Annotated in this window: 103 protein-coding genes, 1 tRNA gene, 2 rRNA genes and 3 pseudogenes (1 of these 109 only partly in view); 51 read left to right on the top strand and 58 right to left on the bottom strand. The window is 60.4% G+C overall.

The features are described 5' to 3' along the window. The first annotated feature begins 303 nt into the window (after positions 1–303). The 3 genes from OKQ63_RS15060 (at position 304) to OKQ63_RS15050 (ending at position 3,572) form a co-directional block, all read left to right on the top strand. A 23S ribosomal RNA gene (locus OKQ63_RS15060) occupies positions 304–3,134 on the top strand. 199 nt (positions 3,135–3,333) lie between these two features. Further along, positions 3,334–3,448, top strand: a 5S ribosomal RNA gene (gene rrf / locus OKQ63_RS15055). 47 nt (positions 3,449–3,495) lie between these two features. Then, positions 3,496–3,572 (top strand) — tRNA-Met (locus tag OKQ63_RS15050). 273 nt (positions 3,573–3,845) lie between these two features. On the opposite strand, the gene OKQ63_RS15045 is transcribed toward OKQ63_RS15050, so the two are convergent. From OKQ63_RS15045 to OKQ63_RS15025, 5 genes and pseudogenes are all read right to left on the bottom strand, one after another. Continuing rightward, on the bottom strand, positions 3,846–5,735 hold the full coding sequence (locus OKQ63_RS15045; RefSeq protein ID WP_264210865.1) for a hypothetical protein: 1,890 nt from the start codon (positions 5,733–5,735) through the stop codon (positions 3,846–3,848). A 142-nt stretch (positions 5,736–5,877) separates the two neighbouring features. Further along, positions 5,878–6,717, bottom strand: coding sequence for a PD-(D/E)XK nuclease domain-containing protein (locus OKQ63_RS15040; RefSeq protein WP_264210864.1), 840 nt, complete (start codon positions 6,715–6,717; stop codon positions 5,878–5,880). 218 nt (positions 6,718–6,935) lie between these two features. Further along, positions 6,936–7,696, bottom strand: a pseudogene (locus tag OKQ63_RS15035) (IS5 family transposase). Between the two features lie 429 nt (positions 7,697–8,125). Then, positions 8,126–9,307 carry an IS91 family transposase gene (locus tag OKQ63_RS15030; RefSeq protein WP_264210863.1) on the bottom strand — a complete coding sequence of 394 codons (1,182 nt, stop codon included), beginning with the start codon at positions 9,305–9,307 and terminating at the stop codon, positions 8,126–8,128. A 10-nt stretch (positions 9,308–9,317) separates the two neighbouring features. Then, the gene (locus tag OKQ63_RS15025; protein WP_222506715.1) at positions 9,318–10,187 is read right to left on the bottom strand and encodes a tyrosine-type recombinase/integrase; all 870 of its coding nucleotides are present in this window, start codon (positions 10,185–10,187) and stop codon (positions 9,318–9,320) included. Positions 10,188–10,407: 220 nt separating this feature from the next. Between OKQ63_RS15025 and OKQ63_RS15020 the strand changes: the two genes are divergently transcribed. After that, positions 10,408–10,632, top strand: a complete 225-nt coding sequence (locus OKQ63_RS15020; protein WP_264210862.1) for a hypothetical protein — start codon at positions 10,408–10,410, stop codon at positions 10,630–10,632. A 388-nt stretch (positions 10,633–11,020) separates the two neighbouring features. On the opposite strand, the gene OKQ63_RS15015 is transcribed toward OKQ63_RS15020, so the two are convergent. The 10 genes from OKQ63_RS15015 to OKQ63_RS14970 form a co-directional block, all read right to left on the bottom strand. Continuing rightward, on the bottom strand, positions 11,021–11,980 hold the full coding sequence (locus OKQ63_RS15015) for a pirin family protein (protein ID WP_264210861.1): 960 nt from the start codon (positions 11,978–11,980) through the stop codon (positions 11,021–11,023). A 33-nt stretch (positions 11,981–12,013) separates the two neighbouring features. Further along, entirely contained in the window at positions 12,014–13,537 is a 1,524-nt protein-coding gene (locus OKQ63_RS15010) for an MFS transporter (protein ID WP_264210860.1), read from the bottom strand. A 55-nt stretch (positions 13,538–13,592) separates the two neighbouring features. Further along, positions 13,593–13,892, bottom strand: a complete 300-nt coding sequence (locus tag OKQ63_RS15005) for a GNAT family N-acetyltransferase (RefSeq protein ID WP_264210859.1) — start codon at positions 13,890–13,892, stop codon at positions 13,593–13,595. A gap of 46 nt (positions 13,893–13,938) precedes the next feature. Continuing rightward, positions 13,939–15,894 (bottom strand): amidohydrolase, encoded by a 1,956-nt coding sequence (locus OKQ63_RS15000; RefSeq protein ID WP_264210858.1) that lies wholly within the window; start codon positions 15,892–15,894, stop codon positions 13,939–13,941. A 90-nt stretch (positions 15,895–15,984) separates the two neighbouring features. After that, positions 15,985–16,164 carry a hypothetical protein gene (locus tag OKQ63_RS14995; RefSeq protein WP_264210857.1) on the bottom strand — a complete coding sequence of 60 codons (180 nt, stop codon included), beginning with the start codon at positions 16,162–16,164 and terminating at the stop codon, positions 15,985–15,987. Continuing rightward, positions 16,165–16,671 (bottom strand): hydrolase, encoded by a 507-nt coding sequence (locus OKQ63_RS14990; RefSeq protein WP_264210856.1) that lies wholly within the window; start codon positions 16,669–16,671, stop codon positions 16,165–16,167. Positions 16,672–16,715: 44 nt separating this feature from the next. After that, the gene (locus OKQ63_RS14985) at positions 16,716–17,180 is read right to left on the bottom strand and encodes a DoxX family protein (RefSeq protein WP_264210855.1); all 465 of its coding nucleotides are present in this window, start codon (positions 17,178–17,180) and stop codon (positions 16,716–16,718) included. A 60-nt stretch (positions 17,181–17,240) separates the two neighbouring features. Beyond that, positions 17,241–17,486 (bottom strand): XapX domain-containing protein, encoded by a 246-nt coding sequence (locus tag OKQ63_RS14980; RefSeq protein ID WP_264210854.1) that lies wholly within the window; start codon positions 17,484–17,486, stop codon positions 17,241–17,243. Next, complete coding sequence (locus OKQ63_RS14975) at positions 17,483–18,109, bottom strand: alpha/beta hydrolase (protein ID WP_264210853.1); 627 nt, start codon at positions 18,107–18,109, stop codon at positions 17,483–17,485. The genes OKQ63_RS14980 and OKQ63_RS14975 overlap by 4 nt, the downstream gene beginning before the upstream one ends. A gap of 9 nt (positions 18,110–18,118) precedes the next feature. Continuing rightward, positions 18,119–19,051: a VOC family protein gene (locus tag OKQ63_RS14970; protein WP_264210852.1), complete on the bottom strand. Its 933-nt coding sequence runs from the start codon at positions 19,049–19,051 to the stop codon at positions 18,119–18,121. Positions 19,052–19,170: 119 nt separating this feature from the next. On the opposite strand from OKQ63_RS14970, the gene OKQ63_RS14965 reads away from it, so the two are divergent. After that, positions 19,171–20,103: a LysR family transcriptional regulator gene (locus OKQ63_RS14965; RefSeq protein WP_264210851.1), complete on the top strand. Its 933-nt coding sequence runs from the start codon at positions 19,171–19,173 to the stop codon at positions 20,101–20,103. 21 nt (positions 20,104–20,124) lie between these two features. Here the strand turns inward: OKQ63_RS14965 and OKQ63_RS14960 are convergent, their stop codons facing one another. Beyond that, a complete protein-coding gene (locus tag OKQ63_RS14960) occupies positions 20,125–21,072 on the bottom strand; it encodes a LysR family transcriptional regulator (RefSeq protein WP_264210850.1) in 948 nt (315 codons plus the stop codon). A gap of 91 nt (positions 21,073–21,163) precedes the next feature. On the opposite strand from OKQ63_RS14960, the gene OKQ63_RS14955 reads away from it, so the two are divergent. From OKQ63_RS14955 to OKQ63_RS14880, 15 genes are all read left to right on the top strand, one after another. Continuing rightward, complete coding sequence (locus OKQ63_RS14955; RefSeq protein WP_264210849.1) at positions 21,164–22,237, top strand: maleylacetate reductase; 1,074 nt, start codon at positions 21,164–21,166, stop codon at positions 22,235–22,237. 31 nt (positions 22,238–22,268) lie between these two features. Beyond that, positions 22,269–23,546 (top strand): ABC transporter substrate-binding protein, encoded by a 1,278-nt coding sequence (locus tag OKQ63_RS14950; protein ID WP_264210848.1) that lies wholly within the window; start codon positions 22,269–22,271, stop codon positions 23,544–23,546. Between the two features lie 70 nt (positions 23,547–23,616). Next, positions 23,617–24,330 (top strand): ABC transporter ATP-binding protein, encoded by a 714-nt coding sequence (locus tag OKQ63_RS14945; RefSeq protein ID WP_264210847.1) that lies wholly within the window; start codon positions 23,617–23,619, stop codon positions 24,328–24,330. Then, positions 24,330–25,124 carry an ABC transporter ATP-binding protein gene (locus tag OKQ63_RS14940; RefSeq protein ID WP_264210846.1) on the top strand — a complete coding sequence of 265 codons (795 nt, stop codon included), beginning with the start codon at positions 24,330–24,332 and terminating at the stop codon, positions 25,122–25,124. Before OKQ63_RS14945 ends, OKQ63_RS14940 begins: the two co-directional genes overlap by 1 nt. Then, positions 25,121–25,981 (top strand): branched-chain amino acid ABC transporter permease, encoded by an 861-nt coding sequence (locus OKQ63_RS14935; RefSeq protein WP_264210845.1) that lies wholly within the window; start codon positions 25,121–25,123, stop codon positions 25,979–25,981. Before OKQ63_RS14940 ends, OKQ63_RS14935 begins: the two co-directional genes overlap by 4 nt. Before the next feature lie 3 nt (positions 25,982–25,984). After that, the gene (locus tag OKQ63_RS14930) at positions 25,985–27,055 is read left to right on the top strand and encodes a branched-chain amino acid ABC transporter permease (RefSeq protein ID WP_264210844.1); all 1,071 of its coding nucleotides are present in this window, start codon (positions 25,985–25,987) and stop codon (positions 27,053–27,055) included. Positions 27,056–27,057: 2 nt separating this feature from the next. Continuing rightward, the gene (locus OKQ63_RS14925) at positions 27,058–27,645 is read left to right on the top strand and encodes a VOC family protein (protein ID WP_264210843.1); all 588 of its coding nucleotides are present in this window, start codon (positions 27,058–27,060) and stop codon (positions 27,643–27,645) included. A gap of 32 nt (positions 27,646–27,677) precedes the next feature. Beyond that, positions 27,678–29,435 (top strand): FAD-dependent oxidoreductase, encoded by a 1,758-nt coding sequence (locus tag OKQ63_RS14920; RefSeq protein WP_264210842.1) that lies wholly within the window; start codon positions 27,678–27,680, stop codon positions 29,433–29,435. A 13-nt stretch (positions 29,436–29,448) separates the two neighbouring features. After that, positions 29,449–30,105 (top strand): glutathione S-transferase family protein, encoded by a 657-nt coding sequence (locus OKQ63_RS14915; RefSeq protein WP_264210841.1) that lies wholly within the window; start codon positions 29,449–29,451, stop codon positions 30,103–30,105. A gap of 37 nt (positions 30,106–30,142) precedes the next feature. After that, positions 30,143–31,027 carry an intradiol ring-cleavage dioxygenase gene (locus tag OKQ63_RS14910; RefSeq protein ID WP_264210840.1) on the top strand — a complete coding sequence of 295 codons (885 nt, stop codon included), beginning with the start codon at positions 30,143–30,145 and terminating at the stop codon, positions 31,025–31,027. Positions 31,028–31,030: 3 nt separating this feature from the next. After that, on the top strand, positions 31,031–31,873 hold the full coding sequence (locus OKQ63_RS14905) for a 3-oxoadipate:acetyl-CoA acetyltransferase (protein ID WP_264210839.1): 843 nt from the start codon (positions 31,031–31,033) through the stop codon (positions 31,871–31,873). Continuing rightward, positions 31,873–32,529, top strand: coding sequence for a malonic semialdehyde reductase (locus OKQ63_RS14900; protein WP_222509332.1), 657 nt, complete (start codon positions 31,873–31,875; stop codon positions 32,527–32,529). The genes OKQ63_RS14905 and OKQ63_RS14900 overlap by 1 nt, the downstream gene beginning before the upstream one ends. Before the next feature lie 46 nt (positions 32,530–32,575). Next, positions 32,576–33,622, top strand: coding sequence for a C4-dicarboxylate TRAP transporter substrate-binding protein (locus OKQ63_RS14895; RefSeq protein ID WP_264210838.1), 1,047 nt, complete (start codon positions 32,576–32,578; stop codon positions 33,620–33,622). After that, complete coding sequence (locus tag OKQ63_RS26145; RefSeq protein WP_350356285.1) at positions 33,623–35,581, top strand: TRAP transporter large permease subunit; 1,959 nt, start codon at positions 33,623–33,625, stop codon at positions 35,579–35,581. A 7-nt stretch (positions 35,582–35,588) separates the two neighbouring features. After that, the gene (locus OKQ63_RS14880) at positions 35,589–35,897 is read left to right on the top strand and encodes a YciI family protein (protein WP_264210837.1); all 309 of its coding nucleotides are present in this window, start codon (positions 35,589–35,591) and stop codon (positions 35,895–35,897) included. 409 nt (positions 35,898–36,306) lie between these two features. On the opposite strand, the gene OKQ63_RS14875 is transcribed toward OKQ63_RS14880, so the two are convergent. Then, positions 36,307–36,735 (bottom strand): organic hydroperoxide resistance protein, encoded by a 429-nt coding sequence (locus OKQ63_RS14875; protein ID WP_264210836.1) that lies wholly within the window; start codon positions 36,733–36,735, stop codon positions 36,307–36,309. 112 nt (positions 36,736–36,847) lie between these two features. On the opposite strand from OKQ63_RS14875, the gene OKQ63_RS14870 reads away from it, so the two are divergent. Both OKQ63_RS14870 and OKQ63_RS14865 read left to right on the top strand, forming a co-directional pair. Continuing rightward, positions 36,848–37,294: a MarR family winged helix-turn-helix transcriptional regulator gene (locus tag OKQ63_RS14870; protein WP_264210835.1), complete on the top strand. Its 447-nt coding sequence runs from the start codon at positions 36,848–36,850 to the stop codon at positions 37,292–37,294. A gap of 182 nt (positions 37,295–37,476) precedes the next feature. After that, complete coding sequence (locus OKQ63_RS14865) at positions 37,477–38,193, top strand: IclR family transcriptional regulator (RefSeq protein ID WP_264210834.1); 717 nt, start codon at positions 37,477–37,479, stop codon at positions 38,191–38,193. A 280-nt stretch (positions 38,194–38,473) separates the two neighbouring features. On the opposite strand, the pseudogene OKQ63_RS26250 reads toward OKQ63_RS14865, so the two are convergent. Then, a pseudogene (locus tag OKQ63_RS26250) lies at positions 38,474–38,578 on the bottom strand (IS481 family transposase); the annotation flags it as partial. Positions 38,579–38,643: 65 nt separating this feature from the next. On the opposite strand from OKQ63_RS26250, the pseudogene OKQ63_RS14855 reads away from it, so the two are divergent. Continuing rightward, positions 38,644–39,096, top strand: a pseudogene (locus OKQ63_RS14855) (IS6 family transposase); the annotation flags it as partial. Positions 39,097–39,316: 220 nt separating this feature from the next. On the opposite strand, the gene OKQ63_RS14850 reads toward OKQ63_RS14855, so the two are convergent. The 4 genes from OKQ63_RS14850 to OKQ63_RS14835 all read right to left on the bottom strand — a co-directional run bounded on the left by OKQ63_RS14850 (position 39,317) and on the right by OKQ63_RS14835 (position 44,881). Beyond that, complete coding sequence (locus OKQ63_RS14850) at positions 39,317–41,458, bottom strand: 3-hydroxyacyl-CoA dehydrogenase NAD-binding domain-containing protein (protein ID WP_264210831.1); 2,142 nt, start codon at positions 41,456–41,458, stop codon at positions 39,317–39,319. A 14-nt stretch (positions 41,459–41,472) separates the two neighbouring features. Continuing rightward, positions 41,473–42,678, bottom strand: coding sequence for an acetyl-CoA C-acetyltransferase (locus OKQ63_RS14845; RefSeq protein ID WP_264210830.1), 1,206 nt, complete (start codon positions 42,676–42,678; stop codon positions 41,473–41,475). Positions 42,679–42,716: 38 nt separating this feature from the next. Next, positions 42,717–43,868, bottom strand: a complete 1,152-nt coding sequence (locus OKQ63_RS14840; protein ID WP_264210829.1) for an acyl-CoA dehydrogenase family protein — start codon at positions 43,866–43,868, stop codon at positions 42,717–42,719. Positions 43,869–43,975: 107 nt separating this feature from the next. Continuing rightward, positions 43,976–44,881, bottom strand: coding sequence for a LysR family transcriptional regulator (locus OKQ63_RS14835; RefSeq protein WP_264210828.1), 906 nt, complete (start codon positions 44,879–44,881; stop codon positions 43,976–43,978). 115 nt (positions 44,882–44,996) lie between these two features. Between OKQ63_RS14835 and OKQ63_RS14830 the strand changes: the two genes are divergently transcribed. The 8 genes from OKQ63_RS14830 to OKQ63_RS14795 all read left to right on the top strand — a co-directional run bounded on the left by OKQ63_RS14830 (position 44,997) and on the right by OKQ63_RS14795 (position 52,788). Beyond that, a complete protein-coding gene (locus OKQ63_RS14830) occupies positions 44,997–46,097 on the top strand; it encodes a CaiB/BaiF CoA transferase family protein (protein WP_264210827.1) in 1,101 nt (366 codons plus the stop codon). A 51-nt stretch (positions 46,098–46,148) separates the two neighbouring features. Further along, on the top strand, positions 46,149–47,798 hold the full coding sequence (locus tag OKQ63_RS14825) for an AMP-binding protein (RefSeq protein WP_264210826.1): 1,650 nt from the start codon (positions 46,149–46,151) through the stop codon (positions 47,796–47,798). A gap of 474 nt (positions 47,799–48,272) precedes the next feature. Further along, positions 48,273–49,259, top strand: a complete 987-nt coding sequence (locus tag OKQ63_RS14820) for an HlyD family secretion protein (protein ID WP_264210825.1) — start codon at positions 48,273–48,275, stop codon at positions 49,257–49,259. Positions 49,260–49,264: 5 nt separating this feature from the next. After that, positions 49,265–50,482, top strand: coding sequence for an ABC transporter permease (locus OKQ63_RS14815; RefSeq protein WP_264210824.1), 1,218 nt, complete (start codon positions 49,265–49,267; stop codon positions 50,480–50,482). Between the two features lie 3 nt (positions 50,483–50,485). Then, positions 50,486–51,628 (top strand): ABC transporter permease, encoded by a 1,143-nt coding sequence (locus tag OKQ63_RS14810; RefSeq protein ID WP_264210823.1) that lies wholly within the window; start codon positions 50,486–50,488, stop codon positions 51,626–51,628. 139 nt (positions 51,629–51,767) lie between these two features. Next, the gene (locus OKQ63_RS14805) at positions 51,768–52,229 is read left to right on the top strand and encodes a DUF2165 family protein (protein ID WP_264210822.1); all 462 of its coding nucleotides are present in this window, start codon (positions 51,768–51,770) and stop codon (positions 52,227–52,229) included. A 124-nt stretch (positions 52,230–52,353) separates the two neighbouring features. Then, positions 52,354–52,629, top strand: a complete 276-nt coding sequence (locus tag OKQ63_RS14800; RefSeq protein ID WP_264213931.1) for a GlcG/HbpS family heme-binding protein — start codon at positions 52,354–52,356, stop codon at positions 52,627–52,629. A 12-nt stretch (positions 52,630–52,641) separates the two neighbouring features. Beyond that, positions 52,642–52,788 (top strand): hypothetical protein, encoded by a 147-nt coding sequence (locus OKQ63_RS14795; protein WP_264210821.1) that lies wholly within the window; start codon positions 52,642–52,644, stop codon positions 52,786–52,788. On the opposite strand, the gene OKQ63_RS14790 is transcribed toward OKQ63_RS14795, so the two are convergent. Beyond that, a protein-coding gene (locus OKQ63_RS14790; protein WP_264210820.1) for an IS3 family transposase occupies positions 52,783–53,942 on the bottom strand; the annotation gives its coding sequence in 2 pieces (ribosomal slippage) (positions 52,783–53,684 and positions 53,684–53,942; 1,161 coding nt in all). The genes OKQ63_RS14795 and OKQ63_RS14790 overlap by 6 nt on opposite strands. A gap of 273 nt (positions 53,943–54,215) precedes the next feature. Between OKQ63_RS14790 and OKQ63_RS26140 the strand changes: the two genes are divergently transcribed. Continuing rightward, entirely contained in the window at positions 54,216–54,473 is a 258-nt protein-coding gene (locus tag OKQ63_RS26140; RefSeq protein ID WP_350356312.1) for a transposase, read from the top strand. A 291-nt stretch (positions 54,474–54,764) separates the two neighbouring features. On the opposite strand, the gene OKQ63_RS14785 is transcribed toward OKQ63_RS26140, so the two are convergent. From OKQ63_RS14785 to OKQ63_RS14750, 8 genes are all read right to left on the bottom strand, one after another. Next, positions 54,765–55,058 carry a hypothetical protein gene (locus OKQ63_RS14785; RefSeq protein WP_264210819.1) on the bottom strand — a complete coding sequence of 98 codons (294 nt, stop codon included), beginning with the start codon at positions 55,056–55,058 and terminating at the stop codon, positions 54,765–54,767. 816 nt (positions 55,059–55,874) lie between these two features. Then, entirely contained in the window at positions 55,875–56,162 is a 288-nt protein-coding gene (locus OKQ63_RS14780; RefSeq protein WP_264210818.1) for a plasmid mobilization protein, read from the bottom strand. A gap of 414 nt (positions 56,163–56,576) precedes the next feature. Further along, positions 56,577–57,014 carry a hypothetical protein gene (locus OKQ63_RS14775; protein ID WP_264210817.1) on the bottom strand — a complete coding sequence of 146 codons (438 nt, stop codon included), beginning with the start codon at positions 57,012–57,014 and terminating at the stop codon, positions 56,577–56,579. Positions 57,015–57,312: 298 nt separating this feature from the next. After that, the gene (locus tag OKQ63_RS14770) at positions 57,313–58,983 is read right to left on the bottom strand and encodes a BCCT family transporter (RefSeq protein WP_264210816.1); all 1,671 of its coding nucleotides are present in this window, start codon (positions 58,981–58,983) and stop codon (positions 57,313–57,315) included. A 95-nt stretch (positions 58,984–59,078) separates the two neighbouring features. After that, on the bottom strand, positions 59,079–60,416 hold the full coding sequence (gene dddP, locus OKQ63_RS14765) for a dimethylsulfonioproprionate lyase DddP (protein WP_264210815.1): 1,338 nt from the start codon (positions 60,414–60,416) through the stop codon (positions 59,079–59,081). A 73-nt stretch (positions 60,417–60,489) separates the two neighbouring features. After that, positions 60,490–61,587 (bottom strand): aldo/keto reductase, encoded by a 1,098-nt coding sequence (locus OKQ63_RS14760; protein ID WP_264210814.1) that lies wholly within the window; start codon positions 61,585–61,587, stop codon positions 60,490–60,492. Between the two features lie 51 nt (positions 61,588–61,638). Then, a complete protein-coding gene (locus tag OKQ63_RS14755; RefSeq protein ID WP_264210813.1) occupies positions 61,639–63,132 on the bottom strand; it encodes an aldehyde dehydrogenase family protein in 1,494 nt (497 codons plus the stop codon). After that, complete coding sequence (locus OKQ63_RS14750) at positions 63,129–64,499, bottom strand: lyase family protein (RefSeq protein ID WP_264210812.1); 1,371 nt, start codon at positions 64,497–64,499, stop codon at positions 63,129–63,131. The genes OKQ63_RS14755 and OKQ63_RS14750 overlap by 4 nt, the downstream gene beginning before the upstream one ends. A 125-nt stretch (positions 64,500–64,624) precedes the next feature. On the opposite strand from OKQ63_RS14750, the gene OKQ63_RS14745 reads away from it, so the two are divergent. Then, positions 64,625–65,542, top strand: coding sequence for a LysR family transcriptional regulator (locus tag OKQ63_RS14745; protein ID WP_264210811.1), 918 nt, complete (start codon positions 64,625–64,627; stop codon positions 65,540–65,542). 274 nt (positions 65,543–65,816) lie between these two features. Here OKQ63_RS14745 and OKQ63_RS14740 read toward each other — a convergent pair whose 3' ends face one another. The 3 genes from OKQ63_RS14740 to thrC are packed head-to-tail and all read right to left on the bottom strand — an operon-like array spanning position 65,817 to position 68,615. Further along, entirely contained in the window at positions 65,817–66,398 is a 582-nt protein-coding gene (locus OKQ63_RS14740) for an SDR family oxidoreductase (RefSeq protein ID WP_264210810.1), read from the bottom strand. A 1-nt stretch (position 66,399) separates the two neighbouring features. Further along, the gene (locus OKQ63_RS14735) at positions 66,400–67,221 is read right to left on the bottom strand and encodes a hypothetical protein (protein WP_264210809.1); all 822 of its coding nucleotides are present in this window, start codon (positions 67,219–67,221) and stop codon (positions 66,400–66,402) included. After that, positions 67,218–68,615, bottom strand: coding sequence for a threonine synthase (gene thrC / locus OKQ63_RS14730; RefSeq protein WP_264210808.1), 1,398 nt, complete (start codon positions 68,613–68,615; stop codon positions 67,218–67,220). The genes OKQ63_RS14735 and thrC overlap by 4 nt, the downstream gene beginning before the upstream one ends. A gap of 85 nt (positions 68,616–68,700) precedes the next feature. Here thrC and OKQ63_RS14725 point away from each other — a divergent pair, with 85 nt between their 5' ends. From OKQ63_RS14725 to OKQ63_RS14710, 4 genes are all read left to right on the top strand, one after another. Next, complete coding sequence (locus OKQ63_RS14725) at positions 68,701–69,294, top strand: helix-turn-helix domain-containing protein (RefSeq protein ID WP_264210807.1); 594 nt, start codon at positions 68,701–68,703, stop codon at positions 69,292–69,294. Positions 69,295–69,559: 265 nt separating this feature from the next. Beyond that, positions 69,560–71,119 (top strand): trimethylamine methyltransferase family protein, encoded by a 1,560-nt coding sequence (locus OKQ63_RS14720; RefSeq protein WP_264210806.1) that lies wholly within the window; start codon positions 69,560–69,562, stop codon positions 71,117–71,119. Between the two features lie 172 nt (positions 71,120–71,291). Beyond that, complete coding sequence (locus tag OKQ63_RS14715; RefSeq protein WP_264210805.1) at positions 71,292–73,742, top strand: GcvT family protein; 2,451 nt, start codon at positions 71,292–71,294, stop codon at positions 73,740–73,742. Positions 73,743–73,784: 42 nt separating this feature from the next. Continuing rightward, positions 73,785–74,756, top strand: a complete 972-nt coding sequence (locus OKQ63_RS14710) for a GlxA family transcriptional regulator (RefSeq protein ID WP_264210804.1) — start codon at positions 73,785–73,787, stop codon at positions 74,754–74,756. Positions 74,757–74,999: 243 nt separating this feature from the next. Here the strand turns inward: OKQ63_RS14710 and OKQ63_RS14705 are convergent, their stop codons facing one another. The 14 genes from OKQ63_RS14705 to OKQ63_RS14640 all read right to left on the bottom strand — a co-directional run bounded on the left by OKQ63_RS14705 (position 75,000) and on the right by OKQ63_RS14640 (position 88,930). Continuing rightward, positions 75,000–75,695, bottom strand: coding sequence for an RraA family protein (locus OKQ63_RS14705; RefSeq protein WP_264210803.1), 696 nt, complete (start codon positions 75,693–75,695; stop codon positions 75,000–75,002). Next, the gene (locus OKQ63_RS14700) at positions 75,692–76,387 is read right to left on the bottom strand and encodes an alpha/beta fold hydrolase (RefSeq protein ID WP_264210802.1); all 696 of its coding nucleotides are present in this window, start codon (positions 76,385–76,387) and stop codon (positions 75,692–75,694) included. The genes OKQ63_RS14705 and OKQ63_RS14700 overlap by 4 nt, the downstream gene beginning before the upstream one ends. Continuing rightward, positions 76,384–77,502, bottom strand: a complete 1,119-nt coding sequence (locus OKQ63_RS14695) for a cobalamin-independent methionine synthase II family protein (RefSeq protein WP_264213930.1) — start codon at positions 77,500–77,502, stop codon at positions 76,384–76,386. Before OKQ63_RS14695 ends, OKQ63_RS14700 begins: the two co-directional genes overlap by 4 nt. A gap of 94 nt (positions 77,503–77,596) precedes the next feature. Continuing rightward, a complete protein-coding gene (locus tag OKQ63_RS14690; RefSeq protein ID WP_264210801.1) occupies positions 77,597–78,556 on the bottom strand; it encodes a cupin domain-containing protein in 960 nt (319 codons plus the stop codon). Between the two features lie 156 nt (positions 78,557–78,712). Beyond that, the gene (locus OKQ63_RS14685; RefSeq protein ID WP_264210800.1) at positions 78,713–79,687 is read right to left on the bottom strand and encodes a nuclear transport factor 2 family protein; all 975 of its coding nucleotides are present in this window, start codon (positions 79,685–79,687) and stop codon (positions 78,713–78,715) included. Further along, complete coding sequence (locus tag OKQ63_RS14680) at positions 79,684–80,703, bottom strand: LacI family DNA-binding transcriptional regulator (RefSeq protein WP_264210799.1); 1,020 nt, start codon at positions 80,701–80,703, stop codon at positions 79,684–79,686. The genes OKQ63_RS14685 and OKQ63_RS14680 overlap by 4 nt, the downstream gene beginning before the upstream one ends. After that, positions 80,703–81,470 (bottom strand): SDR family NAD(P)-dependent oxidoreductase, encoded by a 768-nt coding sequence (locus OKQ63_RS14675; RefSeq protein ID WP_264210798.1) that lies wholly within the window; start codon positions 81,468–81,470, stop codon positions 80,703–80,705. Before OKQ63_RS14675 ends, OKQ63_RS14680 begins: the two co-directional genes overlap by 1 nt. Before the next feature lies 1 nt (position 81,471). Then, a complete protein-coding gene (locus tag OKQ63_RS14670; protein WP_264210797.1) occupies positions 81,472–82,527 on the bottom strand; it encodes an ester cyclase in 1,056 nt (351 codons plus the stop codon). Then, positions 82,524–83,837, bottom strand: a complete 1,314-nt coding sequence (gene hisD, locus OKQ63_RS14665) for a histidinol dehydrogenase (RefSeq protein WP_264210796.1) — start codon at positions 83,835–83,837, stop codon at positions 82,524–82,526. Before hisD ends, OKQ63_RS14670 begins: the two co-directional genes overlap by 4 nt. A gap of 10 nt (positions 83,838–83,847) precedes the next feature. Then, a complete protein-coding gene (locus tag OKQ63_RS14660; protein ID WP_264210795.1) occupies positions 83,848–84,378 on the bottom strand; it encodes an ester cyclase in 531 nt (176 codons plus the stop codon). 135 nt (positions 84,379–84,513) lie between these two features. Continuing rightward, on the bottom strand, positions 84,514–85,434 hold the full coding sequence (locus tag OKQ63_RS14655; RefSeq protein WP_264210794.1) for a carbohydrate ABC transporter permease: 921 nt from the start codon (positions 85,432–85,434) through the stop codon (positions 84,514–84,516). Positions 85,435–85,444: 10 nt separating this feature from the next. Next, positions 85,445–86,476, bottom strand: coding sequence for a carbohydrate ABC transporter permease (locus tag OKQ63_RS14650; protein ID WP_264210793.1), 1,032 nt, complete (start codon positions 86,474–86,476; stop codon positions 85,445–85,447). A 66-nt stretch (positions 86,477–86,542) separates the two neighbouring features. Beyond that, the gene (locus tag OKQ63_RS14645; RefSeq protein ID WP_264210792.1) at positions 86,543–87,787 is read right to left on the bottom strand and encodes an ABC transporter substrate-binding protein; all 1,245 of its coding nucleotides are present in this window, start codon (positions 87,785–87,787) and stop codon (positions 86,543–86,545) included. 90 nt (positions 87,788–87,877) lie between these two features. Next, positions 87,878–88,930, bottom strand: a complete 1,053-nt coding sequence (locus OKQ63_RS14640) for an ABC transporter ATP-binding protein (RefSeq protein WP_264210791.1) — start codon at positions 88,928–88,930, stop codon at positions 87,878–87,880. 116 nt (positions 88,931–89,046) lie between these two features. Between OKQ63_RS14640 and OKQ63_RS14635 the strand changes: the two genes are divergently transcribed. The 3 genes from OKQ63_RS14635 to OKQ63_RS14625 are packed head-to-tail and all read left to right on the top strand — an operon-like array spanning position 89,047 to position 91,411. Next, a complete protein-coding gene (locus OKQ63_RS14635; RefSeq protein ID WP_264210790.1) occupies positions 89,047–90,051 on the top strand; it encodes a nuclear transport factor 2 family protein in 1,005 nt (334 codons plus the stop codon). Continuing rightward, positions 90,048–90,935 (top strand): amidohydrolase family protein, encoded by an 888-nt coding sequence (locus OKQ63_RS14630; protein WP_264210789.1) that lies wholly within the window; start codon positions 90,048–90,050, stop codon positions 90,933–90,935. Before OKQ63_RS14635 ends, OKQ63_RS14630 begins: the two co-directional genes overlap by 4 nt. Beyond that, positions 90,932–91,411, top strand: coding sequence for a thioesterase family protein (locus OKQ63_RS14625; RefSeq protein WP_264210788.1), 480 nt, complete (start codon positions 90,932–90,934; stop codon positions 91,409–91,411). The genes OKQ63_RS14630 and OKQ63_RS14625 overlap by 4 nt, the downstream gene beginning before the upstream one ends. Positions 91,412–91,532: 121 nt before the next feature. On the opposite strand, the gene OKQ63_RS14620 is transcribed toward OKQ63_RS14625, so the two are convergent. Together OKQ63_RS14620 and OKQ63_RS14615 are read right to left on the bottom strand one after the other, a co-directional pair. After that, on the bottom strand, positions 91,533–92,399 hold the full coding sequence (locus OKQ63_RS14620; RefSeq protein ID WP_264210787.1) for a halocarboxylic acid dehydrogenase DehI family protein: 867 nt from the start codon (positions 92,397–92,399) through the stop codon (positions 91,533–91,535). 1 nt (position 92,400) lies between these two features. Beyond that, complete coding sequence (locus tag OKQ63_RS14615) at positions 92,401–92,775, bottom strand: winged helix-turn-helix transcriptional regulator (protein WP_264210786.1); 375 nt, start codon at positions 92,773–92,775, stop codon at positions 92,401–92,403. A 305-nt stretch (positions 92,776–93,080) separates the two neighbouring features. On the opposite strand from OKQ63_RS14615, the gene OKQ63_RS14610 reads away from it, so the two are divergent. From OKQ63_RS14610 to OKQ63_RS14565, 10 genes are all read left to right on the top strand, one after another. Continuing rightward, on the top strand, positions 93,081–93,692 hold the full coding sequence (locus OKQ63_RS14610) for an NAD(P)H-dependent oxidoreductase (RefSeq protein ID WP_264210785.1): 612 nt from the start codon (positions 93,081–93,083) through the stop codon (positions 93,690–93,692). Positions 93,693–93,733: 41 nt separating this feature from the next. Next, the gene (locus OKQ63_RS14605) at positions 93,734–94,087 is read left to right on the top strand and encodes a cupin domain-containing protein (protein WP_264210784.1); all 354 of its coding nucleotides are present in this window, start codon (positions 93,734–93,736) and stop codon (positions 94,085–94,087) included. A gap of 15 nt (positions 94,088–94,102) precedes the next feature. Then, entirely contained in the window at positions 94,103–94,906 is an 804-nt protein-coding gene (locus OKQ63_RS14600) for an SDR family oxidoreductase (protein WP_264210783.1), read from the top strand. A gap of 58 nt (positions 94,907–94,964) precedes the next feature. After that, positions 94,965–95,681: a glutathione S-transferase family protein gene (locus OKQ63_RS14595; RefSeq protein WP_264210782.1), complete on the top strand. Its 717-nt coding sequence runs from the start codon at positions 94,965–94,967 to the stop codon at positions 95,679–95,681. A 69-nt stretch (positions 95,682–95,750) separates the two neighbouring features. Further along, positions 95,751–96,437 (top strand): glutathione S-transferase family protein, encoded by a 687-nt coding sequence (locus OKQ63_RS14590; protein ID WP_264210781.1) that lies wholly within the window; start codon positions 95,751–95,753, stop codon positions 96,435–96,437. Then, entirely contained in the window at positions 96,434–97,048 is a 615-nt protein-coding gene (locus OKQ63_RS14585) for an NAD(P)H-dependent oxidoreductase (RefSeq protein WP_264210780.1), read from the top strand. Before OKQ63_RS14590 ends, OKQ63_RS14585 begins: the two co-directional genes overlap by 4 nt. Next, entirely contained in the window at positions 97,048–98,964 is a 1,917-nt protein-coding gene (locus tag OKQ63_RS14580) for a monovalent cation:proton antiporter-2 (CPA2) family protein (RefSeq protein WP_264210779.1), read from the top strand. The genes OKQ63_RS14585 and OKQ63_RS14580 overlap by 1 nt, the downstream gene beginning before the upstream one ends. Before the next feature lie 10 nt (positions 98,965–98,974). Next, positions 98,975–99,685: a glutathione S-transferase family protein gene (locus OKQ63_RS14575; RefSeq protein ID WP_264210778.1), complete on the top strand. Its 711-nt coding sequence runs from the start codon at positions 98,975–98,977 to the stop codon at positions 99,683–99,685. Between the two features lie 4 nt (positions 99,686–99,689). Continuing rightward, a complete protein-coding gene (locus OKQ63_RS14570; RefSeq protein ID WP_264210777.1) occupies positions 99,690–100,346 on the top strand; it encodes a DsbA family oxidoreductase in 657 nt (218 codons plus the stop codon). A gap of 70 nt (positions 100,347–100,416) precedes the next feature. Further along, positions 100,417–101,139 carry an HAD family hydrolase gene (locus OKQ63_RS14565; protein ID WP_264210776.1) on the top strand — a complete coding sequence of 241 codons (723 nt, stop codon included), beginning with the start codon at positions 100,417–100,419 and terminating at the stop codon, positions 101,137–101,139. Here OKQ63_RS14565 and OKQ63_RS14560 read toward each other — a convergent pair. Next, positions 101,108–102,025: a GlxA family transcriptional regulator gene (locus OKQ63_RS14560; RefSeq protein ID WP_264210775.1), complete on the bottom strand. Its 918-nt coding sequence runs from the start codon at positions 102,023–102,025 to the stop codon at positions 101,108–101,110. The two genes, OKQ63_RS14565 and OKQ63_RS14560, sit on opposite strands and share 32 nt — an antisense overlap. A 99-nt stretch (positions 102,026–102,124) precedes the next feature. On the opposite strand from OKQ63_RS14560, the gene OKQ63_RS14555 reads away from it, so the two are divergent. Then, positions 102,125–102,928, top strand: coding sequence for an MBL fold metallo-hydrolase (locus tag OKQ63_RS14555; protein WP_264210774.1), 804 nt, complete (start codon positions 102,125–102,127; stop codon positions 102,926–102,928). Between the two features lie 90 nt (positions 102,929–103,018). On the opposite strand, the gene OKQ63_RS14550 is transcribed toward OKQ63_RS14555, so the two are convergent. The 7 genes from OKQ63_RS14550 to OKQ63_RS14520 all read right to left on the bottom strand — a co-directional run. Then, on the bottom strand, positions 103,019–103,642 hold the full coding sequence (locus tag OKQ63_RS14550; protein WP_264210773.1) for an Isoquinoline 1-oxidoreductase subunit: 624 nt from the start codon (positions 103,640–103,642) through the stop codon (positions 103,019–103,021). A 14-nt stretch (positions 103,643–103,656) separates the two neighbouring features. Next, entirely contained in the window at positions 103,657–105,801 is a 2,145-nt protein-coding gene (locus OKQ63_RS14545) for a xanthine dehydrogenase family protein molybdopterin-binding subunit (RefSeq protein ID WP_264210772.1), read from the bottom strand. 3 nt (positions 105,802–105,804) lie between these two features. Beyond that, positions 105,805–106,263, bottom strand: coding sequence for a (2Fe-2S)-binding protein (locus OKQ63_RS14540; RefSeq protein ID WP_211038085.1), 459 nt, complete (start codon positions 106,261–106,263; stop codon positions 105,805–105,807). Positions 106,264–106,452: 189 nt separating this feature from the next. Continuing rightward, a complete protein-coding gene (locus OKQ63_RS14535; protein WP_264210771.1) occupies positions 106,453–107,442 on the bottom strand; it encodes an enoyl-CoA hydratase/isomerase family protein in 990 nt (329 codons plus the stop codon). Positions 107,443–107,480: 38 nt separating this feature from the next. Next, positions 107,481–108,125, bottom strand: coding sequence for an ABC transporter ATP-binding protein (locus tag OKQ63_RS14530; protein WP_134830501.1), 645 nt, complete (start codon positions 108,123–108,125; stop codon positions 107,481–107,483). Further along, positions 108,118–108,906, bottom strand: a complete 789-nt coding sequence (locus OKQ63_RS14525; RefSeq protein ID WP_222481330.1) for an ABC transporter ATP-binding protein — start codon at positions 108,904–108,906, stop codon at positions 108,118–108,120. Before OKQ63_RS14525 ends, OKQ63_RS14530 begins: the two co-directional genes overlap by 8 nt. Continuing rightward, positions 108,899–109,608, bottom strand: partial view of a branched-chain amino acid ABC transporter permease gene (locus OKQ63_RS14520; protein ID WP_264210770.1) — the 3' portion only. It continues 250 nt past the right edge of the window; 710 of the gene's 960 nt are visible here — the last part of the coding sequence; its start codon lies off the right edge, out of view; the stop codon is at positions 108,899–108,901. Before OKQ63_RS14520 ends, OKQ63_RS14525 begins: the two co-directional genes overlap by 8 nt.

The raw sequence follows: 109,608 nt of genomic DNA, 5'->3' as shown, positions 1-109,608 counted from the left end.
TCAACAATACTGTTGGCGCCCCGCGTGAGGGGAGAGCCTCAGTGAGGTGCTGAGCCTTCTTCGGGAGGTGATGCGAGCCTGTGAACATGCCCCTTTCCTCGGGCATCCATAGGTCTGCCTTGCTGAAACGGCAGTGTTGTCCAAGTCAAGTACACTAACCCGCATGATCGCACGATCATGCAACAAGTTCCTGGTCACCGACATGACCGGGAGCGGGATAGTTTGCTTTTTGGTTCAGAATAAGGGTGCGGTTTCTTACCAGCTTCCGCACCGTGGAAGGTAACACTTTCTTTTTCTGGATCAAATCAAGCGCGAGAAGGGCGTTTGGTGGATGCCTTGGCAGTAAGAGGCGATGAAAGACGTGATACCCTGCGATAAGCTTGGGGGAGCCGGGAATAGGCTTTGATCCCAAGATCTCTGAATGGGGGAACCCACCTGAAAGTTTGATATAACAGCCGCAAGGCTGCCTATATCCTGCTTAACCAGGTACTTATGGACTGAATACATAGGTCTATAAGAGCAAACCCGGGGAACTGAAACATCTAAGTACCCGGAGGAAAGGACATCAATAGAGACTCCGTTAGTAGCGGCGAGCGAACGCGGACCAGCCGAGCCTGATGAGTGAGAAGAACATGTTGGGAAACATGGCCATAGCGGGTGACAGCCCCGTATTCTAAGCTCTGAGGGACGTATTAAGTAGGGCGGGACACGTGAAATCCTGTTCGAAGATCGGAGGACCACCTCCGAAGGCTAAGTACTCCTTACTGACCGATAGCGAACCAGTACCGTGAGGGAAAGGTGAAAAGCACCCCGGCGAGGGGAGTGAAACAGTACCTGAAACCGAACGCCTACAATCAGTTGGAGGCCCCTTGAGGGCTGACAGCGTACCTTTTGTATAATGGGTCATCGACTTGGTCTCACGAGCAAGCTTAAGCCGCTAGGCGGAGGCGCAGCGAAAGCGAGTCTTAATAGGGCGCATGAGTTCGTGGGATCAGACCCGAAACCGAGTGATCTAGGCATGGCCAGGCTGAAGGTGCGGTAACACGCACTGGAGGGCCGAACCCACATCTGTTGAAAAAGATCGGGATGAGCTGTGCCTAGGGGTGAAAGGCCAATCAAACTCGGAGATAGCTGGTTCTCTGCGAAATCTATTTAGGTAGAGCGTCATCCGAATACCCCGGGGGGTAGAGCACTGGATGGGTAATGGGGCCCCACAGGCTTACTGATCCTAACCAAACTCCGAATACCCGGGAGTACTGGATGGCAGACACACGGCGGATGCTAACGTCCGTCGTGGAGAGGGAAACAACCCTGACCTCCGGCTAAGGCCCCCAATTCATGGCTAAGTGGGAAAGCAGGTGAGACGTCCAAAACAACCAGGAGGTTGGCTTAGAAGCAGCCATCCTTTAAAGATAGCGTAACAGCTCACTGGTCTAATCAAGATGTCTTGCGGCGAAGATGTAACGGGGCTCAAGCCATGAGCCGAAGCCGAGGATGCACATAGTGCATGGTAGCAGAGCGTAGTGTGACATAGGTCCATGCGTCCTTACTTTCCTCCGGGAAAGATTGGACGCAAGGAGCTTTCGATGAAGCGGGCGCGTGAGCGATCCCGTGGAGAGATCACTAGTGAGAATGATGACATGAGTAGCGACAAAGAGTGTGAGAGACACTCTCGCCGAAAGTCCAAGGGTTCCTGCTTAAAGCTAATCTGAGCAGGGTAAGCCGGCCCCTAAGCCGAGGCCGAAAGGCGTAGGCGATGGGAACCACGTTAATATTCGTGGGCCAGGAGGATGTGACGGATTGTGACGGTAGTTCATCCTTATCGGATTGAATGGGCTGCTGATCAGTCCCTGGAAATAGCCCTCCATCAGACCGTACCCTAAACCGACACAGGTGGACTGGTAGAGAATACCAAGGCGCTTGAGAGAACGATGTTGAAGGAACTCGGCAAAATACCTCCGTAAGTTCGCGAGAAGGAGGCCCGGGTCCTACGCAAGTGGAATCCGGGGGCACAAACCAGGGGGTGGCGACTGTTTATTAAAAACACAGGGCTCTGCGAAGCCGCAAGGCGACGTATAGGGTCTGACGCCTGCCCGGTGCCTGAAGGTTAAAAGGAGGGGTGAGAGCTCCGAATTGAAGCCCAGGTAAACGGCGGCCGTAACTATAACGGTCCTAAGGTAGCGAAATTCCTTGTCGGGTAAGTTCCGACCTGCACGAATGGCGTAACGACTTCCCCGCTGTCTCCAACATCGACTCAGCGAAATTGAATTGCCTGTCAAGATGCAGGCTTCCCGCGGTTAGACGGAAAGACCCCGTGCACCTTTACTACAGCTTCGCACTGGCATCAGGATTGTGATGTGCAGGATAGGTGGTAGGCATCGAAGCCGGAACGCAAGTTCCGGTGGAGCCTCCCTTGAGATACCACCCTTCGCACTCTTGATGTCTAACCGCGGTCCGTTATCCGGATCCGGGACCCTGCGTGGCGGGTAGTTTGACTGGGGCGGTCGCCTCCTAAAGAGTAACGGAGGCGCGCGAAGGTTGGCTCAGAGCGGTCGGAAATCGCTCGTTGAGTGCAATGGCAGAAGCCAGCCTGACTGCGAGACTGACAAGTCGAGCAGAGACGAAAGTCGGCCATAGTGATCCGGTGGTCCCGCGTGGAAGGGCCATCGCTCAACGGATAAAAGGTACGCCGGGGATAACAGGCTGATACTGCCCAAGAGTCCATATCGACGGCAGTGTTTGGCACCTCGATGTCGGCTCATCTCATCCTGGGGCTGGAGCAGGTCCCAAGGGTACGGCTGTTCGCCGTTTAAAGAGGTACGTGAGCTGGGTTTAGAACGTCGTGAGACAGTTCGGTCCCTATCTGCCGTGGGTGTAGGATACTTGAGAGGAGTTGCCCCTAGTACGAGAGGACCGGGGTGAACGATCCACTGGTGGACCAGTTGTTATGCCAATAGCAGTGCTGGGTAGCTATGATCGGACAGGATAACCGCTGAAGGCATCTAAGCGGGAAGCCCCCCTCAAAACAAGGTATCCCTGAGGGCCGTGGAAGACCACCACGCCGATAGGCCGGAGGTGTAAGCGCAGCAATGCGTTCAGCTGACCGGTACTAATCGCCCGACAGGCTTGATTTGATCCAGTAACAGACAGTGTTACTCAGAACCAAACAAGCAAACACATCCCAAAACAAAACTTGGACAAACGTTGATTGTACTGCCTTCCGCTCGTGGAAACGTCTCGTGACGCAACCCAGGTGCGGCAACGCGCATTTGCTTTGCAAATACGCTGCCTGCCGCCAAATCCACCTGCCGGAGGCAAGTGGATTTTTCTCGGTTTGGTGGCAAAAGCGCAAGTGAAACACCCGGTCCCTTCCCGAACCCGGAAGTTAAGCACTGCAGCGCCGATGGTACTTGGGCTCAAGCCCTGGGAGAGTAGGTCACCGCCAAACCTAGTAAAATCCAAATATCTCTCAAAAACGATGCGAAATACACCTGACGCGGGATGGAGCAGCCAGGTAGCTCGTCAGGCTCATAACCTGAAGGTCGCAGGTTCAAATCCTGCTCCCGCAACCAAAAACATACAGCCAAAACAACGCATTACGCCCCGCAACAGCGGGGTTTTCCGTGTTTACACCTGCGGCGCTGGAAGCACTGTGGAAGCAGGCGATGATGAATGGTGCCCTTGTAATTCTGCAACATCTGGAATTCTATGTAGGCAAGAGCTGAAGGGAAAATGTTGGTGAGAAGGAGTGTTCAGGCACATAACGGATTTACCCTCTCCGTTCTCAAGGTCCACGCTGCGTTCTCCGAGGAAAATTGCGCATCTACTAAGCCCGATGAAGATAGCTAGACACTGGAGCTACTAGCTTGCAAGGAGCGGACAAATTCCAGGGCTTCGTCCGCACTCAATATTCTCGGTGTGGTCTCATTCAACCAAAGTTTGTCGCTTTTTTCCCAGATCCACTCTTGAAACGGTGACACGACAATTGGTACAAATTTTTCAAATTTGGAGAAATCGTAATTGTCTCCAATTTTGTTCTTTTCTAAGAATTCGCAAAGATCCATTACTTGCTTTAATTTGTCATTAAGGCCGTATTTACCTCTTCCTTCTGGATTTCCAAAGCAGCGAGCCTGAATCGATGAAGGCTTCCCTCTCTCAAGATCAAAACGCATTGGCGAAGCGTAACACTCAAATACATAAAGTTCCCCGTCAATATCGACAGCAGCATCGATTTCACCTTTCAGCTTTCCTTGGTATTTAATGCGTTGGTGGATAGGGCGAAGGCCAGATAACTTAAAAGCTCTTCTAAACTCGCTTTCAAAGTGACTGCCCTGCTCATTTTGCTCGTGAGCCTTCAATTTCCATCTTTTCTCGTCACCTTGCATATGTTCTGCGGAAAGGTTGAATAAAAGATTAGGAATCCTTGGGAGGTTAATGATAAAGCCGTTGCGAGTCGGTATGATAATTTTAGCGGGTCCACGGCTCCAAAGAGAAATCTCACTTTTGTCTTCATCGGTGAGAGACAAAAATTCGAGCACCTTGAGGGTGGTTCTCATGTCGGGCGCATTGGCAATCTTCGCCCACTTGAAACGGAAATGAACCTCCGCCCCAAGACTTTCTAAGTCTCCTGTGAATGTGGTGTATCCCCTCTGAACTAAATTAAGCATTGATGCATCCCCTAGAATGCGAGCTTGCTCTAAGCTGCCAGCGGTGAAAACACGTGTAGGCGCTTTCCCAAAAATTGTGAGACCGTGTATCACTGCCAATAGATGGTGGAGAGAAAAGCCGAACTCTCTTTGAGCAGCCTCCTGTAGCGGTTTGCAAGCCTTTAGGTAGCCTGCTGCTGAGAAGCTTGCAGGAAGAAAGTTAGTTGTAATGTTCAGTTCATGAGAAAAGGTCTGTTCAGTATTTTCAATTGGAATAAGAAACGTGTCATCCGTGTGTGAGTTATGGATCATAGGTTCTGCTGCCCAGTTCCCGCGGATCGTGAGGCAGCCATGAAATTCTACGTTTCGCCTATCAAAGTTGCTCACCAGCCAAGCGAAGTCTTTGGGATCGCTACGCAACCAGTTTCTATCATCCTTGATGACAATGCTTGCTCCTTTACCGACTGCTCGCATCAATGCAGTGATGCGCCAGTATTCATATGCATATGCCTGTAAACGGAATAAGTTAATGAAGTCAGTTTCGCTGAATTTAGTGATGACGTATTGTTTTGAGGCAATGATTTTGTTCGACACTGACTTCCAGTCAAAGTCATTTTGTTTTGAAATTGAAGCAAACCCCTTGATCATCCAGCCTCCCAGGATGTCGGATGGATTAACCTCAGTTGTTATGCCTATGTCGTCTGTCTCGTTCAGCTTGCCGTGTTTTTGGAAGGCTATTTCCAATATTTCCCGAACCAACCTTATTGTGACAGGGTCTGTTTTCTCCCCTTCAAGTCTGTGAAGTGTCGTTCCTGTTCTTCTGTAAAGATGGTGCCAAAAAAACGTTGAGTGGTTCGAGATAATATCTCCCATCACCCTTTCTATCTCTTCAAGTAGTCGATTTGCCACTGCCCACACGTGATCAGGGTCTATTGTTGATCCTGCCGGGAAATTTCCGGCCAAAAATGAGGTTTGAAAATACTTTGCTTCGTGCATAGCCTTGCTTCCAACTTCATCTCTAAACTCCTTGTGAAGAAGTATAAAGGCGGGTTGGTAGTACTCTAAGCAAATCATTGAGGGGGGTGTCATCACACTTCCTTTGGCAGTGCCATTTAGGATTCTGATTTTTTAATTCTTGTCTAGCCTTTGCCATGACTATCGATGATGTCGCAAAACTCCAAGGTCGGCGCGTTGGCTGCGTCGGACTCGAAGGGTGGCTTCGCGTGACCTTTTAAATTTTCTCTTTCTTAATTCTTTTACCTGGTCCATTTATGAGGATGGGTTTCCAATTAATGTCAGATCTTGAATACCTAAACTCTGCTTCCCACTCTTTCTGATGCGAAAAAGGCTCGGTCATATAAATTACGGCGTAGAATGTTCGCCAGTCATAGTGTCCCCCATAACCCTTCATATCTGCGTAGATTCCATCTAGACTGGCCTTGAGAGCGCTCTCTGAAGTCACAAATTTGTATTCCGCTGCAGCCATGAGGGACGTGATGCCAATGTCAGGTTTATAAACCTTTAGAAGCTTAGCTGCGGAAACCTCCCTCTGGACGTCTCGAAAAGCGTAGCGTAGCACTCTGAGAATCGCGTTGCGAACGTTGGCTTCATTGTTTGGTTCTACATTGGATTCATTAATGATTATGGCCGTGTTTTCCAAAATTGTTTCAAAAACCTGAAGGCCGCTAACTGAGCTGGCCTTAGTGATCGTCGAGAGCGATGAGAAGTAATCGCGGAGATTGTTGAGGTAAGTGCTGCAGGGGCTGCCGATGTCAGGATCGAAGAACATTTCAGCAATGGAATTCGGGCTTATTGTTTTAAATTCTCGTTTGATATCTTTTGCGAGAAGCGGCAATGATAACCTTTCCGCAAGTATTCCTATGTCACGGTAAAGTCGCCTGATGTACCAAATGAGTATTCGCTCAGCTTCGTCATGATCATCAAATCTTCGATCTGACAACTTGCTTCCATAGGTTTCAATTAGGTGACCGAGTGTGGCCTCTATCTTGCTGGCAGCATGGATATTTTCCTGAATGCTGACGGTTAGCAATTGTTCTTCGCGTCCTGTCATTTCCATCTTTCTGCTGTTCAATGTTTTGTTTACATTTCGAACTTCTCAAAAGCACTAGGAACATCGACTTCGTTCGATAAACTGAAGCAACCTCTGATCCGTGTGTGGGAGAGTTCGACCACCAATCGTAAATCCATCAGTAGCACTGATGCTAAGTGCGAGGTAGAGAGAAGGCCTGTTAGGGCATAGACAACTTTTGCCCTATTGGATCGCCTAGGTCATGTTGACAAATGGCGCAGCCATAGGCGGATAGACGTAATATCGACGAAGCCAAGGAAACTCTCGGCTGTCTTGTCGTAGCGGGTTGCGACCCTGCGGGCGTTCTTGAGCTTGTTGAAGCATCGTTCGACCAGGTTTCTAAGCCGGTACAAGGAACGATCCACACCGACGCGTTTCTTGCGGGACCGGCGCATGGGGATCACGGGGCGAACGCCACGGTCATTCATAGACTTACGAATGCCGTCAGCGTCATAGCCGCGGTCGGCCAGCAATATCTTAGGTTGGGGCAGGTTTTTTGCCATGACCAGGTCAAAGCCCAGATAGTCGGACGTTTGCCCTGGCGTGATTTCGGTTCTCATGGGCAGACCATGCGCGTTGACGAGGAGGTGGATCTTGGTCGTGAAGCCACCTCTAGAACGGCCGAAACCCTGTCGCGGAGTCCCCCTTTTGCACCCGCTGCCTGATGATGGGCCCGGATCACGGTGCTGTCGATCATTTGCAGGGCGTCTGGCACGGCCCCGCTTTCGTTCAGGGCCTCCATGATCTCCTCCCATAGCCCCGCCAGCGTCCAGCGCCGGAACTGGCGGTAGACGCTCGACCACTTGCCAAACTCTTCCGGCAGATCGCGCCATGGCGCGCCGGTCCGGGCAATCCAGAATATCCCGTCAAGAACAAGGCGATGATTGGTAGGTTTGCGACCATTCGGGGCGCGGGCAGAATGGATGAAACGCTCAAAGAACGCCCATTCTTCGTTCGTCATTAGGTCTCGTGCCAAGCTGGCCTCCATCGCAGATACCAGCTTGAATCACGTTCAGCGCTGCCTGTGAATCTGGAGGGTTCTGTGAGGTCCGCGGGCAGAACGCCGATGCCGCCGCACAGGTGTCGGGCGGACCTCATTGAAGCCGGATTGAACAAACTCTCGGGCCGGTTTTGCGCTATGGGGATTGCGGCACTGGCATTGGCCTGGCGTTATAACCAAGGGGGCGTACGTGCGGATGAATGGTGCCGAACAGTCGGCTGATGGCGCCATGGCTGGTCGCGAGGGACCGCTGAACCGGTCCGGTTTGCGGGCCGGTGGTCTCCCGGAGCGACCAGGACCGGCGTAATCGGGGCCTTGGCCCGCATACCATCTTGCCGGCCCTCGTGCGGATCGGCTGCGGATCGCGTGGCGGTGGTTTGCCCCGAGTGCTCATGAGCTGTCATTCCAGAACGGTCCGGTGGGTGGTGCCTGACCATGATACCAGACGGCGAGTGTGACCATCGGCCGGCCGCAGCAGGGGCAAGGACGCGAAACAGGTTCGGGGCTTGTTGCGGGTCGAACGCGGTCGGCTGCCTCCGGTGTACCGGCAGCCAGCAGCGCCCGGCAGGTTGTGAGACGGGCAGCGCGCTGTCCGTTTGCGAGAAAGCCGTAATGACGGATGCGATGAACGCCGTCCGGCAGGGTATGCAGGAGGAAACGCCGGATGAACTCACCGGCGTCGAGGGTCATCCTTCTGGGTCTGCGGCCACGACGATAGTCGCGCCAGCGGAAGGTCACCCTGTCGTCCTCCATGCTGATCAGGCGGGAGTTGGCGATGGCAACGCGATGCGTATAGCGGCTGAGATAGGCCAGCACCTGCCCTGGTCCGCCAAAGGGTGGTTTGGCATAAACGACCCAGTCGCGGCGGCTTACCGAAGTCAGCATCCGGGCAAAGGCTGGCGGGTCGGCCAATTCTTCAATCTCGCCGAAGAACTGCAACTGCCCGACCTCGAAGGCGGCGCGCAATGCTTCCAGAAACAGCCGTCTGAACAGGCGCGACAACACCCGGACCGGCAGAAAGAAATTGGGACGGCAGGCAACCCAGCGGCTGCCGTCCGGCGATGGGCCCCCGCCCGGTACGATGCAATGGAGATGGGGATGGTAGTTGAGGGTCTGGCCCCAGCTGTGCAGTACCGCGATGAGACCGATCCCGGCGCCGAGATGTCTGGGGTCGGCAGCGATGATGCGCAGGGTCTCGGCCGCCGCCCGGAACAGAATACCGTAGACACGCTTTTTGTTCTGGAAGGCAATGGCTGCAATCTCTTCGGGCAGCGTGAAGACCACATGGAAATAGGGCACCGGCAACAAATCACCTGCCCGGGCCTCCAGCCAGTCACGCGCCGCCGCCCCCTGGCACTTGGGGCAGTGCCGGTTGCGGCAGGAATTATAGGCGACACGCACCGTGCGGCAGGTCCGGCAACCCTCGACATGGCCGCCAAGCGCAGCTGTCCTGCACAGTTCGATCGCGCTCATTACCCGGCGTTCGACACGGCCCAGATGTCCGTCATGGGCCTGCCGCCACGCCTCGCCATAGCGACGGAAAATATCCGCCACCTCCACGGCCGGGCGCATGGCGCGCGCCTCAGCCGGGTGGCACCACCTCCAGGCTCAGGCGATCAAACGGGCTTTGCGTCTTCGCGATCGTCGTTGTGGCAACCTGCGTGTAGCGCGCAGTGGTCGACAGGTTCGCGTGTCCGAGCAGCACCTGGATCACCCGGATGTCGACACCGTTCTCCAGCATATGGGTGGCGAAGCTGTGTCGCAGCGTGTGCACGCTGACCTTCTTGGTCAGTCCCGCTGCTTTGGTCGCGGACCGGCAGGCGGAATGCAGCACCTGCACATCAATCGGTTTGTCGCCACGGCCGGGAAACAGCCAGTCATTCGGATGCGCCAGGCGCCAGTAAGTCCGCAAGATGCCGAGAAGCTGCGGCGAGAGCATGACGGTCCGGTCCTTGGCGCCTTTGCCATGACGGACCTGGATCAGCATGCGATCGCTGTCGATATCCGTGACCTTCAAACTGACTACCTCGGAGGCACGCAGGCCCGCGGCATAGGCCGTTGTCAGTGCCGCGCGTGCCTTCAGCGACGGCACCGCCTCAAGAAAACGCACGACCTCGTCGGCACTCAAGATCGTTGGCAATTTGCGTGGCGTGCGCGCATAGGCGATCCGTTCGGGAATCTCTGCCCGGTTCAGCGTCACGCCGTAGAAGAAGCGCAAGGCACAGACCGTCTGGTTCAAAGCTGGCCAGGAAATACCCTGCGATACAAGGTAGACCTGAAAGGCGCGGACATCCTCCAGCCCCAGTCGATCCGGCGAACAGTCGAAATACCGACTGAACTTTGCAACGGCATGAAGATAGGATCGTTGCGTGGCCGGCGACAGGTTGCGAAGCGTCATGTCGTCGATCATACGGCGGCGCAGCGGGCTTACCGCTGATGTGGCATCAGCCATGGGATGGTCTCCTGATAAAGGTTGGTCTCAGCAACCAAACCTTCCCATCAGGAGGCCATTCCCACCAATAGCTACACCCCTCCCGCGTCAGCGGGTTCGTTCAATCCCTTTTGTCAACACGACCTAGTGAGTACAAGCCTCACAAAAACAAAAAAAGTCTATCGGGATTTTCTTCGTCTTCGCGGAGACTCGGATCAGAGAAGCAGATCCGAGCAGCAAGATGACCCTACAGCCCAAGTTCACCCAAGCCCAGCCCGTAATTCTTGATGAGGCACCGGTTGTGCTGCGCTTTGCAGGCTTGTTTCCGCAGGGCCTCGCCAAGGAACGGCAAAAGCTGAAGAGTGACGCGGATTATGTCCGCGACCTGCGTCAGAAATGGGAACCGGAAGATGCAGCGAGGCTGTCGAGGATCACGCTCGGTGGGATAGACAGCGGACCGAAATAGGGCCGATTGCTGACTATTGCTGCGTGAAAAGCCAAGGTTTGCTGTGCCGGACGCAGCTGCCGTTCGCTGCACCTGCGGCCTTGGCGCCACCACATGTCCGTTTCGCGCAGATAGCTCCATTTTCAAAGATGAGCAAACGGTCTGGGGTAGCTGCCGTATTGCCTGGCCAGTTCAATCATGTCCGCCACGAGCCGGTCTTCATCTTCCCGGCTCCGCGATTGATACCTTTGTGTTGATCGATGCTGCCCCAGTCCGGTTGTGGCGCCCAAGTCCTCTGCCGCCGTACTCGGTGTTTGGATGGGTCCGGATTGCGTTGCGAAGCTGTAAGCTGATTTTCTGGCGGCAGCGCGGGCCGGGCCGTCCCGCAATCGGAGCCCGGCCTTGGCGGTCACTTGCCCCGCGGACTGGTGCGATCCAGTTCAGCGGTGATCGGAATGTGCTCTTCTTCGTCTCCCGGTGGCAGTCTGAACGGGCCGTTGTTCCAGTCAGCGGCCTTCCACGCTTCTTTTGCCTCTTCGATCTTGTCTTTTGAAGAGGAAACAAAGTTCCACCAGATGTAGCGGCCTTCATTCATGGTGGCTCCGCCCAGCAGCATCAGACGGGCGCCGCGCGTGCCCGCGCGGGCACTGATGGAGTCACCCGGGCGGAAGACCATCATGCGACCAGCCTCAAAACTCTGGCCGGCCACCTCAATGGAGCCTTCAGTTACATAAATGCCGCGGTCTTCGTGGTCGTCGGGCAGGGGAAACTGGGCGCCGGGCTCCAGCGTCACATCCAGATAAAAGGTTTCGGTGTGCATGGTGACCGGACTTTGCTGGCCGTAGGCTCTGCCGAGGATCAGCTTGGCTCTGGCGCCGCCATCAATGATTTCGGGCAGGGCGTCCTTCTTGTGGTGCTCGAACCCGGGATCCATGTCCTCTTTGTCTTCAGGAAGCGCGATCCAGGTCTGAATGCCGAACAGGCTGTGGCGCGTCGCGCGGGTTTCCTCGCTGGTGCGCTCCGAGTGGGTGACGCCCTTGCCCGCGACCATCCAATTCACCTCGCCGGGATAGATCATCTGGTGGGTGCCAAGGCTGTCGCGATGCTCAAACTCCCCCTGGTAGAGGTAGGTCACCGTGCCCAGGCCGATGTGGGGATGCGGGCGGACGTCGATGCCGCCCTCGGTGATAAATTCCGCCGGCCCCATCTGATCAAAGAAGATAAAGGGCCCGACCATCTGGCGGTTGACCGAGGGCAGTGCGCGGCGGACTTCAAACCCGCCGAGGTCGCGGGCGCGCGCGATGATCAGAGTGTCGATCGCATCGCCGCATTCGGGGCATTCGGGATTGTGGGTCGGGTTCCAGCTCATTGGCTTGTTCCTTTCGAATGGCTCTTGAGAATGTCAAACGGGCTTGATGTAATGGCGAACGGTGGGGCCATCCGGACGCAAATCAAGCGCCTTGAGTTCCGATTGAGCAGTGACATCCGCACTGGTGACGCGTTTGTGCTGTTCAAGATGTTCAAACCAGCTCGGCAGATGGAATGTCTCGATCCAGCTGCCGGGATCCTCGACGCTCTGGTGAAGATGCCAGCGCGTGGCCCCATCCCGCAGCCGCTCCTTTGAAAACTGTGTGATTAGATTTAGGAACGTTTGCCGGTCCTCCGCTGCGATTTGGTATTCTACAGTGACCATTGCAGGGCGGTCACCCGACTGATCCTCACTGATTGGTGGTGCATCGGGCCAGACTGAGGCCGGTGTCAGGTCCTGGGTCTCTCCCTGACCGATCCTGAAGCGGCGTGTTGCAAACAGCGCCAGTGCCAGCCCGGCTGCGGCAACCAGGAGGGTCATAGGGATCGATCCCTTCGCCGCCGCCTGTCCCCAGACAACAGAGCCAGCGGACATTGATCCGAAGAACACCATAAGGAAGACAGCAAGGCCGCGCGCCCGCACCCAGTCGGGCAGGGCCGTCTGGGCTGAAACATGGAACGAGGTCAAAATTGCGATCCAGGACAATCCACCCAGTAAGGCGGCCGCCATCAGGGCTGCCGGCGCGTTCGAGACTGCCATGGCAAGAAGGGCAATCACCGTGCCGAAGGTGCCGATCTGCACCGTCTGATCCGAGGTGAACCGCTTCTTGAGGCGCGGCAGCAGCAGAGCCCCCGCAACCGCCCCGGTGCCGATCAGCGCCATCAGCGCGCCGTAGAGCTCGGACCCGCCGTCTTCGGCGTCGCGCGCGATCAGCGGCAGCAGTGCCCAATAGGCGGAAGCGAAGACAAAGAAGGCGGCTGCCCGGATCAGGGTTGCCAGCATAGCTGGGTTGTGGCGCACGTGGCGCAGGCCCGTACCCATTTCGGCCAGAATAGTGGTGCGTGAGGTTTTGGGCGGCATGGGAGCGGGGCGCCAGAGAAGCAGGGCGGCGATGATGACCACATAACTGAGGGCGTTCAAAACGAAAGGCGCAGCCAGACCCAGGGTGGCGATCAGCACCCCCGCCAGGGCCGGGCCGATCGCCCGGCTGATGTTGATCCCCATCGAATTCAGCGCAATGGCGGGGCGCAGATTTGTCCGGGGTACAAGCTGCGGCACCACGGCCTGCCAAGCGGGAGCCATGAAGGCAGCCCCGGTGCCGATGGCAAGGGTGAAGACAATCAGCAATATGGGGGTCATCGCGTCCCGCCAGACCAGCAGCGCCAGGAGGGAAACCACCGCCATCAAGGCCAGGTTAATGCCGATCAGCAAGCGGCGCTTGTCCAGCCGGTCGGCCAGCGCGCCCGCCAGCAGTGCGAAACAGAACACAGGGAGCGTTGTTGCCGCCTGAACCAGGGTAACGACCGCCGGGTCCGGGTTCAGCGTTGTCATCAGCCAGCCAGCCCCGACTTCATGCATCCACGTGCCAATGTTCGAGATCAGCGTGGCCGTCCACAACAGGGCAAAGGCCCCGCTTGTGAAGGGCGCGAAGGCGCCGCCCTCTGTCGACGGGTTACCATTGGATGACATCGGTAAGCTCCTCGCGGTGCTTGTCGGCGTAGGCGCGCACGAACGGGCAAAGCGGCACGATCCTCTGCCCGGCGGCGCGGGCGTCCGCGATCAGGCGCTTGGCCAATGCAGCACCTGCGCCCATGCCGCGCATGCTGTCGGGAACAACGGTGCCATCGGCGATCACCGTGGCAGCGGACAATTTCGAGGTCGTCAGATAAGCCTCGCCGTCCACTCCGTCGAAGGTTGCCGAATAGTGGCCTTTGGTCTCTGTTTCGCTGTAAGTTATCATGGGATCCGGCATCGTTGTTCTCCTGTTGGTGGGCTGCCCGCCCATTTGGCGAATGAAGTCAGACGGCAAAGCAGGAACAGCCAAGTGCTCCCCAGAACGCACCCTTGTCGCGCACCGGGACCGGGTTGGCCCAAGCAATGCCGTGGTTGTGGCCGTGCATACCGCAGCCGCTGGAGCAGCCATCGTGGCACGCCCGCATGTCCAGCTGTGCCGGGGCCTGCGCCGGCTGGCGCTCGGCGGGGCTGGCGAACAGCGCGTTCACTGACCAGTCCGGGCTGGCGGGCGGCAGCGGCGTGTTCAGGCCGTCGAACTCGGCATCGGCAAAGACGATCTTGCCGCCCACCACCGTCATCACCGAGGTGATCGAGCGGATCTGCCCGTCCGGTACCGTCATCAGGTCGTCCGACAGGACTGCGAGATCGCCGTACATGCCGGGGCTGAGCCGCCCCTTCACGTCCTGCTCGCCCGAGAACCAGGCCGAGCCGGTGGTCCAGACCGCCAGCGCCTCCTCGCGGGTCAGCAGGTTGTCCTCGCCGTAGAGTGTCAGCCCGCCGACGGTCTTGCCGGTGGTCAGCCAGTGCATCGCGACCCAGGGGTCGTAGCTCGCCACCCTTGTGGCATCGGTGCCGCCGCCGACCGGCACGCCGGTGCGCAGCATTTCGCGGATCGGGGGCGTGGCCTCAGCCGCCTCCGCGCCGTAGCGGGCGGCGAAATACTCGCCCTGGAAGGCCATCCGGTGCTGCGTGGCGATGCCGCCGCCAAGCGCCTTTATCCGCTCGATGTTGCGGGGGCTGATTGTCTCGGCGTGGTCGATGATGAAGCGGGTCTTGAAGGGCGTCTTGCCGTTCACCCGTTCGAACACGGTAAGAAAACGGTCGATGGTCTCGTCATAGGTCGCGTGGATGCGGAAGGGCCATTCGTTGGTCGCCAGCAGCTCGACGATCTTTTCCAACTCCGCCTCCATCACCGGCGTGGGGTCGGGGCGCGGCTCCAGGAAGTTTTCGAAATCCGCCGCCGACCAGGCCAGGTTCTCGCCCGCGCCGTTCATCCGCAGCATGGCGTCGCCCGCGCCCGGTTCCGTCATGCCGATCCAGCGCTCGTAGTCGTTCAGTTCCTGGCCGGCCTGCTGGGCAAAGAGGTTGTAGGCAATGCGCAGGGTGAGCTGGCCTGCATCGTGCAGCGACTGGATAACGTCGTAGTCCTCCGGGTAGTTCTGGCCGCCGCCGCCCGCATCAATCACGCTGGTGACGCCCAGGCGGTTCAGCTCGCGCATGAAGTGGCGGGTGGAGTTCTTCTGATGCTCGACCTCAAGCTTCGGCCCCTGCGCCAGCGTCGAGTAGAGGATCAGCGCCGAGGGGCGGGCGATCAGCATGCCGGTGGGGTTGCCCCTGGCGTCGCGCTCGATCTCGCCGCCGGGCGGGTTCGGAGTGTCCTTGGTGATCCCCAGCGCCTGCAGAGCGGCCCGGTTCAGCAGCGCGCTGGAATAGAGGTGCAGGATGAAGACCGGCGTGTCCGGCGCGGCTGCGTTGATTTCCTCGAGCGTTGGCATGCGGCGCTCGGCGAACTGGAACTCGGACCAGCCGCCGACCACGCGCACCCATTGCGGGCTGGGCGTGTTGGCGGCCTGCTTGCGCAGCATCGCCAGCGCATCCGCGACCGAGGGCACGTTCTCCCAGCGCAGCTCCATGTTGTAGTTCAAGCCGCCGCGGATCACATGGGTGTGGCTGTCATTGAGCCCCGGGATCACACGGCGGCTGTTCAGGTCGATTACCCGGGTGTCGTCCGCCGCCAGCTCCATGATGCTGGCATCGCTGCCGATGGCGGCGACCTTGCCGTCCCGGATGGCGATGGCCGAAGCTTCGGGGGTGTCAGGGTCAAGCGTGGTGATCTTGCCATTGCGTAGGATCAGGTCAGGTGCGGTCATGGTCTGGCTCCAGGCGAGGTGCGGGCGGGCGGCTGCGAGGGCGGTTGCTGCTCCGAGACCAGCAAGCAGGCTGCGGCGGCGGGTGGTCATGATCAGTCCTCCGGAAAATAAGGGCCTGCCGGGCGCGATTGAGGAGGGAGGCGGGGCGGCCCGGCAGGCCGCTGGGCGGGGTGCTGCTGTTTATGCAGGGACCGGCGCCATCGTCTCTCCGCCATGGCTGCTCCGGCCGGGCGCTTTATGCACCATGGTGTAGGCGTAATCGACACCCATGCCGTAGGCGCCGGAGTGTTCCTGAACCAGAGCGATGGTGGCGTCGTAAGTGTCTTTGCGGGCCCAATCGCGCTGCCATTCCAGCAGCACCTATTGCCAGGTCACCGGCACCACGCCAGCCTGCACCATACGGTCCATGGCGTATTTATGCGCCTCGGCAGTGGTGCCGCCGGAAGCATCGGCAACCATATAGATCTCGTAGTCGGTGTCATTCAGTGCCGACAAGGCAAATGTCAGGTTACAGACTTCGGTCCACAGACCGGAAACGACGATTTTCTTGCGGCCTTCAGCTGCGCCCTTGGCAAGTGCATCACGCACCTTCTGGTCGTCCCAGGAGTTCATCGACGTGCGCTCCAGCAGGGGCGTTTCTGGGAAGACGTCCAGCAGTTCAGGATAAGTGTGGCCCGAGAAGCTTTCGGTCTCAACGGTGGTGATGGTCGTCGGAATGTCAAAGATCCTGGCGGCCTTGGCCAGCCCGACGGTGTTGTTCTTCAGGGTCTGGCGGTCGATCGACTGCACACCGAAGGCCATCTGCGGCTGGTGGTCGATGAAGATCAGCTGGCTGTTCTGCGGGGTGAGGACTTCAAGCTTGGACATGGGTTGCTCCATTTTTGCATTGCGGCGTGACGCCGAAGGGATTTTCAGAATTTCCAGCCGATCTTGTGATCAACCGAGAGCTTGCCGCCGCCGCGGATCGCGATGGCCAAGGCCACGACGCCCCAGAGAAGCGGGTATTCGAAGCCCCCGTCGGTCCAGAAAAAGCCGTTTCCGAGGTGAACTGCGAAGGCCGCGTAGGCCATCAGAGCGACAACAGCAGCGGCCGACAGGCGTGTCAGCAGTCCGAGTGCCAGGAACAGACCGCCAGCAAATTCGGTCAGCCCGGCTGCACCGGCGAACAGAATGCCCGGCGCCAGTCCCAGAGCCTCTTCGAAGAACTGTCCGGTTCCGTTCAGCCCGTAGCCGCCGAACCAGCCAAAGAGTTTTTGTGCGCCATGCGGCACTAGGGTCAGGCCGGCTGCGACCCGGATCAGGGTCCAGGACAGGGTGTCGGCATCGGCCAGCACATCGCTACCTGCCGGAGTGGTGTTTATGGTGGTATTGGTCATGATAGGTTTCCTTTCGTAAGACCGCAACGAGTGCGGGGGAGGGGCGTTATTCACCGTGGCTCAGGCCTTGTCCGCAGGAGCCGTGTCCTTGTGTTCAGCCACGGCGAAGGATTTCAGGTGAAAGGCGTGCGCGACCGGCCGGGAATGGCCGCGCAGCCATTGCATGGCAGCCTCGCCGGCCAGCATGCCCAGCAGTCCAAGCAGGGCGATGACCGGCGGCGCGGGCGAGCGCACGGCGATGAGGCCGTAAATTGCCCCGATGGCCAGCCCGACAGCGAGCGACGCGAGATAGGGTTGCCAGGTCACGCCGCACCCTCCAGTGCCGGAGCCCTGAGGAAGTCCGCCAGCGCTTCGATCTCGCCCTGCCGCAGCTCGTGGCCGCCGCCGTGGACTTCGGTGCGCACTTCGGCGCCTTGGTCTTTGAACCACCCGAACAGGGCCTGGCTTTGCGGCCACGGGCAAATCGGGTCACGCTTCCCGGCGGTGATCAGCACCTGATGGCCTTTCAGCTCCGGAGCGGGGTCCGGCTGCCACGGGATCAGCGGATGCAGCAGTCCGGCACGGTCAAACAGGCCGGGTTGCGCCATCACCACGGACGCCAGGATATTCGCGCCATTGGAATAGCCGAAGCCGTAAACCGGCGTGTCCGGATGTCTATCTTTGTGGGCTGCAACGAAGGCTGCCATTGCCTCGGTTGCGCGGCCGAGGTCCGCCATGTCATAGACGCCTTCGCCGGTGCGGCGGAAGAAGCGGGCCGCGCCCATTTCCGATACGTCCCCGCGGGGGGAGATGATGGCCGCATTCGGCAGGATCTGTTCGGCGAGGCCAAAGAACTGGTTCTCGTCTCCACCGGTGCCGTGAAAGGCAAAGACCAGCGGGGCACCAGCTTTGCCGGGTTTGATCAGCGCGTGATAGTTGTCTCTGGACATGCCGGCACCTCAGGCCGCGACCGGCGGCAGAAGCTGCTCGATCTGCTGGCGGTAGGGTTCGTACCGGGCGGGCAGTTTCAGGGCCTCGCCCAGGTTTGCGGTGTCTTCATCGCGGTCGAACCCCGGTTCATTGGTGGCAATCTCAAACAGCACGCCGCCGGGTGTGCGGAAGTAGATGGCGTAGAAGTAGTCGCGGTCGATTACCGGAGTTACCTGGTAGCCTGTGTCCAGCAGCGCCTTGCGGACCGTTTCCTGGGCGGCCCGGTTTTCGACTGCAAAGGCGATGTGATGCACCGAGCCGGCGCCTTCGCCCGCCGCGGGGGCATTGGGCAATTCCTCGAGGTCGATGGTATCGGCCGCATTGCCGCCTTCGACCACGTAACGGGTCAGTCCATGGCCGCTTTCGGCCTTTTGGTAGCCCATAAATTCAAGAAGCTCTCCAGTGGCCGTGGCGTTGCGCAGGCGGAAGCGGGCGCCGTGAAACCCGAGGATCCCGGTATCTTCGGGAACATCTGCCCCGGTCCACGGCGTGCGGCCGCGAAGGTCGCTTTCCACCAGGGCAAAGCTGTCACCGTCGGGCCCGTCGAAGGTTAGGCGGTTTTCACCGAACGCCATGGACTGCTCCAGGCCTTTAACGTCAAAGGTGGACAGGCGGTCCTTCCAATAGGAGAGGGACTCTTTCGGAACCGCGAACTCGGTTATGCCGACCTCGCCGATGCCGCGGGTTCCGCGGGGCATGCGGCCGAACGGGAAATAGGTCATGACCGAACCCGGCGTGCCGGCCTCGTCGCCGTAGTAAAGGTGGTAGAACTCCGGCGCGTCAAAGTTCACCGTCTTTTTGACCCTGCGCAGGCCGAGAATGTTGGTGAAGAAGCTATTGTTTTCGTTGGCGTCCGCAGCCATCGAGGTGATGTGGTGCAGGCCCAGGATGTTCTTGATCATGGTCTTTCTCCAGCGCGTATCTTGCGTTGGAGCAAAGATAGGTCAGGGATACAATTTTAAGAACAGCAACATTATTGCATTTACTGTTATAACAAGTGCAATAATGAGTGATGAAGGATATGAAACCGATCCGAGTCTTTCTGGAAGTCGCCGCTCTGCGTAGTTTTGCGGCGGCGGCCCGAAGTCTGCGTATGACACCGGCCACGGTCACCCGCACTGTAGCGCGATTGGAAGAAGACCTCGGCCACCAGCTCCTGCTGCGGACGACACGACAGGTGTCGCTTACGTCGACTGGTGCCCTGGTCGCGGCACGTTACCGGGCCATTGTCGAAGACTTTGACCGGGTGACCCGGGACCTGGAACAGGCGACCCAGCCGCACCGTGGCAGCTTGTCGATCAATGCGCCGATGTCCTTTGGTATGCGGCTGATGCCGGGGCTGGTTGACAGCTTCCGGCTGGCCTATCCCAATATTGCCTTGAACGTCACGCTGGAAGACCAACTGATCGATATTGTCGATGAAGGCGCGGATTTGGCGATACGGATTTCGTCTCCGCCCACAGACAGGTCCACGATATGGCGCAAAATCTGCGAGGTGCCCCGAATGGCAGTTGCAGCCCCGCGTCTATTTGAACGCTGCAGCCGCCCGCCAGCCCCTGAGGATCTGGATCGCAACCACTGCCTGTCTTACTCCTCGCGCGAAACGCCCGAAACATGGCGCTTCAGCAAAGGCCCGCTGAAACGCACAGTGACTTCCGGCAGTTCCATCATCTCGAACAACGGGGATTTCCTGTATGAATTGGCGCTTGCAGGGGCTGGCATCGCCGTGCTTCCCGAATTCATCGTTCAAGATGGGCTGCGGGACGGGCGGGTCCAACAGGTGCTGCCGGATTGGGAAATCGCGCCGCTTTGGCTTTCGCTTTACTATCCGCCTTACGAAGCCCTGCCGCCGCTGGTCGCAACCTTCACTGACTTTTTCGAGGCCTATTTGCAGGATATCGATGGCTTCAAGTTCAGCGCTAAGGCAGCAGAAAGACCCGCAGCAGGGCATTGATCCGGTGAAATCCCGGCAGTCCTATCGCCAGATCCGGTCTTTTTGATGCTGCACAATACGATGGGCAAGTGCTTCGAACTGGGCAACAACAAAGGCTCTGAACCGTTGTGCTGCGGGATTATCATGCGGGGTGCTGGAAGCCAGCACGCCAAGCATTCTATCCGGGTGACCAATTTCCAGTGACAACGCTTCGATAGCACTTTGCGCCTTCATCGTGAACACGACCGAATAGGGCAAGACTGTAAGGCTGTCCGAACCGGTCAGGACATTGATAACCGAAGCCAGCGACCCGCCGGAAAAGCTGATCCGGTAATTTTCGGCTCCGATGTTCGCCAGCGCCCGCTTTAGATCGCGGTAGAGCGGGCTATCAACGGGAGGAGCTATCCAGGGAAACTCCTCGATGTCCTGAGATGTCAGCAGCTTGCGGCGCGTCAAAGGATGACCCTCACGGCAGGCAACCACGTTCAGGCCCGGCAGAATAGGTTGAAAGATCAGATCGCGAGGAACCTTGTCCCGCCGCAAGGGCACAATCGCCATGTCCAGCGTTTCATTGCGCAGCTTTTCAATCAGCGTCTCTGCATACCCATAGGATTGCTCGACACGCACATCCGGCACTTGCGCTTGGAACCTCGCAATGATGCCCGAAATCACGCCGTCAATGAAGATCGGCGTCCCTGCCACCCGCACCAGACCGGCATGCCCGGCCTTGAAGCGCGAAACGATATCCGAGGACGCCAGGTTGGCCTTGCGCACCATTCGGCCCTGCTCGGCCAATGCCTCACCCAGCTCGGTTGGCTGCAGCGGCCGTCGGCCCGGCTTGAACAGGGCGGTACCGATCCTGGATTCAAGCTGTGCCAGCGTTCTTGAGACCGACGGCTGCGACTTGCCGAGCGCTTCGGCGCCCTCGGTGAGGCCGCCGTTTTCGACAATGGCGGCGAGGATTTCCAAGTGGCGCGGATCAATCTTCATAACTCAACGTTATATTAATCGCCAGCCTTTGGATCAAGTTCGCAGTTTGAACATGCTATCCCTGAGGAAACGCAGCTATCGGTGAAACAGCATGTCCTATTTTCAAAGTGAATTCGTGGCGAACAGCGCAGCCGTTCGGGTCAGCTTTGGACCAGGGGTGCGGCACCGGGTTGCAGAAGAAATCGAGCGGCTGGGCGCAAAGCGCGCCCTCATTCTCTCCACACCGCATCAGGAGGCGACCGCCCAGGCCTTTGCAGCTGAGGTGGGGGCGCTGGCAGCGGGTGTCTTTGCCGAGGCCGCCATGCATACGCCCGTCAGTGTAACTGAAGCGGCCATGACACAAGTGGCGGAAACCGGTGCCGATTGCATTGTTTCAGTTGGCGGCGGTTCCACCACCGGTCTGGGCAAAGCCATTGCCTACCGCACCGGTCTGCCGCAGATCGTGGTGCCGACAACCTATGCCGGCAGTGAGGCGACACCGATCCTGGGACAAACCGAAGAGGGCCTTAAAACGACTCTCAAAAGCGCCGAGGTGCAGCCCGAAGTCATTCTCTATGACGCTGAACTGGTCACGACTCTGCCAGTGGAAATGACGGTCACCAGCGCTTTGAACGCAATCGCCCATGCCGCCGAGGGGCTATATGCGCAAGACCGCAATCCGTTGTCGACAGCCCTGGCGGTCGAGGGAATGCGCGCCTTTGCCAACGCCCTGCCGGCGGTACTGGCTGAACCTGGGAACCTCGATGCCCGAGGTGAAACGCTTTATGGCGCCTGGCTGTGCGGCACGGTGCTGGGGCAGGTCGGCATGTCGCTTCATCACAAGATCTGCCACACCCTGGGCGGCTCCTTCGATCTGCCCCATGCGGAAACGCATTCGGTCATGCTGCCTCATGCCATCGGCTTTAACGCTGCGGCTGTGCCGGACCAGCTGGCGATTGTTTCCGAGATTTTCGACGGCAGCTCGCCAGGCACGGCCCTTCATGATTTCGCATCCCGTATAGGTGCGCCAACCGCATTGAAAGCGCTCGGCCTGCAGGAGGCTGACCTGGACCGGGCCGCCTCGCTTGCCACCAAGAATGCCTATTGGAACCCCGCGCCGCTCAGCAGGGAGGGAGTGAGGGCCTTGCTCGATGATGCCTATCACGGACGCCAGCCCGAGCTCTGACAACAGGGCACATCTCGAGGGAGGACAAGAGATGCTGACAAGACGGAAACTGCTTAAATCAACGGCGGCCATCGGGCTGACCGCTGCAGCCTCGGGACTGGCCGCTCCTGCCATCGCCAAAGGTGCGCGTATTCGCGTGGGCTATGTGACGCCGCAATCAGGGCCTTTGGCTGCTTTTGCCGAAGCCGACCAGTACATCCTGGGTGGCTTCGCCGACACAGACGCAGGCAAGAATTTTGAGGTCATCGTCAAGGACAGTCAGTCGAACCCTAACCGGGCAGCCGAAGTGGCGCAGGAACTGATCATCGACGAGGAAATCGAATTGATGCTGGTTGCGTCGACGCCCGAGACGACCAACCCGGTGACCACCACCTGCGAGAATGAGGAGATCCCCTGCATCTCGACCGTAGCGCCCTGGCAGCCCTGGTTCATCGGCCAGCAGGGCAACCCGGGTGATCCCGGCAGCTGGCAGCCCTTCGATTATGCCTACCACTTCTTCTGGGGGCTCGAGGATGTCATCGCAGTCTTCACAAACATGTGGGGCCAGCTGGACAGCAACAAATCCGTTGGCGCCCTGTTTCCGAATGACGGGGATGGCAATGCCTGGGGCGATCCCAACGTAGGTTTCCCCCCGGTTCTGGCCGAGCAAGGGTATGGTCTGACCGACACAGGCCGTTATCAGAACCTGACAGATGATTTCACGGCCCATATCAATGCCTTCAAACAGGCAAACGTGGAGATCGTAACAGGGGTCGTGATCCCGCCGGATTTTACCACTTTCTGGACCCAGGCCAAACAGCAGGGCTTCACCCCAAAGGCGGCATCGATCGGCAAGGCGATCCTGTTCCCGCAGGCAGTCGAGGCGTTGGGCCGCACCGGCCACAACCTCAGTTCAGAGGTCTGGTGGTCGCCCACCCATCCCTTCACGTCTTCCCTCAACGGGATGTCAGCAGGCGGCCTGGCCGAAGGGTACACAGCAGCCACCGGGCGTCAGTGGACACAGCCGATCGGCTTCGTACACGCGCTGTTTGAGGTTGCCGCCGATGCTTTGGGCCGCGTGAGCGACACCCGTGACCCTGATGCCGTTTCCGAAGCGATTTCCGCAACCCAACTGGACACGATCGTTGGCCCGCTGGCCTGGGACGGTGCCGGGGTGCCCCCCTTTGCCGCACGCAATGTGGCAAAGACGCCGCTGGTCGGCGGACAGTGGCGCCTCAAGGAAGGCGGCGGCTACGATCTGGTAATCGTGGACAACAAGACGGCCCCGGCAGTGCCCACAGGCGGCACGATGGAAATCCTCCCCGACTGAGGCGGTCCGGGGCATTGCGGTTCGCCGTTCTGTCCCGGATTGCCCTTTTTTCCAAGCGGAGTTCAAGCCAATGTTAGCGCTTCAGAACGTCTCAAAGAGTTTCGGTGTGCTGAAGGTGACCGACGACGTCACTTTCGACGTCCCTGCGGGGCAGGCCCTGGGGATCATCGGGCCCAACGGGGCAGGCAAGTCGACCTTGTTCAACCTGATCACCGGGAACCTGATGTCCGATAGCGGGGCAATAGTCTTCGACGGTCAGGATGTCACCCGCACGTCCGCGATGCGGCGCTGCCTTGGCGGTGTCGGGCGGTCGTTCCAGATTCCGCAGCCTTTTGAGAAACTGACGGTCTTTGAGAACTTGCTGGTCGCTGCAAGCCACGGCCGGTCCGCATCTGAAGCGCATGTTACGCAAATCTGCGCCGAGGTGCTGGAGCGCACCGGCCTTTTGCCCAAGGCAAATGCGGCAGCGGGCTCGCTCTCCTTGCTGGAGCGCAAGCGCCTTGAGTTGGCACGGGCTATGGCAACCGGCCCGAAGCTCCTGCTCCTGGACGAAATCGCCGGCGGGCTGACCGAAGGCGAGTGCCAGTCGCTGGTGCAGACAATCCGCGGAATTCACGCGGAGGGCGTGACGATCATTTGGATCGAGCATGTGCTGCACGCGCTTACGTCGGTGGTGGAACGCCTGCTCGTTCTCGACTTCGGCCGGGTTATCGGGATCGGCGATCCCGCCAGGATCATGGAGAGCCGTGAGGTGAAGGAAATCTACCTGGGGGCCGAAGTCTGATGGCATTTCTGGAGACACAGGGCCTGACCGCTCACTACGGGGATTTCCAAGCGCTTTTCGGGGTGGATATCCGGCTCGAACCTGGCGAGACGGTAGCGATCATCGGTGCCAACGGCGCTGGGAAGAGCTCGCTGATGCGTTCTCTCACCGGGGTTTTGCGAAATGCCCCCGGACAGATCCTGCACAAACAGACAGAGATTGGCCATCTGCCGCCCGACACCGTCATGAAGCGCGGCATTGCAATGGTGCCCGAGGGGCGCAGGCTTTTCCCATCGCTGACGGTCGAAGAAAACCTAATCATCGGAGGCCAGCACAAGGGAGGCGCCGATCTGGGCGACCGGATCGGTTCATGGCTCGCCAGACTGACCGGTTCTTCGGGTCCAATGGACGTGGCTGCGTGCCGCGACGGATCCGGCTATTGGACGTTGGACACGGTATACGCCCTCTTTCCAGTTCTGCACGAGCGGCGCCATACGCCCGGAACTGCACTCTCCGGCGGGCAGCAGCAGATGGTGGCAATTGGCCGTGCCCTGATGTCGAACCCCGAAATCCTCCTATGCGATGAGATCAGCCTCGGCCTGGCGCCGGTGGTGATACGCGACATCTACGCCGCCTTGCCGATGATCAAGGACAGCGGTGCCAGTCTGATCGTGGTGGAGCAGGACATCAGCCAGGCGCTGAGGGTGGCTGACCGGGTCTACTGCATGATGGAAGGCAGGATCACCCTGTCAGGCCGTCCCTCGGAGATTTCCCGCGAGGACATTCACACAGCCTATTTCGGAGCAGCGGCATGATCTGGATTGACACCATCGTCCAAGGCATTCTTCTCGGCGGTCTCTATGCACTGTTCGCAGCAGGACTCAGCCTCGTTTTCGGGATCATGCGGCTGGTCAACCTGGCCCATGGCGATCTGATTGTGCTGGGATCCTACCTGATCCTGCTCTTGGCCAGTGCTTTGGGGCTCCACCCCTTTGCTGCTGCAATTGCCGCCATGCCGGCCATGTTCCTGCTTGGCTGGAGCCTGCAGAAGCTGGTTCTGAACCGGGCCTTGGGAGAGGATATCCTGCCGCCGCTCCTGGTGACCTTCGGCCTGTCGATCGTCATTCAGAATGTGCTGCAAGAGAGTTTTTCGGCTGACAGCCAGCGCCTGTCTGCTGGCGCGCTGGAGACCGCCTCGGTCGGCCTCGGACCGGTCACCGCCGGAGTGATGCCGCTCTTGACCTTTGGTTCGGCAATCCTGGTTATCCTGGCGTTGAACCATCTGTTCTATCGCGCTGCCATAGGCCGCGCCTTCCGGGCCACATCAGATGATGCGGTGACTGCCGGCCTGATGGGCATCCGCCCGGACCGGGTCTTCGCCTTGGCTACCGCGATTGCCATGCTGGTGGTGACCATCGCAGCGCTCTATCTCGGCACGCGGTCGAATTTTGACCCCTCTATTGGTCCGGCCCGGCTGATCTACGCCTTTGAAGCGGTGATCATCGGCGGTTTGGGCAGCCTGTGGGGGACACTTGCCGGGGGCGTGGTGATCGGTGTCGCGCAAACTTTGGGCGCCGCAATCAATCCCGAGTGGCAGATCCTCGCCGGGCATGTTGCTTTTCTCATTGTTCTGCTGATCCGCCCGCGCGGCCTGTTTCCGAGGGAGGCTTGAGCCATGGACATGCCCTATGCAGTTACAACCCGCACAAGCGCATCCGCTATTGCCTTGATCCTTGGCCTTTCGGTGCTGGCCCTGCTCTTTGCAGCCCCCGCCTTTGTCTCGCGCGGGCTGATCCAGGATCTGTTCTTTATCCTGACCATGCTGGTGCTGGCGCAGTTCTGGAACCTTCTGGCGGGTTATGGCGGATTGGTTTCCGTGGGGCAGCAGGCCTTTGTCGGGATCGGGGCCCATGCCCTTTACGGATCGGTCATCCTGGGCGGAGCGGACCCTGTATCCGCGCTGCTGCTTTCGGGCGCGGCGGCGCTGGTCCTGGCCGTGCCCACCGCATTCTTTGCCTTCCGGCTGCATGGAGCCTATTTCGCCATCGGCACCTGGGTCATCGCCGAGGTCGCGCGCCTGATCATCGCGCAATGGCACGCGGTCGGAGGCGGAACCGGGACGTCGCTGCCGCGCGATGCCCTGCGCGAAATGATGCTGGTCAGCTGGGTTCAGGACACGCTAGGCGTGCGCGCCAGCGCGGCACGGGACATTCTCGCCTACTGGCTGGCACTGGCCCTGGCTGTGGCCACGATTGCCGGCATCTACTGGCTGCTGCGTTCCAAGCGGGGGCTGGCCCTGGCAGCAGTGCGCGACAACACCGAAGCAGCAAAATCCGTCGGCGTGGACGCGGGCCGGATGAAGTGGCTGGTGTTTCTGACCGCATCCTTTGGCACCGGGATCGCTGGCGGGCTGATCTATCTGCAAAAGGCGCGGATCTCGCCGGATGCCGCATTCAGCGTCACCGATTGGACCGCCTACGTGATCTTCATCGTGGTGATCGGGGGATTGGGCACTATCGAGGGTCCTATTCTGGGCGTCCTTGTCTTCTTTGCCCTGCAAAGCCTGCTGGCAGATTTCGGTACCTGGTATCTGATGGCGCTCGGGCTGGCCGGCATCGCAGTGATGCTGTTTGCCCCGCGCGGGCTGTGGGGCCTGATTTCCGAGAGAACCGGATTGCAGCTCTTTCCCGTGCAGCGCCGGTTGACCGGCGGCCTTCTCGCCCAATCCAACAGAAAGGAAACCTAAAGATGCGTATCGCCTCTATTTTGCTTGCTGCATCATTGGCCGCCGGACAGGTCAATGCGTCGGACACCAACGGCCTGCCAGGCATGGCGGGGGTCGACCACATCGGCATTACCGTGCCGGACCTGGATCAGGCTGTGACCTTCTTTACCGGTGTTCTGGGCTGCACTGCGTTTTATCCGCTGGGCCCGTTTTCCGGCGGCGACAGCGCCTGGATGCAGGATCATCTGAACGTGGATCCCAAGGCAACGATTCCGGCCATGCGCCTAATCCGCTGCGGCAACGGCGCCAATCTGGAGATCTTCCAATACACCGCACCGGACCAGAACCCGGTACCGCCGCGCAATTCCGACATCGGCGGCCATCACATCGCCTTCTACACCACCGACATGGCGGCGGCGGTCGCGTATCTGCAAGACCAGAATGTCCAGGTCTTGGGGGCGCCCACAACCATGACCGAAGGGCCTAGCGCCGGCGAAACCTGGGTCTACTTCATGGCGCCCTGGGGCCTGCAGCTGGAACTGGTCAGCTATCCGGGCGGCAAGGCCTACGAGGATAGCTTTGAGGGCCGTCTCTGGGATCCCCGGTCCTGAACACATAACCCCAAAAAAGAGGAGGAGCTGACATGGCAACGTTCACCACCGATGTTCTCATCATCGGAACCGGCCCTGCGGGCTCTGCAACGGCGGCGCTCTTGTCGAGCTACGGCATCGGGAACATGGCCGTTAACCGCTATCGCTGGCTGGCCAACACACCGCGGGCGCATATCACCAACCAGCGCACGATGGAGGTGCTTCGCGATCTGGGCCGCGAGGTGGAAGACGAAGCCTATATGTTCGCCGCCGGGCAGGAATTGATGGGCGAAAATGTGTTCTGCGAGAGCCTTGCCGGTGAGGAAATCGGCCGCTTGAAGTCCTGGGGCAACCACCCGCTTTCTCAGGCCGAACACAAGCTGTCATCACCCTGCATGATGAACGATCTGCCGCAAACAATGATGGAGCCGCTGCTGTTCAAGACCGCCTGCGCGCGCGGAACGCAAGCACGCATGTCGACAGAATATCTGAGCCACGCACAGGATGACGAAGGGGTGACGACAACCTGCCGCGACCGCCTGTCCGGCGCGGAATTCACCATCCGGTCGAAATACCTTGTCGGTGCGGACGGCGGCAATTCCCTGGTTGCGGAACACTGCGGCTTGCCGTTCGAAGGCGAAATGGGTGTGGGCGGGTCGATGAACATCCTGTTCAAGGCGGACCTGTCCAAATATGTCGCCCACCGTCCCAGCGTCCTGTACTGGGTGATGCAGCCTGGCGCGGACGTAGGCGGCATCGGCATGGGGCTGGTGCGGATGGTGCGGCCCTGGAACGAATGGCTGATTGTCTGGGGGTACGACATCAGCCAGCCCGCGCCCGAAGTGGACGAGGCGCTGGCCACCCAGGTCGCGCGGCAGCTGATCGGCGACCCGGAGCTCCAGATCGAGCTGATCTCGGCCAACACCTGGACAGTGAACAACAAATACGCCACCAACATGCAGAAGGGACGTGTGTTTATCATGGGCGATGCGGCCCACCGGCACCCGCCGTCTAACGGCCTGGGGTCAAACACGTCGATCCAGGACAGTTTCAATCTGGCCTGGAAACTGGCAGCGGTTCTGAAGGGCCAGGCAAGTGAAGGGTTGCTGGACAGCTACACCGCCGAACGCGCGCCTGTCGCCAAGCAGATCGTCACCCGTGCCAACCAGTCGATCAGCGAATTCGGTCCGATCTTTGAATCTCTGGGCATGACCGAGGGCGTGAAACCGGAAGTGATGCAGCAGAACCTTGTGGCGCGTTGCGATGCCACCCCCTCGGCCGAGAAGCAGCGCGAAGCAATCCGCGAAGCTATTGCGTTCAAGAAGTACGAATTCGATGCCCACGGGGTCGAGATGAACCAGCGCTACCGGTCGAATGCGATAGAGACTGACGGACAGATTGAGCCTGCCTTTGAACTGGATGCTGAGTTGCACTACCAGCCGACAACCTGGCCTGGCGCGCGCATACCGCATGTCTGGCTGTTCGAACACGGCAGCGGCGCAAAGCATTCGACATTGGATTTGTGCGGAAAGGGCCGCTTCACGATCTTCACCGGCATCGGCGGCGAGGCATGGGAAACCGCAGCCCGCGACGTGGGCGAGGAACTGGGCGTTCCGCTGGATGTCCGGCTGATTGGCCCGCGTCGCGATATCGAGGATCTGACCGGGGACTGGGCAAGGGCCCGTGAGGTCTCGGACACCGGTTGTATTCTGGTGCGCCCGGATCATCACGTCGCCTGGCGCACGGATTCACTGACTGCAGATCCGGCGGCAGACCTGCGCCGCGTGATGTCCAAAATCCTGGCACACTGAGGCGGACGGGGCGATGACCAATCTGCCGATACTTTGGGGGCGGGGCAGCTCAACCAACGTTCAGAAGGTGCTCTGGACGTGCGCCGAGTTGGGTATTCGTCTGGATCATCGCCCGCTGGCTGGCGAATATGGAGGCAATCAATCCGCCTGGTTTCTTGCGCTGAACCCGAACGGCACCGTGCCTGTCTGGCAGGAAGAAGACCATGTGCTGTTCGAAAGCCAGGCAATCATGCGCCACCTCGCACGGCGCTGTGGGGCGCTCTACGGGTCGGACACCACCGCAATGGCGCAGGTCGACTGCTGGCTGGACTGGTTCGCCCTAGTCTTCTGGCCGCCGATCAGAATGCTGTTTCTGGATGTCGTGCGGGACCAAAAGATTGCGCCCGACGATCCTTCAGCCAGCGCGGCTCTTCAGAAGGCCGCGACGTTTACCGAACGCGCTGCGGGCCGGATCGCCAGGTCTCCCTATATGGCAGGGCCTGAGTTCTCTCTCGCCGATATCGCGCTGACGATCGGCCTCAACAGAATGCAGGGCCTGTCGCTGGGGATCCCGATCCCGGATCCCTTGCGCGCCTGGATGGAAGGGCAGCGGCGGCGGCCGGGGTTCGCCTTTGCGACCAAGGAAGAACCTGACCTGCCCGGGCACACCGGAAGCAAGCCAAACGAATGACCGGGGCACAGCCCCGCCCCAGAAGGAGGACAACCCAATGGACGCCCAAGAACAAGGATTTTTCACCGAAGCCGACAGCGCGGAAGTCGTGATTGGACGCATGCAAAAATGTACTGACCCGCGACTGAAAGAGGTTATGGCGGTCATAATCCGGCACCTTCACGCTGCCGTGAAAGAAATCGAACCGACCCGTGAGGAATGGATGGAAGCCATCATGTTCCTGACCGAGACCGGCCACATGTGCGACGACTGGCGGCAAGAATTCATTCTGCTGAGCGACACCTTGGGCATTTCAATGCTGGTGGACGCCATCAATTCGCGCCGCCCCACCGGGGCCTCCGAGAATACCGTGCTCGGGCCATTCCATGTTGACGGAGTGCCGGAACTCGAAATGGGAACGAACATCTGCCTGGACGGCAAGGGCGAGCCGATGCTTGTGCATGGCCGCATTCTTGATGTCGAGGGCAACCCGCTGGAAGGCGTTTCCGTTGATGTCTGGCAGGCAAATGACGAGGGTTTCTATGACGTGCAGCAGAAGGGTATCCAGCCGGACTTTAACCTGAGAGGCAAATTCACCACCGGTGCCGATGGGCGTTACTGGTTCAAGGCCGTGAAGCCCAAGTTCTATCCGATCCCCGATGACGGGCCGGTCGGCAAGCTGCTCTACAAGCTGGAACGCCACCCGTTCCGCCCGGCGCACTTCCACTACATCATCGCAAAAGACGGCTTTGACCCTCTGACCACGCATATTTTTGACCCGGACGATCCCTACATCAACTCGGATGCGGTCTTTGGCGTGAAAGAAAGCCTGATGGCCAAGTTTGTGCCGGTCGAAGATCCGGCCAAGCAGGCCGAGAACGGCTTTGACGGTGTTTACTATGATGTCGAGCACGATTTCGTGCTGGCGCCGAAGGGAGCCTGAGAGATGGCGGAACCCTGTATCATCTGCGTGGCGATCACCGGCTCGCTGCCGACCAAGGCGAACAACCCGGCAGTACCGGTCACCATCAGCGAACAGATCGAAAGCACCCACGAAGCCTTTGAAACCGGCGCCACCATCTGCCATGCCCATGTGCGCAACGACGATCAGACGCCGTCCAGCGACCCGGAAAAGTTCGCGCGCCTGCAGGAAGGTCTGCAGAAGCATTGCCCCGGGATGATCATTCAGTTCTCGACCGGCGGGCGCTCCGGCGCCGGGCAGGCGCGGGGCGGCATGCTGTCCTTGCGTCCCGATATGGCATCGCTTTCGGTTGGCTCCAACAACTTCCCGGCCCGCGTCTACGAGAATCCGCCGGATCTGGTTGCATGGCTTGCCAGCGAAATGAAGACCCATGGCATCAAACCCGAGATCGAGGCCTTTGATCTCAGCCACATATTGAAAGCTGCCGAGATGCACGCTGCTGGTGAGATCGCGGACACGCCATATGTGCAATTCGTCATGGGTGTGAAAAACGCCATGCCGGCGGATCGTCACGTTTTTGATTTCTATGTCGAAACCGTGAACCGCCTGTTCCCCGGCGCCCCTTGGTGCGCTGCGGGCATCGGGCGCGAGCAGTTGAAGATCAACAAATGGTCCATAGCCGCAGGCGGCCATGCCCGCACCGGGCTTGAGGACAATGTTCGCATCGACCGCGGCACACTGGCGCCTTCAAACGCTGCGCTGGTGCGGCTCACCGCCGGGATTTGCGCAGAGAACGGCCGCCCGGTGGCAACCCCGGATCAAGCGCGCGAGATACTAGGGCTCCCCCCTTTCCAAAGGAGAAACTGATGACAGACCCCGTGATTGCGGCGGATGATGCCGCCCGAACTGCTGCCAAGGCTCTGCAGGACCGCGCACTGACCGCAGACGAAGCCACCTTGCAGCTGTTGTTCCACCAGGCCCGCACCCATTATGGCTGGCAGGACCGGGACGTCAGCGACGACAGTCTGCGCGCACTGTATGAAATTGCGAAAATGGGTCCAACATCGATGAACCAGCAGCCGATGCGGGTGCTTTTCATCCGCTCGGAAGACGCCAAGGACCGGCTGGAGCCTTGCCTGTTCGAGGGCAACCGCCCCAAGATGCGCACGGCTCCGGTCACGGCAATCGTCGCCTATGACCTGAACTTCTGGGAAGAGCTTCCCAAACTGTTCCCCCCGAACCCGGAAGCCAGCGATATCTTCCGCAACAACGCCACGGCGGCACAAGTCAACGCCTTCCGCAATGGCACTTTGCAGGGTGCTTATTTCATGCTGGCCGCCCGGGCCGTGGGGCTGGATGTGGGCGCCATGTCAGGTTTCGACAACGCCAAGGTGGATGAGGAGTTCTTCCACGGCACTTCGATCAAGTCGAACTTTCTCGTGAACCTCGGATACGCCGACACATCCAAGATTTTCAGGCGCTTGCCCCGGCTCGGCTACGAGTCCGTATGCGAAACGCTGTGAAAGGCAAAGACCCAAGTCCGAGCCGCTCAAAACAGGAGGAGAAATCATGAAACATAGTATTGCAGCTCTTGCATTCGCCCTGACGGCCGCCGGAGCCCAGGCCGAGACCTTCAACCTCACCATGTCGTCAAGCCATCCCGAGGTGCTGCCCTGGGTGGGGCAGCTTTCCACGACCGTAGTGGAACAATCCAATGCACGCCTTGAAGCGATGGGATCAGAGGACCGCATCGAATGGACGGAATCCTATGGCGGAGCGCTTTATGGCTTCAAGGACACACTTGAGGCAGTTGGCGACGGCCTTACCGACGCAGGCTGGGTCGGCACGCTTTGGGAAGGGTCCAAGATGCCGCTCCAGAACATGACCTATTTCATGCCTTTCGTGAGCGACGATCTGGTGGCCACGCTCAAGATCATGAACGAACTCCACCGCGAACTGCCACAACTGCAGAAAGCCTGGGACGACCAGAACATCGTCTTCCTCGGGGCAAGCGGGGTCGAGACCTATCACCTGTTCACCAACTTTCCGGTCAACTCTCTTGCTGACCTGGACGGCCGCAAGATCATTGCGCCGGGTCCCTCGGCGAGCTGGATCAAGTCCGTTGGCGCGGTGCCGGTCAACGGAGCGCTCCCCACCTATTACAACCAGATTCAGACCGGAGTTGCCGACGGTGTCGTTGTCATCGTCACCGGCGCATTTCCAAACAAGCACTACGAAGTTGCACCCTATGTAACCCTGGTTGGGATCGGCGCGCAGATGACCGGCGGGTTTGGCATCAACAAAGATGTCTGGGATGGGCTGTCGGATGACGTGCGGCAGGTTCTGACCGAACTGGGCGAAGAATACACCGTGGCCCATGCAGAAGAAGTAATGGCCCGCTACGAGAGCTTCTTGGCGAAACTGCCCGAGGCTGGCGCTACCGTGACCCAATTGCCCGAGGCTGACATCAAGGCCTGGAAAACAGGGCTGCCGAACCTGGCCGGCGAATGGGCCGAGGCCAATGCTGCGAAAGGCGCGCAAGAGGTTGTTTCCGCCTACATGAAAAAAGTGCGCGCGGCAGGCATCACACCTAAGATCGCTTGGGACGCACGTTAAATGATCTCTGAACGGCAATTCCGGCACACTACCGACCGTGCCGAAGCAGGTGTCCGGTCGCTGACGGGTTTCGTCAGCGGCGCGGCCTCCATCTGGATTTTCTGCCTGATGCTCCTGATTTGCGGAGATATCTTTGGCCGCACTGTCCTGAACACGCCATTGCAGGGTGTCAGTGAAATCGTGGCGAACTCGATTGTGGCCATCGTTTTCCTGCAGGCCGCCCACGCCTTGATGAGCGGCCGGATGACCCGGACGGATATCCTGATCGGCTGGCTGGAGGCGGAGCGCCCGTTCGCGGCGTCCCTGATCCGCATCGTTTTCCACATGGCCGGCATTTTCGTGTTTGCGGTCATTGCCACGGGCACCTGGCCCAAACTGGCCGATGCATGGATAGAGAACGAGTTTTTCGGCGCACATGGCGTTTTCACGGCTCCGGTTTGGCCGATCAAGGCCTGTTTGTTTGCCGGATCGCTTCTGACCTGCCTGGCTTTTGCCATCCAGGTGCTGCACGACATCAAAACACTGGCCGGTTCCGGCCGCGTTGCCCCCTTGAAGATCCTTCACACGCCGACCGTGCAGCCCCGGGGCTGGGGCTATTTTGCGGCTTTCGCTGTCCTGCTGGTCCTGGGCTATCTGTTGTTTTCAGCCGATCTTGGCCGTGTGCAGATAGGTCTGGTGGCAATTGCCTTCATGCTGCTTCTGATTTTTTCAGGCGCTCATATTGCCGTCGCGCTGATCGTGCTTTCCTTTCTTGGAATCTGGCTGATCCGCGACAATCCGAATGTGGCCATGCGTTCCCTGGCGCTGGCAGCTGACGGGGCAATCAACCGCTACCTCTTTGGCGTCGTCCCGCTTTTTGTCTTGATGGGGCTGGTTGTGGATGCTGCCGACATCGGCAAAGATGCCTTTCGCGTCGCGGCCTGGCTTTTGCAGAAAATCAAGGGCGGGCTGGGAATGGCGACAGTCGCGGCCAACGCGGTCTTTGCCTCGATTACGGGCATCTCGATTGCCTCTGCCGCGGTTTTCAGCCGCGTGGCAGTCCCCCAGATGGTCGCCAACGGCTACAACAACCGCTTTGCGCTGGGGGTTGTCGCGGGGTCTTCGGTGCTGGGAATGCTGATCCCCCCCAGCCTTCTGCTGATCATCTATGGCGTGTTGGCCGAGGTCTCTGTTGGCGCACTGTTCCTGGCAGCTATCGTGCCCGGCGCACTACTCGCGGCAGTCTTTGGCATAGGCATCTATCTGATGGCGCACCTGCGGCCGCGTCTGGTTATGCAATCCGAACGCCCCACAGTGATCGAGGGTGAAACCTGGGGCAGCGCAGTGACCAAGCTGACACCGATTGCAGTCCTGGTGCTGATAGTTCTTGGCGGCATCTACTCCGGTATTTTCACTCCGACCGAAGCCGGAGCAGCAGGTGCCGCCGCCGCCATCGGCGTGGCCCTCGCCCGGCGCAAGCTGACCTTGCGGCGCTTCTGGAACGTTCTGGTGGAAACGGGGCTTGTTTCCGTCTCTATTTTGATGCTGATCATCGCGGCCTCGATGTACTCAAGGATGCTGACGCTTTCGACCATACCGCAAGAAGTCACTGCGCTTTTCACCAGCGCCGGGCTGGGGCTTTATGGTTTTCTGCTGGTCTATGTGGCGATCGTCATCGTGATGGGAATGATCCTGGACAGCACCTCGATCATGCTGATCCTTCTGCCACTGGCGCTGCCCATTGTTCCGGAACTGGGTGGGGACCTGGTCTGGTTCGGCATTGTCACGGTGATCGCAGTCGAGATCGGTCTTCTCACCCCGCCTTTCGGTCTGACGGTCTATGTGGTCAAGGCCACAATCGCCGACCGTAACACGACATTGGGAGACATCTTCATCGGCACGTTCCCCTTTGTGATCATGATGTCAATCGTGACGCTGATCCTGATGTTCTTCCCGTCTCTGAGCCTTTTCTTCAGGTAGGTAAATCATGCATGTCGTTGTCCATGCGCTCGATAAACCGGATGCGGTAGAGCGCCGCCTGTCGCACCTGGCTGCGCATCGCGCCTATCTGGATACTGCACCGGACGCGCACGGCCTGACCGTGCTGCTGTCCGGGCCGCTCACAATCGGGGATCAGGAAACAATGACCGGTAGCTTCTTCCTGCTCGAAGCACCGCACCTAGAGGCGGTCGATGAGATGATTGCACAGGATCCGCTGAGGCTCGCCAATGTCTGGGAAACTGTCCGTATTAGCAAGGTGTTGATAAGGCAAAACAAAATGGGAGACAGCGGCTAGGTTCTGGACACATGGTCTTTCAAAGACAGAAGATGCTTTGCCTCCTGGAAAGTGGACCGCCTGAAACTAGAGTTTTCGGCTACTCTTGCTGCTCCCCAAGCTTGGGTCACCGAAAGTTGGATTTTGCAGGGGCAGAGCACCGTTGCACAACCGGGTGTTAGACGTGCATCCTTGTTCTCAGTCTACCCTTAAAGCGGCCGCGCGGGGCAGACCAGAGGATGCGAGGGGCGCGCGAGGCGAAACCGGGGGCGATGAGCCAGCCGCAACTTCCGTGCTGGCGGTCCCTTCGACGGCTTTGGCATGGTCGAACTGCAGCATGACCCCCGCCAGGAAGTTCGGCCGCACCGAGATGTTACGGCCGAAGCTTGAGGGGCTATTTCCCTTTAAAACGATTTGCCGCCGCCTGTGGTCACCGGATTTCGGTGGTCACCTCGACGTTGCCCCGGATTGAATTGGAATAGGGGCAAAGCTGGTGAGCAGCGTCGGTTAGATGCTTGGCGGCTTCCTTGTTGACGCCGGGCAGCGAAACGGCAAGCGTGACCTTCAGGCCAAACCCCCCGGCGTCGCGCGGTCCGATGCCGACAGCGGTTTCGACCTCCACGTCGCTGGGCACCTTCGGCAGGCTAGCGTCCTGGGTGGTCGCGAATTTCATCGCGCCGATGTAGCAGGCGGAATACCCCGCAGCGAACAGCTGCTCGGGGTTGTAGCCATTGCCGTTGCCGCCCATTTCGGTCGGCGGGGCGAGGTTCAGCACCAGGTCGGTGCCGGCAACCTTGGCTGTGCCATCGCGGCCTCCGGTTGCGGATCCATGGGCGGTATAGATTGGGGAGACAGACATTGAGAGTTCCTTTTATCGACTGCGATTGTATCGCGAGCGATATATATTGCGTAGCTATGCATCGATCAACCGCTTGCGATAATATCGCCTGCGATCTATGTGTGACGACAAGATGACAAAACATGCCCTGCCTCTGAATCAGCAGTTCTGCTTTGCGATCTATTCACTGAATAGCGCGATGGGACGACTTTATCGGCCGGTGCTGGCGGAGTTCGGGCTTACCTACCCGCAATACCTGGTTCTCCTTGCCCTGTGGGAACGTGACGGCCAGACCGTTGGTGAACTGGGGAAGGTGCTGTTCCTGGAAACCAACACGCTCACCCCGTTGCTGAAACGGATGGAGGTCGCGGGCATGGTTCAACGCCGCCGCAGCTCTCAAGATGAACGCCGCGTGGCCGTCACCTTGACGGAAAAGGGCAAGCGTCTCGAGGACAGGGCGCATGACATCGGTCTTTGCGTCACCCGAGCCGTCGACCGGGGTGATACGGATATCGGGGCGCTTCGCGATCAAATTGCCGACCTGACGGAACGCCTGCGCGCCGCAGTTTCATCTTCGTAGCCGAGGCCGTTTCGCCTGCGGTCTGCGATGCCAACGGGCCATCGTGCGACCCCGTAGGTCAGGGCGATTATTTTGAGGCCAGCATCCGATGCTCACCATAGCCACAATGGAATGGTTCACGCGCCCCGAGCTGTGAGGCAGGAAGAGCGTGACAAACGCCCAGCATTGCTGAATATGGTCCTATGCCTGATAGTACCATTCAATCGGTAGAACGCGCCACGGTGATCCTTGAGGTCATCGCCCGCCAGGGCGGCAGTGCCCAGCTCGCCGTGATTTCCGACATCACTGGTCTTAAAATGACCACAGTGCATAATATCCTTCGCACGCTTTCGAACCTCGGCTACCTGCATCGCCGCTCCGGTAATAGTGCTTATTATCTCGGGGCGCGCATCCTCAACCTTGCGCGGATCGCGGGCGACGACGACCATTTGCGGGCATCGCTGCAGCCTGCGCTTGTGCGGATCACCGAGTGGACGGGATTTGCCTCCTATCTTGCGGTTCCCAGCGGAGATCAAGCGTTGTACCTTGATGTGTGCGGCCCGGGCGCTGACGACATGAACTCGCCGGTGGACCGACGGGAACCACTGGAAGGAACGGCTGTGGGTCTTGTCTTCCTTGCCTTCATGCCTGCGTTGGAGACACGCGTGCGGCATCGCCGTGATCTGTCGCAGGATGGAGTGACCGACGCGCGATTATTGGAGGTTCGCCGTCTGGGCTTCGCACTCGACTTCGAATTCTTCACGCCTGATCGTCACTGCGTTTCGATCCCGGTCAGGGAACAGGGAGAGGTTCGAGCTGCACTCGCCATTACCGGTCCCAAAGGCGAACTTACCGAAGCCCGGATGCGCGATGCGGCGTGGAAAATGTTGAGAATTTCGGCCGAAGTTCAGCAACACTGAATAAATTGCGCTCTCGCATGGTCGCCCCTTTCCAACAAGGCTGTCACGTCCGAAGTGGGTCCTTGCAAGCGGGCGGCGCTCCGCAGGACAAGGAGACGATCCCATGCATCAGAACATCATTCGCACCGTCATCGACACGGCGCGCGCCAAGGCTGCACAGGATGGCTTTGCGATTAATATCGCTGTCGTTGATGCCAGCGCCCAACTCGCCGGGTTCGAGCGTACGCTCGAGACTTCAATAGAGCACTGGGCCAAACTGATCGACGCGTTCGAACCTCGCTATTCCAAGCTCAATGCTCAGTTCCGAGTTCGAAGCTTGCGATCGCTCTATTGCTGCTCTGATGGCGTGCGTAGTTGTGGTGTTGCCGCGGAGAACTTGTCCTATAGGAGTCCGTTGCATTAACCATCGAGATGTCAGAGACATCGTTGCCCGAAGCTGAGGAGTGAGCGATGTCCCGGCGCAATCCGTTCAAGCGGCACCGGTTTCTGCGCGAGGTCATCCTACTGGCGGTGCGCTGGTACTGCCGCTACCCGCTTTCGTACCGGGACGTACGGGATATGCTTGCCAAGCGGGGTGTTGCTGTTGATGCCTCGACGGTTCACCGATGGGTGCGAAAGTTTGGTCCCGAAAACCGGAAGCGGGCCCAAGCCCGGCACCGCTCCTGGCGCGGACTGCAATGGCATGTCGATGAGGCCTACCTTCGTGTGGGCGGGCGCTGGCGTTACCTTTGGAGGGCCGTGGATCAGTTCGGCCAGCTGATCGATTTCCGCCTGACGGCGCGGCGGGATGCCAAGGCAGCAAGGGCATTTCTGTGCCAAGCGCGAGACACCGTTCGGTGATATCAGCCGCTTACAATCGTCACCGACAAGGCGCACAGCTATGCAAAGGTGATCAACGAGATCGCCTTCATCGACAAACTGTTCCAGGAGGCTGCGTGATAGGGGAGCAAAGCCGACGACAAACACAGCTCTCCGTCATTAGCGCATCGGACCCGTCTCCACCCCTCGGGGTTTTGCTTTTCTTGGCCTGATCACAACGCCCAGACGGCTTGGCATCCCCGCGTTGGTGCTTCCTTGGCCACGACAGTGGCCAAGGAGATTGGAGCTGTACTCGCCGACGCTCTTATTGGAACATGCGCCCTTCCGCAGCGTATTCGCGCAGGATTGCGGGGGGCTGGAAGCGCGGGCCGTACTTCCCGGCCAGTTCCTCACAGCGCGCGATGAACTGATCCATGCCATAGGTGTTCACATACTGTATGTATCCCCCGGTGTGGACCGGCGCTCCGATACCCATGATCGACCCGATATTGCCATCGGCGGCGCTGCGCAGAACGCCCTCCTCGAGACACCGCAGGCTTTCCAGAACCGGGCGGAACAGGATGCGGTCCTGAATGTCCCGGTCCGAAATCTCGGCATCATCCTTACGCCACTTGGACAGGCCGGACCAGATCGCCTTGCCGCCGTCTGCGTAGTCGTAGAACCCCTTGCCGGTCGCGCGGCCATGGCGGTCGTGATTGTCAAGCATGTCCGCCAGCATCGCCCGCGCCTCGGGGTTTTGTTCTTCGGCGGGGTCCAGCAGGCCCATTTCGATCTGCGTGCGATAGATGTCCGTCACCAGCTTGATCTGCACCTCGTCCAGCAGCGACAGCATCCCGGTGGGCATCCCGATCAGTCTGGACAGGTTGTCCACCCGCTGGGGATCATGCCCCTCGGCAACCAGTTGCACACTTTCGATGATCTTCGTGCCGATCGTGCGCGAGGTGAAGAAACCCGTCTTGTCCCCGACGATAATCGGCGTCTTGCGGATTTGCTGGGCAAAGTCGAACGCCCGCGCCTGCGTCTCGTCCGAGGTTTCCTTGCCCGCGATGATCTCCAGCAGCGGCATCTTGTCGACTGGCGAGAAGAAGTGCAGGCCCACAAAGTTCTTCGGGTTCTGCGCTTTAGACCCCAGCCGCGTGATCGGCAGGGTCGAGGTGTTCGAGCCCCAGACCCCGTTCTCGGCCAGATACTCTTCGGTCTCGGCGATCACCTTGTCCTTGACTTCGACCTTTTCAAAGACAGCTTCGATAATCATGTCGCAGCCGCGCAAGTCTTCCATGTCGGCGCTGGCTTTGATCCGGCCCAGAACCTCGGCGGCTTTCGCCTCGTCCATGCGGCCCCGCTGGACACGTTTTGCCAGCAGTTTCTCGGTATAGGCTTTGCCGCGATCAGCAGCCTCTTGCGTCATATCCTTTAACACGACCTCAATGCCGGCCATGGCCGAGGAATAGGCGATCCCCTGTCCCATCATTCCTGCACCCAGAATGCCCAGCTTGCCCACCTTGCTGCGCGGGATGTCCTTGGGTCGGCTGGCGCCGCCATTGACCTGATTGAGACCAAAGAAGAAGGTCGAAATCATGTTCTTCGCTTCGGGCAACACAAGCAGCGCGCAGAACTGGCGGGTTTCATAGCGCAGCGCCGTGTCGAAATCCAGCTTGCCGGCTTCGACCATGACGTCCAGAATCCTGGCCGGCGCAGGCAGCAGACCGCGCGTTTTCTGGAACAGCATCGCCGAAGCGCCCGCAATCTTGGGGGCCAATTTGGGCGAGTTCGACCCGCCTCCGGGAATGCAATAGCCCTCGGTGTCCCAGGGCTGCCTTGCCGCCGTCTCGTCGCCCTGAACGGAGAGGATCCATTCGCGGGCGCGGGTCAGCAGGGCGTCAGCCTCGACAACTTCCTGCACCAGCCCCGCCTTCAGGGCTGCGGCAGGGGCCAGTTGCTTGCCTTCCAACAGGAATGGCATCGCAGCTTCCAGTCCCAGCAGCCAGGTCAGGCGCACAACGCCGCCGCCACCGGGCAACAGGCCCAGCGTGACCTCGGGCAGGCCGATCTTGGATTTCGGGTTTTCCGCGGCGATACGGTGGTTTGATGCAAGGCAAAGCTCATAGCCGCCGCCCAAAGCCGCGCCGTTGATCGCGGCGACCACCGGAACCGGCAGCTTTTCCAGACGGCGCATATCAGCCTTGATGCCCTCGACCTCGTCAAACACGTCCTGCAGCTGATCCTGCTCGATCGCCACCAGCCGCTTGAGGTCACCCCCGGCAAAGAACGTTTCTTTGCCCGAGGTCAGAATGACGCCATTCAGCCCCGCTTCGGCCTCAAGCTTGTTCACCATGTCGGCATAGAGCGGCCCGAACTCTTTGCTCATCGAGTTCACGGGACCGTCCATATTCATGGTCACGGTCACGATGCCGTCTGCGTCTTTTTCGTATGTAAATTCGCCCATGTGACTCTTCCTTCTCAAACGCGCTCGATAAGCGTGGAAATTCCCATGCCGCCGGCGACGCACAGCGACACCATTGCCCGTTTGGCATCCCGCCGCTCAAGCTCGTCCAGCACGGTGGAAACCAGCATGCCGCCGGTTGCGCCCAACGGGTGGCCCAACGCGATCGCGCCGCCGTTGACGTTTGTGATCTCGTGGTCGATGCCCAGATCCTTCATGTAGCGCAGGGCGACCGAGGCGAAGGCTTCGTTGATTTCCCAGATGTCGATGTCCTTGACGGACAGTCCCGCCTTTTCCAGGCACTTGTGCGCCGCCGGTCCCGGACCGGCCAGCATGATGACCGGGTCGGTGGCAATGACGGTTGAGGCGACGATCCGCCCGCGCGGCTCCATCCCCAGATCCTTGCCTGCCTGTTCCGAGCCGATCATGACCGCCGATGCCCCGTCAACGATCCCCGAGCTGTTGCCGGGCGTGTGGACGTGGTTGATGGCCTGTACTTCGGGGTACTTCGCCAGCGCCATGTCGTCAAAACCAAAGCCGCCCATCTGCGCGAACGAGGCCTTCAGCGACCCCAGCTTCTGCATATCGGTGCCGGGTTTGATGAAATCGTCACGTTGCTGAATGACCAGACCGGACTCATCCCGGACCGGCACGACCGAGCGGTCGAACCAGCCATTGTGCCGCGCATGCGCCGCACGGCGCTGGCTTTCCACGGCAAAGGCGTCGACATCTTCGCGGCTGTATCCGTCGATCGTGGCGATCAGATCAGCGCCGATCCCCTGCGGGGCGGACTTGTTTTCGATGACGAATTCCGGGTCAAAGAGCATTGGGCCGCCGGAGGATCCGAGCGGCACGCGGCTCATCGATTCCAGACCGCCCGCAACGACCAGGTCCTGCTGGCCCGAGCCGACCTTGGCGGCGGCGATGTTCACCGCCTCAAGCCCCGATCCGCAAAACCGGTCAAGCTGCATACCGGGCACGGCCTCGTCCCATCCGGCGGACATCGCAGCGGCCTTGGCGATGCACGAGCCCTGATCCATCAAGGGGGCGACGCATCCCAGGATGACGTCCTCGACCTTCGCGGTGTCGAGGTCATGGCGTTCCTGCAGAGCCTCCAACAGCCCTGCGGCCAATCGGACCGGTTTGACTTCGTTCAGCGTGCCGCCCGCTTTGCCTTTGGACCTCGGCGTTCTCACTGCGTCATAAATATATGCCTGAGACATCAGAGTACCTCTTTGTGTCGGAGTTTTTCTTTTGGCGATCAGAGCTTGCGCGAGATCAGTTCTTTCATTATCTCGTTGGCGCCACCGTAGATGCGATGCGCCCGAATGTCGGCAAAGGCGCGAGTGATCGGGTATTCCTGCATGTAACCATAGCCGCCATGCATTTGCAGCGCTGAGTCCGCCACTTCAAACGCCATTTCGCTGCACCAGAGTTTGGCGCCGGCGGCGTCTTCGGCCCGCAGTTTGTCGAGGGCAAGATTGGTCATGCATTGGTCAACCATGGCCTGTCCCGCTGAGATTTTGACCTTCATGTCAGCGAGCTTGAACCGCACATCCTGAAACTCGGCCAAGGGGCGTCCAAAGGCCTGGCGCTCTTTGGTGTAGCTAAGTGCCTGTTCGTAACAGAACTTGGCACCTGCTACTGCGCCGATGGCGATCATGAGCCGTTCCCAGGCAAGTTCACCAAACAGCATCATCAACCCGCCACCGACGGCCTTTTCTCCGCCAAGGACGTTTGATTTGGGAACGCGTGCGCCTGAGAAGTTCAGGATACAGGTGTCCTGAGCTTTTTGGCCCAGTTTCTTCAACGGTTTTTCCTTGGTGAACCCGTCGCGGCCGGCTTCGACAAGCACCAGTGACAGTTTCGGTGCGCCACCCACGGTCGGATCAACAACCTGTGCGGCGACGATAACAAGATCGGCCATGAAACCGTTGGTGATGAAGATCTTCTCACCATCCAGAACCAGTTCGTCACCATCCGCCACGGCCCGTGTCTTGATGCCCTGCAGGTCAGACCCCGTACCCGGTTCAGTCATAGCGATGGCGCCGATGACCTCGCCCGTGGCCATTTTCGGCAACCAGGTTTGCTTTTGCTCCGGGGTGCCGTAATTCCGGATGTAAGGGGCGACAATGTCGGAATGCAGCGCGAAACCGGGACCGCTCGCGTTCGCCCCGTAGAGTTCTTCGAGGATGATGAGGCTGAACCGGCGGTCCACGCCTGCGCCACCATATTCCTCGGGGATGGTTGGGCATAGGAAACCCTGTTCGCCAGCCTTCCGCCACGCATCCCGGCTGATATGTTGGTCAGTCTCCCATGCCGCGTGATGTGGGGTGATCTCGGTTTCGACGAACTTGCGAAACGCTTCGCGGAACATGTCGTGTTCCGGTTCAAAGAGGGTGCGGTGCAACATTGGAGTCCTCCAGTCCATTTGGCTGGAAGAGAAACATCGGGCGCACCCTTACTCAAATCGAAATGAATACCTTAATATCTAAAAAATGAATATCTCAGAAGAAGTCTTCAGGCGTCAGCATCAGGCGGGAATTTCCGAACTGCGGCAAGACAGGCGCGAACGGCCCGGCTTGGCAGCCAGCGCGACAGATGCGCAACGCCCATATTCAGGGGAGGGAAGACATCCAGATCAAGCAGCGCAAAGTTCTTCTGGAAACTGCGCGTACTGCCATAGGTGCTGCTGACAATGCCAATCAGGTCGGATTCAGCGACTGCCGTTTGGGTCACGACAAAGTTTTCGATGATGTGCAGCCCGCGACGTGGATCGACCTCGCCCTGCAACAGAAACTCGGCGAAGCGCTGCGCATAACCGACATGATAATCAGGCGAGACCACTCGGTATCGTCCGATCAGTTCCAGCGAAATCTGTGGTTCTGACAGAATGGGATGCCCTCTGCGGCAAAAGAGCCGGGGATGGAATGTGCCTAGCTCTTCGACGGAAAAGTCTGGCTCTCGTGCCAAGTCTTCAGTTGGAGCAAACAGCAGATCGAGGTCTCCGCGCTTCAACATCCGGACCCCACGCTCAACCGGCAGGCCCACCAAGTTCAGGCAAATATCCGGGCTGGTTTTCAACAAATGAGCAATGGCGCGGTTAAAAAGACCTTCCTGCGAGGCCGGAGAAATGCCAACCCGCAGAAACTGGTCGATCTGTTCCTTCTGGGATCGGGTATCCTCAACCAGCATGTCGAAATCAGCGACGATCCTTTCGGCTCGATTTAAAAACTCCCGTCCTTCAGGCGTTGCTGACACCCCACGGGCGGTGCGGTGAAAGATTACCAGACCAAGGTCCTGTTCCACGTCGGCAACGGCCTTGGTGAGCGTCGACTGGCTGACATTCAGAACCTTTGATGCGGCGGAGAGCGATCCCGCCCTGTCTATGGCAACGATCTGCCGGAGCTTGGTCGATGTGAACATCGTATTCCTAAATTAGATATTGCCACTGTAAAATAGATTGGATTTGCAGTTCGGTCTATGGCTTCCCTTCCGTTAGCAGGTGCCTTTGCAATTTGCCGGGGTTGGAACGGAGGACATGATGCAAGAGAAACCGCTAAGTGGCATTCGCATTCTGGAGTTTGCTGGCATTGGGCCAGGCCCGTTTTGCGGCATGCTTTTATCCGACCTAGGGGCAGACGTGGTGCGGATCGACCGTCCCGGCGTAACACCTCAAGGCGTTGGGCCGGTCACGGGACGTGGCCGCCGTTCGGTGGCGCTGGACTTGAAAAGCGCTGACGGTGTTGAGACGGCGCTCAAACTGATTGAAACTGCTGACGCCATGTTCGAAGGGTTTCGTCCCGGTGTGATGGAACGCATGGGCCTTGGCCCGGACGTGGCGTTGGCGCGCAACCCGGCGTTGGTATACGGGCGCATGACGGGATGGGGCCAGGAGGGCCCCCTATCGCAGGCGGCTGGGCACGACCTGAACTACATCGCGATTTCCGGTGCGTTGGGCGCGATGGGGCAACCAGAGTTTCCGCCTTCGCCTCCGCTGAATCTTGTGGGGGACTATGGCGGTGGTGCGATGTTCCTCGCCATGGGAATGCTTGCCGGGATATTGCGCGCGAAAACCACAGGTGAGGGGCAGGTGATCGACGCTGCGATGAGCGATGGCAGCGCACTTTTGATGGCCATGTTCCATGATCTCAAGGGTATGGGGCGTTGGCAGGATCAGCGCGGATCCAACTTTCTCGACGGCGCCGCGCCTTTCTATGACACCTATGAATGTGCGGACGGAAAATACATCAGCATCGGGTCAATCGAACCACAGTTTTTTGCAGTTCTGATGGAGAAAACCGGCCTGTCTGATGATCCCGTTTTTGCCACGCAGATGAACCCGGCCAGATGGCCGGACATGAAAGACAAGCTGGCACGCGTGATCAAGGGCAAGTCGCGTGACGAGTGGTGCGAAATCATGGAGGGCACTGACGTGTGTTTCGCGCCGGTTCTGTCGCTGGGAGAGGCTCCGTCGCATCCTCACAATATAGCGCGGGAGACCTTCGTGGAGTTCGATGGGCAACTGCATCCGGCACCGTCACCCAGATTTCGCAATGTACCGAACCGTCCGGATCGACCTGCACCCAAGCCGGGCGAACATACCAAAGAGGTCCTCGGCGAATGGATTTCGCCGACCTGACACCCGCTTGATGCGCGGAACCAAGAAACAAACACGTGGGGAGGACGTGATATGAATGCTACAGACCTGAAATGCCCGATTGATTTGTTGGAACACTGGGCGCGAACACGCCCTCAGAGTGTTTATCTGCGGCAGCCGGAACACGGAAAAATTCGCGAAATGACCTGGGCAACGGTCTGGGATCAGACACGTCGCATGGCTAGCGCTCTGCTCTCGATGGGGCTGGAAGCCGGTGACCGGGTCGCCATCATCGCCAAGAACAGTGCTGAATGGTTCATTGCAGATTTTGCGATCCAGGCCGCCGGGCTGGTGTCGGCGCCAGTTTATCCGACGGCATCGTCGGAAACGATCCGGTATATCCTTGAACACAGTGAATCCAAGGTGGCTTTCATCGGCAAGCTGGATGACATGACTCTGGTCAAGTCAGGATTGCCCAAGGATATCACCACAATTGCAATGACCTATCTAACCTTGCATTGCGATCACCGGTGGCAGGATCTGATCAAGTCGCATGATCCGTTGCAGCCCGTTGCGAGAGCTTCGTTGAACGATCTTTTGACAATTGTCTATACGTCCGGATCCACCGGCAAACCCAAGGGCGTTGAATTGACCTGTCGCAACATGGCCTATGGCGGCAAGGCTCCGATGGAGAAACTGGAACTGCGACCCGAGGATCGCCTGATTTCGTATCTGCCACTGGCGCATGCGTTCGAGCGGGGCGTGATTGAACATGGCAGTCTGTACCATGGAGCTTCGGTTTCGTTTGTGGACTCCCTCGATACCTTCGCCGAAGATGTGCGGAATGCATCTCCGACGGTTTTCCAGTCGGTCCCGCGTCTTTGGATGAAGTTTCATTCGGGCGTTTTGGGAAAAATGCCCCAACGCAAACTGGATCTCCTGCTGCGCCTTCCCGTTTTGGGCAATGTCGTCCGTAAGAAAATTAAGACCCAGCTTGGCCTGCAGAACGCCCGCATATGCATTTCCGGCTCGGCCCCGATTTCACCGGCCATCCTGCATTGGTTTGAAAGACTGGGGATCAACATAAGCGAAGGGTGGGGCATGACCGAGACGGGTGGGGCCTCGACCGTCAACTACCCCTATCGCTCCGACAAGGTGGGCACGATTGGCGACCCAACTCCTGGAACGGAAATCAAGATATCGGCCGAGGGCGAAATCCTTGTGCGCGGGGACGGGGTGTTTTCCTGCTATCACAAGGAACCTGCGAAAACCGAAGAGGTTTTGTCGAACGGATGGCTGCACACGGGTGACAAGGGCGAAATAGACAGTGACGGATACCTGCGGATCACCGGGCGCGTGAAGGATATCTTCAAGACAGCCAAAGGGAAATACATTGCACCGGTGCCAATCGAAAGCCTGTTGTTCGAGGACGAGCATATTGAGCAGGTCTGCGTGGTCGGCAGCGGCCTACCTCAGCCCGTTGCCCTTGCCGTCCTGTCACATGAAACCACTGATGGCGTCCCGGAGCATGAAATTCGGCAATCGTTGAGCCAATCTCTGGACAGGGTCAATGCCCAGCTTGGGAGGCACGAGCAGTTGGGCCGGATCATCGTCGTGCCTGATGAATGGACCGTGGAAAACGAGTTCTTGACACCGACGATGAAGATCAAGCGTGAATTGATTGAGGAAAAGTATGAAACTGTCGTGACTTTGCCAGCAGAGAGCGAGGTTGTATTGCTGTGAATGAAAACTGGCCTCTTTAATGACCTGCTGACACTCAAGCGGGACAACGCGGATGGCGCCGGTCACGCCGACCACCCCGCGCCGCACGAACTTTTGCCGCTCATTTGCTGAAGCCGCTCTGTGCGTAGTTTCTTGCGCAACCGTCAGGTTACCAAAAGTATACTGGTTGAACTTCGTACCAGGCATCCGCAGGTACGTGACTAATGCAGGAAACGCTGAGCGACACCATATGCTCCCGCACGAAATCATGAGCCGAAGCTTTTTATACAGTGGTCATCAGCCCTGTCTCTGCGACATGGGGCCAAGGGCGCCGCGACCTACTGCTGCAGACTGTTCAATAGGGTTGGATGAAAGTCATCGTTCTGAGTCACGTATCGCCGGACTGCCCTATCCTTGGGTCCGGGATGGCCGAGAGCCGTTTGACGATCAACTTTCCTGAAATGAGTTCAGAGCTGAAATAGCGAAGGCGAAGCAATGGCAGGTACTTCAACTAAGAAATTCACGGTCCTTATCGGCGTGTTGGCGATCGCCGGTCTCGGGGTGTGGTTCGCCACGCGCCCCGATCCGATTATTCTTCAGGGAGAGGTGTCCGCCGATCGCTACGATGTCTCTGCGCGGGTTTCGGGCCGCGTCGTGGAATTGGGTGCAGATGTCGGCGACACCGTCGGGAAGGGCGATTTGCTGGTGATGCTGGAATCTCCCGAACTCCAGGCGTCACTGCAGACTCGCAAGGCAACCGTCGAAGTTGCCAGGGCCGACTATGAGCGCATCATCACCGTGCGCGATGAGGAAGTGGCCGCGCGGCAGGCGGAGCATGAAGCCGCCGAGGCCGAGCTGGGACTGAGAGAGCACGAACTGGAACGCTTGCAGAGGCTGCGCGAATCCCCCGCCTTCTCCCAAGCTCAGCTGGATGTTGCAGTGCGCAATCGCGACTCCGCCCTGAAGCGGCGGGACGTTGTGCAAGCGACGCTGCAGCTGACGAAAGAAGGGGCGAGCGAGGCGGATCGGCAACTGGCCCGGGCGAGGGTCGAAGAGGCCGAAGCGGCCCTGCAGTCCGTGCAAGCGCAGATCAGCGAGCTTTCGGTCAAGGCACCCGTCGGCGGCCTCGTGACAACGCGCGTCGCCGAGATCGGCGAGAACTTCAGTCCGGGCGCCCCCCTGATCTCTCTCGTCGATATGAATGATCTGTGGTTCACGTTCAATGTGCGCGAAGATTTTCTCGAAGGCATCGAGATCGGCGATGTCCGCACGGTGCGGGTGCCAGCCCTGGCCGACAGGGAGGTCGTGGCGCGCGTTACCTTGATGAACGTGCTGGGGCAGTTCGCGGCATGGCGCGCCACGCGTGCGACAGGCGATTTCGACCTGCGCACATTTGAAATTCGCGGCAAGCCTGTCCAGCCGGTGGAAGGGTTGCGGCCCGGTATGAGCGCGGTCGTGAGCGTCCCGGTGACGGAACGCTAAGGCCGATGAGGAGGAAAACTGTCCGACCCGGATTCTGGCTCGTCTTCAGGCGCGAAGTCCGGTGGCTCATCCGCCGTCCGTTTCTGGTCCTGCTCGCAAGCATCATCCCGATTGCGATGTTCTTGATCCTGGCGAGCGTCTATGCGCGCGGCATCGCGACGGAACTTCCCATCGCCGTGCTCGATCAGGATGACAGCCCCGGCTCTCGCCAGATTGTGCATCTCGTCGATGCCGCGCCGGACATCCGGATCAAGACGAAAGTCGTCGATCTGGAGGAAGCGAAACGCGGGATACTTTCCGGCAGCTACCAGGGACTGCTCTTGGTTCCGGAAAACTTCACGCGCGACGCCATGGCTGGCCGCCGGCCCGAGATCACGTTTTTCTACAACACGCAGATGATGGTTGCCGGCAACCTCTCGGCGCGCGGCGTTTCGTCGGCCCTGCCTTCGATCGCGGCGCAGGTTCAGGCGGCGTCGCGCATGGCACGCGGCATGTCCGCAGATGAGGCGGCGATTGCCGTTCAGCCGGTTGCGATGGACGCCCATGGCCTGTTCAATCCCGCACTCGATTACAGCCACTTCCTGCTCGCCGCACTTGTGGTCGCGGTGTTGCAACTGACGACGTCGCTCGCGACCTGCTACAGCGTTGCGCTGGACGTCGAAACGCCCCACAGCCTGAGAATCCTGCGCCGTCTGGGCGGCGGCATCGTGCCGGCCGTCCTGGGCAAACTCTTGCCACTGACGATCGTCGCTTGCCTGGTTCACGCTGTGTGCGACATTATCATGTTCGGGTATTTCGGATTGCCCCTCGACGGTTCGGGCTGGCTCCTGGCTCTGTCGGCGCTGGTCTTTCTTCTTTCCTGTCAAATCCTGGGAGCGCTTGCCGCGCTTTTTATCGGGTCGCCACCGCCGGCGCTGTCAGTCCTGGCACTGACTGTCTCTCCCTCGTTCGGCTATCTCGGGGTCTCGTTCCCGCGCGAGGCGATGAACGCCTTCTCGATCTGGTGGGGCAACATCTTTCCGGCGACTCCTTACGTTTCATTGCGGATCGACCAGACTGTGAGAGGGGCGCCAGTGGACGTGTCGCTTGCGATCCTGCATCACCAGTTTGTCTATCTCGCGGTCGCAGTGTCGTTCCTCCTTTTCATCCTCGTCCGGATCACACGGAAAGCGGCCACTGCGGGCACGCAACCGCCGGGTCAAGCAGCGGCGCCGGAGATGTAGTCCATGACAACCTTTCTTTCTGTCGTGCGTGGCGAACTGGATAACCTCGTCAGCAACGGCCGCATCTTCGCAATCTTCTTCATCGCAATCGCAATTCTCGGACTTTATTATCCGCAACCCTACAGTTCCGAGGTCTTGCGAGAAGTCGCGGTCGCGGTGGTGGACCGGGACGACACGACCTCCTCGCGGCAGCTCACCCGCGACGTGGACGTGTCGCAGAACGCCCGTGTCGTCATGAAGCTGCCCGATGTGGCCTCGGCCGAGCGCGCCGTCTTCGAGCGCAGGGTCTCGGGCTATCTTTTCATTCCGCAGCATTTCGAACGCGAGGTGTTGAGCGGACGGCAGGCGGCGGTCGCTTTTTACGGAGACGCCAGCTATTTCCTCATCTTCTCTAAGCTGCGATCGGCCATCGGCACCGCCATTCAACGGCTCGGGACGAACGTGGTGATCGGACAGCTTGCCGTCGACGGGATGAACCCGGAGGAGGCGCTCGCGGTGGCTTCACCAATACGCATCAACATGATCCCGCTGTTCAACCCCGAGGGCGGCTATGCCAGCTATGTGGTTCCGGCCGTCTTTCTGTTGATCGTTCAGCAGCTTCTGCTGATGGGGGTGGGTCTGCTGAACACCCTGCCTTCAGAAGCCCCAAGGGTCAGTGCCCCGCCGGTCATTGCCACTGCCGGCAAGTTGCTCGCCTACATGATCCCCGGCGTGTTCCTATACCTAGTGGCCACGATCATCATCCCCTACGTCTATAACATTCCGCGCATTGGCGATGTCTGGTCGAGCCTCGCGATCGCGATCCCGTTCAGCCTAGCCGCGTCGGCGCTTGGCCTGTTCCTTGCAGCGCTTCTGCGGGATGCTTTGATCGTCCAGCTTGTTTGCAGTCTGCTCGGATTGCCGCTGTTTTTCATGGCCGGTATCGCGTGGCCGAGCGAGGCGATGCCCGAGCTCTTGCAGTGGGTGGCTAGCCTCGTCCCGTCAACCTCCGGCATCGACGCCGCCGTGCGCATCAACCAGATGGGTGCCGCGCTGTCTGATGTTACCGGGCAATTTCGGGTTCTTTGGGTCTTGGCACTGATCTACGCGCTGCTGGCGTACCTCGCGATGCGGCTGACTGATGCGCAGGCGGAGTTTCGGTCGTGACCCTCGATAGCAAGCGGCCGTGGGAGCCGTATGGTCAGCAGGGCCCTGCAATCCGGCCCCTACGCCATTTGAAGACGCCCAAATACGAAATATGGGACCGCAAGATATGATACTACGGCTTTCCAAATCCTTCCTAGTCATGGCTATCGCTTTCTTCGCATCGCTCGTCGTGTTCGGGAATGTCACCGACTACGGCTCGAATTTCGCATTCGTGCAGCACGTGTTTTCGATGGACACGATTTTCCCGGAGGCCAGTATCAAGTATCGGGCAATAGAATCTCCTTGGATGCACCACGCCGGCTATCTGTTCATTATCCTTCTCGAGGCTTTGACAGCGCTTCTCTGCTGGATCGGCGGCTTCAAACTTCTGACGAACAGAAGCGCGCCAGCGGTCGAATTCAATAAGAGCAAGGCGGTGGCGATTGCTAGACTGACGTTGGGGTTTCTCACGTGGCAAGTGGGCTTCATGTCGATGGGCGGCGAGTGGTTCGGTATGTGGATGTCTGAGACTTGGAATGGAGTACCAAGTGCCTTCCGGATTTTCATGACGATGTTGGGGGTTCTTATTTACCTCGTTCTTCCCGAGTCGGATCTGGACTGAAACCAGTGAACCGACGTCGCAGTCGATCTTGCGCGAAAACGAGGTCGCGTGTTCCAAGGGCGGGCGAGTCGTCGCCTGTCCACCTTGCGTTGATGCCAGCGCCCAGCTCGCCGGGTTCGAGCGTATGGAAGGCGCGGTTCTCGGCGCCATCGACGTGGCACAGAAAAAAGCCCGCACCGCGGCCCTGTTCCAGACCGACAGCATCGCGCTTGGCGCAGGGGCGCGCCCCTCGGGCGCGATCTACACGATCGAGAACACCAATGGCGGGCTGATCAGCTTCGGTGGTGGGGTCGGACTCCGTGACGAGGAAGGCACCTTCCTTGGCGCGGTCGGCGTGGCCGGTGCCACTGTCGAGGGCGATGAAGACATCGCGCAGGCCGTCGCCGCGGCTCTCCGGTAAGATGAGGTTATCATGTCCATCGCAGTTTTTGCCCTGGCCATCGCGGCCTTCGCGATCGGCACGACCGAGTTCGTCATCGTCGGCCTCATCCCCGAGATTGCCGGCGACTTCGCCGCGACCGTGCCTTTGACCTGCCCCCCGTTGGTCCCTCGCTCATGAGGAGAGTCTGCGGGTTTGGTTTTGGTAATCGTCGGTCTCGGGCTTGGCAAGCGCGGCAAGCGCGGAGCCCTCAAATAGCTCAAGCGCCTGCCGCGCTTGCTTTGGCGTTCTGTTCCCCAGCGAAGAGTGCGGCCTGACGTTGTTGTAATCGTAGCGCCACAGCGCCAGCTTGCGGCGGGCATCGTCCAGGGTATCGAACAGTTCTTCATTGAGAAGCTCGTCCCGCAGGCTGCCGTTGAATGACTCGATAAAGGCATTCTGCTGCGGTTTTCCGGGGTCGATGTAATGCCAATCCACGCCGTTCCTGTCGGCCCATTTCAGGATTGTCCGGCTGGTGAATTCCGTGCCGTTGTTGCTGACAATGCAAGCAGGTTTTCCGTAGAGCCGGACGAGCGCGTCCAGCTCCCGGGCAACACGCTCACCTGAAATACTGGTGTCTGCCGCCAGGCACAGGTTTTCCCGGCAGCAGTCGTCATTCACGGCCAGGATGCGAAACTTCCGCGGCGCGCCGAAGCTGTCTGCCAGGAAATCCAGGGACCAGCGCTGGTTGGGCTGGGTGGCTTCGGGCATCGGCGTTCTCGAGCCCCGGGCGCGTTTGCGCCTCCGCCGCCGTTTCACTGCAAGGCCCTCCTCCCGGTAGAGGCGGTAAAGCTTTTTGTGGTTCATGATCATGCCTTTTCGCTCAAGCAGCACGCCGATCCGCCGGTAGCCGAACCGGCGGCGTTTGCCAGCGATCTCCTTCATCTCCTGGCGGATCTCAGGATGGTCCGGCGGGCGTTCGCGCCGGACCGTCTTGGGGTCGACGCCGACAAGCCGGCAGGCCCTGCGCTGCGAGATGTCATGATCCCGCATTGCATTGAGCGCTGCCTCTCGCCGCTCTTTCGGTGTCGTCAGCTTTTTCCCAGCAGGTCTTTCAAAACCACGTTGTCGAGCATCGTGTCTGCCAGCAGCCGCTTCAGCTTGGCATTCTCATCTTCCAGCGCCTTCAGCCGCGCGGCCTCCGATACCTCCATGCCGCCATACTTGGACTTCAGCTTGTAAAAGGTTGCCGGGCTCAGGCCGTGCCGGCGGCACACCTCCGCTGTCGGCATCCCGGCTTCCTGCTCTTTGATCATCCCGATGATTTGCGCCTCGGTGAAACGGCTCTTACGCATTCGTCTGCTCCTACATAGGTTGGGCAGACTCTACTTCATGGTGAGGGATTTTGCGGGGGGCAGGTCACAGTCACTCGGCGGCAGGCGCAGAATTCGACATTGGTCTCGCTCCTGCCGTCCGCTGCATATGGCACCAATGTCGGCTCCCTGTGCCAAGCAGATGTATTTGGCAACCCATGCTGCAGCCGCGGCGAACGACAGCTTGCGTCCGGCGCAGTGTGAGTTCACCGGCTCCAGCACCTCGCAGTCGCAGCGAACGGCAGAAACGGCGGGCTGCGCTGCAGCACAAAACCTCGGCTGGTTGCGTCAAACGGCCGACTTTGCAAATGGTGCTTCCTGCGCTTCGCTGCCAACGGTGCAGGAGGCAGTATTAGCCAGGACCGCCGCCTGGCGGCTTGGTTCAAGCACCTCACCTCGGTCATCGGCGTAGGCGAAACGGCGGCGGCGCATTTTTCTGCAGAGCTGTTCTTACCCGAACGGTTCAACAGACCGGAGGAAGTCACATCCTATCTCGGTCGGGCTGCAGCCTAAAAGCAGCTTCCAATCCTCCGGATGGGCCCAATCACTCGAGCGACGGGCCGCTGTACTCCTCCGGGACAGGGATCTTAAGGGAAGGCGCAATCAAGGGGGCAAAGGACAAGCAGAATTGCTCAGCCTCACCTCCTGGGCCGCGCACGAGAGCCCTGCGGGGTCCGGCGGCGGCAAAGCTGCCATCGCCGAACATGATGCGAAGAGGGAGTTCCCCGTCTTGGCGGGCAATCTGCCAAGAACCGCGACCTGCGCCGATGCAGGCGATGACATGCCGCAAGAGGATGCCAAATGTCACTCCAGGGGCAGGTTCAGGATGGTCAGCACGCTGTCGAGCTTTCGTTCGAGGGCGGCCATCTGCTGCTGGTTGGCTTCCTGCTGCTGACGGCCAAGGCGCAGGTCCTCGGAGACCTGTAGAAGCGCTGACAGAAGCCCTTGCGCCAGAGTCTTGGAGTCCCGCTCGGGCGTTTCCAGAAGCGCGAGTAGCGGGTGCAACACTCTGATGTGTTCCTCGTTTCGGATCAATTGGTCGAGAAGCACCTGATGGTCCTCGGGCAGGTGAAGCGTTTTCGGTACGGATGTGGTCATGTATGAACTCCGTGAATTCGGGTCTGTATTGGTTAAGGGCATTGAAAAAACTAGCGGCTTCCAGAAACCTTCGTGCTTCGTCCAATTTGCGGGCGAATTCGAGGCGGCTGCGCAGGTGCCGTGGTTCCCAAGCCGGACCGAGATTTCCGCCTAGCACGCTGCCTGCACCATTCACCCAGAGATCGCTTTTGGTCCTGTGCGTGTTTAGGGTCCGGGTGCGCCGAAACTCACCGGGGGCAAGACCCATGGCGGCGTCTAGCTCGGGGAGGGACCGTGGCTGCTGGTGCCGGAACACTGAGCCGAGGTCGGTATGTAACTGGCGGCGGAGGTCGGTGGTCAGGTTGCGCTGCGGCACTGGCGGGGTCAGGTCGGGGATTTTCGGATCGAAATATACAGGCCTTTCGAGGCCCAGATGTCGCGCCAGCATCCCATGCACCCGGTCGGTGTTTCTTCGGGATACCCGGGGCCTCACCACCCACCCTGAAAAGGTCCTGGATACGATGGCCGAATGGACATGGTCGCAACTTTTGCCGGGGTGGCGCGCGGCCAGCCATGGGGTTGCGAATTCCGGGAAACCTGTTTCGCGCAGCGCCGTCAGGAAAATCCGGGTCCATTGGCCGCTGCTTGCGCGCAAGCCTTCGGGCAAGGACAGCGTCATATGAATGATGTCATGACCCGCCGCGAGATGTTCGAGATACTGACTAAGCCGACGCCGGGGCAGAACCGGGATCGTGCCGCCAATAATTTCCGCGCCATCGTCGAAAATGTAAGCGACGGCGGCTTGGGCGGTTTTGTGGAAGGTCACGTATGGGCGCATCAGCGTGCCGCCCCGCGCATGGCCAAAGCCTCGGCCAGCTGGCAGACCGCTTCGGCGAGACGGCCGATCCGGGAGGCGGGCACACGGCCGTGCAGGGCGTTGACCGCCAGACCGAGTTTTCCGATCTCCTCTGCAAGGGCCGCATCACCACCGCCTGCCTCCAGCGCTGCATGGCGCAGATAACCTGCTTTTGTTGCAAAGCCGCTCTGCCTGGCAATCTGTTCCAGCTGCTGATTCTCAGTCTCGCTCAAGCGGAACTTGACCATGTGGGTCCTGCGTTCGGTCATGACCTGTCCTTCTGTTCCTGGGGCAAGCCTTTCCCGTTCGCGCAAACGCGTGTTCAGGCCCAGTCCTGCTGATCTCCGATATCTGGACAAATATAGGCCAGGAAGGCGAAAATCGGGATGGCCGGAGACAACGGGAATGTGGAAAACCCCATTCAAATGTTTCTGCGCCGTGCTCCTTACCGATGCGGCCAGCTGGCATTCAGCGCGGAGAAATAGGGCCCTGATGCTTAGGTCCTAACGCACGGGAGAAATCCTGAGCTCGATAATACGCCTGACGCAACCGGGACAATTATGCGCTTCCGCATCTGGTCACGGCACACCCTCGAAACCGGCTGCGGCCCGAAGTTTGCATCCCAGGCAACCCGGAGCTGGCTCGAGAAGGTCGGTGTGACCCCAATTCGGATCTTTCCGGGATCACCCTAGGAGAACGAATACAGCGAACGTTTCAATGGAACGCTTCGCCGTGAGATGCCCAATGCCGAACGGTTGAAGACCACAAAACAGGCGCAGATCGTCATTGATTGATGCGTCAGGCAATACAACCACACACGTCCGCGTCAAGCGCTCAACATGTGCCCGCCGGTGGCGCAGCGGCATCGTCCAAGGGGTCGGGAATACCAGGGCTGACTGGTTGCTGAAATGACCGAGCTGGTCCGGCAAGATGGCAGCTTCCGATATCGGGGGGGGCGCCGTGCCGCTGCGAGATCCAGTCTGGCAGGTCAGTTTCAGTTGGATCGAGCGGCTGTGGCGGCGGCGCTTCTTGCCGGGATCACCGATCAGAACTTCGTGGCGGTGTTTGGAAATGTCGATGGCGACCAGTAAGGTCGGCGCAGTAGAATAGGTGGCGGTCATACCCGGCCTCCTCCGCGGTGTGGTTTACAAAAAACCACTGTTGAGACCTGAGACCCGGTTTTGGCTACCCGCTGCGCGATTTGAGGGCTGCGCGCGTGGCCATAGCCTCTCAGCGGCTAATCTTCCCGACGTGCTATGGGCCGGAGTTCGTTGCCAATGCGCGCGGACCTGGTGTGCGGCTGTCGGGGCAAAAATCCGCCTTCATCGAGCAGAGAACCTGACAAAGCCCTCCCCAGATTGATTGCTGAAAGAGCGCCCGCAACAGGTCATGCGGGCGCTCTGGGAGTATTGTGTGCCGTTACTCAGCCGGTAACGGATCCTCATCATCCACTGTCGATGCGACTCCTGCCGCGTTCCGGCGGCTATCGTTGATGATCGCCTTGATCAGTGCAAAGCCCATCAGTACCATCGCAAAGCTGAACGGCAACGCGGCGATGACCATCGCGGTTTGAATGGCTTTCAGGCCACCGACAACGAGCAGGGCGCCAACGACCAATGCCAGCGCTATACCCCAAAAGATGATATGGGGGCGCGCCTTTGGACCATCGTCACCGGCCGCGTTGATCGTGTTGATGATCAACACAGCCGAGTCCGCGGATGTCACCAGATAGGTCAGCAGCAATACGACGACGATAACCGAGAAAACCCAGGTCAGCCCGTCGCTGAGCAGGACCGCAAGTGTGGCATAGAGCTGATCGGAAATCCCAACGCCCAGGATCGCGTTTTCGGCCGCGCCGCTCAGTTCCAGATCAATGGCCGTTCCACCGATAAAGGCAAACCAGATAAAGCACATGATCGACGGAATGATCATCGCGCCAAGAATGAATTCACGCACTGTTCTACCGCGTGAAATCCGGGCCAGGAACAGGCCGACAAACGGCGTCACGGCAATCCACCAGGCCCAATAGAACACTGTCCAGCCGCCTTGCCATCCGGCCAGAGCCGCACCCTTCTCGGTGCCATCATCAGACCACACGGTGAAACTGATTTCCGGCAGCGCGAGCAGGTAGTCCCAGATGCCGACGAAAAACACTTCGAGAGCGAACATCGTGGATCCGAAGATCAGGAAGAACGCCAACAGGAAAAAGCTCAGCCCCATATTCAGGTTCGACAGCCATTTGATTCCGCGACCGACACCGGACAGGGCCGACAGCGTAGATGCGCCGACAATGACCAAAAGGGCGAATAGGATCGCGGCGAAAGAGGCTTTCTGGCCGCCGTTTCCGTCGGCCACCAGCAGCCAGTCACCGACGCCAACGCGTGCCAGGCCGGCCACGAATTGTTCCACACCAAACCCAAGCGTCTGCGCAATGCCCAAAACAATGGCGACCACCGACACGATGTCGACCAAATGCCCCAGCGGCCCCGAAAGCGACTTGCCGAACAGCGGGATCAATGCAGTGCGCACCGTCAGCGGCAGATTGCGGCGGTAGGAAAAATAGGCAAAGGCCAGCCCGGCAATTGCATATGCGCCCCAGGCCGACAGCCCCCAATGCGCGAAGGACCAGATATAGGCCGAGCGTACGGCTTCTGCCGAGGTGCCGGCAACTTCGCCCATGATCACGTTGGGGTTGTTCTGGAAATGGTAAATCGGTTCAGCGGTCGCAAAAGTCAGCATCCCGATCCCGATCCCCGCGCTGAACATCATGGAAAACCATGAGAAATTCGAAAATTCCGGCTTTTCACCGTCTAGTCCCAACCGCAAGCGACCGGAGACCGGCAGGAGCGCCAGCACCAGGCAAAGGATGAGGAAGAAGGCTACTGCATAGATGTACCAGTAGTTAAACACTCCGAGAATGAGCGTGTTGAGGGATCCCAGCGCTGATGAAGCGCTCTCGGGAAAGGCTACGGCCCATACGATCAGCGCCGTGACGAGCAGCTTGGCGCCAACGGCCACGTTTTTCGAAAACCCGGCGTAAAAGCCGCTCTCCGAAACTGGAATGTCCAATTCTCCTAAAGGTGGTTTCATACTTTCCTCCCTGGTTTGTGAAAACTGTTCCGCCAGCAGACTGTGTTTGGGGTTTGCTGGCGGGATTTGCGCATTGCAAATTCTGACTGGGTTGCTCAGCCCATCAGGCGCGCGTCGAGCGGATAGGTTGAGATCGTCTCGAACCCGCTGCCGGTCACCACGCCCTGATCCTCCAGCTTGACCATGTGGTCCCCGCCGACCTCGCCCACCAGCGCCTCGACACACAGCGTCAGGCCGGGCTCGAGAACGGCGTCGAAGGCACCTTCCACCAGACGGTCGGGATAGGCGATCAGAGGCCACTCATCGCACATCCCCACCCCGTGCATCGGCGAGGAGTATTTGAGCGCCTGATACTTGTCCTGCAGCACATGCAATGAGCGGGTCAGGTCCTCCATGTGGAGGCCAGGCTGCAGGAGCGCCGTGTTGTAGCGGATGTGTTCGACGGCCTCGGCATAGCTCTCGCGCATATGGGCCGGCGCCAGGTCGTCGCCGATCCACCATGTGCGGCTGAGGTCAGCGCAGATGCCGTAAGGTCCGATCAGATCAGTATCGAATGCGAGGATCTCATTCTCGGAGATGACCCGAGGCCCGCATTCCTGGAACCAGGGGTTTGTGCGCGGCCCCGAGGTGAGCAGCCGTGTTTCGATCCATTCGCCGCCACGTTTGATGTTTTCGGCATGCAGCACGGCCCAGACGTCGTCTTCGGTCACCCCGCCGTTCGGAATCTCCGTGCGCGCGAAGTCTTCCATTGCGGCCATGGCGCGTTCGCAGGAATGGATGGCGCAGCGCATGGCGCGCAACTCGTGCTCGGTCTTGATTCCCCGCGTGCGTTCGGTGACTTCCTCGCCGTCGCGATACTCCAACCCCGCGCGGCGGATCGCGTCCAATCCGGCAGGCTGGATCTTGTCGATGCCGATCTGAGTATGGCCCGGTGCGTGGGTGGCAAGCAGGTCCGCCACCTCGGCGGCGAAGGCGTCGGCCGCCGGGCCGATCCGGTCGCCGCGTGCGAAATAGAACATGTCCGCGCCGGACCGGCTCTCGCGGACAAGCGGATTATACTCGGCCAGGAACGGCGCGTTCTTGTAGTCCCAGATAACCATGTAACCGTCGGCGCAGAGCAGGCAGGCCCGGAACGGGTTGTGGGTGTTCCACAATTGCATGTTCGTCGTGTCGGTTGCGTAGCGGATGTTCAAAGGGTCGAACATCAGAAGGCCGCCATAGCCGCGCGCGACGATGGCGTCGGTCAGGCGCTTATGGCGGGCTTTGCGCATCTCGGCCAGGTCAGGCAGTTCCAGACCCGCCTCGCGCCATTCGGCATGGGCGAGCGCGGTTGGTCCGATCTCGACCCGGTTGCCGTCATTTTCCGTCCCGTCGCCAAGGCGTGCGCCCTGGCTTGGGTCGATCTTCCGGTGATCCCTGTAATGCGTGTTCATTCTGTGCATCCCTTTCAGAAGCTTGGAGACATGCGAAAACATGCCCGCGTGCTTGAGGCACGCGGGCAGTGGATCAAGCCACGTTTGCCGCCTGATCCGAGTATTGGCCGATGGCCGTACTCGGGATGCTCAGGTCGTGGTTTTCCGGTGTCTGGCCGGCATATTTGCCGATGGCTGCACGCGGGGTGCGCGGGGTGCGCTTTTCTGCTGTGTAGTCGTTGATCAGGTCACAGGGCGTGTAGTTGCGTTCGATCTCGTGCAAATCCTCTGCATCGAGTTCTGTCTCAAGCGCCGCAAAGGCAGTGTCGAGTTGGGCAACACTGTCCGCACCGACCAGCATCGACGAAATCTCTGGCTTGCGCAGAACCCAGGCCTGCGCCACCTGCGAGGAAGTGATGCCTTTGGCCTCGGCCACACGCTGCACGGAACAGGCGATGTCATAGGACGCCTGGTCATTGTACATCTGCGCGGTAAAGAAGTCGGTCTTGTTGCGGGTCGAGTTGGGATCATTGGCCAGGGTGCCCCGCGCCAGCGGGCTGAAGGACGACACACCAATCCCCTGATCCATGCAGTAGGGGATCATTTCGCGCTCTTCTTCACGGTAGGCGCAATTCAGCTGAAGCTGCATGTTGACCGGCTTGGTCCAGCCATTTTTTTCGCAGACATTCAGGATCTTGGCGAATTGCCATGTGTACATGGTCGACACGCCGATGTAACGCGCCTTACCGCTGCGTACGACGTCGTTCAGGGCTTCCATGGTTTCTTCGACCGGGGTTTCGGTGTCGAAGTAATGCAGCATGTAGATATCGATGTAGTCCATCTTCAAACGCTGCAGTGAGCCATTGATGGCATCGAGGATATGCTTGCGCGACGTTCCGTAAGAGTTCACGTCCTGACCGATCTGGTAGCCCAGTTTGGTTGTCAGGATCAGCTCATCCCGGCGCGCCAGGCGGCGCAGGATATTGCCCACCACAGCTTCGCCTTCGCCCGCCGAGTAAAAGTCCGCCAGATCGACAAAGTTGATCCCGTTGTCCAGTGCGTGGCCGATCAGCGGCTCGCTTTCGGCTTCGTCAAAGATCCACGGCTTCCAATCCTTGGAACCCATGTTCATTGTTCCAAGGCACAGCCGAGAGACGCGCAGGCCCGAATTGCCAAGGCGTGTGTATTTCATTCTACAGTCTTTCCTAGTGAATGAATTGATGGTGGAGAGGTTGGAGAAGGATCACCCGTAGGCGATCCAGACCCCTTTGGTTTTGGTGTAGGAACTCAGCGAATGGATGGCCATTTCCTTGCCCCAGCCGCTTTCCTTGAATCCGCCGAACGGGCTGGACAGGCCGTAACAGCCATAGCGGTTCACAAAGATCATGCCCGCATCCAAGCGATCCGCCATTTGGTGCGCCACGTTGATGTTGGCGGTATAGACCCCGGCGGCCAGGCCATAGGTGGTGTCATTTGCCAGGGTCAGCGCCTCTTCGGCGGTATCAAAAGGCGTACAGGACAGAACCGGCCCGAAGATTTCCTCCTGAGCAATGCGTGCGGAACCTGGCACATTCGCAAAAATTGTCGGGCGGATGAACAGGCCGTTGGCGTTGTCACCTTGCTGATCCGCATGACCGCCAGCGACCAGTTCGGCTTCACCTTTGCCGATTTCGATGTAATCCATGATGCGCTTGAACTGTGCCGCGTTGCATTGCGGGCCCTGTTGCGCATCTGCGGACAGCGGATCGCCGCAGCGCACCGCCTCGGCCTTCTCGATCAGGCGGCTCATGACATAGTCATAGCTGCCTTTCTGGATCAGGAAGCGGGTCGGCTCGGAGCATTTCTCGCCCTTGTGCGAGAACATGACGGTAAAGGCGCGGTCGATCGCTGCGTCCAGATCCGGCGTGTCGTCGAAGATGATGCAAGGCGATTTGCCGCCCAGTTCCAGGGTCACTGCCTTAAGGTTAGACTGACCCGAGTTCTGCACGATCTGACGGCCCACATTGGTGCTGCCGGTAAAGGACACCTTGTGGACGTCGCGGCTGACCGTCAGGTGGTTGGCCACCGGCCCGTCACAAACCAGCAGGTTCAAGAGCCCGGCGGGCAGGTCAAGCTCTCGGTCGATCAGTTCGAACAGAAATTGCGTGGCCAGCGGCGTGTATTCGGAGGGTTTCATCACCACCGTGTTGCCCATGGCCAGCGCAGGCGCGATTTTCAGGCTGGCCTGATAGAGCGGAAAGTTCCACGGTGCGATCAGGGCGCAGACGCCCACGGGTTCCTTGTTGGTGAAGTTCAGAAACCCGTCTTCAACCGGCGAGACCTCACCGTAGAACTTGTCGGTCCAGCCGGCGTAGTATTCGAAGATCTCGGCGCAGGTCGGGATGTCGTCCACCATGGCCTCGGACAGCAGCTTGCCGTTCGGCAGGCTTTCCAGAATAGCCAGCTTTTGCGTGTTCTCGCGGATCAGCCGGGCGATGGTATTGAGCACATCGGCGCGTTGTTTGCGGGTGGTCTTGCGGCTCCAGACATCGCTTTGATGGCAGCGGTGGGCGGCAGCTGCGGCGGCATCCGCCTGACCCGCATCGGCCAGCGCGATGGTGCTGAGGGTTTCGCCTGTGGCGGGGTTCTTCACATCCCAAGCCTGACCTGCACCGGCCACCCACTGGCCGTTGATATACTGCTTCTTTTCTGCCTTTAGCCAGGTTTTGGCCCAGCTCAGATCTGCTTCGAGTGTCATTGTACTTCCTCTATTCCGGAAAGAGCTGCGCGAACGATGGACACATCGCCCGCGGCCTGTTTCGCTACGGCCGAGGCACGGCTGTAGCCATATTTGCGTTTGACCTGCATGAGGCTCGGGCCCAGCCCTTGCGCATTTTCGGTGTTGCGCTGGGAGTTCAATTCCAGCCCCTGTACACAGTTGCGGCGCAGCGAGGACACCCCGCTCTGCAACAGGGCAATCATGTCAAGCAGGGCGATCACGACCAGCATCTGCCACGGGTTGTAATCCAGTTCCCCGTGATCCTGGGTCATGCGCACCGTCGCCGCACGGCCACAGGCCATCATGGCGCATTGCATAGTGAATTCGGGGACCGTCGGATTGATCTTGCCCGGAATGGCCGATGAGCCGGGCTGCTTTACCGGCAGGCGGATTTCGCCAAAGCCTGCATTGGGCCCTGACGCCATCAGCCGCAGATCCCCGCCAAACCGGATAAGCGTCCGGGCGATCTGTTCCAGCGAGGACACCAGGTTTTGCAGCGGATCATGAGCTTGCGACGCGGCAAACAGATTGTCGGTGCGGCGCAGATCATGGGCCAGGCCTGCCTGTTCCAGAACCGTATTCAACTGATGGATGACCTGATTGAAGAAATCCGGGTCACAATCATCAGACCGCCCGATGATATTGCCGCCCAGGTTCACGGCTGCCAGATCGCTGGCGTCTGCGCCGGCGCGCGCCGTCAGCTTGCGCAGATTATGCGCAACCCCGCCGAAATAGTCCCCGGCGCGAATATCCACCGCATCCTGCAGGCAGGTGCGTGCCAGTTTGGGCTGGTCTCCCATCCGGGCCGCGCTCTGACCGAGGTCATCCACCAGCCCCAGCAGCTCGGTTTCCAGCCCCGCCCAGGCGGCACGGGCCGCGATGTGGCAGGCGGTTGACAGGCAGTCGCTGGTGGAATGATTGAGGTTAAGGTGATCATTCGGATGCAGCGGTGCGTTGCTGCCAAAAGACGTGCCAAATCGCTGATGGTTGGCGAGATTGGCCAGCACTTCGTTGACGTTCATGTTGATGCCGATTCCGCCACCCCCATGAAATGAATGTATGGGGAAATCCGTCTCCAGAGGCTGTGTCAACAAATGGTCTATGGCCGCGCTGATCGCTTCTCCCACGTCCTCCGGCATGGCTCCGATGGACACGTTGGTCTGCGCAGCCGCGCGTTTGACATGCAGCATCGCCTCGATCAACTGCGGATAAGCAGATAACTTTTGCGCGCCAAATAAGGGGAAAAGTTCTGCGGAGCGCTGTGTTTGAGCGCCATAGCGGGCATTCGCAGGCACAGATACCGAGCCAAGGGTATCATGCTCCGTCCTGAAGTGATCCACGGACACCACGCCTCCCTCGTGTCGAGCTGTCGTGGCGTGTCTTTGGTGAAATTCAGGGATTCAGGCAAATTACAAAAAGGAATAAGCATTCCTTTTTGTAATGACGTTGGCGCGAGAACTGACTAAGTTGCATGGCACTATCCCACAGTGGCTTGCGCATCGCACCAATGAATAATTCCCCAAGTCTCACCTCGCTCCGGGCCTTTTCGGTTGTTGGCAACTGTCTGAGCGTTACCGGCGCGGCCAAGCAGCTTGGCGTCACCCAGAGCGCTGTTAGCAGGCAGATAAGAGCGCTGGAGGATGCATTGGATCTCAAGCTGTTTGATCGGGTCGGCAACAGCATTTCGTTGACGGAAGAGGGCCGGGTCTTCCATCAGCGGATTTTCGAGACATTTGGCCTTCTGGAAAACGCCGTGGGCGAAGCCACCGGATCCCTTCAACGGCATAAAATCAACCTGCTGGCGCCACCCACCTTGGCGTCCCGTTGGCTGACACGGCGCCTGTCATCCTACCCACAACGGTTTCCGGGTGTTGAATTGGCCGTCCACACCGAGCCATGGCCTGATATCCGCATGGATTGCGTCGTTCAATTTGGCGCACATCCCACCGCAGGATCCGAACATGTGCAGCTGCTGGTGGAACAGCACATTGCCGTCTGTTCGCCGGCACTTTTTGAGGACCGTGAGGCCATGCGCGCCAGCTGCCTTTTGCATGTCTTTGACAAAGGTGTGCGCTTTCCTTTGTGGGAGGACTGGCTGGCACTTGAGCCGGACAACCCGGATATTCCCAGCGGGACATCCATGGAATTTGCAACGCTTGAGCTTGCCATTCAGGCAGCCAAAAATTCGGTCGGCGTCGCCGTGGTCGACCGCAATATGATTGAATATGAACTCAACGCAGGCAGCCTTGTCCAGATTTCTCCAACAACTGTGGTTGGGCCAAACGGATACTGGCTTGAGATTTCAGAAGAGCAACAAGCCAAAACCCGCTCGGTGCAGTTCTTTCGATGGCTCAGAGGCGTGGCGGGCCTAACGGCGGGTGCGTTTTAAAGCAAGACTAAGATACCGCGCACCAAACTCGGTGAGTTTCGATTTATCAACATGCCTCGAAGTACCAGATCTCGAATGACTAGCAACTGAATTTCCCAAGCAGCATCGCTTAGGTGCCGAGCGTTGGTTCCAAAATAATCTGGTCGATCATTACACCGGCAGGTTGCTCCAGAGCAAAGCAGATAGAGCGTGCCACATCGTCCGGCGTCAGCCCGGTCGGGTAGCTTTCGACAAACGCATCCGCTGCGGCCTGATCGCCCTTGTAACGGTTTAGCTAGAACCCGGTCAGCACAACGCCCGGGTCGATCTGAGTGACCCGGATCAAGGTGTCGGCCATGTCCATTCGCAGCGATTGCGTGAATCCATCCACGGCGAATTTGCTGGCGCAGTAGACGGCGGACTTCTGATAGGGCGAGAATGAACTGATGGACCCGATGTTGACGATATGGCCCCGGTTTCGGGCAATCATCCCTGGCACGATATGCGAGGTCATGCGGATCAGGCCGGTGACGTTGGTGTCGATGACATCGTCGCTCGCGGCCCGGTCGAGATCCTGAAAGACCTGCCAGCCGCCGGCATCATGGCCGGCATTGTTAATCAGGATGTCGATGTCGCGCCAAGGTGCGGGTAACCCGGCCAGAGCGGCGGTGACGTCGGCCTCGTCGCGCACGTCTAATTCGATCATCAGGCCGCTGTCGCCCAGCTCCGCCGCCAGCCCTTCTAATCGGTCGCGGTTGCGTCCGGTGCCGATCACGCGCGCCCCGCGTTCGGCCAAGTGCCGCGCGGTGGCGGCACCGATGCCGCTGCTGGCGCCGGTGATCAGTGCGACGCTGCCGGATGCAAAAGTCCCGCTCATGTCATTTTCCCTCCGAAACGGCATCCGCGACCTCATAGGCGTATCGCAAGTCCGCAGCATTAATTGTTATGTCACTGTGTTTGGCCAGTGCCGCAAACTTGTTCCGCCTGACAGAAACCAACTTTTTATACGACCAGAGTGCAAACTTCCTCGGGTCGACATCCCTGTCCCGGTTTCCAGCCGTAGCCGAAAACTCAGCCCAGTATTCAGAAAGCAGGTCCGGCGGATAGTAAATTGGTTTCGGGTTCGCAACATATCTCGCTATCAGGTTTTCGACGAGTTCGTCGTTCTCCCTCAGCGACACCACAAGGAACCTGTCTTTCAAAGCAGCAAATGTGGGGTCACCGGCAGTGAACAATTCGCAGAACGATCCGCTGGAATCAGCCAGAATTGGCTGATCGGCACCTAGCCGAAGAAGGTCCTCGACCGCCGTGCGTTCAGCCAACCGATGCAAGTTTTGCCGTTTCACATATTCGTTGAATTCGATCCCGCCTTTGTCCGGGTTGCCGGGCATCCCCAAATAGGACGTCAAAGGCGCAAGCGTGTCCTTGCACAATTCATTGTCCAGGCTGAGAATGCCTAGTTCTTTCAGCTTGGACAGCATTGCACCCTTGCTGACCTCGGCATTGAAGGCATCAAGAATCTGCTCGCGCAAATACCGCTCTTGGATTTGGGCGTCTACCGACACATAGTGCCACGCCCCGGATTGGTTCAAATAGCTCGAAAGGAGCGTTTTTCCGATTCCCGACATCCCGATCAAGAGGATGTCACGCGGTTCATTCAGAAGAGATTGAACCTCCGGGGGCAAGCACGTCAGTTTCATGGCGTTCCGAATTTTCCGTCGATCACGCTTTGCACCGCTTCAACCGTCGGATCGACGGTTGCGAACTCCTCTTCACGGGCAAACAGGTCCATCAGCCGCGCAGGCGTATCCGGAAGTGTGCCGAGCGCTTCTTCGACAGCCGTCGGGAATTTTGCCGGATGGGCTGTTTCAGCGACAACAATGGGACCGTCAAGCGTTGCCTTCAGCTGATCTGCCGCGAAATATCCGGTTGCTGAATGCGGGCAAATGATCTTGCCGAACTGCTTGTGGAGCTGGCGCATGGTGTCCAGGGCGTCGCCTTTGCCGCATTTCATCGCTCCGAAGTTCTCGGTCAGTGCGGAACGCTCGGCTTGCGTGAGTTCGTAGTAAGACTGTTCAGCCAGCTGTTTTTGCATATCGCGCGTTGCGTTCCCGTCGCGTCCTTTCAAAAGCCACAGCATGCGTTCAAAGTTGCTTGAAACCTGAATGTCCATGCTGGGTGAGATTGTTGGAATGGTCTCGGCTTTCGACATCCGTCCAGTGTCGAACAGCCGGGGAAGGACGTCATTCTCGTTTGAGGTGACGATCAGCTTCCCGATGGGAGCACCCATTTGCTTCGCGATATAGCCCGCAAAGATATTGCCAAAATTTCCGCTCGGCACAGCAAAGTTCACAGGCTGGCCGCAATCGTTGTGGATCTTCACCGAGGCGTAAATGTAATAGGACGTCTGAAGGAGGATCCGGGCCAGGTTGATCGAATTAACAGCCGTGTAGCTATATTCTTTGGAAGCTTCGCTCTGATACAGGCTTTTGACTATGCTTTGACAGTCATCGAAGTCTCCCCGGACGCTGATGGCCTGGACATTTTCCGCTCCCAGACAGGTCATCTGCTTGCGCTGCACGTCAGATACGCGGCCCTCCGGAAACAGAATTACTGCATTGGCGCGCGAACGCCCCGCAAAGGCGTTAGCCGTAGCTGCGCCGGTATCTCCGGACGTTGCGCAGAGTACTGTAGCCCGTTTCCCGGTGAGTGCGAGTTCCCGGTCGATCGCTTCCGCCAGAGGAGCGAGGGCGTAATCCTTGAAGGCGAGTGTGGGACCATGGAATAGCTCCATGCTCCATAGCTGGTCATTCAGGCGGGTCAGGGGCGGGCCATCATTGCGTTCAAAACCGGCCAGTGCATGTCTTATGCCTGCGGTGAAATCGCCCTTCTGCCACTCGGCTCCGCCAAATAGCGCCAGAACATCCGATGCAATCTGGTCGTAGGGCTGCCCGCCCAGCGTAGTCAGTTCGCCGGGTGTGAGTTCGGGCCAGGTCCCGGGCACGTAAAGACCGCCATCCTCAGCAGTGCCACGGCTTAGCAATTCCCGGAGGGATCGAGCGGGTGCGTTCCCGCGAGTGCTGGAGTAGAGCATAGCATTCCCCTGGATTTCCAATATTGTGGACTTAGCAAGGCTTCAGCAGTCAGTAAAGAAAAATCTAATATATTGGATATTGAGAATGAACACACACGCAGCCACTCCAGATATCGGAAAAATCATGAAGGAGGCCAGAAAGTCGCTTGGCCTGACTTTGGAGCGGCTCTCTGAGCGCACCGGGGTGTCCCGGTCAATGCTGTCTGCCATTGAGCGGGGCGCCACAAACCCGACCTTCTCCATCGTCTGGGCTCTTTCTCAAGCGCTTGGGATTGATCTCAGCTTGCTGGAAAGCGGGCCTGGTAAAGAGGAGCCAATTGAGCATCTTCATCACTATTCCACGCCAATGCGGCGCAGCGCGGATGGGAAATGTGAGTTGTATATGCTCAGTCCGCGGCGAACGGTTCTTCCTGTTGAATGGCACAGGCTGCTCATGAAGCCTGGAGCAGAGCTAGATTCAAAGCCTCATGCCCCTGGCACCTTTGAACACCTGACCTGCTTGTCTGGGTCACTGTCGGTAACGGTTGGCGATCGTACTGTCCGGGCTGAGGCTGGTGATACACTGCGGTACCGCAGTGACTGCAATCATCGCATTAGCAATGAGGCGGACGGGGAAACGGAGGCGATCCTTCTCGTGGCCCAGCCGACTCAGTATCAGGAGCCGACCGCGTCAGTTTGAGGGGAGGGCCGCAGAAGGGCTTGACCGAATCTTTGCATCATTCCTATATATCGGATTCAATGCGGTATATTGGAATACATAAAAAGAACCTTCGTCTGGTGCCTCCGGGCTCTGGCGGGCCGGCAAGCCCGCCAGCCTCCGCAAGTTTGAGCGGCGGCCTGCGGCTTGGTTCTTCATCCAGCTTCCACCCGCAGAAACGGACTTGAGGGCTTGAACCCAAGCCTCTCGTTCTCAAGCTCAATTCCGGCCATGAAGGTGCTATTGGATGTCTACTGATCAACTGTCCCAAGGAGCGCGCGGACGCCGCGGACGCCGCCGTGATGGCGGGGCGCCGGCCCCAGCAATCGTGCAGCGGCCCTTCACCCAGCTTAAGCGTCCTTATCCGGCCGTTGAGCTCATTTCGGATGATCAGGTCGAACATATTCACCAGGCATCCCTGAAACTGCTTTCAGAAACCGGCTTGGACGTTTTGCACGATGACGCGCGCGCCGTGATGAAAAAGGCGGGTGCAGATGTCAGGGATGGCGAAGTGCGCGTGCGCTTCGATCCGGATCTGATTAACCAAGCCGTTGCAAGTGCTCCGTCGGAGTTCACGCTGCACGCGCGCAACCCCCAGCACAACGTTGTTATGGGTGGGAACAATATTGTTTTCAACATGATGGCAAGTGCGCCGAATTGCTCTGATACGGACCGGGGACGGCGTGCTGGCAATCAGGAAGACTATCGCAATTTCCTGCGATTGGCCCAGATGCACAATGTGCTGAACGTGACCGGCGGGTATCCTGTCGAACCTGTCGATATTCACGCCTCTGTCCGCCATCTTGATTGCATCCAGGATTACATCACGCTGACCGACAAGGCGTATTGTATCTACTCGCTAGGCGAGGAGCGTGTGTCCGATGCGATCGAGATGACACGGATTGCCCATGGTCTGACACACGAGCAGATGCGTGATCAGGCGTGTATGTTCTCGATCATCAACACGAACTCTCCTCTGCAGCTCGATATTCCGATGATGCAGGGGGTGATGGCTTTGTCCGAGATGGGCCAGCCTGTCGTGATCACACCCTTCACGCTGGCCGGGGCAATGGCGCCGGTTACGATTGCCGGGGCCGTGACATTGCAGAATGCCGAGGCATTGGCGGGGGTGGCCTTTACCCAGATGGTGCGCCCGGGCGCGCCGGTGATGTATGGCGGTTTCACGTCCAATGTGGACATGAAGACCGGCTCACCGGCGTTTGGCACGCCGGAATACATGAAGGCGCAGCATATCGGCGGCCAGCTGGCGCGGCGCTATGGCATTCCTTATCGCTCATCGAATGTATGCGCGGCCAATACGGTCGACTCGCAGGCTGCATATGAGGCGGTTTTCTCGCTTTGGGGCGCCATCAATGGCGGCGCAAACATGCTCATGCATGGGGCCGGCTGGCTCGAAGGGGGCCTGTGCTGCTCGTATGAGAAGGTGATCCTCGATATCGACCTGCTGCAGATGATTTCAGAATTCCTGCAACCGGTTTCGACCAGCATTGACGATCTGGCGCTGGAAGCCATTAATGAGGTCGGGCCGGCGGGTCACTTCTTTGGCACTGAACACACCCAGGCGCGTTACCGCGATGCCTTCTATTCACCAATCCTGAGCGATTGGCGTAACTTTGAAACCTGGCAAGAGGCTGGATCGCCGATTGCGATCGAGCGTGCAAACGCGGAGTGGAAGAAGCGGCTTGCCTCATACGAGGCTCCGGTCCTGGATCCGGCGATCCGAGACGAGCTGGACGCTTTTGTCGCCAAGCGCAAGGCCGAGGGTGGCTCAGCGACGGACTTCTAACGCTTACAGGATCGGTTCGCGGGTCGCAAAGGACGTGATCGCGCTGCCGACCCGCAATTCATTAACAATCAGAAACCCCGCTTTCATTCAGAGATGGCCTGGAATTCAAACGGGGTGCGCGCACCCTATTCCCTGGCGCTATGAGAGCTGAATCCCTGAGGATGAACGAAACATGCCTACTATTCAGACCGAAGAGACCACAGGCGGCAAGAAACTTCCGTCCCACGCCAAAGTCGTTGTTATTGGCGGCGGCGTTGTTGGCTGCTCAATCCTGTTCCACCTTGCAAAATTTGGCTGGAAAGATGCGGTGCTGCTTGAGCGTGACGAGCTGACATCCGGTTCCTCCTGGCACGCGGCCGGGGGCATCCATACCATCAGCTCTGACCCTAACATCTCGCGCCTGCAGTCATATACGATCAACCTTTATAAAGAAATCGAGGAACTGTCAGGCCAATCCGTCGGTTTGCATCAGACCGGTGGTTTCTACGCTGCTTCCACCAAGGAATGGTATGACTACCTGAAGGGCGAGCGTTCGAAGGCGCGTTACATGGGCCTGGATCAGGAATTCATCTCGCCCAAGGAACTGGCCGAGCGTCACCCGCTGATCGATCCGGACCACTATCACGCGGTTCTGTGGGATGCGCAGGACGGCCATCTGGACCCGTCCGGCACGACATATGCTTTTGCCAAGGCGGCCAAGGCGCATGGCGCACAGTATTTCACCCACTGCGGCGCAACCGGTATGACGCAGCGCCCGGACGGCAGCTGGGACATCGTCACCCCCAAGGGCACGATCAACGCAGAGCATGTCGTGAACTGCGGCGGTCTGTGGGCGCGTGAGGTGGGTCATATGGCGGGCATTCAATTGCCGGTTCAGCCGATGGAGCACCATTACCTGATCACTGAGCGCATGGATGAAGTTGTGAACTTCGGTCAGCAACTGCCGCACGGGATCGACTTCGAGGCCAACGTCTATTGCCGCCAGGAAGGGCAGGGCATGCTGCTGGGCACCTACGAGGCCCAGGCGACCCCGTGGAAAGTCGGCGGGACGCCCTGGGACTTCGGCCATGAACTGCTGCCGCCGGATCTGGACCGAGTGGCAGACCGCCTGGAAACCGCATTCGAACGTCTCCCGGCGATGGCCAATGCCGGCATCAAGGATGTGATCAACGGCCCGTTCACGTTTGGTCCAGACGGCAACCCGCTGATCGGTCCTGTTCCGGGCATGAAGAACTACTGGGTGGCTGTTGGTGTCATGGCGGGCTTTTGCCAGGGCGGCGGCGTGGGCCTGACCTTGGCGGAGTGGATGATCGACGGCGAACCCTCCATCGATGTCTGGGCGATGGACGTAGCACGGTTTGGCGAGTTCGCGACACCTGACTGGGGTACCATCAAGTCGTCGGAGAACTACGAACGCCGCTTCGTGATGACCTTCCCGAACGAAACCCTGCCCAAGGGCCGCAAGCAAAAGACAACTGCGCTCTATGACCGCATGATCGCCAAGGGGGCGGTGATGGACCAGGGGTTCGGCTTGGAACATGTGCTGTGGTTTGCCGACGGTCCCGAGGATGCGCATGAGGTTCCATCCTTCGAGCGCAACCGGTCGCACGACTATGTCGCGCGGGAAATCAAGGCCGTGCGCGAAGCTGTCGGCGGCATCGAGATTGCCAACTTTGCCAAGCATGAGTTCAAGGGCGAGGGCGTTCGCGAATACCTGAACCATATCCTGGCCGGTTTTGTCCCCAAACCCGGACGCTTGGCGCTGACACCGATGCTAACACCGAAGGGCAAGCTTTACGGAGACCTGACCGTGGCTTGTCTGGCCGAGGATCACTTTATGCTGTTCGGTTCTGGCGCGATGCAGGAGGCGCACCGCCGCTGGTTCGAAAAAGACCTGCCCGCAGGCATTTCCTATGCCAATGTTTCGGACGACTGGCACGGCATCGCCCTGTCAGGCCCGAAATCGCGGGAACTGCTTGCCCGGATCACGCGCGACGATGTTTCAGCCGAAGCCTTCAAGTTCCGCGACCTGCGCCAGACTTTTGTCGGCGGCGTGCCGGTGATTATCAACCGGATCAGTTTCTCCGGTGAACTGGGCTATGAGATCTACTGCAAGCCGCAATATCTGATGCGCCTGGCAGACGCCATCGAAGAGGCCGGCGCGGATCTGGGCTATCGCTGGTACGGCGCACGCGCACTGCTATCGATGCGGCTCGAAAAGGGCTGGGGTGTCTGGACGATGGAATACCGTCCCGACTTTGACGCGGTCGAATCCGGGATGGATGTCTTCATCAACTGGAAAAAGGACTTTGTCGGCAAAGAGGCAACGCTGAAGGCCCGCGATGAAGGTGTCTCCCAGAAGCTGGTGACAATGACCATCGACGTTGAGGGGATCGACGTGGCCCATGACGAGGCGATCCTGAAAGACGGCGAACCGGTCGGCTATGTCAGTTCGGGCGGCTATGCGCATCATGTCGGCAAGTCGATGGCGATGGGCTATGTTGCCGCCGAATTCGCGGATCCCGGAACCAAGCTTCAGGTGGAAATCCTCGGCAACTTCTATGATGCGCTGGTCTTGGCGGGCCCGGCCTATGACGCCAACGGCGCAAACATGCGTTCCTAACTCGGGACTAGGACTATGGGGCGGCCAGAGAAGAAAATAGGCATGGAACGATGCGATCCGGTTACAATGAACCGCTTTGTGTTCTTGCTGATGCCGGGGTTCTCAGCTTTGGACTTGGGATCCGGTATCGATTCTTTGGCCGCCGCAAACGAAACATCGGGAAAGACGCTTTTTCAGTGGAAAATTGTCAGCGAAACGGGCGGCAGCGTTACCTCCTCATCGGGGCTGACTGCCGCGGTTGACAGCGCTTTGCCGGAGGTGCGCCGCGAGGATTGCATCGTCATTTGCTGCGCTTTCAATTCCCAAAACTACCCCAAGTCCGGCAGAACCGCGGCCTGGCTGCGGCAGGCCGCAAGAATTGGGGCGCGGCTTTGCGGGCTGGGGGGCGGAGCGCTGTTTCTTGCCCGGATCGGCATTGCAAAAGGCGGGCGGATCAGCTCGCACTGGAGGATGAAACCCATTTTTCAAGAGAGCTTTCTTGAACTGGATCCTGTCTGCACGATTTTTGAGGAGGCAGCCAACGTTGTCTCCTGCGGCGGCGGCGCTGCAACGCTAGACCTTTTTTCCGAGCTGATCTGTCAGAAGGCCGGCCCGGAAGCCTCCACTCAAGTTGCTGATCAGCTCCTCAGTGCATCTGTGCGGGAAGGGAGCAGCCGCCAGGTTGTGGCCAGTCTCCGGCGCGTCGAATTCAGGAATGAAAAACTGTCAAAGGCAATAGGCTATATGCAGGAATGCTTGGAGGATCCTGTTTCGCCGTCAATCATCGCTGAACAGGTTGGTATTTCGACGCGGCAGCTCGAAAGGCTCTTCAGCCAGCATTTGGGAAACAGTCCAAAGAGCTATATGACGGTTCTCAGGCTCGAGCGAGCGCGCGCGCTTTTGCAGCAAACGCAGATGCGCGTGATTGATGTCGCGACTGCCTGCGGTTTCTCATCGGTCAGCCACTTCTCGAAACACTACAAGAGGCAATTTGGCATCACTCCCCGTTTCGAAAAGGCCGTGCTCGCACACTAAATTCAGACTGCGGCAATGGGACCAAATCAGGCCAAGCTGGTCACAGCGCAGCTGTGTGGTACCATCGCGATTAAACGCAGAAGGTGCCTTACGCCAATGAGCCCAGCCATAGACCTCGCTGCCTGCTCAACAACTCCAAGGTCAGAAACGGCCTCCGCGGACTGCTTGTTCTACGGCCAGTAGTTGTTACGCAGCCAAGTCGAAAGCGGCGAAAGCAATGGTGTAGGATTAATGGGTCCTAACCTAAGTCCTGGCCGCTTCAAACGCTTGCCATGCTTCCTCGAATGCGTCGAAGTCGAACCCGGGCTTGCGCGCAGGCTCCAGGATCAGTTTCTCTGTTTCGAGCAGTTTGAGGATGGCCTGTTCGAGATCACCCAACACCTCTGGGGGGATCACCAGTGCGCCGTGACGGTCCGCATGCACCAGATCGCCGTCATTGATTTCCAGGCCGAAGATGTTGACGGGTGTTCCGACTTCCTTGACGTGTACGAACCCGTGGCTGGGGCCAATGGAGCCAGCAACAACCGGGAAGCCCTCGGGCAGATCGCCCAGATCCCGCATCACGCCGTTGGTCAGCGCGCCGTTGATGCCGAAGCCTTTATGCACGGTGGTGTTGATCTCGCCCCAGTAGGCGCCGATGCAATGGGGGAAGTCCAGATCCTCGACCACGGTGATCGAAGGCCCGGTGCCGAGAGCCATGTGCCGGTAGTAGTCCATGCGGCGCTTGCGGATCACTTCGGGCGGTTCTTCCGGCGGGTTCACCGCGGCAATCTTGGCGGTGCGGGCATAGCCCACCATGGCGCCGGCATCCGGGTCCGAACACAGCATGGTGCCGCGGGTGAAGGCGTTGAAACCGCGCTTTCCCTCAGCCACTTCGATGGCGTTGCAGACGGTGGGCGTGTCGACCTTATTCAGCAGGTTTAGCAGCGATGGTTTCATATCGTCTCCAGCCAGCGGTTAAGTGCCGCCGTGGTTTGTTCAGGTTGTTCCAGAACCGGCAGATGGCCGGCGTTTCCGATGATTTCCAGCCGGCTTTGCGGCATCAATTCGTGCATCAGCTCATGCCGGGCGACGGGGCAGGTGATGTCGTCGCGACCGCACAGCACCAGCGCCGGGCCGGTGAAGGCGCGCAGCGTTTCGCATTGGTCGATGCGGTCGCGCAAGGCTATGGACTGATTGATGAAAACGTCCGGACCCAGATCCAAGGCCATGTCCATGCACAGATCAAGGATCGCGGCCCGGTTGGGCCCTTCCGTCAAGTAGTTCGGCTTCATCTCCTCGGCCATTACCCGGCGCAGCCCGCCTTGGCGGACAGCTTCGATCTGCGGCGCGCGGCGGGCCTTGACCTCATCCCGCTCGGCCAGCGGGTTGGTGTCCATCAGCGCCAAGCCTGCGATCCGCTCTGGCGCCTGGCGGAGGATTTCCATCGCCAGGATGCCGCCCATCGACAGGCCCGCCAGAGCAAAGCGCGGCGGCGCGTAAGAGAGCAGCTCCGCTGCCAGCGCCGCCATTGTGCCATGACCGCCGATTGGCGCGGTTACGATCGGAACGCTGCCGGACAGCGCTGCAATCTGCGGGTTGAACAGCCGCGCATCGCACATCATGCCGGGGATCAGGACAAGCGGTGTCATTTGACGCGCCGTGCCCCCTCCGACAGCGCGGCGAGCTTGGCATAGGCGATGTCCGGGTCCACTGCGCCAAAGCCTGCAAAGGTACCAAAGCCGCAGTCCGAGCCCGCGATCACCCGGTCAGAGCCGACGACTTCCGTATATCTTTCAATGCGCTGCGCGACCAGTTCCGGGTGTTCTACAAAATTGGTGGTAGTATCTACCACGCCGGGCACCAGCACCTTGTCCTCCGGGATCTCTGCCTTGCGGTCGTGGAACACGGTCCATTCATGGGCGTGGCGCGGATTGGAGGTTTCAAACAGAACATAGCGCGATTTGGTGTTCATCAGAGTGGTGAACACTGTGTCCATCGGAATGTCACAGCAATGCGGGCCTTCGTAGTTGCCCCAGCAGATATGCACCCGGACGCGCTCCTGCGGCACGTTTTGCAGCGCGTGGTTCAACGCCTCCACATGCATGTCTGCGATCTTGATGAACTCCGCGTCGGACAAGTCATTGAACAGCATATGCCGCGACAGCGCCAGGTCGGGGCAGTCGAGCTGCAGATCCAGCCCGGCGGCCACGATGGTCTCATATTCAGCCTTCATCGCATCGGCCAGCGCGGCCAGGTACGCCTCGCGTGTGGGATAGAAATCGTTCCGCAAAAACAGCGAGATGACCCCGGGCGACGCCGCGTTCATGAAACCGTGTTCCATGCCGTGCTCTGCCATGGCAGTCTTGAGGTTGGCGATGTCCTTTTCCAGCTCAGCCTGGCCCTTGGAGCGCACCTCGCCGGTACACATGGGGCGGGCATATTGCGGCGTGCCGCCGTCGTCTGCCAGCCGTTGCAGGAAGCCCGGAAACATCTTCAGATCGGCAGGCGCATTGCGCGGGCTGTCGCCGGAAAAACCGGTGTAGCGGTCCTTGACGTAGGTGGCATAGGAGATCTTGGAGGTCTCGCCGTCGCTGACGATATCTACCCCCGCGGCAACCTGTTTGCGGACAGTTTCAGAAACGGCAGCCGACATGCAGGCGTCGAATTCCGCCTGGTCAAAAGGTTCCTTCCGCTCGCGGGCGAAGATGAAATCCACCACCTCCCGGGTCCGGGGCAGCGAGCCTACATGGGTTGTCTTGACCATCATCCAATCTCCCTGATTTCAGGGGGTGCCATGCGTACCCCCCCTGTACACCCCCTGTGCAGCGGACGGCGCCGCACAGGAGGAATTTCGGTCATCAGCCCTGCCAGGTGGCGCCGGCAGGATCGTCGGTTGCGGTGATGCGGTAGAGGCCCGCGTTCCCGGTCATCGACGGTTCGGCGCTGTAGCTTTCGCCAGGCAGCACCAGCGCGGTGTCGCCGTTGGATAGGGTGGTCTCGACCTCGTTGATGGTGGTCCGCCAATGGCCGCTGGCGGGCATCAGAACCACCGGCTTTTCCGCCTTGACCTGATCCGCTACGGCAGAGCCGCGGGCCAGGAAATCGACCTCAAAGCCCGGCTTGTCCTTGATCAGGCCGTTCTCGCCGATAACCACAGCCGGTTTGCCCGCCGCCAGCGCCATCAGGTCCCAGTAGCGGGCCACGTATTTGCCAACGACGTCCTCGACCGGGACCTCGGGGTAAGCCTTCATCTGCTCTTCGGTCAGCACCGGCATCGGTTGCACGTTGTGCGGCAGTTCCTGGCCCTTCTTGCTGTCATACAGCACGCCATTGTTGCCCAGCATCAGGCCGTGGGCCTGCGCGTCCTGGATCACTTGCGGCGCCCAGGTGACGCCGCCACCGGCATCGTCGCCGCCAAGGATCGACATGATCATGCCATAGTCCTGGCCGACGTTTTCAAAGCCGCGGAAGATGCCGGTGGGGATGTTGAAGATATCGCCTTCCTCGGCGATGAACTCACCCGCGGTTCCGTAGCGGCCCCAGAAGAAGCGCCAGCGGCCCTTGGCGACAAAGAACACTTCGGCGGTGGTGTGGCTGTGCAGCGAGTTGCGGCATTTCGGCGGCTGGCCCGCGGCGCCGATGTTGAAGCCGATCTTGTCGGTGATGTGGACATGCTGGTCCGGGCTTTCACTGACGCCGCCGCCGATGATGGTGAAGTTTTCCTTCTGGTCGGAGCCCGGGGTGTGGGCGTCGATGAAGGCGGTCTTACAGGGTTTCAATTCGCCGTAGCGGACGATGCGTTCTTGGATGGTGCTCATATCTCGTATCCTCTTGAAATCTGGTTTGAAACGGCTGAGTCAGCGCCCGCAACCGGGCGGGTGGTTGTTCAGCCGCCGTGCGCGCAGGCTGGCGCGGTGGGCGTGATACCGCCGGGCCGCCTGACTGGCGTTCAGAGGAGAGGCACCGGGCCGCATTCAGAGATCGCCGGTCTGCAGCAGGATCTGTTTCCAGACCGAGGTTTCGTCAAACAGCGCGTATTCGCGGCGCAGTCCCCAGGGGCCGAATTCGGCGTGGCTGGCGCCCAGCACGAAGACCTCGGCGCCGGTCGGTTTGCCGAAGACGCCCCAGCCGTCGTGCTTGCCATGCAGCGTCCAGCGCAACGCAGCGCGGGGCGGCATCATTGGATCGTCGCGGCCGATCTGGTGGTGGATCTTGAACTCGACGTTCGGGAAGGAGGCGCGCAGCCCCATCCAGAAGCGGTCCACCGGACCCCAGCTGTGGCCGGTGATGCCGCCGGGATATTCCGACTGCACTGCGCGGTCGTATTCGGATTCAATCGCGCGCATGTCGGCATTCATGATCCGCGTCAGGATATCGGCGTATTTCTGGCCCCATTCATTGTCGTTGCCGTTGCCTTTGTAAGGGCCGGGTTGCTCGTTGGCGGGGGTATAGGGCTGCACGCAAGCCTCGGGGCCGCCCTCGCGCGCGATCAGATCGCGGGCGTATTCCTTGGGGTCCCAGCCCATCTGGCGCACGATGGCGCCCTGGTCGCGGATCAGCCATTCATCGTTGATCTGGTTGTTGATCGCGTGACAGTCGGCCAGGATGCGGTAGGTGAGCTTCTTGCCGGTTGCCTTGCCGTAGACCCCGTCGCCCAGGTGCGTCGCGGTTGAGAGCAGCCGGTGCGAGGACAGCATGCCCTCCTCGGGCGTACCTGACCAGATCACGTCCTCGCCCAGAAGGGTGCGGTCGGGGAATTCGGCCAGGGTTGCCATGGTGGCGGCGATCACGCCCTGGTTGCCGACAACAACCGAAGCCGGCGAACGCACGACGATATCGGGCGCGTAGTAATCATGCAGCGTGGCGATGCCGCGATCTTCCCAGATTTCCTTGGTAATGCCAATGATGTAGTCGGGTAAATCCTTGAATTTGGGGTCAAATCCCTTCATGTCTTCCATCCTTCAGGTATGCGGGCCGAGCCGCGAACGATAAGAGGGCCGTCGATCTCAACCCGGCGCGGCCCGGCGTCGGGGCCTTCGATCTTGGCGAGGAGAATATCGACGGTTTCCGCCACCATACGGTTGGCAGGCTGCCGCACGGTTGTGAGGTTGTAAGTGGGCCAGGATGCAACGGTGACATCGTCGTAGCCAATGACGGAAACGTCGTCCGGCACACTGAGGCCGAGCTCGAAGCGCAGGGTGTCCATCACGGCGATGGCCATGTGGTCATTGGCCACAAAGACAGCATCCGGCGGGTCGTTTGCAAACATGCGGCGGGTGGCGGCCTGGGCTTCTTCGGTTACGAAATTGCCGACCTCGCGGGCATGCAGCGTCTTGCCGGCGGCGGCCAGTTCGGCGGTAAAGCCGGCCTCCCGGTCGCGCTGGGTCGAGGCGCCCTCCCAACCGGCGATATAGCCGATTTTCTCGTGGCCGCCTGCCAGCAGAAATTCCGCGGCCTTGCGCCCGCCGGCGATATTGTCGGAGGTCACGGCCGACATCGACTGGTCGTCCTGCGCGCGGTTGAACAGCACCATCGGCACGCCGGCTGTCTGGCAGCGGGCGGAGAGGTCGGAGGAGAGCGCAACCGAGGCCGCGATGATGCCGTCGACCTGGAAATCCAGGATCTCCTCGACCACGCGGTCGATGTTGCCCGCAGCGTGCGACGCAAGGAAGACCAGCACGTGGTAGCCCCGGTCCTGCAGGGCATTGGTCAGTTTTTCGAGTGCTTCGGGGTAATACTGGTTGTTCAGATAGGCAACGACCAGCCCGATGATGCCGCTTTTTCCGGACACCATTGCGCGGGCGAGCACGTTCGGCCGGTAGCCGAGCTCCTCGGCCGCTTTGCGGACTTTCTCGATCGTTTTCTTAGAGGCGGACGCGCCAGGGGTGAACACCCGGCTGACCGCAGATTGGCTGACACCCGCCAGGCGGGCGACGTCCATTGAGGTGACCTTGCTTGCTCCCATCAGTCTGCCGTCCAACCTCCATCAACCATCATCGCGGTTCCGGTCACCAGGGCAGACGCGTCTGAGGCCAGGTAGACAGCGGCCCCCATGATGTCTTCGATCTCTCCCGGGCGGCCGAGCTTGATTTTATCCAGTACCCAGGCCCGTTTTTCCGGGTCGTCAAAGGTCGGCCGGGTCAGATCGGTGAGGATAAAAGTCGGACAGATCGTGTTGACGCGGATCTTGTCCGGGCCGAACTCCAGCGCCATCGCCTTGGTGAAGCCTTCGACCGCGAATTTGGAGGCACAGTAGACTGCGCGCTCGCGGCCGCCGACGTGGCCCATCTGGCTGGAGATGTTGATGAGAGAGCCGGGGCGGCCGGCTGCCAGCAATCCCTTGGCTACCGCTTGGGTCAGAAAGTAGGCGCCGCGGACGTTGACTTGCATTACCGCGTCGAAATCCTCTGTCGAGGTGTCGGTGGCCTTGCCGTGGCGGGCAAGGCCTGCCGAGTTGACCAGGATGTCGAAGGGGCCGTTTGCGGCCACCGCCTCCGCCGTTGCCGCAACATCGGCGACATCCAGTTTCAGCACCCTGGCTTTCCAGCCGCGGGCGGTCATTTCCGCTGCGATGTCCTGCAGCGCGTCAGTGCGGCGCGCTGCAAGAGTGACCTCAGCACCCCGTTCTGCCAGGGCCACGGCACAGGCCGTGCCGATGCCGGAAGACGCGCCGGCAACCAGGGCGCGCTTGCCCTCTAGGCTGAAACTGGGGGTGCTGGGGAAGGTGGGCATGTCAAACCTCGCTGACAGGGAAGGGGATTTCGCCAGCCACGCGGGCCTTGTTGAACTCGCGCAGGCGGGCAAAGACATCTACGCCCAACTGCCGGTAGGCGTCCAGAATGTCCACCGTGACCCAGTTTTCCCGGATCTTGCCGTTCTCCAGCCTCCAGAAATCGACGCTTCGCATGGTGATGCGCTGGCCCGAGGGGGCGATGCCCATCCAGCCGTCGTGGGTGACGGTCTGGATCATGTTCGGCCAGCCAGTCACCGCGGCGTATTCACCGTCGCCGAAGAAGTGATAGGTGATCTCGTCCAGATACTGGCCGCGGTCGGGCATGCCGTTCAGGAACGGGATCTGGTGCCAGTTGCGGAAGCCTGCGATGCCGCGGCCGGTGCCGATGCCGGCAGGGCCGTACCAGTTCATCCGCTCATGCCAGAATTTCGGCATCTCCATCACTTCCGGGCCGCCCTGGCTCGGGTGCTTCTTCAAGTGGGTCAGCATGTCGACGATGTGGCTGCAGGAGGCCTGCGACTTCTCCTCGTCCCAGGGGCCGGGGACGATGCCGTCATGCGTTGCCGGGCCAGGGATGCAGAATTCAAGGCCCAGCGACGGCGCCATCGGCCAGGCCTTTGCCTGCATCATCACCTCGGGGATGTCCCAAATGGTCTGGATTTCCACCACGCGGCCTTCCTCAAAGCGGTAGAACTCGTGGTAGCGCATGTGGGTCAGATGGCCGGTTGGCGGAATGTCGAGCCAGGGCTTCACGAAAGTGCCAAAGTAGTGGCCGCCGCAGCCGATCCAGTCGCCGCCGTGCTCGGTACGGCCACCCATGACGATCCAGTCGCGGCGCTCCAGGTCCGGCATGGCGTTCAGCAACGGGGCGTAGCAGGCTTCATAGAGTTCTGCGGGGCCGGTCAGGTCGCCGAACGGGTGGCACATATGCACCACCGCGTCCGGCGCGATCAGTTCCTCCAGCGCGGCGCGCACGCCTTTTTCGGTGAAGTCGCGCATCGCGTCCCGCATCGGGGCGATCAGCGCCTTGTTCCGGGTGTGAATATCGGTGGTCATTCTGCAGCGGTCCCGTAAGGCACATTCTTGCCGCCGTAGCGGCGGACGCGGATGTTGCACTGCTCGGCGTGGCCGACGAAGCCTTCGAGCATGCACAGTCGCGAGCCGTATTCGCCGATCATGGTGGCGGCCTCGTCGGTGGTGACCTTCTGATAGCTGTGGGTTTTCAGGAACTTGCCCACCCAGAGACCGCCGGTGTAGCGCCCCGCCTTCTTGGTCGGCAGGGTGTGGTTGGTGCCGATGACCTTGTCGCCGTTGGAGACATTGGTACGCGGGCCGAGGAACAGCGCGCCGTAGCAGGTCATGTTTTCCAGGAACCAGTCGTCGCGGTCCGTCATAACCTGCACATGCTCGGAGGCAATGTCATCGGCGACCTGGAGCATCTCCTCATAGGTGTCGCAGACGATCACCTCGCCGTATTCCTCCCACGACACCTTGGCGGTGCCGGCGGTCGGCAGGATGTTCAGCAGCCGGTCGATCTCGCTCAGCGTCTCCTCGGCCAGCTTGCGCGAGTTGGTCAGCAGCACGCAGGGGGAGTTGTAACCGTGCTCGGCCTGGCCCAAGAGGTCGGTGGCGCAGAGCTCGGCGTCTGCGGCGGTCTCGTCCGCGATCACCATGGTCTCGGTCGGGCCGGCAAAGAGGTCGATGCCGACGCGGCCGAACAGCTGGCGCTTGGCCTCCGCCACAAAGGCGTTGCCGGGGCCGACGAGCATGTGGACAGGATCGATCGTTTCGGTGCCGATCGCCATTGCGCCAATCGCCTGGATGCCGCCCATCACGTAGATCTCATGGGCACCGCCCAAGTGCATCGCGGCAATCACAGCGGCGTTGGGCTTGCCGTTGAAAGGCGGGGTGCAGGCGATGATGCGCGGCACGCCCGCGACCTTGGCGGTGGCGACGGACATATGCGCCGAAGCCACCATCGGGAACTTGCCGCCGGGCACGTAGCAGCCGACCGATTGGACGGGGATGTTCTTGTGGCCGAGGATGACACCGGGCAGAGTCTCCACCTCGATGTCCAGCATGGAATCGCGCTGCGCCTGGGCGAAATTCATCACCTGCTTCTGCGCGAATTTGATATCCTCCAGCTCGCGCTCGCTCAGCGAGGCGATCAGCGCGTCGATTTCTTGCTGGCTGAGGCGGAAGCTTTCGGGGCTGTAGTTGTCGAATTTCTCGGACAGCTCCCGCACGGCGGCATCGCCGCGGGTTTCGATATCCTTCAGCGTCGCTTCGACCACGGCGCGGGTCTTGGCGTCGTCCTCGGCACGGTCCGCTTCAGGCTTGCCGCGTTTCAGGTATTCGATGGTCATGGTCAGGTCCTCAGTTTTCGGGGCGCGGCGGCACTTTCTCGCCGCGGTCAAATGCTTCCCAGCCTTCGCCGTTGAACAGGTCAACGCCGAGCTGAGCGGCTACATGGGCAAAATCGACGTTCACCCAGTTGTCGACGATCTTGCCGTCGACGACTTTCCAGAAGTCCATGTAGCGGATCTCGACTCGCTTGCCGGTGGGTTCGATGCCTAGGAACGTGCCGGAGTGAGTGGCCTCCTGGCGGCCGAATGCGGCGGCCCATTCGCCCATATAGAGGCGGGCTTTGTCGATGCAGACCTTGTCAGAGAAGGCAGCCTGGAACGGGCGCTGCCAGTTGTCCTGGAATTCCTTCAGCCCGGTCTTGGTGCCGCAGCCCTGGTTGCCCATCCAGCGGAAGCCTTCGGAGAAGAATTCGCCGATGTCGCTGATCCGGTGGTCGTTCAGCCCGTCCACCATGTTTTCGATCACGCGGCGGGTTTCTTCAGTCTTGCTCATGTCCGTGTTTTTGGTCAGCACGGCTTGTTCGGGGCGGGAGCCTTTCATGCTCTGTTCCTTAATTTGTTGCCAAGGGATGATGTGATCAGACGAGGAGGAGACGGCCGCCTGTCAGAAAATCCCTTGGCATCCGGTTGAGCGCCGGGTGGCGCGCAACGGCATTATGTCTTGCGGCGCTGCTCATCAGCCTTTCACCGCGCCGGCGGTCAGGCCGCTGACGATCTGTCGCTGGAAGAACAGGATCAACACGAACAGCGGGGCGGTGGCGGAGACCACGGCGGCGACGGCGTACATCACCTTGCCTTCGACCTGTGTGGTCCCGAGGAAACTGTTGATCGCGGGGATGATGGTCTCGTTCTCCGAGCTGAGCAGCATCGCGGTCACCGCGAAGTCGTTGTAGGCGAGCAGGAAGCTGAACAGGCCGGTGGTGATAACGCCGGGCCACATCACCGGAATAATCACGTGGCGGAAGGCCTGGAAGCGGGTGCAGCCGTCGACCATGGCACTTTCGTCCATGTCCTTGGGGATGTTGAGGAAGAAGGAGTGCAGCATCCACAGGGTGAAAGGCTGGTTGATTGCCACCAGCACGATGATTGTGGTCGGCAGGATGCCCCAGATGTTCCACTCGAAGAACGGCAGCAGGTAGCCCGAAACCAGGGTGATATGCGGCATGGCGCGGAACACTAGCGCGGCCATCAGGAGCCAGAAGGCATAGCGGCGGCCGGAGCGGGCGAGGGCGTAGCCGCCCAGAGTGCCGAAGGTGAGTGAGATCACCACGGTGAAAAACACCACGATCCCGGAGTTGATGACGTTGCGCCAGAATTCCTCGTCCACCCAGGCGCCCTGGTAGCCTTCGAGCGTGAAGGCGCTGCCGGTCTGCTGGATCGTGTTGACCCCGTAGATGGCGTTCTGCCAGTCGGTCTTGGAGAAGAAGTCCGACTGCACCTTGAAGCTGCCCCAGAAGGTCCAGAAGAAGGGGAAAGCAGCGATGATCAGCCAAAGCGCCACGAGCGCCAGCGAAACCACTGTGAGCAGAGGGACGCGGGAGCGGGATTTCGGGTTCACTGCCGGGACTGCGATGGAGGATTGTGCATTGGTTGCCATGATCGTGCCCTCAGTGTGCTTTGCGGGAAAAGTCGCGCCAGGTGCGGATCAGCACCGGGGTCAGCAGGATGACCACGCCGATGATGGTCATCATCGAGGTCGCCCCGGCCGAGCCGTAGAGCGGATTGCCGCTTTCGCGCAGGTCGTTGTAGATGATCCAGCTGAGCGAGGTGGCGTGGGCCTCGGCCTTGAAGCTGACGATCGGCTCGAAGACGCGGAAGTTGTCCATCAAAAGCATCAGCGTCACGAAGGACATCAGCGGTGCCAGATGCGGCACGACCACATGGATCATGCGCTGCCACTTCGACGCGCCGTCAATCATCGCCGCCTCCATGGTGTCCTCGGGCACAGTCTGGAGGCCTGCGTAAAAGGTGATGAAGCTGAACGGCAGGGTGTGCCAGACGCCATAGACAATCAGCATGGTCCAGGTCAGCGCGGTGGAGGCCTTGAGGCTGAGCGAGGGATCGTTGAAAATCCGCTGGATGGTGGCGCCGATGACGCCGTCGCTGTCGACCATCCAGAACAGGATCAGGGAGCCAACCAGCGGTGTGACAAGGAACGGCAGCAGCGAGATGAAGATCGACGGGCCCTTGAGGATGCGGGGCAGGTTGTTGACGCCCACAGCAATTGCCAGGCCAAGCGTGATAACGACCGGAGTGACCACTGCCGTGTAAGTCAGCGTGAAAATTAGCGCGCGGTAGAAGGGCAGATTGATGATCTGTTTCCAGAACGCGCCGAAAGTTTCCGTGCTGCTCCAGGCCTCGCCGACCTCGACGAAGGCCAGGTGCGAGCGGTTGATGTAAGTGTTGAGCCCGTTGTACCGGCCCAGGGGCTGCTCTTCCTGCAGTGCGGCTGTGGCCGCGGTATCAACAGTGGTGGTGGGCGTGCAGCCGAACGGGCCGCAGCTCTCGGAAACCACCAGAACCTGCTCGTGCTCGACAAACAGCGACTGGAGGAAAACCGAGACGATGGGCAGCGCGATGAAGAGGATCATCGCGGAAAGAGTCGGCAGGATGAACCAGAAAAATGTGCGGTGCTTCATGGTGTGGGTCTCGGTGTTCAGTCCGGGAAAAGAGAGGGGGCCGGAGCCCCCTCCAGTCGGGGAGGTTTACTTGAGGAAGCCGGCTTCCTTGGCCGAGGTCCGGTAGGCGGTCTCGACATCCGACAGCGCCTGCTCGGCACTTTCACCACCCTTCAGGAAGTCGGTGAGCTCGGAGCCGAGTGCTGCGTGCAGCAGGCCGATCTGCGGGATCATCGGATAGGGCCGGGCCCCGCCCTGCACGGTTCCGGCCACGCCCGCTGCTGCCGGTCCGGGTTCAAAACCCGGCAGCAGCCAGACCGCGTCGTCGTTGTTCTCCGCAACCATTTCGGGGGTCAGGCCGCTGATCAGCGCGGCGAAGGTTGCCTCAGCTTCTTCATCGGAGACATTGGAGGCAATGGAGATGCCATCCCACCACAGGGTGGCCGCCGGGATCGAGCCGCCGCCGACGGTGGGGGCCGCGGACAGGACGGTGTTAGAGGTCACTTCCTCGGTGGAGCCTTCGTCATCCAGGATCGGCGCACCGCGCGAGCCCCACATGACGGCCAGCGCTGCCTGACCGGATTCCCACAGGCCCTGGGTCTCGTTGGAGGCATGGGTCAGGTGGTCCGGGTGGGCGTATTCGGCAAGTGCCTTCATGGTTTCCAGCGTGGCGATGCCCTGCTCATTGTTGATCGAAGGTTCGGCTGAGCCGGGTGCGAAGAACTCGCCGCCGTGGCCGAGGTAGATCATGTTGAAGACTTCGCCTACGTTCCAGCCAGTCTGCAGGTTCATCGCGATGGGATGTTCCATGATGCCCGCAGCGCGGATCTTCTCTGCGGCCTCCAGCACTTCCTCATAGGATGTGGGGATGCTGTCAACACCCGCTTGCTGCAGGATATCCTTGCGCGAGAACAGGTGCTGCGAGTTGGCCATGAAGGCAACCGCCATCACGTTGCCGTCGATGGTGATCAGCACATTCGGCGGGATGCTGTCCTTGTATTTCTCGACCAGGTCATTCAGCGGCCGGACCAGCCCATCGTTCATCAGCTGGGTCAGCGTGGCGTTGGCGAGGATCACCGAGGTGTATTCCGCCGGGTTCGGCGTCAGCGCCGCGTTCATGATCTGGCGCGCTTCGGTGGTGTGGTTGGCAGAAAACTCCTCCGCCGAGCCTGCGCAATTGGCTTCAGCTGCACCGACCACGGCGTGGATTGCCGGGAAGTCGCTGGCTAGGATGCGGATCGACTGGCCCTCGGGGCCGCAATTGGCCGCGAAAGCTGCCGAGCCCATCAGCCCGGTAAACAGCGATGCTGCGGCAAGTCGTTTCAGTAACATATTATTCTCCCTGTTTTATCTGGAATGGATGCAGGCGGCTTGACCCGTTCGATGGACCGCAGCGGCGGAAGCGCCGGCAGGCGGGGGCACTCAGCCCCCGAGCCGCGCGCCGGTTTGACCGTCAAACAGGTGGCAGATGCCCTGCGGCACGGAGATCGACACTGTCTGGCCGATTTCAGCCCGGAAATTCTTGTCCGCCTTTACCGAAACCAGAGCCCCGCCCACGCGCACCGAGATCATCGTTGCGTCGCCCAGCAGTTCCATCGTGTAGATCGGCGCGTTGATCTGGCCTTCGCCGGGTGCCGCGATGCTGGCGTCCTCGGCCCGGAAACCCAGTGTGAGCGGTCCGTCCGAGGCGTTCAGCCCGTTGATTTCCACGTTCTTTGCCCGGAAGGTGCCGCCCTGGATCTCGCCCTCCATCAGGTTCATCGCCGGGTTGCCGATGAAGCTGGCGACAAAAGTATTAGCGGGCCGGTCGTAGATTTCGGTCGGTGAGCCCACCTGCTGAACCACGCCCTTTTTCATCACCACGACGCGGTCGGCCAGGGTCATCGCCTCGATCTGGTCGTGGGTCACGTAGATCGTGGTCACAGCCAGCTCGTGGCTGAGGTTCTTGATCTGGGCGCGGGTGGAGACGCGGAGCTTGGCATCGAGGTTTGACAGCGGCTCATCCATCAGGAAGACATTGGGTTCGCGCACAATGGCGCGGGCCAAAGCAACGCGCTGGCGCTGGCCGCCGGAGAGTTCGGCCGGCTTGCGGTGCAAAAAGTCGTCCAGTTCCACCATCGCCGAGGCGCGGCGGACCTTCTCATCATGAGTCTTGGGGTCGATGCCGCGGACCTTCAGCGGAAAACGGATGTTCTCGTAGACGTTCATATTGGGGTAGAGCGCGTAGGACTGGAATACCATCGCCACGTCGCGGTCCTTGGGTTCCATGTCGTTGACGCGCTGACCGTCGATCAGAATGTCGCCCTCAGAGGCTTCCTCCAGCCCTGCGATCATCCGCATGGTGGTGGTCTTGCCACAGCCCGAAGGCCCTAGCAGCACCAGGAACTCCTTGTCGGCGATGGTCAGGTCGAAGTTGTCGACGCCGACGAACGACCCCCAGCGCTTGCCAACATTCTGCAGTTGTATCTCGGCCATGGCTTCCCCTCTGCCGGCTGTGACCGGCCGTTTTGCATACGAATGCAAAGAGGGTAGACTTATAGATGACTTTTTGGCAAGACTTTTTTGCACACGTATGCAAGGGGCAACCTCTCATGACTGACTTTTCAGCGGAAAAGCAATTAATCCGAAACCTTTACACCGATTTGGACAGGTCGAAGGCAGGGCAAGCAGGCGAGGTGCTTGCGCGGTACTACGCCTCGAATCATATCTGGCGCGGCTACCATCCGTTCCATGAGCAGCAGGGCGCAGAAGCGGTCGCTGACGTGTTCTGGACCCCCTTGCGCGGGTCACTGAAGAATATGCAGAGGCGTGAGGACATCTTTATGGCGGGCGCCAACGAGATGGACGGGTTCGCTTCGGTCTGGGTGGTCTCGATGGGGCATCTGATGGGGCTGTTCGATGCGCCCTGGCTGGGGATCGCCCCGACCGGCAAGATGGCATTCCTGCGCTATTGCGAGTTCAACAAGGTTGAAGATGGCAAGGTTACCGAAACGGCGATGTACTTCGACATTCCGCATCTGATGATGCAGGCGGGCTTGCAGCCGTTCCCGCCGCAGACCGCCGCGCATCTGGTGCAGCCCGGACCGATGACCCATGACGGGCTGATGTTCGACCCGCAGCCGCCGGAGGAGGGCGAAAAGACCCTTGCAACGATCAACGCAATGATCTCCGACCTCGGCCAGTGGAAAAGCGGGCTGAGCCTGGAGGATGAGCTGCGCCGGACCTGGGCCGAGGACATGATCTGGTGGGGCCCTGCGGGGATCGGCGCCACCTATACGATCGAACGCTATGCCAAGCAGCACTCGGGGCCGTTCCGTGCGGGTTTCACAGGCCGCTCCAAGACCAATCACCTCTGCCGTCTGGCCGAGGGCAGCTATGGCGGATTCTTCGGCTGGCCGAATTTCACCTCCCGCCCCACCGGGGGTTTCATGGGGATGCCCGCCACCGGCAAGGCGGGCGAATTCCGGGTGATCGACATCTACCGCCGCGAGGGGGACAAGCTGGCCGAGAACTGGATTTTCATCGATCTGCTGCATTTCTGGAACCAGCAGGGCGTCGACATACTGGCCCGGATGGCAGAGGTGCCGCGCACATGACCGGGTGGATCGACGCGCATCACCACCTGTGGGATCTTGGGGCGGTTCGCTATCCCTGGCTGATGGCCAAGGGGGAGACACGGTTCTTTGGCGATCCGGCGCCGATCCAGCGGGATTACCTGCTGGAAGAATTCCGCACCGAGGCCGCAGTCGAAGGTGTCATTGCATCGGTGCATATCCAGGTGGGCGCCGAGGACTGTCTGGCAGAGGCGCGCTGGGTGCAGTCGGTGGCAGAAGCGAATCCGGACTGGCCGATGGCACAAGTGGTGTTTTGTGACCTGACCGCGCCGGACCTGTCCGAACAGCTCGACCGGTTCCAGAGCCTGCAAACCGTGCGCGGTGTGCGCCAGATCATCGGCCGCGCACCGGGCGAAGACGCGCAAACCGGCACCAATACGCTGCTGGATGACCCGCGGTTTCTGGCAGGATTGCAAGAGGCGGGACAGCGGGGGCTCAGCTTTGATCTGCAGCTGATCCCGGAACTGATGGAGAAAACCGCAAGGGTTCTGGCGCAGGCCCCGGATACCCCGGTGGCGCTGTGTCATGCAGGCTCACCCCATGACCGCTCCGCCGAGGGGCTGACGGCTTGGGGGAAGGAACTGAAGCACTTCTCGCGTCTGCCCCATGTCACTTGCAAACTGTCAGGTCTGGGCATGTTCGAACACAATTGGACAGTGGTCAGCATCCGTCCGATTGTCGAGACCTGCCTGGCGCAGTTCGGCGCCGATCGGGTGATGTTCGGGTCGAACTTCCCGGTCGACAAGCTGTATTCTGATTACCGCACTCTGGCGCAGGCCTATCGCGGGCTGGTCCCGGCAGAGATGCACAGCGCCGTGTTTCGCGGCACCGCGGCCCGGTTCTACAATCTGGAGGCACCACAGTGACGATCTTTGCCTTTGAGACCAAGGTTGTGCCCGAATGGATCGACTATAACGGCCATATGCGGGACAGCTACTATGGGCTGGTGTTCAGCCTGGCCGTTGATGCGATGCAGGATGAGGTCGGGTTCGACGCCGACTATCGCAAACGGACCGGCTGCACGATCTATCTGCTTGAGGATCACAAGTTTTTCCTGCGCGAGGTGAAGGAAGGGGACCGTGTCCGTGTCGAAACGCGGCTGCTGGACTGCGACGGCAAGCGTTTTCACCTGCACATGCAAATGCTAGCCGGCGACAAAATTGCAGCCGCAGGTGAGTTCATGGAACTTCACGTTCAGCAGAAGCCGGAACCGCACGCGACGGCGATCCCGTCTGATATCCTGCGCCGCCTGCAAGCTGCGAAGATATCAGCGTCGGAGCGCCATAAATTGAAACACCGCTCGCGCTCGATTGGGCTGCAAGGCGGGCGGCAGGCGGGATGAGGGCACCGTAAAGTTGCTTCACCAGCCTGGGATACACCCGACAAGGTCGCTTGAATGACGCTCGCCTCTGTTGCCGTCACCGATTTTAACCCGACGCAATAGACATGCCGTCTGGCGGTGGTCAGCCGGTCACAAGCTGCGCGCGCAGGAAGGCGACGTTGAACGCAAGACCAGGCAGAAGCCATTGGAACAACCGCACGACGGCGAGAACTTCATTCGGGTCCGCATCCTGTGCCGCAGCGGCTTCCAGAGCATCCGGCGTGAGACCGGTGGCGTTTGGCAGGCCAAGTGCCAGTTCCACCGCCCGTTCGTGAATGTCCTGGGCCGCGGGTTCGTATCCGCCGGACCGGATCACGGGCTTGAGATCTTCCCAAGCCGCCGCAATATAACTCGGCCAGCGGGCAAAGGCGCGGTAATCGGTATTTACAAACGGCAACCCAAGCGTCTCGCGCAAGTCGGCGTAAAGCGCCGCGGTGTCCGGGCTGGCATGATGGGCCTCCATCAGGACCGGGTGTTCGCCTGCTGCCGCCAGCGCGGACCGGGGTGCGGCCTCGCCTTGCGCGGTCCAAGCCTGGCCTTCCAGCAGCGTCCGGGCCAGCGACGCCATCAGCAGATAGGGCATGTTGCCGGCAGAGAAGACCTCGTTGCAGGCGATGATCTGCTCCAGTTCCGCCGCGTCATAGCCCGCGTCCTCGAGCCGTGTCTTGATGGGCGGCGGGGAGAACGAGCCTGCCCGCATTTCCGCGAAGTTGCGCAGGTCCTGACAGGCCGCGACGAAGGCCTCTGTCGCGGCCACCGGCTCCAGCGCTTTCCAGAACGTTTTGTAGAAGCTTGGATAACGGGCAAAAGCCATCGCCACGACCCCCATCCAAGGCACGCCCAGCCCGCGTTTGGTGCGCTCGTAGATTTCCGCCAGTTCGCCGGTTGCGGCGCGTTCGGGCAAGGGGCGGATGGGCGGCAGCGGGGACGGTTTCAGCCGCTTCAGCACGTCAGGCCTCTGCCGTTATATGCTGCGGCAGTCCTTCACTCCATTTGCGCAACTCGTCCAGGAACCCCAGTGCGGTGCGGCCAAGATCCGTGATCGCGTATTGCACCGACACCGGTGCGGTATCCAGAACCTGGCGGGTCACAAGACCCTGTGCTTCGAGCTGGCGCAGGCGTTCGGTGATCATCTTCTTGCTGGCACCGCCGACCATGCGGGCGAGATCGTTGAACCGGACGGGTTCGTCTTTCAGGTGCCACAGGATGGAGCCGGTCCACTTGCCGCCGATGATCCGCATGCCGCGCTCGATTGCGCAGGGTTCAAAACAGGCGTCGTAGGCGTTGCGGCGGCCTTGGTCGTCTTCTTCCACGCGTGCTCGCATCATTGCCTCCATGGGTTTCCGGAGTGGATTCGGGCCGGCAGGAAAAGTGATCAGGTCACTTTTCGTTGCTTGGGAAACAAATTTCACAATTGTCCAAATTTGTCAACGCGGGCGGGGCGCGGAAGTTTTCCGGTCTTATTTCATGGCCTTAGTCGGGTCATCTGCGAAACCGCCCCATCCTTCCGTGCTGATTTTGGTGGAGGTTACCAAAAGTATACTAGTTGCGGAATGTTTCGTCGTGTCCAGATTGCAGGCTGTGCGGCGGCTGATCCCGCCACGCCGCAGGAAATCGCAAGGAAGACACCATGAGCAATATTCTGATCCTCAACGGCCACCAGCCCTATCCCTTTGCCAAGGGTGAACTGAACGCAGCGCTGATTGACCGTGCCACCGCGTACCTGAAAGCCGCCGGACACGACGTGCGTGTGACTAAGATCGCCGAAGGCTATGATGTCGAGCAGGAAATCGCCAGCCACCAATGGGCCGACACCGTCATCATGCAGTTCCCGGTAAACTGGATGGGTGTACCGTGGTCGTTCAAGAAATACATGGATGAGGTCTATACCGCAGGTATGGATGGCCGCCTGACCAATGGTGATGGCCGCATCGCCGAAGCCCCGAAAGAAAACTACGGCATGGGCGGCTCGCTGACCGGCACCACCTACATGCTGTCCGTTACGCTGAACGCCCCGGCTGAGGCATTCGACAACCCGGCTGAGCCGTTCTTCGAAGGCGCGTCGCTCGACGATCTGCTGCGCCCGATGCACCTGAACGCCAAGTTCTTCGGCATGTCGCCGCTGCCCACCTTTGGCGCCTTTGACGTGATGAAGAACGCCGATGTGGACTCGGATTTCGCCCGTTTTGACGCGCATCTGGCCCATGTCTTCGGTGCCAATTCCGTATCGGAAGTGGCCTGATCCACGTTTGTGGAACTCATTCCAAAAAGGAGGCTCATGAGGTGAGCAACTCTCCCCTGATCACCGAAGGCCAGCGCGCGCCGCTGGCCGACGAAGCGTCGCCCGACATGTATGAAGAGCTGGTGAACACCGGCATTACGCGTCTGGTCCGCATGAAGATGCCGCCGGGTGCGACAGATGAGCCGCACCGCCACCCTGAGGAGATCGTCTACTTCATCAAGGGCGGCCTGCTGTCGATCAAGCTGGAAGATGGCGGAACCCTCGTGAAGGAGGTCCGCGATGGCGATTACATGCACAACGGCCCCTGGACGCATCAGGTCAGCAACGTCGGCACCACCACGGTTGAGGCCGTGCTGTTTGAGCGTCTGGACAATGACGTTGAACTGAAAGGCTGAAGCGAGGGACGACAGATGACCAAGACTATTCTGATCACTGGTGCCGGCTCCGGGCTTGGCAAGGGCGCGGCCTTCGAACTGGCGAAGCAGGGTCATCGCGTGATTGCGACGACCCACGGCGCAAAAGGTGCCGAAACGCTCAAGGCAGAAGCGGCCGCGCTGGGTTTGACGCTGGAAACAGCCAAGCTGGACATCACAAGCGCCGAGGACCGTCAGGCCGCCTTTGACCGCTTTGGCGCCGATGTGGATGTCGTGGTGGCAAATGCCGCCATCGGCGATACCGGCCCGATTGCCGAGGTTGACGTGGACCGCATCCGGAATGTGTTCGAAACCAACGTGTTCTCGACCGTCGAGTTCGTGCAGCCCTATGCGCAGGCTTTTGCCCGCCGTGGACGCGGTAAGGTGGTGTTCGTCTCGTCGATCGCCGGGTTCCTGACCTTCCCGTATCTGGCCCCCTATACCGCGTCCAAACACGCGCTGGAGGCCATCGCAGAACTGATGCGGGAAGAGCTTGAACCGATGGGGGTACAGGTCGCGACCATCAATCCGGGCGCGTACCGGACTGGGTTCAATGACCGGATGTATGACAAGATGGACGAGTGGTACGATCCTTCGAGTAGCATTACGCCGCCGGAAGCGATCCGCAAGGTCCGCGACCTGTTTGCAGGCGACGGCTTGCAGATGGATCCGCAGCCAATGATCGACAAGATGGCCGAGGTCATCGCGGCGGATCACCACAAATTCCGCACTGTTTTCCCGGAAGAGGCGATCAAGGACGTGCTGGATTACCAACAGAAACACTGGACGCTGGAAATCTGAACCCTTCGGGCCTGCGAGGCAACGAGCGGGCCCGGATACTTGCCCTCAGGAGACAATCATGACCCTACCGGACATTCACCTTTACACCGCTGCCACTATGAACGGTTACAAGCCGGTTATTTTTCTGGAAGAAGCTGGTGTCCCCTATGACCTGACTTTCATCGATTTCTCCAAGCAGGAGCAGAAAACCCCCGATTTCCTCAAGCTGAACCCGAACGGAAAGATCCCCACGATCTATGACCGGGCCGAAGATCGGGCCATTTTTGAGTCCGGCGCCATTCTTTGGCATCTGGCCAACAAATACGGCAAGTTCCTGTCAAACGATCCGGTTACCCGGTCGGAAACGCTGCAGTGGCTGTTCTTTCAGGTCGGTCACGTCGGCCCGATGATGGGGCAAGCGATGTATTTTCAGCGCATTGCTGCCCCGAACGGGCATGAGGAGCCGTTCTCGATCAAGCGTTACGTGGATGAATCCCGCCGCTTGATGGAAGTACTGAACACACAGCTGCAAGGCCGCGATTTCATTGCCGGGGAATACTCCATCGCCGACATGATGATCTACCCGTGGGCGCGGGCTTACCCGTGGGCGCGGGTCGAAGTTGACGACTTGCCGCACCTGAAGGCCTGGTTCGACCGCATCGACGCGCGCCCGGCGGTTCAGGAGGCGCTGACCATCCCCAAGGCACAGCCCCAATTCTGGGACGAAAACGCGGATGCCGATGCCTTCCTGAAGGAAAATGCGGCGCGTTTTTCAGGTGATGTGAAAAAAGCCTGATCCTACCTGGCGGGAGGTCTCCGGGCCGCTGCGGGCCGGGGGCAAACCAGATGAGAAAGACGCAATGAAATGAGCATTACACTTGTTGGCTACCCGGTCTCGCCCTTTGTGCGCAAGGTGCGGGTGGTGCTGGAGCAGAAGGGGATCGGTTATACTCTGGACCCCGCCGTTCCCTATACCGAGCGGGAGAAGGTGCTGGCGGTCAACCCGGCCGGCACCGTGCCAGTGTTGCTGCCAGGTGATGGCCTGGCGCCAGTCACCGAAAGCGCTGATATCGCCGCCTGGGCGGAACAGTCGGTGCCGCTGCCGGTGCTGATCCCGCCGCAGCCGGAGCTGCAACAGCGGGCGCTGCGGATTCAGCAGTTTGCTGACAGCCAGATGGCGCAGGTCTTTGGCGGCATGATGTTCGGCCAGCGCATCGTTGTGCCCTATTACTTCGGAAAGGCCGACGGCAAGGAAGACATGGTCGAACATGCGATGACCGTGCTGGCGCCGCAATTGCTGGATTCGCTGGCAGAGCTCTTGGCCGATGCGGACTATGCCGCGGGCACCTTCAGCGTGGCGGATATCGCTTTGTCGAGCTGGTTGCGCGGAGCGGAGCTGGCGGGGTTCGCACTGGACGATGCGCGCTGGCCGTCTACCCGGAGCTGGCTGGATCGCTGCTATGCGCAGCCCGGATACGCCCGCGTGATCGCGGATGAGGAGCAGCTGGAGGTCGTCCGCTGGGCACGCAGCCGTTATGAGGGGGCAGCATGAAGGCCCTGGTTTATCTGGCGCATCCCCGGCCTGACCGGTCAGAGATAAACGCGCCGATGTTCGAGGCTGCGCGCGGGATCGAGGGCATAACTTGCGTCGACCTGTACGGCGAATACCCGTCTTTTGAGATCGACGTCGACCATGAGCAGCAGCGGATCACAGAACATGATGCGATTGTTTTTCTGCATCCTCTGTACTGGTATTCCGCACCAGCAATGCTGAAGGAGTGGCAGGACCTGGTGCTGGAGCATGGGTTCGCTTATGGCCATGCGGGCCACGCACTGGACGGTAAGGTGACCTTCAACGCGGTCACTTGCGGTGCTGCGGCCGAAGCCTACACACCCGAGGGTGCAAATGGCGCGCATCTGCGTGACTTGCTGATGCCATTCGAGAAAACCGCTGATCTATGCCGGATGCGCTACCTGGCGCCTTTCGCGCTGTTCGGCGCGGGGCGCGCGGTGGAAGAGGGGCGGGACCAACCTCACCTCGCCGAGTGGCGGACACTGCTAAAGGCGCTGCGGGACGATAGGCTGGATATTGCGGCCGCCCGCGCGGCGCTGTCGCTGAATGGATTCAAGGCGGCCGGGGTCGCCAAGCTGGAGGCCGTGTGATGGATCTTCTTGCTGCTGGTTTTGTCTATCTGGTTGCCGCGGTGATTGCGGTGCCGCTGGCCAAGCGTCTGGGGCTTGGCTCGGTGCTGGGGTACCTGATCGCGGGGGTGGTGATCGGCCCGGTGCTGGGCGTTGTCGGCGGCGAGACCGTCGACATCCAGCATTTTGCCGAATTCGGCGTGGTGATGATGCTGTTCCTGGTCGGTCTGGAACTGCAGCCCGCGATGCTGTGGCGGATGCGGGCGCAGCTGTTGGGGCTGGGCGGGATGCAGGTGCTGGGCTCCGCCGTGCTGATTGCTGCGGCGGCGCTGGTCTTTGGTGTTGCCTGGCAGGCATCACTGGCGCTGGGGATGATCCTGGCGCTGTCCTCGACAGCGATCGTGCTGCAGACGCTGGGGGAAAAGGGGCTGATGCCGACAGCGGGCGGCAAGGGCTCTTTCTCGGTGCTGCTGACTCAGGATATTGCGGTGATTCCGATGCTGGCGCTGATGCCGCTGCTGGCGGTGAATGCCGTTGCTGGCGGCCATGACGGTCACGGCGATTCCGGCCATGGTGCGCCTGCGGCTGACGCGCACGGGCATGGTCATGGCGCGCCGACGCTGTTCGACACGCTGCCCGATTGGGCGCAGGCGGTGGCGGTCCTGCTTATCATCGGGGGCATCATCGTGGCGGGGCGGACGGTGATCCGGCCGGTCTTCCGCTTTATCGCCGAGGCGCGGCTGCGCGAGATTTTCACCGCCGCGGCGCTGATGCTGGTGATCGGCATTGCGCTTTTGATGAACTATGTGGGCCTGTCGCCTGCGCTTGGCACTTTTCTGGCCGGCGTGGTGTTGTCGGACAGCGAATACCGGCATGAGCTGGAAAGCGATATTGAGCCCTTCAAGGGACTGCTCTTGGGGCTGTTCTTCATCACGGTCGGCGCGGGCATCGATTTCCAGCTGCTGCTGTCCAACCCCGTTGGGCTGGTTGGCCTGGCGCTGGGGCTGATGGCGCTGAAAGCGGGGGTGCTGTACGTGCTGGGCACTGGTTTCGGCCTGCGCGGCGCCGACCGCTGGCTGTTCTCGCTGGGTCTGGCGCAGGCAGGGGAGTTCGCCTTTGTTCTGTTCGGCTTTGCCGCCGGGGCCGGCATCCTGGGTGCCGAGGTGATCAAGCCGATGACGCTGGTGGTGGCGCTGACCATGCTGCTGACGCCGCTGCTGTTCATCCTTTATGAAAAGGTGCTGGCACCGCGTGCGGTCCGGACAGAGGACCGCGCGGCGGATGAGATCGACGAGGCGGGCAGCATCGTGGTGGCGGGCATTGGCCGGGTCGGCCAGATCATCACCCGGATGCTGGTCACTAACGGTCACAAGGTGACGGTGCTGGACCACGATCCCGAAACCATCGAGAACCTGTCGCGGATCGGCTTCCGCGCCTACTACGGCGATGCCACCCGCCCGGACCTGCTGCACAGCGCAGGGCTGGAGGATGCCAAACTTTTCATCGCCGCGCTGGATGACCGGGAAAAGCAGACGGAACTGGTGCATCATGTTGCCAAGACCTATCCGCAGGTCACCATCCACGCCCGCGCCCATGACCGGCATCATGTCTACGAACTGGAGCGGGCGGGCGCCCATCTGGCCCAGCGGGAGACCTTTGAGGGCGCGCTGGCGATGGGCCGCGATGCGATGACCGCCATCGGCTACCACCCGTTCCGTGCCGAGGCCGCCAGCCGCACCTTCCGCAACCATGACCGCGAGGCGCTGGACGGGCTGCGGGAGAGCTGGAACGAAGGCGGGGTGTCGAAAAGCTATATCGATGCCATGCGGGCGCATTCGCAGACTCTGTTCGAGCTGATGAAGGCGGACCGCCATGACACTCACGACCGTTCGGAACGCGGCTGGACCCCGCCGCCCAAGGGAGATGCGAGCCTGTGAGACCCAGGTTATGAACGAGGGTAAACCGGATATCCTTCTGTACACGGCGCCGACGATGAACGGCTGGAAGCCACTGATCTTCCTGCATGAGGCGGATGTGCCTTATGAGCTGTCAGCGGTGGATTTTTCCAAGAAGGAGCAGAAGGCGCCGGAGTATCTGAAGCTCACCCCAAATGGCCGCATCCCAACCATCGTAGACCGCGGCAACGATGGTTTCGCGGTCTTCGAAAGCGGCGCGATCCTGTGGTATCTGGCCGAGAAGTACGGGCGGTTCCTGAGCGATGATCCCAAGGAACGCTCACAGACGCACCAGTGGCTGATGTTTCAGATGGGCGGCATTGGGCCGATGATGGGGCAGGCGATGTACTTCCAGCGCATTGCCCGGCCCAACGGCCACGACGACCCCTATGCAATCAAGCGCTATGTGGACGAGTCCCGCCGCCTGCTGGAGGTGCTGGACAGCCGCCTGCAGGGGCGCGCCTGGCTGGTGGGGGAGGAGATGTCGATTGCCGATATCGCCACCTACCCCTGGGCGCGGTCCTATTTCTGGGCCGGAGTTGATGTCTCCGGCCTGGACCATCTGAACGCCTGGCTCGCTCGCATTGACGTGCGGCCTGCCACCCAGGCGGCGTTGCAGCTGCCGAAACCGCGACCTGCCGTCTTTGGCCAAGGCGACACCGAAGCTGCCGCGGCCGCCAATGCCGCCAATTACAAGGAGTGATCCCATGACCGCAGAAACCCAGCCGATCCGCGTCGATATCGTCTCGGACATTGTATGCCCCTGGTGCGCCATCGGCTATTACCAGCTGGGCGAGGCTGTGCGCGAGACCGGCATCGGGGTGGATATCCGCTGGCACCCGTTCGAGCTGAACCCGAAGATGACGCCGGAGGGTGAGAACCTGCGCGAGCATCTGGCCGCGAAATACGGTACCACCCCGGAGGGTTCGCGCCAGGCGCGGGCGCGACTGACAGAGATGGGCGCGGCGCTGGGGTTCACCTTCAACTATGCTGACGACATGCGTATGTATAACACCTTCCGCGCCCATCAGCTGATCGGCTGGGCGGAGGAGCAGGGCAAGGCGCATGACGTAAAGCTGGCGCTGTTTGCGGCCTTCTTTACTCGGCGCGAGGATGTTTCCAGCATTGATGTTCTGGCCTCGGTTGCCGCTGGCGCGGGGCTGGATGGCGATGCGGCCCGCGCCATGCTGGAAAGAGGCGGTCGCGCCGAACAGGTGCGCGCCAAGGAGCAATTCTGGACCAGCCGCGGCGTCCAGGGCGTGCCCGCGATGATCTTTGAGCGCCAACATCTGGTGAGCGGTGCGCAGGGCGAAGAAAACTATGCCAGTATCCTGCAGCAGTTGAAGGCCGCGCAGGCCGCCTGAACAGCAGTTAGGGGTAGCCGGCGCGTGCTAGCCCGACCTGGTGCGGAATTGCTGATGAGGGAGAAACCACATGAGACTTCAAGACATCAAGGCGCTGACATTTGATACCGGCGGCACCGTGCTGGACTGGCACAGCGGGTTCCGCGATGCATTCGCCGCGGCGGGACAGCGCCACGGGATCAGCCGTGACTGGGCGGCGCTGGCCAATGACCTGCGGCGGCGGTCGATGCAGGCGATGCTGAATCTCGGTGAGGATGGCCCGCCGACATACAACTTCGACGAAGCGCACCGGTTCTGTCTGGAGGCGCTGCTGAACGATGAAAGGCTGGAGACCTTTGACGCGCAGGATCGGCAAGCGATTGCTTGGGATTCACCACATAGGTTCGATGCCTGGCCCGACGTGCGGGAAGGGCTGGCGGCGCTTCGCATGAACCGCATCGTGGCGTCATTCTCGCTGCTGTCCTACCGGCTGATCATCGACAGCTCGCGCCGGAACGGGCTGGTCTGGGATGCGGTGCTGTCATGCGAGGGGCTGGGCCTCTACAAGCTGCTGCCAGAAGCCTACCGGCGGGCGGCAAGGCGGCTACAGCTGGCGCCTGAGGAATGCCTGATGGTGGCTTGCCACCCCTATGACCTGGACGCTGCGCGGCAGGTGGGGTTCCGCACCGCGCTGGTGCGGCGGCCTCGGGAATGGGGAGACCGGATGCCGGAGACGCCTGCACGAGGCGAAACCGGTGCTTATGATCTAGAAGTGGACAGTTTCAACGAACTGGCGGCGGCGTTGCAGGGCTAGGCGCGTTCCAATGCGTGCGCCGGAAGCGGCCGGGGGTCATTCCGGCCTGACGTGAGAAAACCCGGTGAAAGGCTGGCAGGTCGGAATAGCCCACCTCTGCCGCGATCTCTGCCACGCTGCGTCCAGTTGTGGTCAGCAGGTCGCGGGCGCGTTCGATACGCAAGTTCTGCTGGTAGGCAGTCAGGCTGTGACCGGTGGTGCGGGTGAACCGCCGCTGCAGACTGCGCAGCGACAGGCCAACTGCGGCAGCAAGATCGGCGGCACTCAGCGGCTCAGCCAACTGAGCCTCGATCCGTTGCTGCGCGGCTAGAACAGGCCGGTCTCCGTGGTCCATCGGCGGCAGGAAGCGGCGGTAGCGGCGCTGGTCGCGGCGGCCGGGGTCGATGATGAAATGTCGGGCGGTGTCCAGCATTGCGGCGCGGCCCGCTAGCCGCTCAATCACCACCAGCGCCAGGTCGATCCAGGCCATAAGCCCACCAGCGGTCACCAAATCCGTGTGCTCGATCACCAGCCGGGCTGTATCGAGCTGAAGCGCGGGGTATTCCAGCCGTATGCGCGTCTCTAGCCCCCAATGGGTGGTTACTGGACGGCCCCGATCGATCCCTGCGGCGGCAATCCAGTGCAGCCCGGTGCAGGCAGAGCAGATGAGCGCACCCTGGGCGGATTGCTCCGCTAGCCAGCCGGTGACCCAGGGCGCATCCGAGGGATGCACCTCACACGCGGAAGGCGGCAGGATCACGGCGCGGGTATGGGCGGGTGCCAGGTCCGGCTGTGCGACCGTTAGCGGGGCCAGTCCGGCGTGGCTCAGAATGTCATTCAGCCCCAGCACAGCAGAGGGCATGGAACCGGGATAGTTCAGGATCACTGTGGGCTGTTGAGATGGCATGATTGGCGTAACTGGCAAATAGTTTGTCACCGGCGACAATACCTGCCACCTGAGCTTTGCGCCATATCCGGATCACCACACGCGAAAAGGAGAGCGCCCATGCCCAATGCCCCTCATACACTGTCCGTCGGCCAGATCAGCCTTACGGTGTTCGACGACGGCCATTTTGATCTGCCGCTGGAGTATTTTTCCGGCCTGTCCGGCGATCTGTCCCAACGGCTGAGCGCACCGCTGACCATCGGCGCCAACCTGTGGCAGATTGATACAGCCAGCCGTCGGGTCCTGGTCGATACTGGTTCCGGCCAAGCACTGCGGCAGATGTTCCCCGCGACAGGCCAGGCGCTGGAAGTCGTCTCGGGCGAAGCGATCACCGACATCGTGCTGACTCATATGCACGCCGACCACCTGGGTGGGCTGCTGGGCGGCGGATTTTCCGGGGTCCGGGTGCATGTGTCGAAGCCGGAATGGAAGTTCTGGACGCAGGCCGGGCTGGCCGATGCAGTGCCGGAGGAACAGCGCCCGATGATCGAAATGGTGCAGGCAGTGGCCGCATCTTTCGCGGACCGTGTGGTGACCCATGAAGGGGCCGCTGACCTTGGCGAGGGGCTGACGCTGGTGCCGCTGCCGGGCCACACCCCAGGCCACACAGGGCTGCGCCTTAGGTCTGGCGGCGAGGAGCTGCTGATTGTCGGTGACGCGGTGATCTCGGGACAGGTGCATTTTTCCGAGCCTGACGCAGGCTATGCGCTGGACAGCGACGCTGATGCCGCCGCCGCCACCCGCCGCGCGCTGCTGGCTGATGCGGCGCAGTCGGGCACACCGATCGCCGCCACCCACCTGCCGTTCCCGGGTCTGGGCCGGGTCGAGGCGGAGGGCGATGCCTGGCGGTTCGTGCCGCTCTGAGCGGGCCTTTCCGGGTTTGCCAATGGTCTGAACGGAAAATCCGGCGGCTCCGAGGGGCCGCCGGTCTGTTTCTTCGCGCAAGCCGTTGACTCAACCGGGGCAGGCGGCACCGGTTTCGATCCAGTTCTCCGCCAGTTCGGCAAAGGCCTCCCAGGTGCCGGGCGCCGGGGTGCGGCCTTCGCCCGGGGTCCAGGCCCAGCCGACCAGGGAGTCATGGCCCATGTGGTGCGCCACCTCGGTCATGGTGCGGCCTCCATTGCGCTCTGGATCCTTCAACTGGGCGCAGATCTCCGGCACGGTCATGCCGACCCAACCCATGCTGGCGGGTGCCAGCTGCCAGTGCCCGTTGCCGGGCACCGAGCCGCTTTCCCCCAGAAACGGGCGGTTTTCTTCGCCGTGGCAGGTGGTGCAGCGCATCGCGACAACGCCGAAGTTGTCCTCGGTACGCGGCACGGGCGGCGAGTGCGGTTTGCGCTCGTCACCCTGCAGCGGCCCGCTGTTGACCGGGTGGCAGTTCATGCAGCGCGGGTGAGTGATGACCTTGGCCATTTCGCCGAAAATCGCGGCAGAGCGCGCCTCTTCGGGGGCAATGCCTTCGAAAGCCTCGGCAGTTTTCAGGCCATTCACCTCCTGGGCGGCGGCTGCGCCGCCGACGGTGAATTGCGCGAGCAGGGCCGCAACGGTCAGGGCCGCAGCGCGTTTGACGAAGTTCATTATCCGGTCTCCTTTTACGCGCGCACCAGCGGCAGGCGGCGCACTGGCTGGCCTTTCAGGACACGCCAGGCGTTGCTAACGGCCGGTGCAATCGGCGGGGTGCCCGCTTCTCCGATGCCGCCGGGCTTTTCACTGCTGACGGCAAGATCGATCTCGACCTCAGGCATCTCGTGGATCCGCAGCAGGCGGTAACTGTCGAAGTTCTCCTGCGCGACCTGGCCGTCTTCGGCAAAGGTGATCTCGTTGAACAGCGCGGCGCTGAGCCCATAGCCGAGCCCGCCTTCGATCTGCGCCTTAACCACATCGGGGTTGATGGCGATGCCGACGTCTGCGGCCACCCAGACCTTGCGCACGCGGGGTTCACCGTCCACCTCCGAGACCTCGGCGATATAGGCGAAATGGGCGTCATAGCTGGGATGCAGCGCCACGCCGTAGGCCTTGCCGTCAGAACCGTTCACGCCCTGCCAGTTGGCCATTTCCGCCACGCGCTCCAGCACCTTGCGGTCGCGCGGGGACTTGTCGCCTAGCAGCTCCAGACGGCCTGCGACCGGGTCTTTGCCCTTGGCCTGCAGCACCTCGTCCAGGAACACCTCGTTGGCGAATGCGGTGTGCGAGTGGCCGACTGAGCGCCACCACAGGTGCGGCACCTTGCTGTCGGTGCGCACCCAGCGGGCCTCGAAGGCGCCAAAGTCGTAGGGTTTGTGGATTGAGCCCTCAACCGAAAAGGGGTCGACGCCGTTTTGGATCACTACTTCGAAGGCGGAGCCGCCCATGATGCTTTCGGTGGCGAACTTGTCTTGCCAGCCGATGATGCGGCCGGTTTCGTCCAGCGCGGCGCGCTGGCGGTGGACGGCCTGCGGGCGGTAATAGGCGCCCTGGATGTCGTCCTTGCGGCTCCAGACCAGTTTGAAGGTGCCCTGGCCGCCAGCCTTGGCGACCTGGGCCAGCTCCTGAGCGAATTGGCCGTCATACTGGGCGCGGCGGCCGAAGCTGCCGCCGGCCATCAGGGTGTTGATTGCCACCTGCTCGGGCGCGATGCCGAGGATATTGGCGGTCACCTGCTGGTCGACGGTCTGCATCTGGCTGCCCATCCAGATCTCAGCGGCGTCGCCGTGATTCTCGATCACCCCGTCCATCACCTCCAGCGGGGCATGGGCCAGGTAGGGCAGGCGGTATTCGGCCTCGATCACCTCAGCGGCACCGGCAAAGGCCGCGTCCAGATCGCCGTAGGTATCGGCAACCACGCCTTCACCCGTCGCAGCGGCGGCGGCGACCTCTTCCATCTGCTCCTCGGCTGAGCGGGTTTCGGCCTCACTCAGATCCCAGTCGATCTCAAGCGCATCGCGGCCCTTAAAGGCGCAGTAGGTGTTCCTGGCATAGACCGCGACACCGGTGGGGATGGTCTCGACCTTCTCGACGCCGTCAATGGCCAGCGCGGCGGCGGCATCGACGGATTTCACCTTGCCGCCGATCCAGGGCGAGTGGGCGACGGCAACGGTCAGCATCCCCTCCCGGTAGACGTCGAGCGTGAACTGTGCTGCGCCGGTGGTCTTGTCCGCAGAATCGAGGCGCGGGACGTCCTTGCCGATCAGCACGAAATCTGCCGGGTCCTTGAGCTTGGGCTCTTCGGGTGGGGTGCTGTCCTGAGCGGCGGCAACGAGCTCGCCGAATTGCGCCGAATTGCCACTGGCCGCGTGGCTGACGACGCCCTTGGCGACGGTGATCTCATCCTCGGGCAAACCCCATTCGCGGGCGGCGGCCTGCACCAGCATGGAGCGGGCCGCTGCGCCGGCCTGGCGCATCTGGGTAAAGGCATTGCGCACCGCGGTGGAGGCGCCGGTGCCCTGGATGCCAAAGGCGAAGTTCTGATAGGTGGCGGTGTCCGCAGGCGCGTGTTCGGCGCGCATCTGCGACCAGTCGGCGTCCAGCTCTTCCGCGACGAGGGTGGCGAAGCCGGTAAAGGGCCCTTGGCCGAATTCGATGTGCTTGACGATTACCGTGACTGTGTTGTCCTCGGCGATGCGGACGAAGGCGTTGAGGCTGATCGGGCCGGAGGCTGCCTTCGCCGCCATCTTGCCGCCAACAGGAAGATGCGCGCCGATGATAAGGGCTGCGCTGCCGGCCAGGAAGCCGCGCCGGGTCGGGGAGAACTTGGTCATGGATCAGGCCTCCAGCATCTTGGCTGCGTTGTGGATCGCCTTGCGGATGCGCACGTAGGTGGCGCAGCGGCAGGCGTTGCCGGCCATCGCGTAGTCGATATCTTCATCCGTCGGGTTGGGGATTTCGGTCAGCAGGGCGGCGGCGGCGATGATCTGGCCGGACTGGCAGTACCCGCACTGGGGCACGTCGATATCGACCCAGGCCTTGCGCACCGCGTCGGCCTCGGGGCCTTCGAGCGCCTCGATGGTGACAACGTCGGAGCCATCGAGCGCCTCCACCGGGGTCACGCAGGAGCGCACCGGCATGCCGTCGACCATGACTGTGCAGGCGCCGCATTGGGCAATACCGCAACCGAATTTGGTGCCGGTCAGGCGCAGATCGTCGCGCAGCGCCCAAAGCAGCGGCGTGTCGCCGGGGACGTCGAGTGTGACGTCCTTTCCGTTGATGGTGAGGTCAGTCATTTTTGGGGTGTCCTCCTTTGGCTGGTCCTGGAGATTGGCTTCAACGCCTTTTGGCGCTGCCCTGCCGAGAGTGGCAGGGCCGGGGATGGGGCGGTTCGCGCTTACCGTTTCACCGCAGGTTTCGAATCGCAACCGGTATACTTTTAGTAACCTTGTGGCCACACAAAGCCCGCGAAGCAGGGCCAGGGCCTAGAGGCTGACTTCCGGAGACGCGAAAGTGATTGGTTTCCAGTTGGGATTGCGGTCCTTCTCAATGATCGCGGCCCGCACGCCTTCAAGAAAGTCGCCTGCGGCCAGACAGTATGACGCGGCGTTCAGATCGCGGGCCAGACAGCGGAGCAAGCTGGAATCTTGCCGCGCTGCATCCAGCAGTTTCAATGTGAGCTGGAGGGAAATCGGCGAGACTCGGCGCAATGCAGCGGCTGCATTTTGCGCCCAATCCTGGCGATTCTGCTCCAGCCGCTCAGCGATTGCTTCGGGCAGCTGCCCTGCGAACGTCTCCGCCGCGGCTTGAGGATCGGGCAGGGTTCCGGGACCGGGCGGTTCGCTGAAAGCCGCGATCGGGCTTGCGTCCGCCGCTTCCATCAACGCGCTGGTCAGCGCTGGCAGCTGGTCGGAGGGCACAAAACTGTCTGCGAGTCCCAGCGCGATGCAGTCGGCGGGACCAAGCCGAAGCCCGGTCAGCGCAATCAGCCGCGCCAGCCCTTCGGGAGCACGGGCCAGCAAGTGGCTGGCGCCCACGTCGGGCACCAGGCCGATGCCGCATTCGGGCATCGCCAGCACGGTGCGTTCGGTGACGACACGGTGCGCGCCATGGGCCGAGATGCCGACGCCGCCGCCCATCACAATCCCGTCCATCAGCGCCACATAGGGGGTGCTGAGGCCGGCAATCTGGGCGTTCAGAGCATAGTTTTCTGCCCAGAAATCGGTGCAATAGGCGTTATTGCCCGCAGTGCCCTCGGCATAAAGCCGGGCCACGTCGCCACCGGCGCAGAAGGCCCTGTCCCCGGCGGCATCGGCGACGATCAGCTTTACCCCTGGGTCGGCTTCCCATTCCGACAGGATGCGCGACATGCGCTGCACCATTTCACGGGTCAGGGCGTTCAGCGCCTTGGGGCGGTTCAGGGTGATCCGCGCGGCGGCGCCAGCTTTGGTTTCTTTAACTTCGGGTTCCAGCATTCCGGTCTCCTTGGGCTTGAACCAGTTGCGGGAAGGGGTCACGCGGGATGCGTGGCCCCGCGTTCGATGCGGTAGCTGCGGTCCAGCAGGTCGGCGCAGTGGTGATCGTTGGATTCCGCGATCAGGATCGACATGCCTTCGGACTTCAGGTCCCGCAGGATTTCCGAGATCCGCCGCGCCAGCACCGGGGCGATGCCCTCGGAGGGCTCATCCAGCAGGATCAGCCGCCCGCCCATCATCAGGGCGCGGGCCAGCGCTGCCAGTTTCTGCTGGCCGCCGGACAGCGAGGTGGCGCTGCGGCCGCGGAACTCGCGCACCTCGGGCATCAGGTCATAAATCCATTTCAGCCGGTCCTGATAGTCGGGGATGTCTACCGCCCAGACCGGCATCATGATGTTTTCCTCGGCCGAAAGCTGCGGTACCAGCTTGCGGTCCTCGGGCATGTAGCCGATGCCGATGCGGGCGCGGTCTTGCGGCGGGGTGGCGGGCAGCTGGTAATGGTCGAAGCTCATCGTGCCGGACTGTGCCGCCAGGAGCCCCATGATCGCGCGCATCATCGTGGTCTTGCCCGCGCCGTTGGGGCCGATCAGGCCGATCATCTCGCCGGTCTTCACCGTCAGCGCGCTGTCGCGCAGGATCGGCACCGGGCCGATGGAAACGTTCAGGTTACTGATCTCAAGCATAGGCTGTCTCCGCCTTTTGGGTTGGGGCGTGGGTGTCGCCGATCACCAGTTCCCGCACCTTGGGATCGATCAGCGCCCGGGCGGGCGGGGCGTCGCAGATCACCTCGCCCGAGAAGAAGGCCAGCACCCGGTCGACGTAGCGTTCGACGATCTCCATGTCGTGCTCGATGAACAGGACGGTGGTGCCGGAGGCCTTGAGCGCCGACATCACCGTGTCCATGATGGCGAACTTCTCCTCGGCGGCGACGCCGGAGGTGGGTTCGTCCAGCAGCAGCATCTTGGGGCCGCTGACCACCGCCATGGCGATGTCGAGCAGTTTGCGCGAGCCCTGTGACAGCGCGCTGGCCTCGTGATCGGCCACATCCGACAGGCCGTAGCGGGCCATTATAGCGTCGCATTCCGCCAGCAGGTCCGGGCCGGCGATGGGACGCAGCAGCGCGCCGCCCTTGCGCCGGGCCAGCGCCAGCGCCGACAGCAGGTTTTGCCGCACGCTGAGGGTCATGAACACCTGGCTGACCTGGAACGAGCGGGTGAGGCCCTGATGCACTGCCAGCCGCGGCGCGATGCCGGTGATGTCTTTGCCGCGGAACCGAATGGTGCCGCCCGAGGGTTTCAGGTAGCCGGTGACCATGTTGACGAAAGTGGTCTTGCCCGCACCGTTGGCTCCGATCACGCCGACCACCTGGCCTGCGGGGATGTCGACGTTGATGTCCTTTGCCGCGGTCACGGCGCCAAAGGATTTCTGCAGGTCCGTGACGGACAGGATGGGCGTATCAGTCATGACGGAGCCTCCGGATAAGGGGGATGCGTTCCAGCAGCGACCAGATACCGCCGGGCAGGAAGAAGATGATCAAGAGCAGCGTGCCGCCGACGATCAGCTGCCAGGCGTGAGGGGCGATTTCGAACGCGTAGGTGCGCAGGAACTCAAAGATGATGGCGCCAATGAATGGGGCCAGCACGCTGCCCGGTCCGGCCATGATGGTGATGAAGACCAGCTCGCCCGAGACGGTCCAGTAGACCATGCTGTCGGGATCGACCTGTCCCAGCGCCATCGCCATCATGCCGCCCGCGGCGCCGGCCAGGGCGGCCGAGATCACGTATTTTATGTGAATGGCCTGCGACACCGAATAGCCCAGGTATTCCACCCGGATCTCATTGTCGCGGATCGCGGTGGTCAGTCGTCCGAGGGTCGACCGCAGATACATCTGCACCAGCACCGCCAGTGTCAGGCAGACGGCGATGATGGCTGTGAACAGCACCTGCTTGCCTTCGGGCGCCCAGCCCAGGAAGGTGGTCTGCGACACCGAGAAACCATCGGTGGATCCCAGCGCCTCAGTCTTGACCAGGATGCCGTAGAGAACCATCGAAAACGCCAGCGACAGCATCGCAAAGAAGATGTCGCGGTAGCGGCGCAGGATGAAGCCGAGGGCAAAGCCCGCGATGACCGCGGCCAGCATGGCGATGATGATGCGCAGGGCAAAAT

The organism is Leisingera thetidis (genome assembly GCF_025857195.1).
In the GTDB taxonomy this organism is placed as follows: domain Bacteria; phylum Pseudomonadota; class Alphaproteobacteria; order Rhodobacterales; family Rhodobacteraceae; genus Leisingera; species Leisingera thetidis.
This window is presented reverse-complemented; position numbering and strand designations above follow the sequence as displayed.

What these genes read in the sequence shown, in the direction of transcription:
- OKQ63_RS15045 (WP_264210865.1), bottom strand. Translation starts at nt 5,735, where the DNA reads ATGACACCCCCCTCAATGATTTGCTTAGAGTACTACCAACCCGCCTTT.
- OKQ63_RS15040 (WP_264210864.1), bottom strand. Translation starts at nt 6,717, where the DNA reads ATGACAGGACGCGAAGAACAATTGCTAACCGTCAGCATTCAGGAAAAT.
- OKQ63_RS15030 (WP_264210863.1), bottom strand. Translation starts at nt 9,307, where the DNA reads ATGCGCCCGGCCGTGGAGGTGGCGGATATTTTCCGTCGCTATGGCGAG.
- OKQ63_RS15025 (WP_222506715.1), bottom strand. Translation starts at nt 10,187, where the DNA reads ATGGCTGATGCCACATCAGCGGTAAGCCCGCTGCGCCGCCGTATGATC.
- OKQ63_RS15020 (WP_264210862.1), top strand. Translation starts at nt 10,408, where the DNA reads ATGACCCTACAGCCCAAGTTCACCCAAGCCCAGCCCGTAATTCTTGAT.
- OKQ63_RS15015 (WP_264210861.1), bottom strand. Translation starts at nt 11,980, where the DNA reads ATGAGCTGGAACCCGACCCACAATCCCGAATGCCCCGAATGCGGCGAT.
- OKQ63_RS15005 (WP_264210859.1), bottom strand. Translation starts at nt 13,892, where the DNA reads ATGCCGGATCCCATGATAACTTACAGCGAAACAGAGACCAAAGGCCAC.
- OKQ63_RS15000 (WP_264210858.1), bottom strand. Translation starts at nt 15,894, where the DNA reads ATGACCACCCGCCGCCGCAGCCTGCTTGCTGGTCTCGGAGCAGCAACC.
- OKQ63_RS14990 (WP_264210856.1), bottom strand. Translation starts at nt 16,671, where the DNA reads ATGTCCAAGCTTGAAGTCCTCACCCCGCAGAACAGCCAGCTGATCTTC.
- OKQ63_RS14985 (WP_264210855.1), bottom strand. Translation starts at nt 17,180, where the DNA reads ATGACCAATACCACCATAAACACCACTCCGGCAGGTAGCGATGTGCTG.
- OKQ63_RS14975 (WP_264210853.1), bottom strand. Translation starts at nt 18,109, where the DNA reads ATGTCCAGAGACAACTATCACGCGCTGATCAAACCCGGCAAAGCTGGT.
- OKQ63_RS14970 (WP_264210852.1), bottom strand. Translation starts at nt 19,051, where the DNA reads ATGATCAAGAACATCCTGGGCCTGCACCACATCACCTCGATGGCTGCG.
- OKQ63_RS14965 (WP_264210851.1), top strand. Translation starts at nt 19,171, where the DNA reads ATGAAACCGATCCGAGTCTTTCTGGAAGTCGCCGCTCTGCGTAGTTTT.
- OKQ63_RS14960 (WP_264210850.1), bottom strand. Translation starts at nt 21,072, where the DNA reads ATGAAGATTGATCCGCGCCACTTGGAAATCCTCGCCGCCATTGTCGAA.
- OKQ63_RS14955 (WP_264210849.1), top strand. Translation starts at nt 21,164, where the DNA reads ATGTCCTATTTTCAAAGTGAATTCGTGGCGAACAGCGCAGCCGTTCGG.
- OKQ63_RS14950 (WP_264210848.1), top strand. Translation starts at nt 22,269, where the DNA reads ATGCTGACAAGACGGAAACTGCTTAAATCAACGGCGGCCATCGGGCTG.
- OKQ63_RS14945 (WP_264210847.1), top strand. Translation starts at nt 23,617, where the DNA reads ATGTTAGCGCTTCAGAACGTCTCAAAGAGTTTCGGTGTGCTGAAGGTG.
- OKQ63_RS14940 (WP_264210846.1), top strand. Translation starts at nt 24,330, where the DNA reads ATGGCATTTCTGGAGACACAGGGCCTGACCGCTCACTACGGGGATTTC.
- OKQ63_RS14935 (WP_264210845.1), top strand. Translation starts at nt 25,121, where the DNA reads ATGATCTGGATTGACACCATCGTCCAAGGCATTCTTCTCGGCGGTCTC.
- OKQ63_RS14930 (WP_264210844.1), top strand. Translation starts at nt 25,985, where the DNA reads ATGGACATGCCCTATGCAGTTACAACCCGCACAAGCGCATCCGCTATT.
- OKQ63_RS14925 (WP_264210843.1), top strand. Translation starts at nt 27,058, where the DNA reads ATGCGTATCGCCTCTATTTTGCTTGCTGCATCATTGGCCGCCGGACAG.
- OKQ63_RS14920 (WP_264210842.1), top strand. Translation starts at nt 27,678, where the DNA reads ATGGCAACGTTCACCACCGATGTTCTCATCATCGGAACCGGCCCTGCG.
- OKQ63_RS14915 (WP_264210841.1), top strand. Translation starts at nt 29,449, where the DNA reads ATGACCAATCTGCCGATACTTTGGGGGCGGGGCAGCTCAACCAACGTT.
- OKQ63_RS14910 (WP_264210840.1), top strand. Translation starts at nt 30,143, where the DNA reads ATGGACGCCCAAGAACAAGGATTTTTCACCGAAGCCGACAGCGCGGAA.
- OKQ63_RS14905 (WP_264210839.1), top strand. Translation starts at nt 31,031, where the DNA reads ATGGCGGAACCCTGTATCATCTGCGTGGCGATCACCGGCTCGCTGCCG.
- OKQ63_RS14900 (WP_222509332.1), top strand. Translation starts at nt 31,873, where the DNA reads ATGACAGACCCCGTGATTGCGGCGGATGATGCCGCCCGAACTGCTGCC.
- OKQ63_RS14895 (WP_264210838.1), top strand. Translation starts at nt 32,576, where the DNA reads ATGAAACATAGTATTGCAGCTCTTGCATTCGCCCTGACGGCCGCCGGA.
- OKQ63_RS26145 (WP_350356285.1), top strand. Translation starts at nt 33,623, where the DNA reads ATGATCTCTGAACGGCAATTCCGGCACACTACCGACCGTGCCGAAGCA.
- OKQ63_RS14880 (WP_264210837.1), top strand. Translation starts at nt 35,589, where the DNA reads ATGCATGTCGTTGTCCATGCGCTCGATAAACCGGATGCGGTAGAGCGC.
- OKQ63_RS14875 (WP_264210836.1), bottom strand. Translation starts at nt 36,735, where the DNA reads ATGTCTGTCTCCCCAATCTATACCGCCCATGGATCCGCAACCGGAGGC.
- OKQ63_RS14870 (WP_264210835.1), top strand. Translation starts at nt 36,848, where the DNA reads ATGACAAAACATGCCCTGCCTCTGAATCAGCAGTTCTGCTTTGCGATC.
- OKQ63_RS14865 (WP_264210834.1), top strand. Translation starts at nt 37,477, where the DNA reads ATGCCTGATAGTACCATTCAATCGGTAGAACGCGCCACGGTGATCCTT.
- OKQ63_RS14850 (WP_264210831.1), bottom strand. Translation starts at nt 41,458, where the DNA reads ATGGGCGAATTTACATACGAAAAAGACGCAGACGGCATCGTGACCGTG.
- OKQ63_RS14845 (WP_264210830.1), bottom strand. Translation starts at nt 42,678, where the DNA reads ATGTCTCAGGCATATATTTATGACGCAGTGAGAACGCCGAGGTCCAAA.
- OKQ63_RS14840 (WP_264210829.1), bottom strand. Translation starts at nt 43,868, where the DNA reads ATGTTGCACCGCACCCTCTTTGAACCGGAACACGACATGTTCCGCGAA.
- OKQ63_RS14835 (WP_264210828.1), bottom strand. Translation starts at nt 44,881, where the DNA reads ATGTTCACATCGACCAAGCTCCGGCAGATCGTTGCCATAGACAGGGCG.
- OKQ63_RS14830 (WP_264210827.1), top strand. Translation starts at nt 44,997, where the DNA reads ATGATGCAAGAGAAACCGCTAAGTGGCATTCGCATTCTGGAGTTTGCT.
- OKQ63_RS14825 (WP_264210826.1), top strand. Translation starts at nt 46,149, where the DNA reads ATGAATGCTACAGACCTGAAATGCCCGATTGATTTGTTGGAACACTGG.
- OKQ63_RS14820 (WP_264210825.1), top strand. Translation starts at nt 48,273, where the DNA reads ATGGCAGGTACTTCAACTAAGAAATTCACGGTCCTTATCGGCGTGTTG.
- OKQ63_RS14815 (WP_264210824.1), top strand. Translation starts at nt 49,265, where the DNA reads ATGAGGAGGAAAACTGTCCGACCCGGATTCTGGCTCGTCTTCAGGCGC.
- OKQ63_RS14810 (WP_264210823.1), top strand. Translation starts at nt 50,486, where the DNA reads ATGACAACCTTTCTTTCTGTCGTGCGTGGCGAACTGGATAACCTCGTC.
- OKQ63_RS14805 (WP_264210822.1), top strand. Translation starts at nt 51,768, where the DNA reads ATGGCTATCGCTTTCTTCGCATCGCTCGTCGTGTTCGGGAATGTCACC.
- OKQ63_RS14800 (WP_264213931.1), top strand. Translation starts at nt 52,354, where the DNA reads ATGGAAGGCGCGGTTCTCGGCGCCATCGACGTGGCACAGAAAAAAGCC.
- OKQ63_RS14795 (WP_264210821.1), top strand. Translation starts at nt 52,642, where the DNA reads ATGTCCATCGCAGTTTTTGCCCTGGCCATCGCGGCCTTCGCGATCGGC.
- OKQ63_RS14785 (WP_264210819.1), bottom strand. Translation starts at nt 55,058, where the DNA reads ATGACCACATCCGTACCGAAAACGCTTCACCTGCCCGAGGACCATCAG.
- OKQ63_RS14780 (WP_264210818.1), bottom strand. Translation starts at nt 56,162, where the DNA reads ATGACCGAACGCAGGACCCACATGGTCAAGTTCCGCTTGAGCGAGACT.
- OKQ63_RS14775 (WP_264210817.1), bottom strand. Translation starts at nt 57,014, where the DNA reads ATGACCGCCACCTATTCTACTGCGCCGACCTTACTGGTCGCCATCGAC.
- OKQ63_RS14770 (WP_264210816.1), bottom strand. Translation starts at nt 58,983, where the DNA reads ATGAAACCACCTTTAGGAGAATTGGACATTCCAGTTTCGGAGAGCGGC.
- dddP (WP_264210815.1), bottom strand. Translation starts at nt 60,416, where the DNA reads ATGAACACGCATTACAGGGATCACCGGAAGATCGACCCAAGCCAGGGC.
- OKQ63_RS14760 (WP_264210814.1), bottom strand. Translation starts at nt 61,587, where the DNA reads ATGAAATACACACGCCTTGGCAATTCGGGCCTGCGCGTCTCTCGGCTG.
- OKQ63_RS14755 (WP_264210813.1), bottom strand. Translation starts at nt 63,132, where the DNA reads ATGACACTCGAAGCAGATCTGAGCTGGGCCAAAACCTGGCTAAAGGCA.
- OKQ63_RS14745 (WP_264210811.1), top strand. Translation starts at nt 64,625, where the DNA reads ATGGCACTATCCCACAGTGGCTTGCGCATCGCACCAATGAATAATTCC.
- OKQ63_RS14740 (WP_264210810.1), bottom strand. Translation starts at nt 66,398, where the DNA reads ATGAGCGGGACTTTTGCATCCGGCAGCGTCGCACTGATCACCGGCGCC.
- OKQ63_RS14735 (WP_264210809.1), bottom strand. Translation starts at nt 67,221, where the DNA reads ATGAAACTGACGTGCTTGCCCCCGGAGGTTCAATCTCTTCTGAATGAA.
- thrC (WP_264210808.1), bottom strand. Translation starts at nt 68,615, where the DNA reads ATGCTCTACTCCAGCACTCGCGGGAACGCACCCGCTCGATCCCTCCGG.
- OKQ63_RS14725 (WP_264210807.1), top strand. Translation starts at nt 68,701, where the DNA reads ATGAACACACACGCAGCCACTCCAGATATCGGAAAAATCATGAAGGAG.
- OKQ63_RS14720 (WP_264210806.1), top strand. Translation starts at nt 69,560, where the DNA reads ATGTCTACTGATCAACTGTCCCAAGGAGCGCGCGGACGCCGCGGACGC.
- OKQ63_RS14715 (WP_264210805.1), top strand. Translation starts at nt 71,292, where the DNA reads ATGCCTACTATTCAGACCGAAGAGACCACAGGCGGCAAGAAACTTCCG.
- OKQ63_RS14710 (WP_264210804.1), top strand. Translation starts at nt 73,785, where the DNA reads ATGGAACGATGCGATCCGGTTACAATGAACCGCTTTGTGTTCTTGCTG.
- OKQ63_RS14705 (WP_264210803.1), bottom strand. Translation starts at nt 75,695, where the DNA reads ATGAAACCATCGCTGCTAAACCTGCTGAATAAGGTCGACACGCCCACC.
- OKQ63_RS14700 (WP_264210802.1), bottom strand. Translation starts at nt 76,387, where the DNA reads ATGACACCGCTTGTCCTGATCCCCGGCATGATGTGCGATGCGCGGCTG.
- OKQ63_RS14695 (WP_264213930.1), bottom strand. Translation starts at nt 77,502, where the DNA reads ATGGTCAAGACAACCCATGTAGGCTCGCTGCCCCGGACCCGGGAGGTG.
- OKQ63_RS14690 (WP_264210801.1), bottom strand. Translation starts at nt 78,556, where the DNA reads ATGAGCACCATCCAAGAACGCATCGTCCGCTACGGCGAATTGAAACCC.
- OKQ63_RS14685 (WP_264210800.1), bottom strand. Translation starts at nt 79,687, where the DNA reads ATGAAGGGATTTGACCCCAAATTCAAGGATTTACCCGACTACATCATT.
- OKQ63_RS14680 (WP_264210799.1), bottom strand. Translation starts at nt 80,703, where the DNA reads ATGGGAGCAAGCAAGGTCACCTCAATGGACGTCGCCCGCCTGGCGGGT.
- OKQ63_RS14675 (WP_264210798.1), bottom strand. Translation starts at nt 81,470, where the DNA reads ATGCCCACCTTCCCCAGCACCCCCAGTTTCAGCCTAGAGGGCAAGCGC.
- OKQ63_RS14670 (WP_264210797.1), bottom strand. Translation starts at nt 82,527, where the DNA reads ATGACCACCGATATTCACACCCGGAACAAGGCGCTGATCGCCCCGATG.
- hisD (WP_264210796.1), bottom strand. Translation starts at nt 83,837, where the DNA reads ATGACCATCGAATACCTGAAACGCGGCAAGCCTGAAGCGGACCGTGCC.
- OKQ63_RS14660 (WP_264210795.1), bottom strand. Translation starts at nt 84,378, where the DNA reads ATGAAAGGCTCCCGCCCCGAACAAGCCGTGCTGACCAAAAACACGGAC.
- OKQ63_RS14655 (WP_264210794.1), bottom strand. Translation starts at nt 85,434, where the DNA reads ATGGCAACCAATGCACAATCCTCCATCGCAGTCCCGGCAGTGAACCCG.
- OKQ63_RS14650 (WP_264210793.1), bottom strand. Translation starts at nt 86,476, where the DNA reads ATGAAGCACCGCACATTTTTCTGGTTCATCCTGCCGACTCTTTCCGCG.
- OKQ63_RS14645 (WP_264210792.1), bottom strand. Translation starts at nt 87,787, where the DNA reads ATGTTACTGAAACGACTTGCCGCAGCATCGCTGTTTACCGGGCTGATG.
- OKQ63_RS14640 (WP_264210791.1), bottom strand. Translation starts at nt 88,930, where the DNA reads ATGGCCGAGATACAACTGCAGAATGTTGGCAAGCGCTGGGGGTCGTTC.
- OKQ63_RS14635 (WP_264210790.1), top strand. Translation starts at nt 89,047, where the DNA reads ATGACTGACTTTTCAGCGGAAAAGCAATTAATCCGAAACCTTTACACC.
- OKQ63_RS14630 (WP_264210789.1), top strand. Translation starts at nt 90,048, where the DNA reads ATGACCGGGTGGATCGACGCGCATCACCACCTGTGGGATCTTGGGGCG.
- OKQ63_RS14615 (WP_264210786.1), bottom strand. Translation starts at nt 92,775, where the DNA reads ATGCGAGCACGCGTGGAAGAAGACGACCAAGGCCGCCGCAACGCCTAC.
- OKQ63_RS14610 (WP_264210785.1), top strand. Translation starts at nt 93,081, where the DNA reads ATGAGCAATATTCTGATCCTCAACGGCCACCAGCCCTATCCCTTTGCC.
- OKQ63_RS14600 (WP_264210783.1), top strand. Translation starts at nt 94,103, where the DNA reads ATGACCAAGACTATTCTGATCACTGGTGCCGGCTCCGGGCTTGGCAAG.
- OKQ63_RS14595 (WP_264210782.1), top strand. Translation starts at nt 94,965, where the DNA reads ATGACCCTACCGGACATTCACCTTTACACCGCTGCCACTATGAACGGT.
- OKQ63_RS14590 (WP_264210781.1), top strand. Translation starts at nt 95,751, where the DNA reads ATGAGCATTACACTTGTTGGCTACCCGGTCTCGCCCTTTGTGCGCAAG.
- OKQ63_RS14585 (WP_264210780.1), top strand. Translation starts at nt 96,434, where the DNA reads ATGAAGGCCCTGGTTTATCTGGCGCATCCCCGGCCTGACCGGTCAGAG.
- OKQ63_RS14580 (WP_264210779.1), top strand. Translation starts at nt 97,048, where the DNA reads ATGGATCTTCTTGCTGCTGGTTTTGTCTATCTGGTTGCCGCGGTGATT.
- OKQ63_RS14575 (WP_264210778.1), top strand. Translation starts at nt 98,975, where the DNA reads ATGAACGAGGGTAAACCGGATATCCTTCTGTACACGGCGCCGACGATG.
- OKQ63_RS14570 (WP_264210777.1), top strand. Translation starts at nt 99,690, where the DNA reads ATGACCGCAGAAACCCAGCCGATCCGCGTCGATATCGTCTCGGACATT.
- OKQ63_RS14565 (WP_264210776.1), top strand. Translation starts at nt 100,417, where the DNA reads ATGAGACTTCAAGACATCAAGGCGCTGACATTTGATACCGGCGGCACC.
- OKQ63_RS14560 (WP_264210775.1), bottom strand. Translation starts at nt 102,025, where the DNA reads ATGCCATCTCAACAGCCCACAGTGATCCTGAACTATCCCGGTTCCATG.
- OKQ63_RS14555 (WP_264210774.1), top strand. Translation starts at nt 102,125, where the DNA reads ATGCCCAATGCCCCTCATACACTGTCCGTCGGCCAGATCAGCCTTACG.
- OKQ63_RS14550 (WP_264210773.1), bottom strand. Translation starts at nt 103,642, where the DNA reads ATGAACTTCGTCAAACGCGCTGCGGCCCTGACCGTTGCGGCCCTGCTC.
- OKQ63_RS14545 (WP_264210772.1), bottom strand. Translation starts at nt 105,801, where the DNA reads ATGACCAAGTTCTCCCCGACCCGGCGCGGCTTCCTGGCCGGCAGCGCA.
- OKQ63_RS14540 (WP_211038085.1), bottom strand. Translation starts at nt 106,263, where the DNA reads ATGACTGACCTCACCATCAACGGAAAGGACGTCACACTCGACGTCCCC.
- OKQ63_RS14535 (WP_264210771.1), bottom strand. Translation starts at nt 107,442, where the DNA reads ATGCTGGAACCCGAAGTTAAAGAAACCAAAGCTGGCGCCGCCGCGCGG.
- OKQ63_RS14530 (WP_134830501.1), bottom strand. Translation starts at nt 108,125, where the DNA reads ATGCTTGAGATCAGTAACCTGAACGTTTCCATCGGCCCGGTGCCGATC.
- OKQ63_RS14525 (WP_222481330.1), bottom strand. Translation starts at nt 108,906, where the DNA reads ATGACTGATACGCCCATCCTGTCCGTCACGGACCTGCAGAAATCCTTT.